Genomic DNA, 115,343 nt, shown 5'->3' on the forward strand with positions numbered 1-115,343 from the left:
GTAATAGTGAAAGTTTTTGTATCCTTGTCAATATTTGCTTCTTCTCCATTCCCGAAGTCCATAGACGGTGTAGTTGATACTATTTCCAGTTCAGGTAACCATGGTTCTACATTGAATGTAATATTCAATACAGATTCGGAAGTTGTTAATACCAGTGTGTATTTACCGGCAGGCAATCTTTCTCCTTCTCTGTTCAGAGTCAGAACATTATCTGCATATGATACAGTCAGTACCTGATCATTCACCAATTCGTCTTCAAACTTTAATGTGGCAGAGATGTTGTCTTTCTCTACGATATTACGGTTGAATGTAATAGTGAAAGTTTTTGTGTCCTTGTCAATATTTGCTTCTTCTCCATTCCCGAAGTCCATAGACGGTGTAGTTGATACTATTTCAAGGCTGGAGAGCCATGGGGAGATGATAAAGTTCTTCCAATAGTTAGCTTCTTTATAAGCATTGACAGATGTTTCTGGAACAAAAATTATACAGGTTTCCGGTACATTGGTAAATGTGTTACTACTCGCTGTCGGCACAGATTCAGATTTGATATAGATGCATTCTAAGGCGGAACAACCATTGAATGTATAGGTTGCAAGGGATGTAATTATACCATTTGCTACTACTTTCTTCAATTGAGAATTGTTACGGAATAAACTGCTTTCAAGTTTAGTGATACCGCTTCCTAAAGTTACTTCTTCCAGAGAGGAACAATTATAGAAAGCAGAACCTCCTAAAGATGTTATGTTGTCGGAAAGAACGGCAGATGTTAATCCCTTACAGCCATAAAATGCATTTGCACCAATAGTAGTAATTGCATTTGTGATGGGGAGTATCTTTAGTCCTTGACAATTATAGAATGCATAACTACCTATACTCGTGATTTTTTCTGAAAGCTCGACTTTTTCCAGATTAGAGCATCCATAAAATGTATAGTTGGATAATGTAGTTATTCCTGAACCTATCTTTGCATGAGTTATTCCGGTACAGTTTTGGAATACATAGGTTCCTAATGATATAATTTGGTCAGGTACTTCTATTGATGTTAGTTTGGTACACCCTTTAAATGCATAATTATTAATTTGAGTGATATTAGCGGTTAAAGGAAGTGCAGCTAAAGATGTACAATTTTGGAATGCATATTGTCCAATTGATGTAATGTTCTCAGATAACACAATTGTTGCTAATTTGGAGCAATTATTGAAAGTATAATTAGGAACACTGAAAACTCCGGTACCAAGTGTTGCGGATAAAAGTTCCGTGCAGCCGTCGAAAATGCTGGTGCCCATATCGGTTACACTATTGGGTACTGTTACTGATGTAATAGCTTTGCAGCTTTTGAATGCTCCGTTTCCCAATGTTGTAATGTTTTCGTTTAAGGGGATGTCTTTCAATATAGAACATGAAGCGAAAGCGCTTGCTCCTATTTCTGTTACTGAAGGACATTCGATATTACTTAGCGATGAACATGAATTGAAAGTATAATCTTCAATTTTAGTAATGCCAGTACCGAGAACTACTGAACTTAAATTTTTGCAGTTGCTGAATGCATAACTTCCTAAACTGGTAACACTATTAGGAATATTCAGACTTTCTACCGAAACTCCATAAAATGCCCGGCTACCGATTGTTTGTAGACCGTTATTAAATTCGATACTATTTAACGGACAACCATAGAAAGCCCAATCGCCAATAATTTTGGTTGTAGAGGGTAGGGTGAGCGAGGGTAATTGTGTATTTGAGAATGCCCGTTCACCGATTGTTTCAAGAGATGTACCGAATGTTACAGTCGTTAGTTTTTTGCAATCTCCAAAAGCGTAATTTCCGATGGACACAAGTCCGTTTCCGAATGAAACGGATGTTAGAGCTTCGCATTTGTTGAACGCATAGTTACCGAGAGTAGTTACTTTATCAGGTATTGTCAGTGTATTTATTTTGGTACATCCTTCAAATGCATAGTTCCCAATAGTCATTGATGATAATTCCAATGTGGATTGGTTTAATTTTTCTTCCTCAAAAGTAATGGAAGAAAGCTCAGTACAACCTGAGAATGCATAGTTTCCGATAGAAGTAAGATTATTAGGGAAAGTTATCGATGTTAATGCTGTACAGCCGTTGAATGCTACGTCTCCGATAGAGTTGATATGACCTAATTCTACATTGATTAATGATGAACATCCGTTGAATGAACGAACCCCTATCTTTTGAAGTGAGGATGGCAATATGATATTTTTTAGTGTACTACATCCAAGGAAAGTAGAATCGCCTAACTCTGTTATTGAGTTTCCTAAAATAACAGAAGATAGTTTTTCGCAATTCTTAAATGTTGAAGAACCGATGGTTTCTACATTGTCAGGGAGAATGATGTCTGTTAATGCTATACAATTTTCAAAAGCTGCTCGTCCGATACTTTTTAATTTATCATTTACAGTAATGGATGTAAGGGCAGAACATCCACTAAAGGTTTCATCTCCGATTTGTTCTACTTCGTTAGGCAATATAATTGATGATAATGCTGTGCAACCGCTGAAAGCTTTTTCTCCTAAAGTAGTCAGATTGTCCGGAAGGATTATAGAAGTTAATTTGTTGCATCCTTTAAAAGCCATATTATCAATGCCTATGATGGAGTAATCACTACCATTAAGTTTGATCGTAGAAGGAATTGTCAGTAATCCGGAATAGGTTATATATGAATCATCATAGGTGACTATTGCGGTATTAGGTTCGCTTCCAGGAATAGCAGTTATGTTTTTATTTCCTACAGTCAAAGTTACGGTATCAGTGGAGATTTCATCAAGGATATTCTTAACAATGCAATAGTAAGAACCTGCATCTTCAACTGTAACTGACGGAATTGTGTAATGAGGAGTTTTTGCATCAGGTATTGCTATTTCATTTTTATACCATTGATAAACAAGAGTATCTCCTTTAAATTCGGGAGCAAAGGTTGCTGATTCACCAGGTGAAACAACAATACTTTCAGGTTGAATTTTTATTGATGGTGCTGTGGGGCCGTTTTTAGCAGCAGGGGCCATTTCTTTCCATGGTTGAGAACTCATGTTAACAGCAAAATTCCATCCATCCCAACAACCGTCTGTTAATTTTCTGCCTGTGGCGCCTACACCACTATAGCCCCAGGCACTTTCATCTGAACTTTTTAGCCAATAAGACCAATATCCTTGATACCAGCCTGATTGCCAATAATCTTCTGGGTCAAGGCAAGTGAAACCGTCATATCCATAACCTCCGGTGAATATTACGCCCTCTTCGTCCGGATAGTAAATTTTTCCATCTTTTTGAACGGCAAAGTCGCCACTTTTGTTAACATCATATCCGAGACCTGCAATTGTGGAACCATATGCTGTTCCGGTTTCTGTCATACAGAAAAAACGTGGATCAGCAGCTGCAATATCTCTGATCATTTTCTCTCCTGTAGCTTCACCATCCCAACGATATCCCCATACTAAAGCATTAGTTTCTCCTTCTGCATTCCATTGGATAGCTAATGCGGCTTTATTTTCACCTTCGCCAGTCCAATTTTCAATCATTTCCATTGTAAAAGTACCTTCTGCAATAGCTTTCATTGGTACTAACTGTTTTGCGACAGGGTGAGGTTGACCCTGTACTGAAACTTGGGCAGAAACCTGCCATGTGACAAACAGTAAAAGAATTAAAGAGTAAATTTTTCTCATTTTATCATAGTTTAATATTAAAATAAAAATGTTTCTTTTGTTCAAGATTTACAGGCGTAAGAATTTATCACATAGGTTATAATCTAAAAACAATATTCCGATTATTTGTTGCTTTATTTATACCTCGTAAGTTTTTACTGCTTTGTGCCTCCACAGGCAAAAGCAAACTACACATTCCTACTACACATAGGAAACGTTGGAACATAGTTTTTCCCATTAATATTTCTATTTGATAGTTACTTTTCCATCAAATAGCTTCAAAGAGTACCAATATGTATGAATAACCTTTTCTGTACACAACTTTTTGTGTACAAATCAGTGGATTCATAGCTCGTCCTCGAAAGCTATTGAACATGTTGCATGGCAGGTCTTCTGACTCGTTTCCGTGAATAAACGCCTTCCCAATCGGCTTAGAAGCCTCTCAGTGGCATGAGGTAGTGTTCATCACGCTTTTATGAAACATACAGCAACGGGACTGTTCAGGATTCTCACCTGATTCCCTTTTAATCATTTTTCTGAATGCTTGGGAAAAATGAACCAATGCGCGGCAAAGTTAGAAATTTATTAAGTAATAGAGAGAAAAAAACAGATATTTTTTTAATAGATGTATGCGACAGTAATGTTTGGTAGTTATTCTGTTGATTTGAAAACAGAGTAACTATCAAACATGAAAGTACAGAATACCTTATTCTGTTTCAACTTATTGGAACGAATCGTTCCATCTAATTGAAACTCATGGTTCCATCTAATTGAAACTCATGGTTCCATCTAATTGAAACGAATGGTTTTATTATGTTGGAACGGATCGTTTCAAGCTATTTGAAACTGATTGGCACTGTATACCTTTTTATTCACTGATTACTTTTCGGTATTCGGCTACTGCCATTTTGGCTGCAAGATGTGCATTGATAAGGTTAGAATGGGCTTGCGTCCACGAAAGTTGCGCCGAAAGCACATCTACCATACTTGCTTTTCCTTCATTATAAGAAAAAGTAGCCAGGTCGAGGTTCTCCTCTGCCAGTTCCATGGTTTCTTGTGCAGTGGTTACTTGATGTTCCGTTTCCGTCAATTTGGTGAGGGCGGCAGAAAGTTCTTCGTTGATATTATCTGTCACGTAGCTCTGCTGTAACTTTTGTATGCCTATATAAGCTTTTTGTTGGCGGTTGGCCTTGAAGCGTGCTCCCCAACGGAAGATGGGAATATTTACGTTCATGCCGAGAATGGGGGTGAAAGAGACATCGTAGCCCATATTGGGCGATGCCGTAGCCCAACCGCCGGTGAGGAACATGTTTATTTGAGGATTGTACTGGCTGAGGGCGGCTTTTCGTTGTGCTTCACTTTTCTGTATGTTGACTTCCGTACTTGCGTAGTCGGCGCGGCGTTGTAATACGTCATCCAGGTTCATAAGCGTTACCGGTTCGCAGATCACTCCGATGGCACACAGGCTGTCTACTGGTGCATTCGGATCTTCGCCCATTAATATGTTCAGTTTCTGCAATGCTAACGTATAATTCTGACGCGCTTTGATGTATTGTAGCTCGGCTTCCTTTTTACGGGTAGAGATCATTAACAGGTCTGTACGGCTGATCATGCCGTCATTGAAACGGTCTTGTATGATGTCGAACTGTTGTTTTACTATTTCTTCATACCGGGCGGCGGCTTCCAGCATGGCACGACTGGCAGCAGCGTTCCAATATACGGCATCGCTCTGATAGTGTATCTGATCCAAAGTGAGTTCCGCATTCAGCCTGTCTAATTTTTCATCCGCTTGCGCTATTTTGTTTTGGGCCCGTAAGGCGCCACCGGTATACAATGGCTGTGCCACAACAAATACCCCCTGATAAGTATGGTTACGGTATTGTCCTGCCGGACCGTCCCATGCATCCATTTCTTTCAGATTCAAGGTGCCTTCGCCTGTAATATCCACTTGTGGCAGGAATCCGGTAAAAGCAATTTTGCGTCCTTCCATGCTTGCCACGCTTTTCAACTGTTGTTGCTTTAGTATCTGGCTATAGTTTTCCACCCGGTCGCGATAGGCTTCACGACTGAGATGTGCCTGCTGTGCTGTGGCATCTATTCCGTAGCACAGCAGTGCAAGTATTAATATCTGAATTCTCATCATCTTAATGTCTATTTATCATTTCTATTTTATTATTTATTCTCATTGTCTGTCATTCCGTTTTGTGCAGGAAGGTCTCCTTTTATTCTGTGAATAGCGCAATAGGCTACCGGAAGTACAAATAATGTCAAAGCCGAGGCTACGAGCAGGCCGCCCATAATAGTAGCTGCCATGCCGCCGAACATGGCATCGAACAGTAATGGCAACATACCCAGAATAGTGGTTCCCGATGCCATTGCTACCGGGACGATACGGCTGACGGTAGCACTGACTACCGCATCCAACGGTGCTTTTCCGGATTTTGTTTCAATATCGATCTGATCGACCAGCACGATGGCATTTTTAATGTTCATGCCGATCAATCCCAGTAAACCGAGAATGGCGAAGAAGTCGAAGGACTTGCCGAGCAGTAATAATCCAAGCACGATACCGATGAAGATAAGCGGCAGCATTAATAAAATGACGATCGGCTTGCGGTAGGTCTTGAACAATAACAGCAATACGGTGAACATCAGGAAGAATGTCAACGGCATGTTTTTGGCTAATGCTTCGTTGGATTCTACTTGGCTTTCCTGTTCTCCGAAATATTTCATGGTGTAGCCTTCGGGCACTTGTATCTCTTTTTGCACCTGCGACCATACTTGGTTGAAGGCAGCAATGGCGTTTATTCCGCGTCGAGGATCGCATTGGGCCATCATTACCATCTGACGGTTATAGTCCTTCACATTCGAGAAGCGGTATTGAAAATCAAAATCCGATACTACTTGCTCCAGACTGGTGGTTTCCGTGCCGGTTCCGAATACGGGTAGTGTGCGCAGGTCGTTTATTTTGAACGAGTCGATTACTGTATTTCCTTTCAGCAGGATAGGTAATACCTGGTCGCCTTTGCGATATTCACCCAAAGTCATGCCATTGGTGCCGATCTGGATGCTTTGTGCCATTCCTTGACGGGATACTCCCAATGGTTGTGCGCGTTCCGGGCTGTATATCGGTTTCCATACCGGAATCTTGTTTCCCCAAGAATTGCGTATGTTGATCAGATCGGGATTGCGGTGCATTATTTCCAGAGCTTTGCTGGTGAGCATTACCAGCGTATCGACATTGTTGCCGATAAAACCGATTTCGATAGCGGCATCTACGGCGGGCGATAATTTGAAAAGACTGGTACGCGTAATGGCATTCGGATAGTTCGCTTTCATGTATGCATCGAAGTTTTCTTCTTGCGCTTTGGTGTATTTACTATCCTTAAGTTCTACCAGTATGTTGCAGAAATTGGGCTTCGGACCAACAGAGGTGGAGGCCAGATAGTAACGCAACGGAGTGCTTCCGAAGGTAATGGATACCTTGTCTACTTCCGGTTGTGCCAGTAGATGTGCTTCAACGGTTTTCATCTCTTTGGCCACTTCGTTGATGTTGTAACCATCGGGGTAGAAAATATCTGCACGGTAATAGGGTTTATCGAGAGAAGGGAAGAAGTTTTGAGGCATCATTCCCATTACTACCAATGAAATGATGAACAGAACCACCATAGAACCGATCGTCAGTACTTTCTTACGAATGAGCACATGCAGGACAGAGGCGAATTTATGATAGAAAGGTTTGTCATACGGGTCTTTGGCACCGGTGGTTGTTTTTGCTTTCAAGATGAAATTACCGAATGTGGTGGTTTGTGTCAATGCCAATATCCAGCTAAGTCCCAGTGAGATAGCAAGGACGATAAACAACGGCTTTACGATTTCTGCCACTGATGAGGGAGCCAGATATAGGGGAAGGAAAGAGCAGATGGCAATGAATGTAGCTCCTAATAGTCCCCATTGCGGACCGGTGGCTCCGTTGATGAGCGCTTTGCGACGGTCTATTCCTCGGGCAATGGCTATTTGTGCGTTGTCTGTCACTACGATGGCATTATCCACCAGCATACCCATGGCGATAATAAATCCGGCCAGGGAAGTCCGGTTTAATCCTACTCCGAAGAAAGACATGATAAGTAATGTGCCGCCGATAGAGAAGATCAGTGAGGAGCCGATGAGCAATCCCGCACGCAGTCCCATCACCAGCATGATAATCACGATCACGATAAGTATGGATTCTATCAGATTGATGATGAATCCGTTGTTTGCATCTTTGGCAATGACATTCTCCAGGTAGAGTGGTTCCAGTTGCATACCCACAGGCATCAGGGGTAGAAGTTCGGCCAGTTTGGTATCTACCATTTCTCCTGTTTGCACTACGTCGCGTTGTGGGTCGGTGGATACACCGATGCCGATAGCACGCTTTCCGTTGACGCGCATGATGGTGGAGGCTGGTTCCATATATCCTTCTTCAATGACGGCAATATCACCAAGCTTCACTTGTCCCGCTTTGGTGGTTATCACCTGATTGCGTATATCGTTTACAGTGCTGTACATTCCGTTGGCAACTACACGCAATTGTTGTTCGCCGGCTTGTATTTCTCCGGTGTTGATAATCTGGTTTTGAGATTGCAGCAAGGAAGCCAGTTGTTTAGGGTCGATACCCATACCTACCAGTTTGTTTACGGAAATAAAGATATTGATTACTTCTGTCTGTACACCGAAGAGGGCCACCTTCATGACACCGTTGGCAGTGACCACCTGTGTTTTAATGCGTTCTGCCCAGTCGCGCATCTCTTCATAGGTGAATCCGTCGTCGGCAGTCAGTCCATAGTAGATACCGAATACGTCACCGAAGTCATCGGATACCGTAGGAACGGATGCGCCATTGGGAAGTTGGGGTTGTATGTTGAGTACTTTTCGTCTTAGTTCGTCCCATTTCTGTGGAATAGAAGAGGCGGCCAAGGAAGGTTGCAACTCAAAGGTTATCTTTGAGATGCCATACATCGACTCGGATTTTATTTTATATACTCCGCTCATACTTTGTATCTCGCGTGAGATAGGTTCTGTAATGAGCCGTTCCACCTCAGCGGGTTCGGCTCCCGGATAGCGTGTCATGATGACCGCCGATTTAATGACGAAAGGTGCATCTTCTTTTTTTCCCAGATTGCTGAAAGAGAAAATCCCTCCGAGGAGCAACACTGCAAGGAAGAAATAAATTACCTTGGTATTATCTAATGAGTATTTTGCTAAATTCATATTATTCAGTAGTTATTATTTAGTAGTTAAGTAGTCAAGTAGTTAAGTAGTAAGTAGTTGGTAGTAAGTAGTTGGTAGTAAGTAGCTGGTAGTAGATAGTCGGTAGTAAGTAGTCAAGAATTTGTTTACCAGTTTAAAGTTTTACTTATTTTTTTATATGCTGCATAGCTACTTGCTACTTAACTACTTGACTACTTAACTACTTAATCGCTAATTCACAATTTTTACCGTTTCTCCCTCTACCAATTGGTTAACTCCCGCAATGATGACTTTTTCACCGGCCTTTAGTCCTTTGGTAATAAAGGCTTGTGCTTCTCCGGTGGGAGACATAACGCTCACTTCACGGCGGTTTACTTGATTGCCGTTCAATACCCAGACATACATTTTTTTTCCGTTACTTTTGCCAAATATGGCACTTAACGGAACTACAGTCATACTTTCTTCCAAGAAAGGACCTACATTGGCTGAGAATCGGATGCTACAAGTGAATCCCGGTTTTACATCGTATAAAGCACGGTTGAAGGCCGGGTCGTCAATGGTGATGGTCACCGGTATTCCTGTTCCGTCGGTAGATATATCCAAGTATTCCTCCAGCTTGGCATTGAAGGCTTGTCCTCTATAAGTATCGAATTCTACTTGGAACTTTTGATCGTTGGAACGCAGCAAATATAGATAAGCATCCGGAATTGTGAACTTGATACGTAACTTTTTAGTATTAACCAGTTGTACGATGCCTTCGCCGGAGTTTACGCGCTGATAATTTTCTACCAATCGCGTTTCGATAGAGCCGTCAAAAGGGGCGGTCAGCTTCGTATCACGCATATTGTTGGATGATAATTCGAATGCAGATTTAGCTTTCTGATAGTTCGATAGACTTATTTCATATTCTTGAAGTGAGATGGCCTGGCGTGCCAACAGGCGTTTGTTGCGTTCTACTTGGGCGGCAGCTGTCTCGTATGCCGATTTGTCCGCGGCATATTGCAACGCGATGTCTCTGGGATCGATGGCGGCAATCAGTTGCCCTTTCTTTACTTTTTCTCCTTCAATAACCGGTAGGTTGATGATTTGTCCACTCACGCGGAATGCGAGTTTTACATAATCTACAGCTTCTACAATGCCTGAAAAGTCTTTTTTAATTTCCGATCGTGATTCTACAATAGCTGTTTTGACAGGCCGGATAATAGCTTCTTTGTCCTCCTTCTTTTGCCCGCATGCAGTTAGAAACAAACTGAATGACAAGACAATTACATAGTTCTTATTCATACTTTTTATTGATTAAGAGTCGTTTGTCTTACTTATTGAGGTGCAAAGACATAAAGCTTGAAAACTTATAATGGTTTCCAAGTCTGCTTATTGAGAATAATTAGCGATTAATTTCTTCTAATAATTAACTCTTTACCCCTATTGGCATGATAAACAACTTCATAAACAAGTATGTTCAATTCATCTCCTTCTGTCATAGAGATTTTTATTTCGTTTTTTCCGATCTCTACCTGTAGTGTACATCCACGGAAATTTATTTTGAATGTGTATTTATTCCACTTGTCGGGAATGATGGGGTTAAAGCAAAGCATATTGTTTTTTACCTGCATTCCGGAGAAGCCGTGAACGATGGCAAGCCAACTGCCTGCCATACTGGTGATGTGCAGTCCTTGGTTAAGTTCATTGTTGTAGTCGTCGAGATCCAGTCGGGTAGCATGAAGAAAAAGGTTGTAGGCCTTGTTGATGTCACCTATCCGTGAAGCTAAGATAGAGTGTACATAGGGAGACAGTGAAGATTCATGCAATGTCCGTGGTTCATAAAACCGGAAGTTACGGCGCACGGTTTCATCATCAAAATTAGTATAATACAGATACAATCCCAGTAAAACGTCGCTTTGCTTGATATAACAGGAACGTAAAATACGATCCCATGACCAGTGTTGATTGACGGGGCGCTCTTCCGACGGAATATCGTCTATGGTTTTCAGCTCTTTGTCGAGATAACCGTCGTTTTGTACAAATATTCCTAATTCTTTGTCTTCCGGCAGATACATTCTGTCTATGATCTCTTGCCAATAAGAAGTTTCGGCATATTGAAAATCGGTAATCCTGCGGACACGTGCGTACTCGTCGGGATATTGATGAGCTACCAGTTCCAAAGATTCTATGGTAGATTTTAGGGTCTGTACACACGAGTAGTTGGTATACCAATTATTGTCTACATTGTTTTCATACTCATTGGGTCCGGTGACACCCAGTATCACGTATTTTTGCTTCGGTTGTGAAAAAGAGACGCGTTGACTCCAAAACCGGGAAATGGCTATCATCATTTCCAGTCCGTAGCGGGCAATGAAATCGTTATGACCTGTCATCACCGCGTATTGCATAATTTCATGTACGATGATGTTATTGCGATGTATCTCCTCGAAGGTAATTTCCCATTCGTTATGGCATTCTTCTCCGTTGAAGGTTACCATAGGATAGAGGGCCGCACCATTTTTGAAACCTAATTTCCGGGCATTCTCTATGGCTTTCGGGAGTTGGTTATAGCGGTAGAGCAGGAGGTTTTTGGCTGTTTCTTTCGGGCTGGAGAGCAGGAAGAAAGGGATACAGCAAAGTTCCGTATTCCATTGTGTGTTTCCTCCGTATTTTTCGCCCGTGAATCCTTTCGGTCCGATGTTGAGGCGGGGATCGTCTCCGCGATAGCTCTGGTTGAGTTGGAAGATATTGAATCGGATACCCTGCTGTGCTTCGGGGTCGCCGTCAATGGTTACGTCCATTTCATCCCAGATATTTTGCCATACTTCCCGGTGGTCTTGCAAGAGTTTTTCCCATCCTTGGCTCTTGGCATTTTTACTTTCGGTTACAGCCTGTTCCACAAGTTCCGAGCGGTCGTAATAGAGAGAGGAAAGGATAGCGGTATATTTGATGAGAGTGATCCGTTCACCGGGTTTTACATCGGCACCTGCACTAAAACCGGTCAGTTTTTCCTTTTCTATTTTTATGGGACTGGTGTTTATTTCTTTACTGTTTTTGAAGAGTTGATAAGTCAGGGCACAACAGACCTGTGAATCTTCCCGTTTGGTTTGTGTCCATAGATAGGCATGTTCGTTGGTTGTTTCCGCACGGAGTATGTTCCACATTTTTTCATTGAAATTGGATGTCTCGTGTTTTACATCTCCATTGATATAAGGAACGATTGAAACTTTGCCTTCATAATTTACGGAAGTCACGCTATATTTGATAAGGCATAAATTTTGATTAGCCATGCTGTTGATGTGCTCCACATGTATTTTCAATGTGTTTCCTTTGGGAGAGGTCACTTCAAAGTCACGATAGGAAATACCCTCTTTCATGTCGAGCTTTCGTTCGAATTGCTTTATGTCCCATTGCGAAAGGTCTACTTCTTCATCGATCAGCCTTAAATAAATTCCACTCCAGTCGGGAGCGTTCGGAATACGCGAAAAGAAATGTGGATATCCGTTTTTCCACCATCCCACTCTTGTACGGTCTAAAAAGCTGATGCCTGCCACATAAGAACCTTGTAGACTGTCACTACTATAAGTTTCTTCAAAATTACCCCGTTGTCCGAATCTTCCGTTTCCTAAGCTGAATATACTTTCCGAAGCACGTAGTTTATCTGCGTGAAACCCTTCTTCTATGATATTCCATTCGTCGGTCTTGAGAAATTTTTTCATGGCATTCTATCTCTAATAATTATGTTGGTGCGGGAAAGATACAAAAAATGTATTAGAATAGCGTGCCGAAGATCGAAATCTTATTATATATTTTACTTTATATACTACAAAGGGCATGAAGATTGCGGTTAAAATATGCCCCTTCATGCCCTTTGTAGTATATATAGCGCTTCTTTATGAATTTTTATTCTTCATGGTGTGCTATGGTTTCTTTAATGAAAAATACACAAATGGCGCCTGCAATGAGCAAGATACCTGCCAATACAAGCATGTTTACCTGATGGCCTCCCACCAGATGTAATAAACCGCCTCCGACGACTGCTGCCACAATTTGCGGTATACAGATCGTTCCATTGAATAATCCCAAGTAGGCTCCCATGTTTTTACCGGATATTGAATTTGTCAGGATAGTGAAGGGCATTGCTAACATAGCGGCCCAGGCACATCCGATAAGTAGATAGGATATGAATAGTAAATATTGGTCGGTGAAGAAGAGAGTGGATATGAAACCGATTCCACCGAGTACCAAGCTGATGGAGTAAGCTATTTTGCGTACTTTGAACAAAGGTAAAATAACGGCCCATATCACGGAGCCGATTGCTTGTACTGCAAACAATACGCCTACCCAGTTGCCTGCCGCCTGATAACCTTCGGCTTGCACATCGGTGGTATTCCATACCGTGTCGGCTATTGCACCGTTCGTATAAGTCCACATATACATAAATGCCGCCCAACAGAAGAATTGCACCAAACCGACTGTCCAAAATACTTTCGGGGCATGTTTCAGTAGATGAAGGAAATTGCTTTTCTCTTTCTTTTCATCAGCTGTGATACCGTGGAATTCTTCAAATTCTTTCGGGGGCATTTCTTTTACTTTCACCGTAGTATAAATGACGCAGAGAATCAGGATGGCCGCTCCGATGTAAAACGAATAGATCACAGAATCGGGAACTGTTCCTTTGTCGGCTATATTGCTGATACCTATCCAGGTAAAGATAAACGGAAACAGATAGCCTACGAGACTGCCCGCATTGCACAGGAAGCTTTGGATGGAGTAGGCGAGTCCTTTTTGCTTTTCGTTGACCATATCTCCTACAAGCATTTTGAAAGGCTGCATGGCCATATTTATGGAAGTATCCAAGAACATGAGCGATACTAATCCGAAAATCATGGCTGTGCTTACTGCCATTCCAAAACTTCCGGCATTAGGTAGCAGGCACATCACTAATACGGCAATCAGCGAACCTACGAATAAATAAGGAATACGTCGTCCGAAACGTGTCCATGTTTTATCGCTGGCCGAACCGATGATCGGTTGTATGATGATACCTGCCAACGGAGGCAAAATCCAAAAATAACTGAGACTGTGAGGATCGGCTCCCAATGTGGCAAAGATACGACTGATATTAGCACTTTGCAGGGCATAGGCAATTTGTACGCCGAAGAATCCGAAGCTGATGTTCCACAACTTCCAAAAACTTAAATCAGGTTTTATTTTCATGGTAGTAATAATGTGCCAATATTCCGATGTGCAAATATGCCAATTGAGATACGGCACTCTCTTTTATTAGTTAATTATTTTATTTTCTCATTCTTTCATTTTTCTCATTTTCTCCAATTGGCACATTAGTACATTGGCATATTGGCACATTATTTTGTCGTTCCCCGTACTACCAGATTGGTTCTTACAATTTTATTTGTACTTTTTGAGTTGGGATTATCCTCTATTTTATCGATAAGGATATGGATAGCGCTTTTTCCAACTTCTTCTCCATGTTGTTCTATGGTGGTCAGCTTGGGATCAGTGCTTTGTGCAATGGCTCCGTCGGTAAACCCACAAATCGATACTTCATCAGGAACCTTCAATCCTACCAGTTTGCAGGAGTATAAGATACCCGAAGCCGTTTCGTCATTAATGGCAAAAAAACCGTCCGGGCGGTCTTCTCTTTCCAGTAAGTCGGGAGTGATGGCAATAGCCTGTTCACGCGTATCACAAAGTTTGATCATACTTTCATCTACCGGGATTTTGTACTTCTTCATGGCGTCTAAGTATCCGTTTCTCCGGTTCTTGGATATTTCGAGATGGGGTGCGGCGCTATAAAAGAAGATACGTTTACAGCCGGTCTGTATCATGTACTCTACGGCAGAAAACGAACCGGCATAATCGTCTACTACTACCCGTTCGGTGTTAATGCCCGTACAAATCCGGTCGTAGAAAACGATCGGGATATTATTATCGAGTAATTCTTGATAATGATCATATTGGGATGTATCTTTGGCAAGTGAAGTAATCACTCCGCAAACCCTTGCTGCAAGGAAAGAATGGACTATCTTTACTTCCTGCTCGTATTTTTCGTTGCTTTGTGCCACGAGGATGTTGTATCCTGCCTGGGAAGCCGTTTCTTCAATGCCGCTTAATACACAGGAAAAGAAGTGGTGCACTAATTGCGGAATAATGACTCCAATTGTATTGGAACGGCTTGTACGCAAGTTTAATGCCAATGCGTTGGGCTTATAATTATGTTCGCGCGCGTACTTATGTATTGCTTCTCTTGTCTCTTGACTGATATCCGGATTATCCTTCAATGCCCTTGAGACGGTGGAAGGTGATACCCCTAATTCGCGGGCGATGTCTTTGATGGTAATTTGCGGTTTACTCATTTGTATCTATTAGTTTCAGTCAAAGGTAATTAAATTCAAGATGCGCGCCAAGTGAATATTCTCTAAGCTTTGTTCTCAGATTACAAAAATAGTGCAATTGATAATAAACTTTCTGTTCGCTGGTCATTTCTGTGATAGAATAAAGTGCAAACGTTTGCATATGCGTGGGTAGTTTTTGATTATAAAATCAAAAGTCTCGGTTATAGATTATAAATAAGGGAATAGAAGTTTTTTATTTGGCTTATAGCCGATTAAACAATTTTTTTTCTTTGAAAATCTCCTCTAATTTGATAAAGACTGACAGGCTATTTGTTCACTCCACAATGTCGGATTGCTGTTTATTGCAGTGCAAACGATTGCGTAGTTGCAAGTGCCGTTTTTCATCTTTTCTCATTCTTTTCGTGGTTAATAGCCCTATTTTTGTTTCGTCGTTAAAAGGGAGTTGGCGTTACATTCCTGTTTCGATTAAGAGAAAATTATATTAATTTATATTGTTAACTTTAACTTATTAAATGCATGAAGCAAGTTAATCTTAGAATCTATCAAACGATTCTGCCCTTGTTATTCGGGCTTTTCTTGTCATTAGGCGCTTTTGCACAGCAGGTCTCTGTTAAGGGGCATGTGAAAGATGCAACAGGTGAACCTGTCATTGGTGCAAATGTGTTAGTAAAAGGAACTACCAACGGTGCCATTACCGATTTGGATGGTAACTTTGTTTTGAATGCTCCTCAAAACTCTACTATTGTTGTATCTTTTATCGGTTATAAAACTGTAGAGGTGAAAGCTGCTTCCTCAGTGGTAGTTACCCTTGAAGATGATTCACAAGTGCTGGATGCAGTTGTGGTAATTGGCTATGGTACGGTGAAGAAAAACGATGCAACAGGTTCGGTGACAGCTATTAAACCGGATAAGATCAGTAAGGGTATGACTACGAATGCACAAGACATGATGACGGGTAAGATTGCCGGTGTCAGTGTGATTTCCAATGATGGTACACCGGGTGGCGGCGCTACGATTCGTGTACGTGGAGGTTCTTCTCTGAATGCCAGTAACGATCCGTTGATTGTTATTGACGGATTGGCAATGGATAATGATGGAGTAAAAGGACTTTCAAATCCTTTGTCCATGGTAAACCCGAATGATATTGAGACATTTACAGTCTTGAAAGATGCTTCGGCTACTGCTATTTACGGTTCGCGTGCATCTAATGGTGTAATCATCATTACTACCAAGAAAGGTGCTGCCGGATCAGCTCCCAAAGTTTCTTATGATGGAAATGTGTCTTTCGGTATCAGACGCAATTCGCTGGATGTGATGAGTGGTGATGAATTCCGTGAATATCTGTCGGGTGTATATGGTGGAACGGATAAGATCCCTTCACCGGGTTTAGGCACGGAAAATACCGATTGGCAAGATCAGATTTATCGTACAGCTATAAGCCATGACCATAATGTGACGGTTTCCGGTGGATTGAAGCATATGCCTTATCGCGTATCATTAGGGTATACCAATCAGGAAGGTATTGTGAAAACTTCTAATTTTGAGCGTTTTACTGCCAGTGTGAATGTGGCTCCTTCATTTTTCAATGATTATCTGAAATTTAATGTGAATGCCAAAGCAATGGTGGCTAAAAACCGCTATGCCGATGGTGGTGCGATCGGAGCTGCTGTAGCGATGGATCCTACACAGCCGGTGTATGGCGATGGCGAAAAATTTGATACATTCGGTGGTTTTTGGCAGGCTATCCCCACTCAGGAGGAAGGCAGTCTTCCCTATGGTGACCCTAATTGGCTGTATACTAAAAATGCAAATGCCACTCAGAACCCGTTGGCATTGCTTGAACTGAAAGATGACCGGTCGAAAAGTAAGAGTTTCGTAGGAAATCTGGAGGCTGATTATAAGTTCCATTTCTTCCCTGATATGCGTATTCATGCCAATGTCGGTGCCGACTATTCGGAAGGACGTCAGAATACCGTTATCTCTCCGTATTCTTATTCTAATCATTACTTTGGATGGGATGGCTCGGAATATAGCTATAAATACAATCTCTCCGGAAATGTTTACTTGCAATATTCCAAGACATTGGAAAATCATTTTATTGATGTGATGGTAGGTGCCGAAGAACAACATTTTCACCGTACCGGCTATTCTGTAGGACAGGGTACCCGCCAGGATAATGGTGAGGCTTACAATCCTACTCTTCGTAAGAACAGTGCATTTGGATATCACAGTACGCTGGTCTCTTTCTTCGGTCGTTTGAACTATACTTTATTGGACCGTTATCTGTTCGCTGCTACTTTCCGTCGCGATGGTACTTCCCGTTTTAGAGAACATTGGAGCAATTTCCCGTCGGTAGCTTTGGCTTGGAAGGTAAAGGAAGAAAAATTCCTGAAAGATGTAGATGTATTGTCTGACTTGAAAGTCCGTGTAGGTTGGGGTATTACCGGCCAACAGAATTTGGGAGATAATCTGGACTTCCCGTTTATGCCGCTTTATACGGCCAGCGGTAATGGTGCTTACTATCCGTTGGGTGATATTTATTATACAACTTCACGCCCGAAAGAATATAATAAGGACCTGAAATGGGAAGAAACCACCACTTACAATGCCGGTTTTGACTATGCTTTCCTGAACGGACGTATTTCGGGATCGATCGATTATTACTATCGGGAAACGAAAGACTTGATTAATACCGTAAAGATTGCCGCCGGAACGAATTTCAACTCACGTCTGATAAGTAACATCGGTTCGTTGAAAAACACCGGTCTTGAATTTACGATTAATGCTAAGCCGATTGTAACAAGAGATTTTACATGGGATTTGGGATATAACATTACTTGGAATAAAAATGAAATCACGAAACTGACAGGTGGTGATGATCCTGATTATTTTGTAGCAGCCGGCGGCATATCCAAAGGTACAGGTGCTAATATTCAGGCACAGAAAGTTGGTTATGCGATTAATTCATTCTATGTATATCAGCAGGTTTATGATAAAGACGGTAAGCCTATTGAAAATACATTTGTCGACCGTAATGGCGATGGTATCATCAATGCTTCCGATAAATATATTTATAAGAAACCTGCCGGTGATGTATTGATGGGTTTGACTTCGAAAATGATTTGGAAGCAGTGGGATTTCAGTTTCTCGTTGCGTGCGAGCTTAAATAACTATGTATATAATGATGTATTGGCTGCAAATGCAAGTATGGGTACTATCTTTTCTAATGGTGCCTTTAGCAATCGGCCGATTGCAGCTGTACAGTTAGGCTTTAGCGGTGAAGGTGATTACTATTATTCTGACTACTTTGTACAGAATGCTTCTTTCTTGCGTTGTGACAATATCTCTTTGGGATACTCTTTTAATAACTTATTTAAGAGCCCGGCATACGGGGGAATAAACGGACGTATTTATGCAACGGTACAGAATCCGTTTGTAATTACAAAATATGACGGACTTGACCCGGAAATAGGAACCGATAGTAATAAGAATATGGGTATTGACAATAATATCTATCCGCGTCCTACGACCTTCTTGCTCGGACTTAGTCTTCAGTTTTAATTAGTAACCTAAATAATTGATTATATTATGAAATTTAGATATTTAAAATCATTGATTCCTGCCGCACTCTCCTTATCGTTGACCTTCGGTATGGTGTCTTGTGTTGGTGATTTGGATATAAGTCCGATTGACCCGCAGGTGAGCGGTAATTTTTCTCAGGATGAAGTTTTCACCAAACTTTATGCTTCATTGGTATTGACAGGTCAACAAGGACCTTCCGATAAGCCGGATATTGCTTCGGACGACGAGGGGAATACGGCTTTTTATCGTGTGATGTTCACCGTTAACGAATATGCTACCGACGAAATGATCTGGACTTGGATGGATGCCGGTATCCCCGAGTTGATTTTTATGAGGTGGAACTCTTCTCACGGTACTATTGAGATGTTGTATAACCGTTTGGCTTATAACATCACCCTTTGTAATTTCTTCCTTGACCAAGTAGAGGGACAAACGGATGAGACAACAGTGAGACAACGTGCTGAAGCTCGCTTCCTCCGTGCACTGTATTACTATTATTATATGGATCTGTTCGGAAAAGCACCATTTAAAGAACACTTCTCCGAGGAGTTGCCGGTAGAAAAGAATCGTGCAGATTTGTTCGCTTACATCGAAAGTGAATTGGATGCGATTGAAAATGATATGTACGAACCGGGTAAAGCTCCTTATGGACGTGCCGATAGGGCAGCCAACTGGTTGCTGCGTGCCCGTATGAATCTGAATGCAGAAGTGTATACAGGTACTGCGCAATGGGGTGAAGCTGCTGAATATGCAACGAAAGTGATTGGATCGGGATATGATTTATGTGATAATTACAAAGAATTATTTATGGCCGATAATGGTGAAAATCCGGAGGCACGAAAAGAGATTATTTTCCCGCTTCGTCAAGATGGTATCCGTACAAAATCTTATGGCGGTTCTTTCTTCCTGGTAGCTGCCACCCGTATTGCGGGGATGCCGTCGTGGGGAACCAATGCTTCTTGGTCATGTATCCGTGCCCGTAAATCTTTGGTGGGCAAATTCTTTAAAGATCCGGAAAGAGCTCCTTTGACTGAAAGTACGGACGAATTGATTGCTGCTGCAAAAGACAGTCGTGCCCTGTTTTACTCAGGTAAGGGTGGCGGAGAGCGTCAGGTTACTTTGGAAACGGTTACTAAATTTACCGATGGATTCTCGGTTGTGAAATGGACGGGACTTACTTCTACCGGGCAGAATAGTAGTGACCCGGATGTACCCGATACTGATATTCCTCTTTTCCGTCTGGCTGAGGCTTATCTGATTCGTGCGGAAGCTAATTTGCGTCTTGGAACAGTTGCTATGAGCGATATTGCAGAAGACTTGAATGTATTGCGTCGTCGTGCCGATGCAACGGAATTTGAAAGCGTGACATTGGATGATATTCTTGATGAAAGAGCCCGTGAGTTATATTTCGAAGGATTCCGCCGTACGGATTTGATTCGCTATAATTATTATACAACGAACAGATATCTGTGGGATTGGAAAGGTGGCGAAGCTGAAGGCACTTCGGTAAGTTCTATCTATAATGTTTATCCGATTCCGGCAGCAGATATTACTGCCAATCCGAATATGCATCAGAATACTGGTTATTAATCGTTTATTCATCATTTAAAACGCTTATTATAATGAAAAAGATATATAGTATATTCATGATGGGTCTTGCCGTACTTGCTTTCTCGGCATGTGAAAGCGATAGAGACAGTAACCCCACGTTATTGGAGCCTGATACATTCGTGTTGAATGTTCCACCTTATGCCGAGAACAATGTATATGATCTGGAAAACTCGGAAGCTATTGAGTTTACATGCTCACAGCCGGACTACGGTTTCCCGATTGCCACTACTTATACTGTGCAAATGGCACTTGATGAAAATTTCACAGAAGATAATGAAGAGGCCGGAACGAAGGTCAACTATGTGACGCTTTCCACTAAATATACTTCTACAAAAGTGAATGTAGATGCGGTTGAGTTTGCATTGGGATTGGTTGAGTTGTGGGGAATTGCAGGCTCCGGTGAGCTGCCCGACACTCCTATAACCCTGTATGTTCGTATGCAGGCAGCCCTGACTTCTAATGGGAGTGGTGCATGTACTTCTAATGTGATTAAATTACCCAGGGTATTGGGATATAAGGCAGAGGCTCCTGTCACGTTGCCGGAAACGATGTATCTTATTGGTGGCTTTGCAGAATCCGATTGGAATACATGGCTGGAGATGACTCCGGTGACAGGCAGTACGGGTAAATTCTCACGCGTGGTAACTTTTGGTGCAGGTGCCGCCGGTACAATGAAGTTCAATATGAATCCGGGTTGGGATGGAAACCAGGTAGCCTACTTTGACGGGCTGGTTCCGGAAGAGTCTAAAAAACTGGCAGATGTCAGCGGAGTAGACGATGGTAATGGCGGTTTGAATATTCAAATCGGAAATGCCGGTACTTACGAAGTGGTGGTAACTGTTAAAGTTGCCGGAACCAAACTTGCCTATACTCTGGACTTTTACGAAGCAACGGCTGAATAACTTTTGTAATTTTAAAACGAATAAGAAACATGAAAAAGATATCATTATATATGTTTTCTCTTCTGGTGCTGGCTGGTTTTTCGGCTTGTGACGAAGATTATACGGACTGGGCCAATCCCCAGTCCAATCCCCAGGAGGAATCTAAGAGTGGCATTACTGCACAGGTAGCGGGTGTAACTTCGGAAGTCGTGATGGATACGTATGCAGAGGATTCTGTAGTAATTGCCAAGTTGGAGTCTCTGTCCGGTTCGGACGAAATCGTAGGTTATAAATTGCAATTGGCAGGCAATGATAAAACATTAGACATTCCGTTTGCCGAAAAGGATGGAGCTTTGAAAGTGGATGCTGCGGAACTGGAATTGCTGACGATGCAATTATACAACAGCCGTCAGGCTGTGGCGCGCGATATAGCAGTAAAAGTGGGAGTTTCTGCAATGGCTTCCGATAATCAGGCTGTTTCTGTCGATGTGGCTGATATTAATATGAAAGTGACTCCTGTCACTCCTCCTGCGATGGAAGATGAGTATTATGCTTTGGGAGATATCTCTTCGTGGGATTTGGCCGGAGCTTTGGCTTTTACACGTGATGCGGACGATGATGCCATCTTTACGCTGGAGTTTACAAACGAAAAGGAAGACAAGGCTAATTTCAAAATATTCCCGAAATCAGGAGCTGCCGGAAGCATTGATTGGAACAAGGCATTGGGTGCAATGAAAGACGGGGATGCTTCTGCATCCGGCCTACTCGATTTTACGGATCAGAAGGGGCAACAGGCTGGAGCTATCGGTCTGGAATTGCAAGGAAAGGTAAGAATTACGATCAACGTAAAAGATTATACATACACAATTAAAGAAGTAAGCGATTTGCCCGAAACGATGTTTATCAACGGCTCTGCTTATAGCTCGGATTGGAATTGGAATGATGCTTGCCAGATGATTCCTGTGACTCAGACTCCCGGTATGTTCTGGAGTATGCAATATTATAATGCCGGTGAAGAAATCAAATTCTCTCCGGTGGCCGGTTGGACAGGAGATTTCGGCTTCTCTACAGATATAGTAACTCCTGCTGCCATCGAACTCGCCGGATTGACTGATAAGGGTGGTAATATTCTGATTGGCATTTCCGGTTGGTATATAGTGGTTGTTACTGTCGATAAGGTAGGTGGCAAGAAAGTTGAATTCTTGAGACCGGAGGTCTATCTTTTAGGTGGATTGGTTAATGGCAGTTGGAACTGTAATGAAGAAACATTATTTACTGTACCTGCAGATAAAAACGGTGATTTTGTCTCTCCTGCTGCTACTGCAGACGGGGTAGCGCGTATCTGTTGTACAGTGGCCGGAACTGGTAATTGGTGGAAGAGCGAATTTACGTTGGATATGAAAAACGATGCTTCGATTGTTTATCGTGAAAACAAGCAGGTTGGTGATAATCTTGGAGAACTGGGTTATGAATGTCCTGTAAATGCCGGTCAGAAAGTGTATGTGAACTTCACGAATGGTAACGGAACAGTAAAATAGGCATTTGTGAATAAATAAATGAATATGGAAAGGCTGTTTCTGTGACCGGAAGCAGCCTTTTATGATAAATAAGGAGGAATTTATGAAACGATCTTACGTTTTGTTAGGATTTTGCATTTGGGTAATGTTCATTGCAAAGGCTCAAATAGTGACAACGAACCCTGCCTTTCCTATCGAAGGAAAGGCGGTGACCCTCATTTTTGATGCTGCACAAGGTACTGCCGGATTAAAAGGTTATACGGGGGATGTATACGCACATACGGGTGCCATTACAGATCAGAGTGAAAAAGAATCTGACTGGCGATATGCTTCGGATTGGAATGTGAATGTTGCAAAGTACAAGATGACTTCTTTGGGCAATAATAAGTGGGAACTGAATATTACCCCTGATGTTCGTAGTTATTATGGCGTTCCTGCCGGTGAGAAAATTCTGAAAATGGCATTTGTCTTTCGTAGCTCAGACGGCAAAAAGGAGGGAAAAGATACCGGTGGCAAGGATATTTTTGTGGATATACATGAAACAGGACTGACGGTTCGTTTCGATCAGCCTTCCGGAATTGCGACCTTGAATAGCGGAGAAACACTGGCAATGAAAGCATCGGCTTCTATGGTGGCAGACATGAAACTGTTTGTTGGTAATGAACCGATAGCAACTCAAAGCAATGTGAAAGAGATCACTGCCGAGCATACTTTTTTGCAAGCCGGTAATTTCGAGATACGTGTGGAGGCTTCGATTGGCGGACAAACGGAGACAGCTACACGGACGGTGAACGTGTTGGGTGAGACAGTGCAGGCGCCGCTTCCGGCAAATGTACGACCGGGTATTAACTATTTGAGCATTCACGAAGCTACTCTTGTGCTTCAGGCACCCAAAAAGAAGACTGTTCATGTGGTAGGTGATTTTAATGATTGGAAATTATCGCCGGAGTACCAATTAAAACAAGACGGAGAGTTTTTTTGGATTACGTTGAGTGGCTTGGAGAGAGAAAAGGAATACGCTTTTCAATATGTGGTGGATGGTACTATTTATATAGCCGACCCGTATGCGGATAAAGTTCTCGATCCGTGGAATGATTCGTATATTCCATCTACTGTATATCCTGATTTGAAACCTTACCCGACGGGGAAAGCCGAAGGGATTGTTTCTGTGCTTCAGACAGGACAGACGCCTTATCAATGGCAGGTAACGGATTTTAAAAAGCCGGACAGGAATCAATTAATGGTATACGAGATGCATATTCGCGATTTTACTTCCGAACATTCCTTTAATGCGGCGAAAGACAAATTGCCCTATTTGAAACAGTTGGGAATCAATGCCATTGAACTGATGCCGGTTAATGAGTTTGAAGGGAATAGCAGTTGGGGATATAATCCTTCGTTTTATTTTGCGGTGGATAAGTATTATGGAACTAAAAATGATATGCGGGCTTTTGTTGACGAATGCCATCGGCAAGGGATAGCAGTGATTATAGACTTGGTATTGAATCACAGTTTTGGGCAGTCTCCATTCTATTTGCTCTATCGTGAGGCGGATGGGACTCCGTCGGCAGATAATCCCTGGTATAATCAAAAGTCTAATATTCCTAATGCTGCTTTGCAGTGGGGATATGATTTTAATCATCAAAGTACGTATACCCGTGCGTTGGTGGACAGTGTGGCCGGTTTCTGGATGAAAGAGTATAAAGTGGATGGTTTTCGATACGATTTTACTAAAGGATTTTCCAATACTTCGCAGGATACATGGGCCAATAAATATGATGCGGAACGTATCGCAAACTTGAAGCGGATGTCTTCGGAAATCTGGAAAAGGAATTCGGATGCTTATGTTATTATAGAACATCTGACGGAGGGTACTACGGAAGAGAAGGAATTGGGAGAGGCCGGCATCATGCTTTGGAGAAACATGAATCATGCGTATTGTGAATCGGCTATGGGATGGCCGGATAATTCTAATTTCTCAGGATTGTATGGAGGTACATCCAATATGCCTGTAAACAGTTTGATGGGATATATGGAAAGCCATGATGAAGAACGTACTTCTTTTAAAGCTTGGAAATGGGGGATTGAAAGTATAAAAGGTGGTGAAGCAAGTGCGAACCCGACGACTGATAATAATTTGGAGAACCGGATGAAGCAACTTGCTACGAACGCTGCTTTCTTCTTTACCGTTCCGGGACCTAAAATGATTTGGCAATTCGGAGAATTGGGATATGATTATTCAATAAATAGTAATTCGGACGGTACGGTTGTCGATGATAATGGTGCTTATCGTACTGATCCCAAACCTCTTCGCTGGGATTATTTGGAGAATTCCGCACGTAAAGAGTTGTATAATGTTTATAGTAAATTGATGGATTTGCGTCTGTCATATCCCGAACTTTTTTCCCCTGATGTTATTTTTAGCTGGAAAGTGAGCGGCAATACAAATTGGAATAACGGCCGTTTTATAACTATAACTTCAGGAGATAAAAGAGTGGTTGTTGTCGGGAATTTTACCGCTGTCCCGGGTAATTATTCAGTAACATTTCCGCAAACCGGTACTTGGTATGATCTGATGGATGAAAACGCTACGTTGAATGTAACGTCGACAACTCAAAGTGTACTTGTTCCTGCCAATGAATTCCGGCTGTATACTAATTTTAAGCCGGCATTGACGGGAATTGAGGAGACTGTTGTCGATTCAGCGAGTCTGCAAGTGTATTATGATAGCAATTTGGATGAGTTGGTCATAAACACAAAAGCGGTTTGGGTTGAAATCTATTCCGTTAACGGTATGATGGTACAGCGACAGGAAAACGTGTCTTCTTTGGGGCTGTCAGTGCTGCCATCGGGGCAGTATGTGGCTCGGATAAAAGACAATAAGGGAGAAGTGGAATCTTGTAAGATTATTAAGTGAAAATAATGCTTCCCTTATATGCCAATGGATCTTTCGGCACAATAATACTGCCTTTTGATACATTGGCATATATTATTATGGGGCAAGGATTAATGAAATTGAGACGGACTATTCAATAAATAACTTTATTGTACGGGTTCGAATGACAGGGAACTTTTAGTATTGGTGGAATTTCATCCCCCCTGTATAACGAAAAAGAGGAAATTCTTAATTGGAATTTCCTCTTTTTCTATCTCTTTAAGAAGAGTAGATTATTTTTTCTTGCGGTCACCGTAACGGCTCATGAACTTATCAACACGACCTGCTGTATCCACCAATGTAGATTTACCAGTATAGAACGGGTGAGAAGTATTAGAGATTTCTATCTTCAGTAACGGATAAGTTTCACCTTCAAACTCGATGGTTTCTTTCGTGTTTACTGTAGATTTTGACAAAAACATATCGCCATTTGACATATCTTTGAATACTACCGGACGGTATGATTCTGGATGAATACCTTTTTTCATTTCAGTATTTGTTTTTTAATTATTATATCGTTTACTATTTGGTAAGAATAGTGTAATGGTCATTTTCAGTGCGCAAAGATAATGCTTTTCCGTGAAATAGAAAAAAGTTTTTGAAAAAAACGAGCTATCTCACTTTTTTTTTAGACTTTTGCAGAAAACAAAGAGATTTATTGTATGAAGAAATTGATTGTAACAACTGTTATCTTGCTGTTTGCAGTAATTGCCGGACAAGCTCAGGAGAAGAAAAAAGGATTGTATAGCGTAGCTTTTTATAATCTTGAAAATCTGTTTGATACTATTCACGATGCCGGTAAGAATGATTATGAGTATCTTCCCGATGCACCGAAACGATGGAATACAGAGAAATATGTGTCAAAGTTGAAAAATCTCTCGAAAGTGATCAGTGAACTGTCACGGGATAAAGTTCCGGAAGGACCTGCTGTTATCGGAGTGGCGGAGGCAGAGAACAGACGTGTTTTGGATGATCTGGTCGGCCAGCCGGCACTGGCTTCCACAGGATATCGTGTCGTACATTATGAAGGGCCGGATAAACGGGGGATTGATTGTGCGCTGCTGTATGACCCGAAACAATTTACAGTTTCATCCAGCAAGTTGGTTTTGTCGCAGCCTTTTGAGGGTGATACGATACATAAAACACGTGGATTTCTCATCGTGAATGGAAAACTTGCCGGTGAGCCGGTCTGTTTTATTGTTAATCACTGGCCTTCACGCGGGGCGGCCGAACCTGTACGGATTCATGCGGCACGTCAGGTGCGTACCTTGACAGACTCACTGCAACGTGAGAATAAGAAATTAAAATTGATCGTAATGGGGGATATGAACGATGACCCGATGGATAATAGTATGTTGACTCTTGGAGCCAAAAAATACAGGAAGGAAGTCGGAAAAGGGGATTTTTTCAATCCCTGGTGGGAAACGCTGGAGGATAAGGGAGTAGGAACGTTGCTTTATCGGGGTAAATGGAATCTTTTCGACCAGATTGTACTATCTTCTGCGCTATTGAAGAAGAAAGGATTGAAATATGATCATAACGAAGTTTTTATTCGCGAATATCTTTTTCAGCAGGATGGAAAATACAAAGGTTCTCCTCTGCGGACACACGGGGGAAAACTGTGGCTGAACGGTTACAGTGATCATTTGCCTACCATTATTTATCTGAAGAAATAAAAACCGTCTTTGCTACATCGGGATTACAATCAACTCTTAAATGATATTGAATACTACAAAATAGGATTGATTTGTACTCTGTAGCGGGGATATTTCTTACGCTTTGGTTTTGTATTAAAACTATTATGTGTACTTTTGCGTAGAATTTTTATTCACTAACAATAAACTTTTAAACAAAATGGTAAATTACAAAGATTTAGGATTGGTAAACACCAAAGAGATGTTTGCTAAGGCTATCAAAGGCGGATATGCTATTCCGGCTTTCAACTTCAACAATATGGAACAGATGCAGGCTATCATCAAGGCTGCTGTAGAAACAAAATCTCCGGTTATTCTTCAAGTTTCTAAAGGTGCTCGCCAATACGCTAACGCGACTTTGTTGCGTTACATGGCTCAGGGTGCTGTAGAATATGCAAAAGAATTGGGTTGTGCGCATCCCGAGATTGTTTTGCATCTTGACCACGGAGATACTTTCGAAACTTGTAAGAGCTGTATCGATTCCGGTTTCTCTTCAGTGATGATCGACGGTTCTCACCTTCCTTATGAAGAGAATGTAGCTTTGACTAAGAAAGTGGTGGAATATGCTCATCAGTTCGATGTAACTGTAGAAGGAGAACTTGGTGTATTGGCAGGTGTAGAAGATGAAGTTTCTTCAGATCACCACACTTACACTGACCCGGAAGAAGTAATCGACTTTGCTACACGCACAGGTTGCGATTCATTGGCCATCTCTATCGGTACTTCTCACGGTGCTTACAAATTTACTCCGGAACAGTGTCATATCGATCCGAAGACAGGTCGTATGGTTCCTCCTCCTTTGGCATTCAATGTATTGGACGCTGTAATGGAAAAACTTCCGGGATTCCCTATCGTTCTTCACGGATCATCTTCAGTTCCTCAGGAAGAAGTTGAAACGATCAACAAATACGGTGGTGCGCTGAAAGCTGCTATCGGTATCCCTGAAGAAGAATTGCGTAAAGCTGCCAAATCTGCTGTTTGTAAGATCAATATCGACTCAGACTCCCGTTTGGCTATGACTGCTGCTATCCGTCAGGTATTTGCTGAAAAACCGGCAGAGTTCGACCCGCGTAAATATCTGGGACCGGCTCGTGACAACATGGAGAAACTGTACAAGCATAAAATTATCAATGTGCTTGGTTCAGACAACAAGTTGGCTCAGTAAGAAATTATTTGAGATAAGAGAAGCTGTACCTGTATCGGGTACAGCTTTTTTTTGTCATTTATTTCGATAATCTTGTGTTTATGAAAAAGAATTTGTATATATTTGTGGTTTACAATAGATAATTGCTTTGACACACATGTCATTATCCGGTGATAATAGAGTGAAAGCATCACACACGAGTATATGGAGAAACTTCCAGAGAAAGATTCTTTTTGCTTCATTGAGGTATAATTAATCAGAAGGGAGTCAGGAGAGGAATCCGGCGGATGTTATCATCCAATAAACATTGCACTTCTAAGCCGGCTTTTAACATGAGAGTAGAGAAAAATAAAGACTGTTTCTATCGGAGGCGGTTTTTATTTTTTTATATCGTATCGTTTTCTGCTTTTAGTAATCGTGAAAAAATAAGTTGTGACAGTGTCAATCAAAATCCATATACTTCCATCAATTAGTAACTCTTATCTGCTTGAAGACGTAGCATCTTTTTCAAAAACACATAGCACCTTTTAAAAAAAGATGTAACAGGTTTCAACGGGAAGACGTGCAGGTTTCAAAAAAAGATGTAGCATCTTTTTTCCGGTGAATGTTTTTTTATTCTTCAGAATATTTCTTCTGTATATTTTTTACCCCTTTCACCAACTTCACCTTTTGGGCTTCATTGCTTTGTTCATCGGTAATACGAGGTGAAGGCACGCCCCGCTTTCCGGCCTCTTTGCAAATGTCTCCCAAGCACCGGGCATGCAGGTCGTAAGCATTAGGCATACGGGCGGTGAGCACCGGGCATACGGGGAGTGAGCACTATTGCCGGGAAACCGGGGCATGCCTTCACCCTGTATCACCGATGAATAGGGAGCTTGATTAAAAAAGGTGAAGCCGGTGAAGGGGGTAAATTCTATATGAATAATGCACCTCGATGAACAAAAAAACTACACTCTTAAAGTTTTGTGTCCAACTTTTGGGATACAGTTCAAAATCGTCCCTTAGGGGAAGTTTTTTTTAATGAAATGACCCGATCAACCGGAACATATGTGCCAAATTATTTTTTAAGCATTACTTAATCGCAGTTGCCATATAAAAAAAGAGAGACAAGCAGTGTCTCTCTTTTTCCTCTTTTATGTATATTAATTAATCATTCTTGGTGTTATTTCTCTATGGAAATATTTCAATCACCAAAGATTCTCTTGGAGACATCGTCAGTTCACCGTCCAGATTAATGATTCTTCCGGTTAGAATATCCTTTCCTTGGGCATGATCTTTTAGTATCTCTTTATAGTATTTTAGTGGTAGGGTCGTTGCTTCATCCGTACCATTTAACATTACAAATACAGTTTTGCCGTTGTATTGGCGGGCATATGCATATACTCCATGTTGCACCATGAATTGCGTCATATTACCTTTGGCAATTACTTCGTTTCCTTTGCGCCAATTCAACAATGTTTTATAGAAGTTGTAACATTCATTTTGTAATTTAGTGCGTCCTGCGGCTGTCAGTGCATTCGCTTTGTCGGCACTCCAACCACCGGGGAAGTCCTTACGTACATAACCGTCACTCTTACTCTTCACGCCATTCATCATGATTTCTGTGCCGTAATATAATTGTGGAATGCGGCGGGTAGTCAGTAATAGGGTAGAGGCCTGTTTCAACATAGGGAGATTGTCGCCTTCACCTAAAAAGCGGTCTGTATCATGGTTTTCGATAAATGCCAACACCGAAGTTGGATCGGGATATAAGAAATCATAAACAAAGTTGTTGTATACACGGTCCAATCCTTTGAACCAGGTTTCCGTTTGTTCATTCTTGGCGGTATTAATCTTATCGAAGAAGCTGAAATCCATTACGGTTTTCAGGTTACTGTTTAAAGGGGCAGATAGCTTTGAGTCTTTCTGCCACCAGGCTGTATAAGCCGGTTCTGTTACCCAGGTTTCTCCAACAGTATTGTAATTGGGATATTCCTCATTCAATTCTTTCATCCAGTTACTCATGGCATCGTAGTCTGCATACGGATAAGTGTCCATGCGGATACCATCGATATCGGCATATTCAATCCACCAGAAACTGTTTTGTACTAAATATTTGTAGACATGCGGATTCTTTTGATTTAAATCGGGCATTACCGTTACGAACCAGCCGTCGTTCATCTGGTCAAAATCATATTTGGAAGCATAAGGATCCACGTGAGGGGTCAGTTTGAAGGAGGTCTGCACAAAATTCTTCTCGTGGTCGGGGTTGTTGAAGAAATCTTTTGAGGGCATGTCTTTGATCCAAGGGTGTTCTACTCCGCAGTGGTTAAAAATCATATCCATTACGATCTTGATGCCCCGGTCGTGAGATTTGGCTATCAATTGGCGATATTCTTCGTTCGTACCGAAGCGGGGATCTACTTTGTAATAATCCGTAGTGGCATAGCCGTGATAAGAACCGCCTTCCATGTTGTTTTCCAAAACCGGAGTGAACCAGAGAGCCGTAACACCCAGATCCTCGAAATAATCCAAATTTTGCTCAATACCTGCCAAGTCACCTCCATGACGGGCATTCGGATCATTGCGGTCTACCTTATACGGAGACATACCGTCGATGTTGTCATTTTCCGGATTGCCATTTGCAAAACGATCCGGCATGAGCAGATAAAGGGCGTCGGAAGCATCGAAACCTTTGTGTTCACAACCTTTCTTATTACGGGCTTTCAGTTCATATTCTTTCACCAGTTTCTTCTTGCCGATGGTAAAGGTAAGCGGAAATTTGCCGGGTTTCACATCTTTATCCAGATGAAGATAAACGAGCAGATAATTATTGCTTTCCAACTTCACTGTACTACTGAGTGAGATTCCGGGATAGTTTACGGAAACGGAAGCGTTACCGATACCTTCGCCGTAAATCATTAATTGGAGTTCCGGATTCTTCATGCCGGCATACCAAAAAGGCGGGTCGATTTTGTTCACATTCATAGCTGCATAAGTACTAAGAGACAGTAGAAAAGAACCTAAGATAAAAAAGAATTTCTTCATGATATTAGCGTGTTATAGATTTTAACGGTGCTAATATAGGACAATTTATCGAGATGTCCTTTTCTTTCTTTTCGTGTATTCCTTATATATTTATGCAAACGTTTTCATTCCTTGGATAAAGTACCGTTTTTAAAGAAATCTTCTTCTTTCGCTTTCTGTTTCAGTTTCTTTAAAGTTTCCATAGCCGACCGGTAATAATATTCCATATTGACCTCTACTTCCCCTTTTTTATTTATCTCTATGGCTGTCTCTTTGGTGTCTTTGGGACGTGTTTTTAAAAACGCTTCCAGATAATGCGTTGCATTCTTGTTGTCTTTCATGAAAAGATAGTCGATGGCAATGTCATAAAGAAGTTTATGGTTGGTCTTATCGTATTTGTATTGGTCTTTTGCTGCTTGTATGGCTTTGGCCGGTTCTCTTCCTAACCTGCAACAATCGCGCAAGCCTTTGTAGAGACGCGTCATCGCACTGTCTTTGGGCAGACTCAAATCAATGGCAGTTTCTAAATATTCGATTCCTTGTTTTTTCCAGGATGTCTTTGCACAGGCACGTCCCAGATAATAGAGCAGGTTTACATTTTCGGGATCATATTTGCGGGCTATCTCGAGCATGTCGTGCGCCTCATAAAATTTTTCAGTGGCATAGTAACTTACTCCTAAATAATAGTATGTATGAAATGAACTGTCCCGTTGTCCTACCAGATATTCATATCGCTTGATTGCCATAGGGTAATCTCCCGAGAGGCAATATGCCTGTGCATTTTGGCGGTTTACCACAACGTTGGTGGTATCGGCTTCACGATATTTTTCTGTTGCTTCGATGGCGTATTCGTAGAATTGCATCGCGTTGTAAATTTGTCCTAATTTGGCGGCTGCCAGATAGTCGTCGGGATATTTGTCTTGAATGACATGATAGCATCCCAAAGCAGCATCCAGAAAACCTGTCCTTCCTTCCAAACTTTGTGCTTGCAGGTGTAATATTACTGCCGAACTGTCTGTTTCTGCCAGTACACTGCTTTCTCCGAATGCTTCTTCATATTGTTGAAGATTGCATAACAGGCTAATGTATTGAATGCGTACATATTTATTGTCCGGATGAATATCTATTGCTTTTTGATAATATTTCAGTGCATCCTGGTATTTAGCCGATTGCTTGCAACATTCGGCTGCTTCGATGAAAGCCCGTTGGTTTAGGCTGTCACCGGCTATGATCTGCCGAAAGGTATGGAGTGCTTCTGCATTGCGACCCAATGATTTGAGTGCTTTTCCCTTTTGAAACAGTAGTTCGGTAGTCGGCTGTTCTTTGTCAATCAGCATGATTGCCTTTTCGTAATCATAGTTGTTCATTGCTTCTTGAATTAGCTTCGTGTGCTGTGCAAATAATGTATTGCAGGTACCGAGAAGTAAAAAAAGGATAAGCTGTTTCATGGTGTATAGGGTTGTTGTGTTTTTATTATTGAGTGCAAGTTAACAAAAAGATTACTTTTACGAAATTCTCGTAGAACCTTTTAGATAGATTAACGTAAATGTTACGCAATTGAGAGTTCAATGCGATGTTTCGTGATAGATGATGATATACCAAAAGAGGGTGTCGAAACTCTCATAAACTAAAAATCACTCTCGCCACAGGTGTAGCGAGGGTGATTTCGATAAAAGGGGAGTTTTGACACATGCCCTTTTCTTAATTTATAATACTCACTTTTTTACATAAGGAAGCCCAGTAAGATACCGGCAGCAACCGCTGAACCGATAACCCCTGCTACATTCGGACCCATGGCATGCATCAGCAGATAATTGGTCGGATCATATTCCAAACCCACAACCTGTGAAATACGTGCTGAGTCGGGAACAGCGGATACACCAGCATTACCGATCAGAGGGTTGATCTTGTTATCTTTCTTAAGGAAGAGATTGAATATTTTCACAAATAATACTCCCGCAGTGGTAGCAATGATGAATGAAAGAGCACCTAAGATAAAGATTTGTACAGAACTCCAAGTTAGGAATTCAGATGCTTGTGTAGAAGCGCCTACCGTCAGTCCTAATAAAATAGTGATGGTATCGATCAATGGTCCACTGGCTGTGTTGGCTAAACGACGTGTCACACCACTTTCTTTCAGTAAGTTACCGAAAAACAGCATACCAAGCAGAGGCAGACCTGAAGGTACAAGGAATGTTGTAAGCAGTAAACCTACAATTGGGAAAATAACTTTTTCTGTATGGGATACGGTTCTTGGTGGTTTCATACGGATTACACGCTCTTTTTTGGTGGTCAGCAGACGCATAATGGGCGGTTGTATAACAGGAACCAATGCCATGTATGAATAGGCTGATACAGCAATAGCACCCATCAGGTTTGGAGCCAGTTTGGATGAAAGGAAGATAGCCGTTGGGCCGTCAGCACCACCGATAATACCGATAGCACCCGCTTGGTTAGGCTCAAAGCCCATTAGAAGAGCGATGATGTAAGCACCGAAAATACCGAACTGAGCAGCAGCCCCGATTAACATTAGTTTTGGATTGGATATCAATGCCGAGAAGTCTGTCATGGCTCCAATACCTAAGAATATAAGCGGCGGATACCAACCGGAGGTTACTCCTTGGTAAAGTATATTCAATACAGAACCCTCTTCATAGATACCGATTTTTAGACCGGCTTCCATATTGAAAGGAATATTACCGATGAGAATACCAAAACCGATAGGGATGAGGAGCATTGGTTCAAACTCTTTGGCTACTGCCAGATAGATAAAAAAGAGTCCGACTACCAGCATGATAAGATGTCCCGGGGTTGCATTGGCAAAACCCGTATATCCCCAGAAATCAATAAGGTTATTCCCCAAAAATGATAAGAAATCTCCCATAATTATTCAATGATTACGAGGTCTGTACCTTCCAATACAGAATCTCCTTGTTTAACTTTGATTTCTGAAATTTTTCCATCCTTGTGTGCATTGATATTGTTTTCCATTTTCATTGCTTCAAGGATAATTACGGTTTGTCCTTTTTTCACGGTATCGCCTTCCTTCACCCTGATGTCGAGAATAACTCCGGGCAGTGGAGATTTTACACCGTCTTTTTTTCCGGTAGTTCCACCAACTGGTCGTTGTACAACCGGGGCACCGTTATCTGTTTTCGGAGCGGCGGCAGGACGGGTTACCGGTTTGGGAGTGATAGTGGCTTTTACGGGTTTGTCAAGCTCTACTTTGTAAGGAGTACCGTTTACTTCAACGTTTACGATATTCTCTTCCGGATCGTTTACTGTAACATTGTAGAGGTTTCCGTTGATTTTATATTTATACTGTTTCATTGCTTCAATTTATTAGAGTTAATAATTATCTTTTCGGTGTCTGACGCAAAGTGTAAATTTTGGAACTCCAAGGTGAGTAAGTACGCTTCACTTTGTTGATAGTTAAAATCATATCTTCAACATCGTGTGCATCGTTCATAAACTCGTGCAGAGCCATTGCAATAGCGGCGGCTTCTTCGCCAGAGTGACTCCCCAGATTCTTTTCTTTGGCTTCTACCTTATCTGTAATCCCTATAGCTTTCATTGCATTTCTCTTACCTAATTTTACAGCGATATTACCTACTATTTTGAATGAAACATACAATAATATTAAACCGATAAATACAACTGACATTGCTATAACTGCCATGCCGAAGCCGTCTGCATCGTGTTTTTTGAAATTTTCTATTTTTTCATTCTTATCTAATGTCATATTATTGGTACTTGGAGTTACATAGCTATGTTCTCCTCCACCTTTAATCACCCAATTTGCACTTCCATCCTCTTCTCGTGCATAAGACTGATCGGCAAGCATTCCGGCAGGTACTGTAATTTCGTCAATAAGTGTCTTACCGTTCGAATCGTACAAGGCAATGTAGTTCTCTTTGCTTGGATCCAGTGTGAAGCTTACGTGAAACGTACCGCGATTCGGCATTCCGTCTGCCCAGAACAAGATATGCTGGCGGGGTTTTATCAACGTCAGTACATCTCCTTTAGGAATCGGATATTTGGTTGGATTGTCTTTATCGTTCGTCAGATAGCAGCCTTCGATATTTACCGAAGCAAAAGAGGTGTTGAATATTTCTATCCAAGCATTATGCAAGCCGTAATCATCTTGATAGTTCTGCTCATTGGTAACCAGTACTTCATTGATTTTCAAGCTTGTCGCTCTTTGTGCATTCAGCCCTAAGCAAACTACTGCCACTAACGTGATAAATATCCCAATTCTTTTTTTATTCATAACAATCTGTATTTAATTTGTTACAATGGAATATTACCATGCTTTTTGGCAGGGTTTGTTAATTTCTTAGTCTGCAACTGCTGTAACGCACGGATAATGCGGAAACGGGTATTTCTCGGTTCGATAACATCATCGATGTAGCCATATTTTGCAGCATTATACGGATTAGCAAACAGTTTGGTATATTCAGCTTCTTTGTCTGCCAGGAATTGAGCAGGATTTTCCTGTTCTTTAGCTTCTTTGGCGTACAATACTTCTACGGCACCTGCACCGCCCATTACAGCGATTTCAGCCGTCGGCCATGCATAGTTCATATCACCACGAAGCTGCTTACAGCTCATTACGATGTGAGAACCACCATAAGATTTGCGCAATGTAACCGTTACTTTAGGTACGGTGGCTTCACCATAAGCGTACAGCAGTTTAGCACCGTGTAAGATGACCCCATTATATTCTTGGCCTGTTCCCGGAAGGAATCCCGGTACGTCTACCAATGTAACCAAAGGGATATTGAATGCATCGCAGAAGCGAACGAAACGGGCACCTTTACGTGATGCATTGCTATCGAGTACACCGGCCAGATATTTAGGCTGGTTGGCAACCACACCTACGGATTGTCCGTTCATACGGGCAAAACCGATGATGATATTCTTTGCATAGTCTTTCTGTACTTCGAGGAATTCTCCGTTATCGATGATGGCACCGATTACTTCATACATGTCGTATGGTTTGTTGGGGCTGTCAGGAATTATTTCGTTCAACAGATCATCCATACGGTCGATAGGGTCTGTACAATTTACCAGTGGAGCTTCTTCGAGGTTGTTTTGTGGAATGAAACTGAGCAGGTGACGGATAATTGCCAATCCTTCTTCACCTGTTGCAGCAGTAAAGTGAGTAACACCTGATTTACTTGCATGAACGCTTGCACCGCCCAGATCTTCTTGGGATACGTCTTCGCCTGTTACGGTCTTTACTACTTTCGGACCGGTAAGGAACATATAAGATGTACCTTCGGTCATCAATGTAAAGTCTGTCAATGCGGGAGAATAAACGGCACCACCGGCACATGGACCGAAGATTCCCGAAATCTGGGGAATAACGCCGGATGCCATGATGTTGCGCTGGAAAATCTCAGCATAACCGGCCAATGCATTGATACCTTCCTGGATACGGGCACCACCCGAATCATTGATGCCGATAACCGGAGCACCCATCTTCATGGCCATATCCATTACTTTACAAATCTTCTGTGCCATGGTTTCCGACAATGATCCACCGAATACAGTGAAATCTTGTGCGAAAACATATACTAATCTTCCTTCGATCGTACCATAACCGGTTACGACACCATCACCGAGGAAGTGCTTTTTATCCTGACCGAAGTTGGTACATCTGTGCTGTACAAACATGTCCAATTCTTCGAAACTACCTTCGTCAAGCAGTTGTGCAATACGCTCACGGGCGGTGTATTTGCCTTTGGCGTGTTGTTTTTCAATAGCCTTTTCGCCGCCACCTAAACGAGCCTGAGCACGAAGTTCAATAAGCTCTTTTACTTTTTCAAGCTGGTTACTCATGTGTCTTTTTGTTTTAAAGGATTTATAGAATTTACGATTAGCCGGTTTACGGTTTACGATTGGGATTACTTTTATAAAATAGCAAAAGTAATTTCAATCGTAAATTATAAATCACCCAATCGTCAATGATTTTAGTGTTCGCAAAGTTCTGTCAATACACCCAAAGTTGATTTAGGATGGAGGAAAGCGATATTAAGTCCTTCCGCACCTTTGCGCGGAGCTTTGTCGATAAGGCGGATTTCTTTGCTTTCTGCTTCTGCAAGTGCATTAGCTACACCGTCTTCTACGGCGAATGCCACGTGATGAACGCCCGCGCCTTTGTTCTCAATAAATTTGGCGATGGTACTTTCGGGGCAGGTGGGTTCTAACAGTTCAATTTTTGTTTCGCCTACTTTCAGGAAAGCGGTTCTTACTTTCTGGTCTTCCACTGTTTCGATGTTGTAACATTTCAGACCTAATACATTTTCGTAATACGGAAGGGCTTCTTCGATGCTTTTTACAGCAATACCCAAGTGTTCAATGTGTGAAATCTTCATGACTGTCTTCTTTATTTTGGCATTAATTTTAGTTCTGGTTACTATTAAACCACTACAAAGAAAATCAATTCTTCGTTAATAGAGAAATATTTCCGCATTTAATTTCAAAAGTCGATCAGCAGTCTGACATTGATTTGACGAGATGTAAGGTAATTGGGTACTGCAAACTGATTATTGTGCACATCAGTTACCCAATAATAGGAGTTAACATTGCTGATATTAAGCAAATTGAAAACATCCAGTCCCAACCACATGCTGCGAATATTGCGCCCGAATCCGGTTTTGTGCTTATCCGTATTATCAATTAAAACACGTGACATACCGATGTCTACACGGCGATAGGAGGGGGTGCGGTATACCGCTTCTTCTCGTCCGCTATGAGGCGGGCCGAAGGGCAATCCACCCGCTAAAGTCGCTTTGAGATTTAGTTTCCATTTGGTACTTTTGGGAAAGTAATCTGTAAAATAGAGTGACAGGTTATAGCGTTGGTCGGTAGGGCGGGGGAGCCACTTGCCGTTTATTTTTTCTTCGGTTTTCATTACGGAGAAAGTGAGCCAGGAATCGGTTCCCGGCACGAATTCCCCGAATAGTTTCATGTCGAGTCCTGTGGCATAACCGCTTGCCATGTTGCGTCCGTAATAACTGATACGGACGTTGTCTACATTGTATGGAATAAGGTTGCCCAGTGCTTTATAATATACTTCGGCTGTAAACTTGAAAGGACGTCCCACTGCCCGGAAGCTGTAATCACTTCCGATAACAAAGTGTATGGAACGTTGCGATTTGATGTTTTTATTGAGTGATACGCTTGCGACTCCGTCTACCATTGTGGTATCACGAAACTCCTTATAAAAAGGAGCTTGGTAATAGAGCCCCGTTGCTACGCGGAATGTGAATTTTTCATTGAAATTCGGAATCAGCGCCAGAGAAGCCCTCGGACTTACAATGAATTCTTTATTCCAGCTCCAGTAGCTTCCACGCAGTCCGGCTGTAAGCGTGAACAGGCCTGCACCGGATTGGAATTTGTAACTGTCTTGTGCGTATATGGATAAACGGTTACTGTTGATGTCGTTTTTGGATGATAAACTGTAAATCAATTCCGGACCATTCGGTACTTGTGGTAATGAATATCCGGCTGAGTCGCGCATTTCCCATTCACGTAGTTTTTCTTTAATACGCTCTGCTTTTAATTCCAGTCCCCATTGAATAGCATGGCGTTGGATGCGGTGTTGTCCTGTGAGCGAGTAGCTTTGTACATCTGCGTTGAGGTAGTTGCGGGCATGCTCCATATAGGTACCCACACCGATTGTTTCACCTGTATCTGTGTCCGTATCCTCTTCGGAAGCATCTAATTCGTTGAGCCAATATTGCCCGGTAATGTCATAGGTTTCCTGCTCTTTTGTATGAAATGCAGAGGCCTGAAAAGTCAAGCTATTGTTTTCGTTGAATTTGTATGTGGCATTGGCTGCACCGAAGAATGTGCGGAATACATCTCTTTCCTGACCGTCAAAATAAACCTTGAATTCACGTACCGAAGCCATTGTGCCGAATCGCGTGTTACGGTCTTCCGGTTGGAAGATGTATTTATTTTCTGAGATATTTCCGATGAATCCTATTTCCCAGCGTTTATTGGGACGCCAGTTTAAGTATGTCTGATAGTCGATGAATTGCGGATCGTATTCTCCTTTCGTATCCAGTGTTCCCAATAGATAGCGGTTGCTTTTGTATCGTACGCTGTTGATCCACGAGAATTTCTTAGTGCCGAAACCTATGTATGCCGAAACTCCTAACAGGCTGAAAGCCCCTGTTGCTTCGAAATGTTCCGGCTTTTTATATGTAATATCCAGTACGGATGACATTTTATCTCCATATTTCGCTTCGTATCCACCGGAAGAAAATCCAACGTTTTCTACCATATCCGGATTGATAAAGCTCAATCCTTCCTGCTGACCGGAACGGACCAATAACGGGCGGTAAACCTCTATACCATTGACGTATACCATATTTTCGTCGAAACTTCCTCCACGAACATTGTATTGTGAACTAAGTTCATTGTTTGAACTTACTCCGGCTTGTGTGGCAATGATCGATTCTATATTTCCCCCCGAAGCATCCGGCATCCACTTGTTTGCTTTCATGTCTATTTGTTGCACGGTGTTGGTTTGCCGGCGACTTTCGGTAATCGTTACCTGGTCGAGTTCGTATCCTAATGCCGGCAACATCATGTTTATGCTGATATTTCCCTGTGGATTTACTAAAGTGCGTTTCCGCGTGTTATATCCGATCATGGAATATATCACTGTTACCGTGTCTCTGGAAGTAAACTTGAGCGAGTATTTACCTTTTAGATTGCTGACCGTACCGATGGCCGTTCCCTCTATGCGTACGGTAGCCAGTTCGATCGGTTCTCCGTTATCGTCTGTAATGATGCCTCCGATTTTGACTTGTTGTGCCAAAGCGGGAAAGGTAAACAGTAAAAGCAGGTATATAATTGAGAGACGATTGTTCATATCCTTATTATCATCACTTGGCGTACTTTTCCGTATGGGAAAGTATCGCTTATTGAGTAATAACGAAAAAATCGTCTTAAACGTATATCTTGGTAAATAAATTATTCAGCCATGTCCATCGGAAACGGAACCAACGACGTGTACTACTCTGTTTTCCACCGAAACGAAGAACAAAGTCACGATACCCATGTTTTCTGAAGGGTAAACCTACATCCATAAATTCCAAATGCCGGAATCCGCGTTCGTATGCATCTTTCAAGGCCATCCATACGGCCAATATACCGGGGTATTGCAGTGCATATGTTTTTCGCATTCCTCCCGAAAACCATAAGTAGGCGTTGTCTCCCGAATAAATGCAGGACGAACCGCCGATGATCTTGTCCTTATAGCGTACGATGAATATTTTTCCCTGTTCGCTACTTATCAGTCTTTTTTCCATGTGATAGAAGAACTCGATATTTGGAAAATGTTTGCGGATGTGTGATGAATATATTTTGTACAGCATACGCGAGAATTCCTCAATTTCTTCTATCGAGTGTGCTTCTTCTACTTTTGCTCCGTTTTTGAGTCCCTTTTTTATCTGTCGGATACGTGAGGGGCTGATACGCTCTTCTACCGAATGCTGGCTATGCAAGGAGTTACGTACCCGTAGCCAGTTGATGGGAAAATATCCGTTGGCACGAAAATATTTATATCCGAATAATGCATTGTCGAGATTACGGAATTCGATCATAAAAGAGTCTCGTAAAACTTCTGTGGTGAGGTGCTCCAACATTTCGCCGAATATGGTTTCCTTGTCAGTATCTTCATCCGAGAGGTATTCTCCCGTACCGTATACTTCACAACGGCGGACGATAGAAGGAGGAAAGAGCTTTTTATTGGTACGGATGCCGGCCAGTAACCGGGCGATGGGTTTGCCGTTTTCTGTTGCTACGATGAATACAGGCTTATATCCCGGGGTTGCTTCATAGATCAGAAACAACTCCTTGGAGTGAAATGTATTTTTTCCCGGCAAGTCGGGAATTTCGCTCCCGCGGTAATATGTAGTAAGCTTTAGGGGCATCTTGTGGCAAATTTACATCTTTTATTTATCTTTTCAACAAGAAAAGGGATTGTTTTGTTGCAACATGTGATAGATGTTTGCTACATTTGTCATAACATTTAGATGTCGAATAAGAATATGGTAGAAGAAATTATTGCTTTTAACAAGCAGTTTGTAGAGAGCAAGGGATACGAAAAATATATAACCAATAAATATCCCGATAAGAAGCTTGCCATTCTTTCCTGTATGGATACCCGTTTGACAGAATTACTTCCTGCCGCTCTGGGTCTCAGAAATGGCGATGCAAAGATAATAAAAAATGCCGGTGCCGTTATTTCCCATCCTTTCGGCAGTGTGATCCGTAGTTTGTTGGTTGCTATATACGAGCTTGGTGTAGAAGATATTATGGTTATCGCCCATTCTGATTGCGGGGCTCATCACATGGATAGCAATGAGATTCTTGAACGAATGAAAACTCGTGGTATCCGGGAAGATCTGATTGAGATGATACGCTTCTGTGGTGTTGATTTTGATTCCTGGCTCGGTGGTTTCGATGATACGCGGAAGTCGGTAAGTGAAACTGTTGATTCTATTATACATCATCCTTTGATACCGTCAGATGTACATGTTCATGGTTTTATTATCGACTCACTGACCGGAGAACTAACGCAGGTTGTATAAAAAAAGGCAGAGCCTTATCGCCTGCCTTTATCTTTTTACGGTTATATACTTTTTTTGACTGGTGCACCCGTTTGTAACAAATAGGGTGACCGTGTCTCTCTATTTCCGCCTCGCGGCTGGCTTTCCGATTCACTTTAATGTAATCGTCTTGTGTTATTCGCTTTTTCATAACGATTGTTTTTTGTCAATACAAAGGTAATGATAAAAAATGAGATGTGATACGATTTGAAGAGGAATGCGTTCTAATTTACACCTTTCGCACCTTTTCACCTTTTTGAATCGTTTTATTTATTGGTGATACGGGGTGAAGGTCCTTATACTATGTCTTGTGGTTAATATAGGATCTTGCTTCTTTGAGTACTATATTTAGTGGCTTTTTATATTGATATAATGGATAAGAGTATTGCTCCACCTTGTATTATTCATTAATAGGGAGATATAGAGAAAATAGCGGATGTGTTGAAGAAGGATGAAATGGTGGTGATATGTTATTATTATTGCTGTATTTGGCAAGAGTCTCTTTCTTGATCCTGTGCTTTCTTTCAGTTTTTATATGTATCTTTGCACTTGCTTTTATTAAGAATTATAGAAAGCAGAAATAGTATGGAAAATTTTAGTGAATTGATAAAGAACCGCCGTAGTATGCGGAAATTTACGGAGGAAGAACTTTCTCAGGAGCAGGTGGTAACTTTGTTGAAGGCTGCTTTGATGTCGCCTACTTCCAAGCGTAGCAATAGTTGGCAGTTTATTGCCGTGGATGATAAAGAGATATTAAAGCAATTGGCACATTGTAAAGAGCAGGCTTCTTCGTTTATTGCCGATGCTGCATTGGCTATAGTTGTTACCGCTGATCCGTTGGCAAGCGATGTCTGGATTGAAGATGCTTCGATCGCTTCCATTCTGATTCAGCTCCAGGCGGAAGATTTAGGATTGGGTAGTTGCTGGGTGCAGGTTCGTGAACGTCAGGCTGCCAATGGTATGCCTTCGGATGAATTTGTACGTGAAGTCTTGGATATTCCTTTGCAACTTCAGGTTCTTTCCATCATCGCCATTGGGCATAAAGGTATGGAACGCAAGCCTTTCAACGAGGACCATCTGCAATGGGAAAAAATTCATATCAATAAATTCGGAGGGAAATAACCGTGGGTGCTGCCAAAGCTAACAATAACAGGGATACTTATAAAGCAACCGCCGTCACCTTGATTGTGATAGGAGTACTTTATCTCGTAGATAAACTGATACATTTTTCTGCCATTGGATTGCCTTGGGTGATGAATAAAGATAATTTCTTGCTTTATACAGCGGTTATTTTTTTGTTTCTCAAACATGATAAATCCGTCGGACTTGTGCTGATAGGGCTTTGGCTTGTGATGAATATCGGCCTGATAGTGGCGTTGTTAGGCACTATGTCTGCTTATCTGCTGCCTTTGGCATTATTGATAATCGGCGGAATATTATATTTGATTTCAACACGATGAAAAGAAGTATAGAAGACACCCCAATTGTATTTATCGGTGCCGGAAACCTGGCGACAAACTTAGCGAAAGCTTTATATCGCAAGGGCTTTCGCATTGTGCAGATATACAGTCGCACGGAAGAATCTGCCCGTAACCTGGCTGAAAAAGTGGAAGCGGAATTCACTACCGATCTGGGAGATATAAATCCGTATGCTCGCCTTTATATTGTGTCGTTGAAAGATTCTGCTTTTACAGAACTGCTACCTGATATTGTGGCCGGAAAAAGAAAGGAATCTTTGCTGGTACATACTGCCGGGAGTCTTCCGATGAGTGTCTGGGAAGGGTATGCGGAACATTATGGCGTATTCTATCCTATGCAGACGTTCAGTAAGCAGCGTGAAGTCGATTTCCGGGAAATTCCTTTCTTTATCGAAGCATCCACACCCGAAGATACGGAACTCTTGAAAGCGGTTGCCGCTACTTTGTCCGAGCGCGTTTATGAAGCAGACTCCGAACAGCGTAAAAGTCTTCATCTGGCGGCTGTTTTCACTTGTAACTTTACCAATCATATGTATGCTTTGGCGGCTGATTTGTTGGAAAAATATCATCTTCCGTTTGATGTCATGTTGCCTTTGATTGATGAAACGGCCCGTAAAGTCCATGAATTGAAACCCAAAGCCGCCCAGACAGGACCAGCCATACGGTATGATGAGAATGTTATCAACAATCATCTCGGTATGCTTTCGGACGATGTTGAAATGCAACGGCTTTATGAGTTGATCAGCCGCAGTATTTTCAATCGTAAATCATAAATTGTTTAATTGTAAAATCTATTTTCTAGTGAGTACAATCAACTATGATCTTAAAAAGATAAAGGCTCTGGCTTTTGATGTGGATGGAGTTTTGAGCGCTGATATGATTCCCTTACATATTTCGGGAGAGCCGATGCGTACGGTGAACATAAAGGATGGTTATGCGCTTCAACTGGCTGTAAAGCAGGGATTACACGTTGCCATTATTACAGGTGGCCGGACGGAAGCCGTTCGTATCCGCTTTTCTGCACTTGGAATAACCGATTTGTATATGGGCTCTGCCGTGAAGATACATGATTATCGTGATTTTCGTGAGAAATACGGCCTTTCGGATGAGGAGATATTGTATATGGGAGATGATATACCCGATATTGAAGTGTTGCGGGAATGTGGTTTGCCGTGTTGTCCTAAAGACGCTGCTCCTGAAGTAAAGGCTGTTGTCAAATACATTTCTCATGCTGCCGGTGGTTATGGTTGCGGGCGTGATGTGGTTGAACAAGTGCTGAAAGTGCATGGTAAATGGATGTCCGATGATGCTTTCGGATGGTAGGGGGACGATTAGAAAATTAATAATTAAAAAGAGGGATGTACCGATAATTGGTACACGATGAGATTATGCTTGATAATTTAAAGAAATTCAATATTGTACTCGCTTCTAATTCTCCCCGTAGAAAAGAGTTAATGTCTGGTTTGGGAGTCGATTATGTGGTAAAGACACTTCCCGATGTTGATGAATCCTATCCGGATACATTGCAGGGGGAGGAAATACCGGCTTATATCTCTCGTGAAAAAGCGGAGGCCTATCAATCTATGATTGAACCGGATGAACTGCTTATCACGGCTGATACTATCGTATGGATGAATGGAGAAGTACTTGGTAAACCGAAGGATAGGGAAGATGCAATACGTATGTTGCGTAAACTTTCCGGTGCTTCTCATCAGGTGATTACAGGGGTTTGTTTGACAACAAAAGGGTGGCAAAATAGTTTTACGGTCACAACGGATGTGACATTTGCTGTATTGTCAGAAGAGGAAATTGTCTATTATGTCGATAAGTATTCTCCAATGGATAAAGCCGGTGCTTATGGAGTACAAGAGTGGATTGGCTTTATCGGAGTAGAATCGATTTCGGGTAGTTATTATAATGTGATGGGGCTACCGGTACAGAAGTTGTACAGAGAATTGATTAAGCTCTGATTTTTTTAATGGATGTTATAAATAATAAAAAAGGATATCGCTTAGCAATATCCTTTTTTATTATCAGAATTGTATTTTAATTTCTGGGTAATGCTTCTTTCACTACCATCGGACGGCCTGCATATTCTGCACCGTTTAATTCAGAGATAGCGTTTTTAGCTTCTGATGTTTCCGGCATTTCGATAAAAGCGAAACCTTTTGATCTTCTTGTCTCACGATCAGTGATGATCTTTACAGATTCTACTGTTCCATACTCTTCCATTACTTGTCTCAAATCTGATTCCTTAACATTATAGCTAAGGTTTCCAACATACATATTCATAAATGTAAATATAAAAAAATTAATAATGCAATAAAAAAGTTTTGAGAAAAGGTGATCAGAATGGAAATACTCAATGTAGATAACTGAGGAGATACATATGTGAAAGCAAATCGTTATAAACCTCTTATTGTTTCATGCTACAAAGAAACACATTTTTATTGGAACTGCATTATATATCTATTCTTTTTATCATAATAATATCCTTTTTTGTGAATAAAGGTCGTAAATTAACAGATTGCTTATGATAAAATAAATAAAGGCTACCGAATGTTCAAAAGATAATAAGCCTGTTTAAATTTTCCTCTCAAAATAATACTGAGCAAAATTTAAACAGGCTTTAAAGAACGGTAACCCTTATGACTTTGATGTATAGCTTGGCTTTAATATAGTAAATCCAACATTAATGGAATGTCGTCTTCTGCAATTCCTTTTTGGATGAGATAGTTTCTGTCTTTATTGAACATTTCTAAAAAGATATCTTTGGTTCCGCTCATTTCCTTAGACCGGCTATAAAAACTGACTGCTTTTTCAATATCACCCGATACCCATTCCACGTGTCCGGCGTTGAGATAATCCATTGGAAGTGGCTTTTTATCTATAACCTTATTATAATAGTTTGTTGCCTGTTCATGTTTTCCGATAACAAATGAACACCAGGCAATTCCCCGCCATGCTTTGATACAGTCGCTTTCCATAAAATCGAGTTTGAAGAAGTAGTTCAAAGCTTCCTCATATTGCTGCAGTTCGGCCAGGCAACTGCCTATGTGGAATACGATGCTATGGTTCTCGGGAGTAGTTTCTTCTGCTTTCCGATAATACTCTAATGCTTTGCTGAAGTTGCGTGCGAGGCGGTAGCAAATGGCCAGGTGGCGATTGGTCCATATATTATCCGGTTTGATGGTGTCTGCCTTTTGATAAGCCTCAAGAGCTTCATCCAGTCTTTTTTGTTTTTGAAAAGCATATCCCAATTTCTGGTAGAATTCGGCTTGTGTACTTAGTGGACCGTTCATCCGTTCTATCTCTTTATAAAGCTCGGTAGTTTCCGCCCAATGCTCCTTTTTTAAATGGTAGTCGGCTATTGTGGCCAATGTGCCTTCCTGATACAGGATATCTTTTAGAATGGATATCTTGTGTAATTCTATTTTCTCTTTAAAGATATCCCTGAACTCATTTCTTCTGGTATTTAGTTTGAAAAAACGATACAAGTCGTGCAGGTATTGATTGCTGACGGTAGTAGGGCGTTCTGAGAACTTTTTTAATGTTTCAGCCTTTGACTGTTCGGCAAATTCTTCGGCCTGTTGCTCGGTGAGCTGGCTGAATATCATGTCTCGCTGTGATTGGGGAAATTGCAGCATAGTGAAGAAAAGCGAATATTTGTCGCTGCTACAGAAGAATCCCGACTGTAGGAGCAGATCCATCATTGTATTTTTCTGATGGCCGTCTTTTCTCATTGTTTTAATAACATCCGACTGCTGTTTGTCAAAAGGATAAAACCAGTTATGCGGCTCTTTGAAGAAAGGAAAGTTCTTCAAGGGGGCAAAGGTGCTCATATATACATCCGCTCCTTCCATTTGCAATTCGTTCATTTCACGAAGCTTATCACCTAATGCCGAATGTTCGAAAACGTTTTCCCAATCCGGGTTACGATCGTCTTTTTCTTCGTCCGATTCTTCAAAGCCGAATTTCATATTGCGCATGGAAGACACATTTTTCAGCATTTCCGGAATAATCTCTTCCCGCATTTTTTTATCTATCTTTTCCGTTTCTTGACACAACAGGAGTTGACGGTATATACGTACAAGATCTTCATCGAATGAATTTTCTTCATTGAGAAGCTTCAGGCGATTGGCAATTTCCGGATATAAATCCAGACGGTGGGCGTGGATATGGAGCGCGAAAACAATGCCTATTAATGCCCGTTGACTGACATATACGTTGCCATGTTGGTACGCATCCAATAGCCACATTAATTTACGCAGGTCAAAACATTCCATTAGGCTTAACATTACGGCACTTGTAAACAGGCATAAATCATTTACCGGAATTAATTCAGATTTCAGCATGCCTTGTGCGTCGGCTTCATCTTCGGTTGTCCAGTAGCTGTTGGACCATGTTTGCAGGAACATGAATTTCTGGGTATCTTCGTGTCGCTTCAATACGGCATCTATGTTGCTGTCCGACAATAATCCGCTGACTGCCAAATCGTCGTTGAATGATTCCAGTACGTGCATCAATACATTGGTGTTATAGGCTGCCAGATCCTGGGTGCGTTTTTTGCGGACGTCATGGTAATAGCGTGTGGAGATATCATCGAGTTGTAGCAGGTGTGCCTGGTCGGCAATCTCCAATGTGTCACTTAGTAGTTTTATGTACAATTTCTTCCGTTCGGGATCGGCTATACCTTGTTTCATGTATTGCAGCATAAAGTTATAGGAGGTTTGTAACTGCTCCAAGCGGTTACGAAGCTCCCAGTCGGGGCATTGCCAAAGGAAAGACTCTAATTGTGTTAGTGCTTCCTTTAACCGTTTCTGTTCGATTAATTCTACGATGTATTTATATTGCTCATTGATAGCTCGTTCATTCATAATTTCAAGGTATTTGTACTGTTATTCTATATAGTAGAACAAAAATGATGCCAAAAGGGCGGTCTTTTAATATTTATTATAAAGTGTTTGTGAGCTTTGGGTGAGATTACCGTTTGGCGTGTCTGTTGGCGGAAGTGTTCATTGTCCGGGGAAGAAAAGTAGTATCTACCAGATTCTCCCCTTGATAGTTGTCGGGGATTTTATTTTTATTTCTTAGCCATTTTATCGTTTGGCGAATGTCTTGTTCGTCCGGGCGTTTGGCCGGAGTATAAGACGGTAATAAGATAAGTTTAGCTATATAATCGGGTATTCCGGCAGCTTCGGTCAATAAGAGGTTCAGTTCTTTTGGTGAACATGCTTGTATGTGCTTGATTCCCAGATTATATCCTTTGATCAATGCGGTAATTTCTTTTCTTTTCTCTTTGAGAGCAATTTCGGTGAAAGCAGTTCCGGTAAGGTGGATGTTCAGTTCCCGGGTGCTTATCAATGATTTGTTTCCGTTTTTCATTGCTATGGTGGCAAAAGGATCGGGTAGGAAAGTGGCTTCAATCTGCCCGTATTGCAGCATGTTGAGACGTAGTGGTATCTGTGCAATCTCCGGTTTGTTTATTTCCCCGGATTTTATTCCATATTTCTCGCAAAGTAAGTCAGTAGCGTAATCGATCACCGTGCCACGAGAGATGGCGATATTTTTTTCTTTTAATTCATCAAATTGATTTATAGGGTTTTGCCTGTTTGTAATGAAGCAGAAATAACCCTGAGTTGCCATGATAACGGAAACTCCCGGATGATGTACTTGCAGCAATGCGATGCTGGGGTAGTCGGTTATGGCGCCGTCGATCTTTCCGGTAAGGAGGGCGGCATCCCGGTCGTAGGGTGAATTGAACTGTACAAGATTTACTTTTAATCCTAATGAATCATAAATACCCGATTTCTGGGCTACAATAAAGGGAAAGCCATCCATTGTGGGCATTACTCCCAAAGAAAGGGGATGGAGCTCGACCGGCATGGCGATTGCTTTTTCGTTTCTGCTATTGCAAGCGGAAATGAAAAAAGCAAGCATACTGAGTAATAATAATGGATTTCTCATTGTTTATATGAAAAGAAAGGCAACCCTTTCTGATTAAAAGAGCTGCCTTTTTATCGCGTCAAAGATGTGCTTTGAGGATTATTCTTCGATAGCAGCAATACCCGGAAGAACTTTTCCTTCGATTGCTTCAAGTAATGCACCGCCACCGGTAGAAACGTATGATACGCCATTAGCCAATCCGAACTTGTTGACACAAGCTACAGAGTCACCACCGCCAACGAGTGAGAAAGCACCGTTCTTGGTTGCTTCAACAATGGCTTCGCCTACTGTGCGTGAGCCGTGAGTGAAGTTTTCGAATTCGAATACTCCTGTAGGACCGTTCCAAAGGATTGTTTTGGAATTCTTGATAACTTCTGCAAACATTTCTTCTGATTTCGGGCCGATGTCAAGACCTTCCCATCCGTCAGGGATTTCATTTACGGCACAGAACTTCGTGTTAGCATCGTTAGAGAAAGAGTCTGCAATTTTGGCATCGACAGCCAATACTAAGTTGACACCTTTTTCTTTTGCTTTTTTCATCAGTTCCAAAGCCAGATCCAATTTATCATCTTCTACGATAGATAAACCGATATGACCGCCTTGAGCCTTTGTAAACGTATAAGTCATACCGCCGGTGATAATCAGGTTATCAACCTTGTTCAGCAGGTTTTCGATAATTTCTATTTTGGAAGAAACCTTCGAACCACCCATGATAGCAGTAAACGGACGTTGGATATCATTCAATATTTTATCGACAGCTTTTACCTCTTTTTCCATCAGATAACCGAACATCTTATGGTCTTTATCAAAGTGTTTGGCGATCAAAGCTGTAGAAGCATGTGCACGGTGAGCTGTACCAAATGCATCGTTCACATAGCAATCAGCGTAAGAAGCCAATTTCTTGGTGAATTCTTTCTGGCTTTCTTTTACGGCTTTCTTAGCGGCGGCTTTTTCCTCATCTGTCGCATCTTCTGCCAAACCTCTCGGTTTGCCTTCTTCTTCAGCATAGAAACGAAGATTTTCAAGCAATAATGCTTCACCCGGTTGCAGAGCAGCAGCTTTAACGGCAGCCTCTTCACCCATACAGTCGTTGGCGAATTGAACTTCTACGCCCAGCAATTCTGATACATGCTTAACGATGTGTTTCAGAGAGAATTTATCGGCAACGCCTTTCGGACGTCCCAAGTGAGAACCGATAATTACACTACCACCGTCTGACAGAATTTTCTTCAGAGTAGGAAGGGCGGCACGGATACGTGTGTCATCTGTAATGTTGAAATTTTCGTCCAAGGGTACGTTGAAGTCAACGCGAACGAATGCCTTTTTACCAGCAAAGTTAAATTTGTCAATTGTCATAATACTCTATTTATTTAAAAGTGTTAGTATTCTTTTTGGGATTGACCGCAAAGTTACTATTTATTTTTTAGAATATAGTAGTCGGTAATTAGAATTTAATAGTCATTTGGCTATAATTCTGACTATTTGCTACTTAATTTTGGCTTCTTGAAAATATTTACACATTAATTGCAAACCACAGTTGTCACATTTTGGAGTACGGGCTTGGCAAATGTAGCGTCCGTGCAGAATAAGCCAGTGGTGTGCTATCGGAATTAATTTTTTCGGAATATATTTCACTAATTCTTTTTCTACGCTGAAAGGTGTGGTATGTGTGTCATCTACTAACCCGATGCGATGGCTTACGCGGAATACATGCGTATCTACTGCCATTGCAGCTTTATTAAATACGACGGATTGAATGACATTGGCCGTTTTACGTCCTACACCAGGCAGTTTGATTAATTCTTCCAGCGTATCGGGTACTTTACTATTAAAATCTTTCACCAGCATTTGTGCCATGCCTACCAGGTGTTTGGCTTTATTATTCGGATAAGAGACGCTTCGGATATATTCGAATATGACTTCCGGGCTACTTGCTGCCAATGCTTCCGGGGTAGGAAAGTCGTGGTACAATGCCGGAGTGATCATATTGACCCGCTTGTCTGTACATTGTGCAGAAAGGATAACGGCTATCAGCAGTTCGAACGGATCATTGTAATGTAGTTCCGTTTCGGCCACAGGCACATTTTCCTGAAACCAGTTGATTACTTTTTCATAACGTTCTTTCTTTCTCATCGTAATTTGTTTTTATGATAGTGGGGAGCTACCCTTAATTTGAAATAGAAAATAGAAACTACTGTGAGGCAGGCGCCAAATAAATAGGCCATATCAAAAGAGGTTAGTTGAGCGATATAACCGCCGGCCATCAACCCGATACCGATTCCTACATCCCAGGAAGTTAGATAGGTGGAAGTGGCCGTACCGCGTTGGTTGTTGGGAGCCAGATTGACAAACAGAGTGTTGAATGCCGGAAACATGGTGCCGAACCCTACTCCTAATAATAAAGCGATCATGAAAAAAAGCACTTCAGTTAGTTCCGGACTCATCTTCATCAGTTCGTCACAACCGGCTAAAAGAAAGAAACAGACAGATACCAGATATAATCCAAGCATAATGACCTGCGTGATTCGGCCTTTATCTACCTGTCTGCCGGAGAACATACGGGATACTGCCATGCCTACGGCCATGAAGGTGAAAAACAATCCTGAACTCAGGCTGATTCCTATCTCTTTGGCATACATGGCCACATAGGTGCTTGTCATGCCATAGGGGATGGATAACAGCAATAAAGCGATGCCGGCAGGTATACCTTTTATCAATACGAAACGGTCGAGTGATAAAGGTTCTCGTTTTACCGGCTGTTTAGGAGGTGTCTTTACCAAACAGGCGGCAATAAATCCCAAGACACCGGAGATGAAAGAACAAAGGAAAATTGTTTCAAAAGAATAGGAATCATGCATGAATAACCCTGTCATCGGTCCGAAGCTCATCGCTGTATTATTCATCAGTCCATAATATCCTACTGCTTCTCCGCGTCGTGAGGATGGGGTAATGTCGATTACAATCGTATTTCCGGCTACTGTTACCATACCGAATGCCAGCCCGTGTGCTATTCTCAACAGGACGAATAATGTCAATACTCCCGCCAGCATATATCCGGCAAATATCGAGATGAAAACAAAGTAGGCTATCAGATAGAGAGGTTTTCGTGCCAATGTATCTAACAGGTAACCGGAGAATGGACGGATACAAAGTGAGGCTACGGTATAGCACGAGAGGATAATTCCCACAGCGGCATTTCCCGTATGGAATATTTCGGTTAGGTAAAAAGGTAAAATCGGTAGTATCAGGTAAAAGGCAAAATACAAAAGGAAATTTGCTGCCAATATGAGACAGTAATCGCGGGTGACAAGCCGATCCTTCATAAGTTGAAAGCCTTATTTGTTAGTTGAAAGTTGAAAGCTTTTCTTTAGTTGAGAGTTGAGAGTTGAAAGTTGAAAATTACTATGTAGCATGATAGCGCAGCTAACTTTCAACTTTCAACTTTTAACTTTCAACTCCTTTAGTAGGCCGCTTCGAATTCTTTCAAGAAGCGCGTGTCGTTTTCTGAGAACATTCGAAGGTCTTTTACTTGGTATTTTAAGTTCGTAATACGTTCTACACCCATGCCAAGAGCATAGCCGCTGTATATTTTACTGTCTATACCGTTAGCTTCGAGAACATTCGGATCTACCATACCACATCCTAAAATCTCTACCCAACCTGTATGCTTGCAGAAGGGGCAACCTTTTCCACCGCAGATATTACAGCTGATATCCATTTCGGCACTGGGTTCTGTAAATGGGAAGTAGGACGGGCGGAGACGGATTTTGGTATCTGCACCGAACATTTCTTTTGCAAACAGTAACAGCACTTGCTTCAAATCGGTGAATGATACGTCTTTGTCTACATATAACGCTTCTACTTGGTGGAAGAAACAATGTGCACGATAACTGATCGCCTCGTTACGGTACACGCGCCCCGGACAGATAATGCGGATAGGAGGTTGGGATACTTCCATGGCACGTGTCTGCACGGATGAAGTATGTGTACGCAGTAAAATATCCGGGTGTGATTCAATGAAAAAAGTATCTTGCATGTCACGTGCCGGATGATCTTCTGCAAAGTTTAATGCCGAAAATACGTGCCAGTCGTCTTCTATCTCCGGGCCTTCTGCAATGCTGAAGCCAAGACGGGCGAAAATATCAATAATTTCATTTTTTACAATAGAAAGCGGGTGGCGTGTTCCCATTTCTATGGGGTAAGCCGAACGGGTTAAGTCCAGTTCGCATGCACCATTTTCTTGAGTCTCGAATTGCTCTTTTAGTGCATTGATCTTTTCCTGTGCTTTGGCCTTGAGTTCGTTCAGTCTCATGCCGACCTCTTTTTTCTGTTCGGCTGCAACATTACGAAAATCTGCCATTAAGTCATTAATGGCTCCTTTTTTACTAAGGTACTTGATACGAAGTGCTTCAAGTTCTTCTGCATTGGCAGCTTTCAGTGCTTCAACTTCTTCAAGAAGCTGGTTAATCTTAGCTATCATATTTTTGATTTATTGTTATTTTACAGTATAAAACGTTGCAAAGATAGTGGTTTTTATCTTAATTCAACTCTCAAATCGGGCATTGTTTTTTACGAATATCTTCCAAAAATGTTAATGACTTTCGGGTATCTATTAAACGATGTTATAAATCTTGTAAAGGCATACGGATTATTTGCAAATCTCCCGGAAGTCCGTATCTTTGCAATGTGTTTTTCATAGTATTAGATTTAAGGTTAACAAAGATTGGCTGTCTGGGATAGATAGCCTTTTTTTTTGTTAGCCTTTTGTGTTTTTATTCCGAAAACATGTCAGGCTGATTATTTTTACTTAACTACTGGCTTTTTATTACTTGACTGCTGTATATGAATTCTTCAAGTTAATATTGTTTTATCCGCAAATCTTTCTATAGGATTTTTCTGTTACTGTTTCCAATATGTGTAATAATTAAAAAAAGGATTATGAACGGAATCAAAAAAATGTCATCTGGTCGGTTGGCATCCAAAGAGCGGAAAAAGTTGGATACTTCGGAATTCGGGATACCTGAGTTAAGGGAATTTCCCATTCATGATGCCGCTCACGTGAGGGCGGCGGAAGCTTATTTTCGATATGCTCCCGAAGAATATAAAGCCCAGTTGGCACGTAATATTTTGGCAAAGGCGCATTTGCTTGGGGTAAATATAAAAAGTCCTGTAATACTTGAGTGGGCGGAAAAATAAGGTGAAAACATTGTGTGTGTTTGTATAAATTGCGTTGTAACTCTGTTTGAAATGATATATTCAGTATGAGTTATAACGCAATGAATTATAACGCATTTTATTTTTTATGATTTGTTTGTTTATCACCAACTTCTTTGTTGTTTTTATCATCTTTATTATTTTCCGGTGGCGATACCGGATCTATTTCTTTGTTTTCTTTATTTGCCCTTGTGGCAGACTTGATCAGTACGAATAGAGTAATGACTATGATGATTGCTATTATGATTCCCATGATTAATATCTTTGACTATTATGATAATTAGAACGTTATGAGGCTTCTTTTGTTTGTTGGTTTGGGATATTTTCGAGATGAAGATTCCTACGAGTTTGGCAAAGCATCACAAACAATCGATATTGAAACGGAAGTGCAACCATATATGATTGACGATTTGAACGACAAGGTGACTGCTGCCGTCTCCACTGTAGGTAGTGGTATTTTAGATTTAATGGGACAGCAATGATGTGCAAATATTATCGGATTCCACTCTATTAAAAGTTGTCTCAAATCATATATATTAGCAATTTGTGAGTTATTTGTTGAGAAAATATCTGTTTAAATAATTTTAATGATGATTATGAATAGGGTTAGTTGACAAAACACGATTTTATTAAAAGGTTTTTATTGTAACATATTATTCGGTTTCTTAATTTTGTCAGTTGGGTAATCATTTAGAATATAATATGAATTAAAAAAAGAAGCTATGCTTTTTTATTGATTCTTGTGAATACTGGATATATGATTGAGTATGGCAGAATTGGCTTGATCAATAGTCGATGCTTCTAATGAAGTTAGATAAATACGTGTCATGGTTTCTGAACTGTGTCCCATACCAGCACTGATGACAGCTAAAGAGATATTCATATTTCTGGCTATTGTTGCCCAACTATGGCGCGATACATAAGAAGTCAACAGGATATCCGGACCTATCAGTTGTGATATCTTTTTTAATAATTTGTTGTAATAGCTACGTTTGTTTTTATATTGGGTATATGCTTTTTCTGCGTCTGTTCTTGTAATGATAGGTAATAGATACCCTAATTTACTTTTGGATGCATAACGGTTGATTATATCTGATATACATTGTTCTATCTTAATTTCCAGCATAATATCTGTCTTATGTCGGATGTAGCGAATAACTCCATTTTTTATGTTGTCATGTTTGAGATATGCCATGTCTACAAAGGCCATTCCTCTCATATAGAAGCTAAGCAAGAATAAATCTCTGGCGAAACAGAGAGAAGAGGAATATGATAAATCTAATGCTATTAATTTGGTGATAACAGAAATGTCTACAGCCCTCTTTTTTGTTTTATCTATACCTGTATATACATTATCAAATGGGAAAGTCTGTTCCGTAAGATTGGCTTTAACGGCCTTGTTGTATATGGAACGCAATTGTCTCATGTAGAAGGAGATCGTATTCCGGGATAAATATCTGTTTCTGAGCCATGATTCATATTTTTGAACTATTTCTTCAGTAAAAGAAGATAGTGGGAAATTCTCGTTCCTTATAAATTTTGTGAAGCTGTTCATGGCAGCTTTATAATTCTGTGCAGTTCCGTTTCGTCCTGCATTAGATAATTTTCTGATTTCCTCATCTATGTATGATACGAAAGAAGGACAGTTTGTTGTTTGGGAAATTATCTGATTGTTATATAAGGAGGCTTTAATTTTATTTGTTTCCATATCATTGGTATTTTTATATTGTCTTTTTTGTTTTTTTATATAACAAATGAAATATACTATTTAAGGTGCCTGTTTATATATCAATATGAAAAATTAAGAAAAGTAATATCTAACAATAGAGAATGCTGAAATATATTTTGGCTTTTGTTTAGATAATATTTTGAAATAAGAATACGGTAATAAATTGTTATATCTGAAAATATTTATAGACAAATAATATCAATGTGTAATAATTAAAAAAATATCCTCTTTCTATTGCAGAGAGAGGAATATGGAATGGGTGCAAATATACAAACATTACTTGAAAAATCAACAAAAAAATGATTATAATTTTGTAATGACATAAGGATCAAAGGGTATAAGAAATAATTAGAATAATATTAATTTACTTTATTGACTGCCGGATTGATTTTGTTCTTGAACATAAATATTCCAATCTGCACAAAGAAAATGGATAAATATGTATAGAATTATTTTGTGATGTCATGCCTTTGCAAAGCATTTTGGTGGATATATCGTATTATATTGATTTATAAATATATAATAAATTAGTAACATTATTTTTCCCACCTCTTTTTGTCTCCAAATACTTTGTTTTATATATCTGATGAAAAAAGTATATATCCTCTCTCTGCAATAGAAAGAGGAATAAGAGTTGAAGTATGAATGAAATATATACAACCGGAGGTGACTAATCAGAGAGAATGACTTCTTTAGGGTGTCCCCATAGTATGCCTTTTTCCGATCTACTACTGTATACATACCTTTAAATAAGTTGTGGTAACCATTGATGAAATAGCTTGGTATCCTTTACGTATCACTTATTCACAAGAAATGAAAGTAAAGGAATACTTGGATAAAGAGCACATAGAAAGTTTTATTCCTATGCGCTATGTCGAAAAGGAGTGTCAAGGTAAAAAGACTCGGCAATTAGTTCCTGCAATACATAATTTACTTTTTATACATACTTGTAGAAAGAAAATCGAAGAATTTAAACGTTTCTCTTTACTTTCATCTAAGATACGCTATATAATGGATAACAATCATGTTCCTACCATTGTGCCGGATAAGCAGATGATGGACTTTATAGCTGTGGCCGGTACTCTTAATGAACATATTATGTATGTGGATCCATTGGAGATACATTTAAAGAAAGGAGAAAGGGTACGTGTCAACGGAGGAATTTGGGAAGGTGTGGTTGGCAAGTTTGTGAGAATTAAAAGAGGGCTTCGTGTGGTGATTGCTATTGAAGGAGTTGCTGCGGTTGCTACGGCGAGTTTACATCCGTCGTTGGTAGATTCAATTGAGAACAAGGAAGGCTTTGATGAATAAAATCTATTACTATAAGGTGGGAGGACTTTATTTTTCGGTAAATGCTGATATGGGGTATCCGGCACTTTTTAATTTTTGTCCATTTGTAGTGAAGGAAGAGGAGGTCAAAGAAACGATCTTTTCTCTTGGTTACATAGAGCAATTGCCTCCTATCCCGGAAGAAATGAATGCTGTGTGTCATGTGTGCGATAATGGTACTTGTTGGAATTTCTATTATAGTACGTGTTACACATATGATATCATTCTTCGTATAGGAGGTGAACAGTGTCGCATTTATCGCATGCAGGCCGACTCTGATTGGCACTGCGTCCGTATCGACTGGAAGGTACAGGACGAGATCGACGCACAGGCACTAAACAATATATTGATGCTTTCTTACGTAGCTGCCGCCGCCTCTCGGAGTAGAGTATTACTGCATTCGGCATGTGTCCGCACAGCAGCGGGAGAGGGAGTAGCATTTATTGGACATTCAGGTGTGGGCAAAAGTACCCATGCGCGTTTGTGGTTACGTTACGTACCCGGATGTACGTTGATGAATGATGACCAGCCGATCGTGAGTTTGGAAGAGGATGGTATATTCTATATCTACGGCTCGCCCTGGAGTGGAAAAACGGTTTGCTATAGGCAGATGAAGGCACCTTTGAAGTTAGTTTGTCTGATGAAACAAGCGCCACAAAATAGGCTGATTTCTTTAACGAATCTTCAAGGGTTTACCACATTGTTGGCAGCCGTATCCATGATAAAGGAGCAGACTGAAGTATATCGTGGCATTGTGCGTACTCTGGCCCGGGTAGTAGAGAGCGTACCTGTAGTATATTTGGAGAACAGACCGGAGCAAGAGGCTGTACAGTTGGTATGGGAAAAATATGATACGGGACATCGGCCATGCTGAGTGTGGTCGGAGTATCTTCTCACTTTGTATGTGCAAAGGCATTGATGTTCGTTTAATGATGTTATAGAATAAATTTAGTTAATATTATAATGTGAATTTTTAAAACAAAACGTAACATGAAAGAAAACAAAAGTATTTATGAGAAGCCTTTACTGAAAGTAGTGGAGGTGGAGTTGAATGAGTGTATTGCGAACTCCTTTAAAGTGAAAGACAGCGGCTCAAATTTGCACGAAGCCTTGAATGGTGAATACGTAGATAAAGAGTTTGTTTCTTCCAGTCAAGTAGATTGGGATCCTAATTGGTAAATCAATTAAATAAAAATAAATTATGAAGAGTTTTAGATATTTATTCTTTTTATTGCTCGGTGGACTGATGAGTGGATGTTCATCGGATAATGAGTTAATTAATGGTTCTGAGTCGAATTTTATTGAATCTGATGTAGAATGGGTGAGTGCTAAGTTAGCTGATGTATATGTAGTGGAGGGTGATAATAGTAGTGATTTGACAACGCGCTCTGCGGATGAAGTTGACCCGAATACTAAAAATCCGAAGAGTGCTTTGCCCGATGGTATTGATATGTATATTGCTTTTTATCAAGACGGTGAATTGCAAAAAGATGCGATTAAGTTGGATACGGAAAATGGCTATAGTTTTAATTATAAAATCACCCCATCGGCTACAGATGGTGATATAGTGACTTTCGAAAGTGTAGTTGACGATAAAAAAGTAAGTTTACCGCTTAGCAGCTTCCCGAAATCTCGGTTTATTTTTACATCTTTTGATCCGAAAGATGGAACTGAATTCTCTTTAAAAAAGTTGGAAGCGGGTGAGAATCTATATGACACAGATAAAAATCAGCTTTTCCCTGATGCGTATGAAGAGTATCATGATAGACTCTTTTCTTCAGATGGTATGATTTTTGAAAAAGAAGGAGACGGATATGTAGTTAAGTCTGTAGGAGCAAATGCTTCAATGGCTTATCCGGTAAAAGAATGGGATGTGGAATTGAACCGTATGACTGCATGCATTACTCTTTCAACTATGATAATTGAAGGTGTAGACGACAATGGTCACCCTAAGAGTATTGGTGATATAGACGAATTTACTTCTTTGGATAAAGCTATTGAAGCTACTGATATGAGTTTGCATGCAGCGGGATATCCGGAAACGATGAGCGTTACGAATATTTTTACTCGTAAGAAAGGACTTGAGAACTTTCCACTTTCCTATGATTTTATAGATGGTGTTCAAGCTGGTTTGGGAGCACCGAGAGGAAATGTTTATCTTTGTAACTTGGATAATCCTGCTTGGATGGACGAACTCGCAAGTTATCAATGGGGAGACAAAAAGCAAACGATGTATGGTATATCCAGTCAATGTGATAATTATCCATTTTTTCCTGTTACGGAGTTTAATGATGTACGAAACATAAATCTATTATTGTTCATGGGCTTTAGAGATAAAACCTCTACGAGTACAAAACAGACGGTGTTGGCTTATAGAGTTCCTATCAATAGTCTGACCCTTCAGTATAATAGAAATCACTATCTGTATTTGGCATTGACTGTCCAGAATATAGTGGACATGTATAAGAAATTTTTAGAGGAAGATGCTAAATATCCGAAAACTCGTGGTGTTGACGAACCGATAATAATAGATATTCCTTCAGAACAATTAATTATGCGTTCTGAACCCTATTTTTCTAATAAATAATCTTAGATTTTGATTTTATAAATGAAATTGTTCCGGCTATATTCAATTTAAGATTAGATTGTCGGGAAATGGGATATATCCCCAACAATAAAGCCGAAGTGAGGTATGTGGATAACAATATCTTGCTTCGGCATATTTCGGATTCTTTAAAGAACGGACACAAAGCGGTATTACGTATCAAGGGTGAAAGTATGTATCCGTTTTTACGTAATACACGTGATTTAGTGGTCTTGAAAACTCCTTGTGCAAATGAATTAAAACCGGGGGCCATATTTCTGTTCCAATGGGAAGGACGGTATATTTTACATCGTTTGATAAAGATAAAAAACGGTGAATATTGGATGAGAGGCGATCATAATCGTACGTATGAGCTGGTAATTGCAGAAGATATTATAGGTATAGTAGAGCAAGTAAGACGTAACGGAGGTGAGAGTATAATCAATTGTCGTTCGTTACGGTGGAGAGTATGTTCTTACTGTTGGATGAAAAGTTTTCCTGTACATAGATGGTTGTTGGGGTTGCTTAATTTGTATGCCGGGTTATATCGCAATAAAAAGGTAAAGTAAATGAAATTAAAGTTGAAAGAGGGTATCCTGATTCAGGAAGTGGCAGGAGAAAAGATATTAATGGCATCGGGGATGGAAGAGGTGGATTATTCGCGGATGATTGTATTGAATCCGTCTGCTGCGTTATTGGCAGAAGCGTTGATTGAGCGTTCTTGTACGCTACAGCAGTTGGTGGAGATATTGACGGATGTATATGATGCGGATGAAGTATCGGTCGCAAAGGATGTGGAGGAGTGGCTTGAGCAGTTGTGGGAACTTCGTGTATTGGAAAAGACAGATTGTTGACGGTCGGTGGATAATATATGTCTGTCAATGATCTTTTAAATATTACAGATAAAGTTGAGGTGGCTTTTAGGGAGTTGCTTCGGTGTGGTTTGTGGGGAGGAATGCCACGGATTGAATGTCTGGGAGATTTGTCGGAAAGTGATTGGAGACATTTGTTGGCGCTGGCACAGGAACAAGCGGTGACCGGACTTTGCTATCCGGCGTTGGTGAAATTGCCTGCAGGTTACCGGCCGTCTATGGATACTTTGTTACAATGGTACGGGCGTACCGGATATATCGAACAGTGTAACCGCCATTTGAGGAAGGTATGGGATGAATTGAACGAACGTTTCGGACAAGCAGGTATAAAAGTGGTATTGTTGAAGGGTATCGGGGTAGCAAATTGGTATGACCGGCCCTTGTTGCGTGCTCCCGGTGATCTGGATCTTTATTTTCCGTTGGATTACGATCGGGCGATAAGGACGGTTCGTCAATGGGGAATGGAGGTGGAATATGGTGATTGGCATCATACCTTTTATTACAAAGGAGTAGAGGTAGAACTACATGCTGCATATAATCATTTAGCTCCGCGAGGGTTGGATATAGATACTTCTGTTGTTGAAAATGAGGTGGGAAAGTATTTGATTCCCGCATCGGCGTTTAATGCACAGTTATTATTGGTTCATCCGGCTTTTCATCTCTTGCAAGAAGGAATCAGCATACGTTATTTATGCGATTGGGCTGTGTTTTTACGTGCTAATGCATCTGCTATAGATTTTGATAGTTTGCGTCAGGAGCTTCGGAAAGCCGGAATCGGAAATTTTGGACCGGTTTTTACATCATTGGCAGTGATTTATTTGGGCTTGGATGTATCTGAGTTACCCAATCGGTGGAGTGCCGGAATATCCGGCAGGAAATTGCAACAGTTATATCGGGATATGATAATGAAGGGTAATTTTGGACGAACTGCTGTTTTGACACATCAGCCATTTGCATCTTTATCTCTGGGTACTAAATTGGAACGGGTCGGGAAAGACGTGTTTCGTGCTATCCGTTTATCTTCATATTGCCGGAAACAAGCGAAGGGTTTTGTATGCCATAAGTTGGGGCGTGTATGCAAAGCAGTGATAACAGGCAAAGAGTTTAGATGGGAAAAGAGAAAAAGGCAGAGAGAGGAGCAGTAAAGGACCTGTTGAAGTATTTGTATGTGTTGGTGCGGCAGGACAGTTTGTCTTCTTTTCTTCTTTTGACGATAGGGGTATTAGGGGTTGGTTTCTCGTTATCCTCGATTATATGCTCTAAAAAGGTTATCGATGTTGCTACACATGTAGTAACAGGGAGAATAGAGTGGGGGTTAATTGGGTTGGCACTATTGTATACAGGAAATATCATACTTTCTATATTAGCTTCCAAGATTGGGGTACATTATCAGACGACCTTGTATAACCGTTTGTCATTGCATTATTTTTCTGGGATATTACATGCCGAATGGAAAGCGCAGCAGATGTATCATAGCGGTGATATCATGTCACGGGTAGGGACGGACATTGGTGACATTGTTCAATTGGTGGTACGTACATTTCCGCAATTTCTTGTTACACTGTTAAAATTGGCGAGTGCAATAATTTATCTGTTTATTTTGGATCGTAGGCTGACACTTGTACTAATGGTAATTATACCGATAGTATTGCTGGTAAGTAAATTGTATTTCAAGAAAATGCGTAAGCTGTCTGTGTTGATTAAGGAATCCCAGTCAGTGGTACGGCAATACTTTCAAGAGTCAGTCCAAAATGCAGGAATAGCGAAAGCCTTACATATAGAGGACCGTATGAAGAAAGAGTTAGTGAAAAAGCAGAATGATTTTTTAGCTCATGTCTTATCTCATAATCGTTTTCATGTATTCTCAAATTCGGTACTTTCATTTGGCTTTGCAACAGGCTATCTGACTGCTTTTTCATGGGGAGTTTATCAATTGTACGGGAATGAGATAACCTTTGGCACTATGACTGCTTTTTTACAGCTGGTGGCCATGATGCAAGGGCCGGCACTTGGGCTGGCAGCGAGTATTCCTGCTTTTATTGCTGCATACACAGCATTGGAACGTTTGAATGAATTGGAGAAACTACCGAGGGAACAGGCAGATATGTCTTTGGTCCAACCGTCTTTCCGGATAGAAAAAATAACTTTTTCCGATGTTACTTTCGGGTATGAAACCGGTAGACAAACATTATCTCACGCAAATTTTGTTTTTGAGCGGGGAAAAATGACTGCATTAGTCGGAGCAACCGGATGTGGAAAGACCACGGTAATGCGATTATTACTTGGGCTGGTATCTCCGCAACAGGGGACGGTTACTGTATCGGATAATAAATCCGGCTTTCCGATGGCTCCCGCTTTCCGGCAACGGATAGCGTATGTACCTCAAGGGAATTATCTTTTTTCCGGAAGTATCCGGGAGAACCTTTCTTTGGGAAATCCGGATGCTGATGACGAAGTAATGAAGAAGGCTTTGAAAATGGCTGCTGCTGATTTTGTTTTTTCAATGCCGTCGGGGCTCAACAGTGAACTGAAAGAAGGCGGGAAGGGGCTTTCCGGTGGACAAATACAGAGATTGGCCATTGCTCGTGCATTGTTGCACGGTGGCGATGTACTTCTATTGGATGAAGCGACCGCTTCTTTAGATGAAGAAACAGAACAAAATATAATTCACTCATTAAAAGCACACGGAAAAGACAAGATGATTATTGTGGTATCCCATCGTAAGCAGGTGATTGATGTGTGTGATAAGAAATATGTCTTAAATTTTTTGTAAGTATGAAGAGGAATGTTTTTATTTTATTGATTATTTGTTTGTTGTCTTTGGTAAGAGTAGTAGAAGCGCAGGAAGTTATAGAAAGCGATACTATTTATACTACTCAGGAACATGCACAGCCTACTGATGACAAGCGCCGGGTTGTAACTAACCCTTTTTGGGATAACTGGTTTTTGAATGCAGGACCGACTGTTTCCTATTATATAGGAGACTATCATAGCGATGGCTCTACCGGTCGCCGTTTTTCTCCGGGATTCTATGTAAGTCTTGGAAAATGGATTACTCCGGGATTTGGTTTGATGGCACAGTTCAACGGACTTCAGGCACGAGGTTCTTCTCATGAAACGAATCCTTTTACAGTCGGTGGCCCTTATACGAATAGTGATGGAACAATTTGGTATAAGTCAACGATGAAATTTACAGATGTGTCTATTCAGGCATTAATCAATTTGAATAATGTCATTTGGGGGTATAAACCGGGACGTCGCCACCGTGTACATCTTGCAGGAGGTTTCGGGTGGTTACATCATTATGATATGGCTTATGATCAGAGTAATCAGTATAGCGGACATATTGAAGTGAATTATGAATATCATTTTAAGCCGGGCTGGGCTTTTCAGACTAAACTCTATGTGATCGGTATGGAAACGAACTTCGATGATGTGTTTTCCGACCGACACGGTCACGCTGATGTATGGGATGCTATGTTTGGAGCTGGTGTCGGCATATCCTATTATTTCAACAAACGTGAGTGGGATCGTTGTAACTCTTGTCCGCAGGATATTATATATATCAATAAAAAGATAAATCAGATACGTGCAGATTGTCCGAAAACGGAGACCGGAGTACTGGAATTTTATGTGTTTTATCCTAATAATTATTCTGGTTGTAACGATGCTCCTACAGTAGCGGATGCTCGAGTGAATACTATCGACTATCTGGTTTCCGGTATTTATACTCAGAAACGATTTAGTGATACGGATGTTGTAAACGGTTTATTGGGAAATGAACGTGCTTTATCTGATTTGGAAACAAGCGATATTGCTACGGTAAATGCTACGCAACTTGATAATGATATGTTCCGTGGATATGAAATGTCTTCTACTCCGTTGAGCCGGATTATGACTGCTGAAGAAATGCAGGCGTTTAAAGATAAGGAAGGATATTATTATGCACCGATTTATTCGGAAGTGACAGGTAATTCGGGCGAAATGAATAAATGGGGATACCGTGTAGATCCCTCTACAGCCGGACAACGTCTTGCTAATAAGAAAGAGAATTATGATGATGTGCAAAGCTATCAGTTGAACGCACATCAAGGGCTTAAAATTGTAAAAGAATATACAACGGAAGAAGATGTGCCGGTCACACTTTGTAGTTTAGCGGATTTTTATGCTGCGGTATCTGGAAATACCGGATATATACGGCAGTTTACAGATTCTGCAATGGTAGACAAAGTTAACGGCATTTTGAATGGTGATAATATAGTAATGATAGAAGTAAGCGGCCTTGCTACAAGTCAGGATAATAATAAAAAACAGGAAGTAGGTGTAGAGCGTAATGAACGTCTGGCTACCGACCGTGCAACGAGTGTGATGAATTGGATGAAACAGATGGATTGTTTCAAAGATGCTGATAATAAATTTATCATGCAGAAAGGATCCAACCTGGTGAAAAAGGTGAAAGATAAAAGCGTTAACAGTCTTGATTCTAAGTTGAATCGTTCAGCACGTGTTCGTATCATTTATACATATACACGATAATATATAATAATGACCCTTTTTGATTTCGTTTTATCGTCAGATCTGACGGGAGTGAGTTTCTCACTCCTGTCAGGTATTGTTATTGAATTGCTGTTAATACCTCATATATTATTGATTTCCAAGCGAAAACGACTATATGATATACCTGATTCCAGAAAATCACATTTGGAATGCATACCGCGATTAGCCGGAGTAAGTTTTCTTCCGGCTTTTTTATTGAGCTTTCTTCCGGTTGTGAGCCTATATGGCGGTTCTGTTCGCGAGTTATCCTTTTTAATTTGTGGTGCCTCGTTGATTTTTATTATGGGGATGAAAGACGACTTGATTGGTATGCGTTGGTCGTATAAATTTGTTGTTCAACTGATTGCTGCATTGTGTATGATAGCTTCCGGTACTTTCGTAAATAATCTATACGGTTTGTTTGGTATTTATGAACTTTCTCCTCTCATCGGGTATCCGTTGACTGTGTTTCTCGTTGTTTACATACTGAATACGGTAAATCTGATTGATGGTGTGGATGGTTTAGCCTCCGGTATCGTGTCTGTTGCCGCCTTAGTTTTAGGTATTTGTCTGTATAGGGAACATTCGTGCCATTATGCAGCGTTGGCATTTGCTGTTTTGGGCACACAGATCGCTTTTCTGCGCTATAATCTTTGCTCTACCCGGAAATTGAAAATCTTTATGGGAGATACCGGTTCCAATTTATTAGGTTATGTCATTGCTTTTTTGGCTATTCATTATGCAATGTCCGGATCGGGGAGAGGTAATGGCGCTTATGTAATCGTGATAGCATGGTCGGTTATTTTTATTCCCGCATATGATGCCTTATGCGTGATTATTTCTCGTTGGAGAAAAAAGAAACCACTCTTTTCTCCAGATCGAAGTCATATTCATCACCGATTGCTGGACTTAGGCTATGGCCATAAAAAAGTAACAACTATTCTGCTACTTCTTGATGTAGTGATTATTAGTATGAATGTTTTTCTAACCAAATGGGCTAATGTCAATCTGATCTTTTTAATAGACTTATTACTTGGTCTCTCATTCTATATTTTCTTGGATGTTAGAAAAAAAACAGTGTGTTCACATCTTGATACTATAAATAAAATATGAGAAAAAAATATATTATTTTGATTGGAGGGATTTCTCTTTTATTTTTAACCGGTTGCGTAAGCTCTAAAAAAATGACCTATATGTATAAAGGGGAGAAAGTACTAACCGGAAATCAGACTTCTTTTTTGTATGATGCACGGATTATGCCGAAAGACTTACTGACGATTACAGTGAGTTATTCCGAACCGGAACTGGCTGCTCCGTTTAATATGGGAGGAAGTATTGCGAATCCGTTGGGGGGGAGTACTGCGACTTCATTGTCGGCAACATCTTCTTCCGGCTCTTCCGGTAATGTGGGACAAACTTATCTGGTGGACAATGATGGAAATATTGATTTTCCGATTCTTCGTACATTGCATTTGGGAGGAAAAACAAAGGGGGAAGCGGAAGCTACCATTAAAGAAAAGCTGAAAGGATATCTGAATGAAACTCCTATTGTGAATGTACGTATGGTCAATTATAAATTTACAGTAATTGGCGCAGTAAAGGGGGCTAATACTTTTACGGTGGCAAATGAAAAAGTGAATATATTTGAAGCCTTGGCCATGGCCGGAGATATCACCCCATTTGGAAAGAAAAATCAGGTTAAGCTGTTACGGGAAGATGAACAGGGACGTAAAAGGATGGTAGCATTGGATTTGAATGATCCGGATATTGTGAATTCTCCTTATTATAATCTGCAACAAAATGACATTCTTTATGTAGAGTCAGGTAAGGCAGCAATGCGTTCTGCAAAAATGGGGAATATTACGCCTTGGGTTAGTGTTTTGTCTGTTTTGGTTTCTTTAGCTTCGTTAGGAGTGGTTTTGTTTAATAAATAAGAGTGTAAGTAAGATAGTAGGAAACGATGAGATTATTAACTGAAGAAGAACTGGATGGGATGGTAGATAATTCGAATGAATTGAAAAGAATACTTTCGGATTATCTCAGTTATTGGAAGTGGTTTATTTTATCAGTAGTACTTTGTGTGGTAGGGGGACGGATTTATTTACATTATGCGACTCCGGTATACAGGGTAAGTACTACCATTATGATCAATGATGAAAGGCAGAATGGAAATAATGAGGCGATGATGGCATTGACCGATATCGGTTATCTGTCTTCTACGAAGAATATTGGCAGTGAGATGGAACTGCTCCGTTCTCGTACTATTGTAGAGCAGGTGGTAAAAGAGATGAAACTCTATATTACCTATCAAGTAGAAGATAATTTCGCTATGCGTGACTTATATGTGAGTAGTCCTGTATGTGTAGAAATGAAAGAAACGGATCTGGAGAATTTGAGTTATGGTTTTAATTTTAACGTTGTACAGGAATCGGATAAGGTATTACAAATTTCCGGAATAATTGCAGGACAGGACATTACTCAACGTATCACTCGGTTACCAACTATCATTGAAACACCGTTGGGAGAACTGACTGTTTCTCTTCGTCCTAATGTGCATCCGTTATATGGGCAGAATATTATGGTGACTGTTGTACCTCCTTTGCGAACCGCAATAAATTACAGTACTGGATTGGGTTTGGCTGTTTCAGAACTGTCCAATTCTATTATAACTGTCTCCAAGAATAGTACACTTCCTCAACGTGATAAAGTTTTTCTGGATAAATTGATTGATGCTTATAACAGGGATGCCAATGAGGATAAAAAGAGTGTGGCTACAAGAACCGCTGAATTTATTAATGATCGTATTGCTATTATCAATGAAGAGTTGGGGAGTACGGAGGAAAAGCTGGAAAATTTTAAGCGCCAATCCGGTTTGATGAATATGAGCGATGCGCAGGTTTATGTACAAGGATCGTCCGAATATGAGAAGAAGCGATCAGAAGTTGGAACTCAGCTCAGTTTAATGGAGTATTTGAAAGACTACGTAAATAGTCCGGCTCATCAGGATGATGTAATTCCTGCCAATATAGGAGTGACAGATGTGACATTGTCTGCTCTTATAAATAAATACAATGAGTCGGTATTACAACGTAATCGATTGCTTCGCTCTTCTCCTGCAACCAATCCGGTAATTGTCAGACTGAATAATAATCTGACAGCAATGCGTGAAAACATAACGAGTACCATTAATTCTGTATATAATGGTTTGATGATTTCGAAACAGGATATCGACCGTCAAATGAGGAAGTATACCAGTCGTGTCAATAGTGCTCCGACTCAGGAACGGACTTTTACGAATATATCGCGGCAACAGGAGTTAAAATCCAGTTTGTATTTGTTGTTACTCAAAAAGCGTGAGGAAAATTCAATTGCTTTAGCTGCTACGGCAGATAAGGCTAAAGTGATTGATTCAGCGGTAGTCAGCGGTCCTATATCTCCGAATTATTCATTAATACGTTCTCTTTCTGTAGCCGTTGGTTTATTATTGCCAATAGTTGTTATTACTTTGATAAACTTTTTCCGTTATCGTATAGAGGGGCATGCTGATGTGGAGAAGTTAGCTCGTGTTCCTATTTTGGGTGATATACCATTGGAACGCAGTTTGAAAAAGAGTAAGACTTCTTTGATCGTTCAAGAGGGAGAAAACGCCAATGCTTTGATGACGGAGGTTTTTTGTGGATTGCGTACGAACTTACAATTTTTATTGGGAAAGGCCAATCATAATGTTATACTGGTTACTTCTACCATAAGTGGCGAAGGAAAAACTTTTGTAGCTATCAATTTGGCAGTCAGTCTTGCATTGTTGGATAAACGAGTAGTGGTGGTTGGCCTTGATATTCGACGCCCTAAATTATTAGAATGTTTTGGATTCTCTCATGAAGAAATTAAGGGGAAGAAGGGGATTACCAATTATTTATCGGATAATAGTATCGATTTACATTCGTTGTTGATTTCCGCGAAGAATAATTCTAATTTGTATATTTTGCCGGCAGGTACGATTCCTCCCAATCCAGCAGAATTAATAGCCAGACCTGCATTAGACACTGCTATCAAGCTACTTGCAGAGGAGTTTGATTATGTGATTTTGGATAGTGCTCCCGTTGGTTTGGTTAGCGATGCGCTGATAGCCAGTCGTTTGGCTGATATAACTCTGTATATTTGTAGGGCAGATTACTCTCATAAAAGCGATTTTGATTTAATAAATGATTTGAAGAAAAAACAGAAGTTGCCCGAAATGGCAATTATTGTGAATGGTATCAATATGAAGAAAAAGAAATATGGATACTATTATGGATATGGGCAACGTGATTATAGGGGATATTATTCCAAGGGTAGATAATGGGATAAATGGTATAATACTTTTTATTATATTAATGCTAATGTGCTTTGGGGTATTGGAGATAACTTTACTGTCACATATTTTTCAAGAGCAATCAAATATTCGTTTATCATTGGAGAAAAAAGATGATAGATAACAAACGAATCGCCAAAAACACTCTTCTGTTATATTTGAGGATGTTCCTGTTAATGGGCATCTCTTTATATACTTCACGTATCGTATTGGAGACGTTAGGTGTCGAAGATTTTGGGGTGTACAACATAGTCGGCAGTATCATCGTGCTTTTTAGCTTTATAAACAATGCTCTTACTGCTGCTACAAGGCGTTTTATCAATTTCAACTTAGGAAAGAATAACCCACAAGAGTCTGCCAAAGCTTTTTCGGCCAGCCTGACCATACATTTTATAATCTGTATAATACTCATCATTATAAGCGAAAGTATAGGCCTGTGGTTTTTGAATACCCAACTGAATATTCCGGAAAACCGGATGTATGCCGCCAATTGGGTTTACCAATTCAGTATTTTGTCCGCATGCATAGGGATCGTCGGAGCACCTTACGAATCGACGATCGTTGCTTATGAAAAAATGTCTGTTTATTCATATCTCAGCATTATTGAAGGAGTATTTAAGTTGATAATTGTTTATATGCTGGTAATTTGCACAACCGATAAATTGATTTTTTACTCAGCACTCATCTTCATTGTCGGGATTCTGGTCAGTTCTGCCAAATGGATATATTGCAGCCGGAACTTTCCTATTTGCAGGTATCAGTTCATGGTAGACAAGCCGATGCTAAAAGCGATTGCATCCTTTTCCGGTTGGAGCCTTTTCGGGCAGATCGCTTATATAGGATCTACCTCAGGACTCAATATGATCATCAACATCTTCTGCGGAGTACTGCTCAATGCCGCCACAGGAATTGCCCAACAAGTCAACAGTGCTATATATAGTTTTGTTTCAAATTTCCAGACAGCTTTTAATCCGCAACTTATACAGACTTATTCTTCTGGAAATTTAGAAGTGCACCGGATACTCCTTTCACGCGCATCCCGAATTTCATACTATCTATTGTATATCATCTCACTGCCGGTATTGATAAATACAAGTTACATACTCCACCTTTGGCTAAAAGAGGTACCGGATCATTCTGTGACATTTACTCAACTTATCATCACCTTTTCTCTGGTTGAAGCACTTGGAGCCCCACTATGGATGTCTATGCAGGCAACGGGAAAGATAAAGACATACCAAATCATTGTCAGCTCCATCAACGCCTTGAATATTCCTATTGCATTTGTCTGTTTATATCAAGGATTGGCAGTAGAATCTATTTTTTATGCTAAAATATTAATAGGCCTATTGATGTATATTTTTCGTGTACTCTATATCCTGCCGTTAATCAATTTTTCATATATGGATTATTTCAAAAAGGTTGTTTACCCGACCGTAGCAATAACATTATTTACAATCTGCATATTATTGATCGTAAGTACATATCTGGACGGCGGAGAAAAACTGCTTATTACTACCCCGCTGTCCATCGTCTTATGTGCAGGGTCAATCTATTATATAGGGATCAATAAACAAGAGAAACAAACTATACTACAAATAATAAAAAAATGGAAAATCCAAATTTAACTTCCTCTGTCATTTCAATTTTCGACACCAGCATAGCAGCTTATAATACTGGTAATCAAATCATAATGGATGCCGTAAATTTGGAGATCAGGGATATATTCAAAGAACATTTTTTGGTACAACTTCCTGTTGAAGACATAAAAACAAATGTGAGAAGATACAATTCCCTTAGCTATATTTCATTTTTAGGAGGGACGAATATTTTGAATTCCGACATACGAAATTACAGACAATGGGATTTGTCCTTTCATAATATTCTTGTTTTGAAAAACATTGTTTTAATGGGATGTGGATGGTTTCAATATGAGAATATCAAAATTACGTGTTATACAAAATGGGCATTCAACCGAGTGCTTTCACATCAATATGTTCATTCCGTACGCGATACTTACACGAAAGAAAAATTGTCTTCAATCGATATATCCTCCATAAATACCGGATGTCCTACATTGTGGAGATTGACAAACCAAATTACTGAAAAAATTCCACAGAAAAAGGCAAAACGGGTTATCATAACACTCACTGACTACAACTGTGACCAAGAACGAGATCGGTACTTGCTTGATACTTGTTGCAAGGAATATGAACAAGCCTATTATTTTGCACAAGGAACGGGTGATATTCAATACTTGAAAGATTTAGGTTATGCCCATAAAGTGACACTGCTGTCACCCCAATTGCCTTGTTACAATGAAATACTTTCGCAAGGAAATATTGATTATATAGGTACTCGCCTGCATGCTGGAATCAGAGCTTTACAAAATTCAGTACGTTCGTTTATAATTGGAATAGATAACAGAGCTATTGAAATGGCTAATGATTTCTGTCTGCCAGTATTAAACCAACATAACCTTTCGGAACTCACTACTTTAATCAACAAAGATTACTCACTTGACTTAACCATTCCATTTGAAAATATAAATCAGTGGAGAGCTCAATTTACCAGTAAATGAAAATAGTCCATATTCTATCCGCAGACTCCGGAGGAGCCGGTTTGGCGGCATTACGTTTACATCAGGCTTTATTAGCATCAAATATAGACTCAGACATACTTTGTTTTTACAAACAGAGTAAAGTTCCTCATGTTGTATGTGTAGAACGAACTACCTGCACAAAAATACTAATGAGACTACCTATACCGTTTAAGAACGGTAAATACAAAAAAGTCCGCAATTCCTATGGAAATCTTTATGAATGTATTTCATTTCCAGAAGGCTATGATTGCATAACAGACCATCCTCTTGTAAAAAGTGCGGATATTATAAATTTACATTGGGTGGGCAGCTCGCTTAACTATAAGCTTTTTTTTCGGAATATAAAAAAGCCCATCATCTGGACGTTACACGATATGAATCCTTTTTTAGGATGTGCACACTATCAAGGAGATGTAGAAAAGAATATCGATAATTACGCATTAGAAACAAAAATACGAAAAAAGAAGGAAAAATGGATTCATCAAGCATTTCATTTGGAAATAGTCAACTTATGCGACTGGATGAAAAATTTGACAATACAGTCGGAGGCTTTCAAAACATATCCGCAACATATTATCAGAAATAGTGTAAATATAGAAGTCTTCAAATTGTACAATAAGGAATATGTACGTTCAATTTGGAATGTTCCCAATGGCAAAACCGTACTCTTATTTATTAGCCAGAATATATCCAACCCGAGAAAAGGCTTCGATATTTTGTTAGAAGCAATAAAAAAGTTGGACGATAAAACTCATCTGATGATAATAGGAGAATCAATTACCATTCAATCAAAAGCAAATATTCAATATATAGGTAGCATACATGACGAACAATTAATGGCACTGGCATACGCTGCTGCCGATGCTTTTATTTTGCCAAGCCGCGAAGATAATCTGCCAAACACGATGTTGGAATCTTTATGCTGCGGCACACCTGTAATAACAATGCCCACCGGAGGTATGATGGATATCATCACAAATGGAGAAAACGGAATTATTGCCGATGCGATAGAAGCAGAAGCTTTATATAAAGCGATTCATCAATTCATTAACACAAAAAGCCTTTTTATCAGGCAACGAATATCACAAAAATCTCACACCCTGTTTTCACCTAAAAAACAGGCACAAGAATATTATCTTTTATACCAAGATTGTATAAAACGTGCTCAATGATACGTATATTATCCCTATTTGCATCTTTACGATTTGTTCCGCATATTTTTGTATATTATCATTCACGTATACGACATACCGTTCTTGATTATGAAAGAGATATGTGGTTATCGCGTAATAGATTTCAGAAAAAAGGAATCAGAGGTTTTCTATTCTTATTAAATATGTTCCCAGAATACAGGAGTCTGTTTTATCATAGAACAGGAGCTCACTACCTCTCTCTTTTTGCACGAGGACAAAATAATCTATATTTCCATACTCCGTCTTCCCAAATAGGCAAAGGGCTCGTAATTTGGCATGGATATTCATGTGTTGTCAATGCACAATCAATAGGGGAAAACTGTCAGATATGGCACCTCACAACATTGGGTAGAAAGACACATCACTGAACGAAAACAGACCGATAATTGGAAATAATGTGTCAGTCTGTACCGGAGCAATCGTCATTGGAAATGTTCATATCGGTGATCATACAATTATAGGAGCAGGTAGTATCGTTGTACATAGCACTCCTCCTGACAGCATCGTTACAGGTATTGCAGCCAAAGCCAAGACACATTCCAAGAACTGAATATGAAATTATCTATCATTACAATCAATCTGAATAATAAGAACGGTCTGTCCGAAACCATTAGTAGCGTGATAGCGCAAACGTTTACCGATTATGAGTATATCATTATAGACGGTCAATCTACGGATGGTAGTCTGGAAGTTATCAAACAGAATGCCAATCATATCAACCAATGGATATCAGAAAACGACCATGGCATTTATAACGCCATGAACAAAGGTTTAAATTTAGCAAAAGGAGAATATTGCCTTTTTTTAAATTCCGGAGACTCTTTATACGATTCGGATGTGTTACAAGTTTTGTTCAGTCAGTCTTTTACAGAAGATATCATATCTGGTGGTATCGAATTATATTCTCACACAAAGAAATGGTATCAATTCCCACCCCACAACATTTCTCTTTTTACTTTCATCAATGGCTCGCTACCTCATCCGGGTACATTTATCAGGAGAGAATTATTAAACAAACTGGGTGGCTATAATGAAAATTACAGAATCATATCTGATTGGTGCTTTTTCGTTGACGCGTTAATTGTACAAAACTGTAGTTACAAGTATTATGATATTACAGTTTCTAAATTTAATTGTTTTGGTATAAGTTCGACTTCATCTTCAACAGAAGATGTACAAAAAGTACAATTCCTCAGAAACAGATTTCCTAAAATGGCAGACGACTACGATCTATTTAATGAAGAATCGGTATTTAACTCTTTTTGTTGGTTAAAATATCACCCTATAATAAAGGTTATAATCGTTTTTCCCTTCAAAATTCTCAATCGTATACTACATTTGAGAAATAGATTGAAAAAAAGAATTATTGTTCTTGATAAATTGAAATCAGACGACACTAAATTATTAAGATAGCAAAATTATCATTTCACGAATTTATACCTTTATTCTAAAAACAATAAATTTTGATGAGAGTTTTAATCTGTATTCCCTGCCTATTGACAGGAGGCACTGAAATACAAACCCTAAACTTAGTGGAAGCTTTAATACGAGGTGGACATCAAGTAACTACCGTATGTTATTTTGAACATACTCCGAATATGGTGTCTCGCTATCAGCAGGCAGGAAGTAAAGTGGTATGTTTGAGTGTGACCGGAAAACGGATTGGAGGAATAAACGGAATTATCTTTTTATACAAGGGGCTGAAGCAAATGATACGGATTAGCAAACCGGATATCACTCATGTACAGTATATGGCTCCCGGTGCTATTCCCATTCTTTTACTGCGTCTGTTTGGAATAAAAAATATCATCGCTACTGCACATACAGCAGCCGATATTTATCCAAATCTAAAATTGGTGCACTTCATTCAAAGGTATTGTGTACGAGTGTTTACTTGTATTACGCAAGTAGCGGAAATGTCTTTTTTTGGTAAATCCAATCTATACACACAAAAAACAGTAATACAAAAGGTGAACCATTTCACCATCTACAATGTATTGCCCTCATATATAAAGATACGAGAAGAACAACGTGATTTCTCCTCACCTGTTACTTTGGGGGTAGTGGGTAGGTTGGAAAAAATCAAGGGGGGCGATTTAGTGATTCCGGCATTTGTACGAATAAAAGAAAGATATCCGGAAACTCGCTTACTGATAGTTGGAGACGGTTCGCTGAAAGCATTTATGCAACAGCAAGCAAAAGATTTACATGTTAGCGAGTACATCACATGGGTAGGCAGAAAAGATCAGAGTCAACTGCAAGCATATTATGACAAAATACACGTCTTATTAATACCTTCGCGCAGTGAGGGATTCGGACTGACAGCCATTGAAGGAATGGCACGAGGATGCGTAGTAATAGCATCAAAGACAGGGGGACTTTCGGAAATCGTGAAGGATAAAGAGGTAGGGTTGTTACATGAACAAGAGAACACAGAGGATTTAGCAAAAAAGGTTTGTTATGTATTGGAACATCCTCAAGACATGAAAATGCTTTCTATGAAGGCGACACGTTATGTAGAGCAATTTGGGAATAACCAATACACTCTGCTATTCAATGATCTGTATGAAAAAGTAACAAATTAGATTCATGTACTTTTTAAACTATATATACTTTCTGATTATCACAGTGATGGGGGCAAAATTTCTGTTCACAAGACAGGGAATAATCACTCATCCCCTGAATAAAAAGAAAAAATTATTGTTGGACGGACCGGAGTTATTCTGGATACTCACATTCTCAACCGGTCTATTGGCTTTCTCAGCTCCCGGAGTATTAGACTTGATGGCTATCCGGTTGATGGTACTGGAGGCTTTCTGCATCATCGAATTATTTATAGTAAAAAGAAAGCCTCAATGTAGTATTACGGTCATTCTATATTTGATTTATGTAATTTGGCTGATTATAGGATTGAGCTATACGACATCTCTCGTTTATGGATTCCGTGTCATATTGAAATATAGTTATCCACTATTAATTATGCTTTCAGCGTCAACGGCGGTTAGAAATAAAGAAGTTTTTATTAAGGCTGGATTAGGGGCAAGAATGGTAGCTATCATATCCATCGGGGTTTCTTTCATTCCATTGATGAATTATTTAGTATCGGGAGTATTTTGGTATGGAACGGCACGAAGTATACATTACATATCCATGTGTATATTCTCCTTAGCGTTATACTATCATGGTGGAAAAGATAAAAAAGATTTATTATTATGTGTTCTGTTTATAATTCCTTGTATTTTATGGGTATTCCGTACTAGTATTATAGGGACAACAATAGCCTTAATGACATTCTTTTTCTTTAAATACAAAATAAAATCAGTTCCCGTAATTTTAGGAATTGTTTTGCTTTTCGTCATTGCAATATTCACAATTCCCAGTATGAAAACAAAAATGTTTAAGGAAAGTAGCAACATTAGTATAGAGCAATTTCAGCAAGGAAAGGTTTCAAAAGACGACATCAACAGCAATGCCAGATTCTCTTTATGGGAACATTTACAAAAACGTTTTTATAATCATAAAGAAATAGTTGGCTCCGGTACGGGAAGTGTGCAAAATTATATGTACTCTAATTTTATTTTTGGAGGATTACAAGTGCCACATAATGATTATATTCAAATTTCATGTGACAATGGATTAATTGGAATTGTATTATACCTATTGGTCATTGGCAGTATTATCACGCATTGTTTTATAGAATATAATAAAAAGAATAGTATAGCTATAAAGATGTGTGCAATTGTAGCCGGAAGTAGTATCGCAGGAGTCGCTTTGACTATGTACACTGATAACGTAGTAAATTACTCAATGGCTACACTTTCTTATCCATTCGGATTTTATGGAATGATGTTAGGACTTATAAAAGGAAAGAGATATGATTTCAGTTGTAATACCATTGTATAATAAAGAAAAGCAAATAAAAAGGACACTACAATCTATCCTTGCACAGACTTTTCAAGACTTTGAAATAGTCATTGTAAATGATGGAAGTATAGATAACAGTATAATAGAAGTAGAGAAGGTAAAAGATTCGCGCATACGATTGATTCATCAAAAAAATGCAGGAGTATCGGCAGCTCGAAACAAAGGAATAGAAGAAGCGAAGTATGAGTTGATTGCTTTTTTGGATGCAGACGATGAATGGAAAAGTAAATATCTGGAAGTTCAATATAACTTGTACAGGAAATATCCGGAATGTGACATTTTTGCTTGCAATTATGAATTTGTTAATGAAAAACATGATATATCACCTACGATCATCAAAAAACTTTCATTTGAAGAAAACGATGGAATATTAAATAATTATTTTGAAGTGGCTTGCGTTTCACACCCTCCACTTTGTAGCTCGGCCATTGTTATCAAAAAGAAAATAATTCAAAAAATCGGAGGTTTTCCCCTAAATGTAACTTCCGGCGAAGATTTGATAACTTGGGCACGATTGTCTACTGTGGGAATGATTGCTTATAACAAAAATGCATATGTTTACTATTATATTAATACGAAACCGCAGCAAAGTAACGAGCCCAAAGATTTACAATCTACAAAAGATTATGTAGGTACCTCTTTAAAGCAATTATATCTTACAGAAAAAGATATTGAATGTAAAAAAAATATTGCCCGTTATATTTCTTTCTGGTATAAAATGAGAGCTTCCATAAACATTATGTTAAATCATAAGATTCCAGCTATGAAGTGTGCGCTCAAATCAATAAAATATAATCCTTACGATATAAAACCATACATTTTCTTATTATTAGCTACTATTCCCACGAAAGCAGCTTCGCATATTATTAATACATTAAGGAATCGATGAAAATTATATATTGTATACCTTCCTGTCACAATTCGGGAGGAATGGAAAGAGTACTGTCTGTAAAAGCTAACTATCTGGCTGATGTGGTGGGGTGGGATATATCAGTCATTACGACAGAACCGGTTTCTCAAAATAACCATTACCAATTTTCGTCTAAAATCCATTTTTATAATTTAGACATTCATTATAAAGAAATAGAAAACATCTCCTTATGGAAAAAAACGATAATGGTACTAAAAAAGAAATTGCAACACAAAAAGAAATTACAAGAATTATTATTTCACCTCAAACCAGACATTGTAGTGTCGATGTTCACACATGATGTCTCTTTTCTGTATAAAATAAAGGATGGAAGTAAAAAAGTTTGCGAACTACATTTTTCAAAAAAATTCAGAAAGTTACATAATGAAAGTAACCATGCAGGAATAGCAAAGAGAATGATTAGCTACTATTTAGATCATAGAGATTTCAAAGCAGCATCGCATTACGACCGTTTCGTCGTATTGACAGAAGAAGATCAAAAAACATGGTATCCGTTAAAAAACATCAAGGTAATATATAATCCTTTACCTTTTATTGCTGAGCAGACTGCAAATATACACACAAAAAAAGTATTGGCTATAGGACGATTGTGTCCACAAAAAGGTTTTGACATGTTGGTTGATATTTGGAATGTCGTATGCAAAAACATTGAAGGATGGGAACTTAATATTTATGGTGATGGACCGGACTATGCAGCTTTAGATAGTAAAATAAAGCAATACTCGTTGCATAAAACAATACATATGTATCCTGCAACGACTAATATTCAATCAGTTTATTTAAATAGTAGCATCTTTTGCTTTCCATCCAGATACGAGGGTTTCAGTATGGCATTAATGGAAGCAATGTCTTACGGTTTACCGGCAATTGCATTTAAATGCCCATGTGGGCCATCAGAAATTATAGAAAATGGTATCAACGGTATATTAGTTGAAAATAAAAACATCAACGATTTTGCATATGAACTACAAAAGCTAATGAAAGATGAGAAATTAAGAGAAGAATATGGCATAAGAGCAGCCATGGAGACAAAATATAAATTCAACATAGACCACATCATGAAACAATGGGTGTCACTTTTCAACGATTTAAAATCATGAACATATTATTCTTTGCCTCAGATTATAAGATAGGGCTTAGTACATTATTAACCGATCAGCTCCTTGCTTTACATCGAAATGACATAAATGTATATCCGGTTGCAGGTGAAAAAAATCAAGAAAAAGGATTGGAAGAACAAATTATTGCTCAAAAGATTCAGCTTAAACGCATACATGGATTGGATGATCATAAAAACTTTTTCCGGTTGGTTAACGATATAAAAGAGATAATCCAAACAGAAGACATACGATTAGTTCATGTACAAAACAATTGGCAATTGGCAATAATTGCAGTAGTCAAATTAAAATTGTACTTTTTAAAAAAAATTAAAATAATATACACACTACATGGATTCAGGCACAATAGTTTTATTAAATCCATAATGGCACAATTCATTATAGGAACGGCACTTTTTCTTTTTGCAGACAAAGTGATTTGTATGTGCCAATATCTAAAAAAGAAATTCCGGTTCCTGTCATATAAAATTATAATTCTGCCTTTAGGGGTCGCAGACATGTTTTTTCAAGACAAACGTCCCAACACTCCTAAAAATGGTCTACAAATCATTTTTCCCGCTCAATTTAGAAATGGTAAGAACCAAGATCTGATTATCAAAGCCTTTGCCAAACATATTCATGAAAATAAAGACAGTGAGTCTTATATGATATTGCCAGGAAATGGTCCTTTATGGGAAGATATGAAAGAATTGGCCTCTGCATTATATCTGCAAGATCGTATTTCTTTTCCAGGCCTATGTTCTAAACGACAAACCAAAGAATTGTATTTACAAAGTAACATTGGAATCGTATCAAGCAACAGTGAGACATTCGGTCAAAGTATTGTGGAACCTTTTGTATTAGGGCGATGTATATTAACAACTGCCGTTGGAGTAGCTCCTGACATTATAGCAACCGGCAAAAATGGGTTCTTTTTTAGAAATCAAGATGAATTAGCAATACTCTTCGATAAACTATATAAAGATCAATCTATCATTGATAAAACAGGGGAAAATAATTTTTTGAAGGGAAAGATGTTTCAATGGGACAATATAATCCAAGACTATAAAAAACAAATTCTAAATAATTAAATATAATAAAACAAGCATATCTATTCAAACATTCATAGAAGTAATGAAAATCCTTTTAGTTCACAATAATTACGGAAAATATAGTGGTGAAGAGGCAGTTGTAGACAAAATGGCTGCCATGCTTCAAAGCCACAACCACACCGTTTGTTTTTACCGTTTGACAACTGAAGGGGCGAGAGATACAATATCTGATAAAATAAAGGGATTCACAGCTGGAATATATTCTCACTCAGGGGTGAAAGGAATGGCAGAAATATTACTCAAAGAAAAACCGGATATAATAAATGTGCATAATCTATATCCGTTTATTAGTCCGGCTGCTCTTTTCGAATGTAAGAAAGCAGGTATTCCAGTAGTAATGACCGTACATAACTTTCGCCTAATATGCCCTACCGGACTATTTATGCGTAATGGGAAACCTTGTGAACAATGTCTGGACAGAAAAAATGAATGGAGTTGCATCAAGTACAATTGTGAACATTCCATTTTCAAATCTATAGGATATACGCTAAGAAATGTGTATGCACGTTGGACCAAAGCATATCTGAAAAATGTAGATATGTTCGCTTGTATCACTGAGTTTCAGAAAAAGAAATTAATAGAAACCGGATATGATAAAAATAAGATTACTGTAATTCCCAATAGTATTGACGCTCCTTGTTCCTACACTCCTACTACCGGAGGGTATATAGCCTATATTGGAAGGCTAAGCTATGAAAAAGGGTATGATTTATTAGTAGAAGTCGCCCGAAAACATCCTGAAATAAAATTTCGTTTTGCCGGGGCTCAAAGAGAACAGAAAAACACAGATATTCCAAGTAATGTAGAGTTTGCAGGTTATCTCCAGAAAGATAAATTATTAGAATTCATACAGAAAGCTCGATTTATAGTAATACCGAGTAGATGCTATGAAGGATTTCCAATGGCCATATTGGAAGCCGCCTGTCATGGAAAACCGGCAATAGCATCCAATCATGGAGGATTTACTGAGATTATCGGTCAAGGAGAAAATGCAATAGGAAAACTATTCGAACCGGGCAATACAGATGATCTGGATAAGCAAATAGCAGAACTGTGGAACAATCAGACACTGACTGAAGAATTGGGAGAGAAGGCTTTCAGAAAATTGAAAAAGCATTATGATTCGGAAGTTGTCTATAAGCAATGGGAAACTCTGTTCAGTAAATTAAAAAACTCATGACATTAATAAATAACCCAAGATTTTAATGAAAATAGCAATTTACAAAAGTAATGATACAAAAAAGGTCGACACCATTAGAGGGGGGGACAAAACCTATGCCAAACTCGTAATGTAGGATTAGATTTTATAAGAAGTTGTGCCATATTATTTGTAATAGCAGGACATTTTTTCAGTTTACATACAGCTTTCAAAACAAGTACTTTCGAAGGAACTTCCTTATTCATACAAGCAACAATCAGCTTCTTGTTCTATATAGGCGTTTCCCTCTTTCTTCTATTAACCGGTTATCTGAATACCAATAAATCAATCAACAAGAAATATTATAAAGGAGGTGTCAGGGTCATTATTTCCTACCTACTGTTTTCATTAATAACAATTATATTCAGAAAATATTATCTGCATGAAAGCCTGTCGTGGATACAATGGGGATTAAAAGTATTAGATTTCTCTGCCATCCCCTACGGTTGGTATATAGAAATGTGGATCGGACTATTTTTGCTGACCCCTTTTCTGAATCTATTATATAAAGCGATACCTGACCAGAAACAGAAATTAATACTTATAGGTACATTATACATAATGACTGCACTACCCGATCTTCTGAACAGATATGGAGTACATTTAGTTCCCGGTTTTTGGCAACAGTGTTTTCCGTTGACATTCTACTTTATAGGAGCCTATATACACGAATATAAACCAACAATAAGAAAAGGATGGGCATGGATGATCATATTGGGTATATGTTTGATAAATCCTATTTTTAATCTTATATTTATCCATAATCATACATTAGTACAAATATGTGGAAGTTCCAATGGGGTTTTCGGAATACCAATAGCCGTATTGTTTTTCTTACTGTTTTATCAATTGGATATTCACTCTAAAATGAATAAAAAAATACTGGCTAAAATATCCGTCTTATCATTGGATATGTATCTGTGCTGCTATATTTTCGATGCAATTTATTATCCATATTTTAAAGAACATTATTTCGTTAATCAGTCTCAATTTGGAATATATTTCTTTATACTTGTTCCGCTTGTGTTTATTTCATCATTTGCTGTGGCATGGTTAAAGGAAAGAATATTAAGAAGATGAGTGGAATTTGTTGATATTTCAGATACATGTAAATGGAAGAAGGAAGAATAAAAGGATTATTTAATGGTAAAAAAATATAACCTGTTGGTTCGCTTGTAAAATATTGATTATTAGCATTGTATAAACTTCTATATTTTCCCGTAGAGTTTCGGAGCGTTTCTCGTAGAGAAATCGGGTGAAACTCTACGAGGAACGGGGAGTTGCTCTACGAGAAATTAACTGAATATCCATAAAATGTGACAATGGTGTATAGTAGTAAAGGTAGAAATATTCATTAATTGTAATATTAATGAATATTCTCTTTGAGAGTGAGTATATTTAATAATCGTGTTAAAACTACAGTCTAAGATATTTAAACGGTGTATTGCCATTTGTCTATTGTTCTCCTATCTCTTAACCAATAACTTATTTTACTCTTACGTCTGCTATTGGAATGACAAGTCTTATATCACCCCTCAATGGAATCCATGTAAGAAATATAAAATCGGAATCATAATGGGAGGATTCGGATACATGGATAAATTTACCGGAAAAATAGGCTACGTGATGTATAGTGAAAATAGAACTCAGAATGGAATCAGGCCGGACATGAGAAACAGATTGTGGAGAGCTATCAGTTTATGGAAAGAAGGACATCTGGAGAAGATACTGATCACAGGAGATATGGTGGCAAACATACATAAAGATGGAACCTCAGAAAAGAATCTATTTCTGTGCTATATGAAAAAGTATGCCGGAGTTCCTCCGGAAGTTTTTGTATTTGAACAGCAATCGAAGAATATATACGAAAATGTCCTTTTCACATCGGAAATTCTTAAACAGAGAGAGATTACAGGACCGGATTGTCTTTTAATAACAACGGCATCACACGTTGGACGTAGTTTGAAATGCTTCTCCGAGCAAGGAATCGATATAGATTATTTCTCCGTAGATGCAAGAAAACCTCTTATGATATCTGGCAATTGGTGGCAACCGGATATAAGGATTTTAAAGAAATGGGAAGAGTTGTTATACGAATGGGGTGGCATTATGGTCTATTGGCTAAAAGGTTATATCTAAAAATGAAATTATGTTTTTTGAACTTAGCAAATTTCTAAACTTCTTTCTTATTTCACCTATCAGTTGGATGTTTTTCTTGTTGATAGGCTTTTGTTTGTTTAAGAGAAGGCGCAGGAAAAAGGCGTGCTTGATCAGTTGTATTGCTTTGTTTCTAATTTTTACTAATAATTTACTGGTAGATTATGTAAAATATCTAACTGTAAAAGAATACAGTGCAATGACAATCTCAGTGGGAAAACAATATAAACTTGCTATCGTGATGGGAGGATTTGCTTCTATGAATAGAAATACCGGGCAAATGCAATATGAACTTGATCGGGCAGACCGAATTTGGGAAGCTGTGAGGCTTTGGAAGAAAGGGGTTGTAGAAAGGATTTTGATTACAGGTGATCCTACTTCCATTATTCAGAAAGATGGGACCTCTACAAAAGAATTGTTTCTTAACTATATGGAAGAGTTGGGAGTACCTCGTTCTGTTTTTCTCCTTGAACAACAGGCTCGAAATACACGTGAAAATGTAATATATGTTCGGAGTATTCTTGAAACAGAGCGAATAACAGAAGAGGAATGTGTACTTATTACTTCCGTTACTCATATGAAACGCAGTTTGAAATGCTTTGCTAAAATTGGGATACACTTGGATATGTATCCGGTAAACACTTACATAAGGCCGGCTAATATAAATCATCGCTCTTTTTATCCGGATTGGGAAGCCGCAATGAAATGGCAGGAACTGTTGAATGAGCAAATAGGGGATATTGTTTATTCATTCGTAGGGTATATTTGACATTTTTATTCATTTTATGGAACGATATTTTAATATCAATTACGAGTTTGATAAAGTTCGTATTTTGGCAGCAGTTGAGGAACAGCTTCAACAAAGCTCTTCTGGTTATGTTTGTGTAGCCGATGGGGTCATATTAAATACAGTTAATAGCGATGCAGAATATATGCATGTGGTTAATAACGGTATGTTTTCTATTTGTGATAGTAGTTATGTACCAATCTATCTTCGTTGGATTTATGGAATAAAGCGTTCTCAATATGCCGGGAGTGATATATTTAGAGATCTTGTTCATCAAAAAAAATATCGGATGTTTTTTATGGGAGCATCACAAACGATATTGAATGGACTACGGTCTAATTTGTCTCAAATAGATAAGCGTATTGATAATATGACATTTTATGAATTGCCATTCTGTGATGTGGAAGATTTTGACTATCAGAATATTGCTCAAATGATAGAGAAAGATAAGGCAGAAATTATTTGGATTGCATTAGGAGCTCCTAAACAAGAAATTTTCATGAATCGACTGCAACCACATTTACGGAAAGGAGTAATGATTGCTGTTGGAGCTGTTTTTAAATTTTATAGTGGGTGTAGCGTACGACGTGCTCCTGGCTGGATCGTCCGATTACACGGAGAGTTTGTCTATCGAATATTTAGTGAACCTAAAAAGCAAATACAGCGATGTGCTTTAATTCTTTATACGCTTCCGTCTTTATTATATAATGAGTGGAAAAGGAAACATAAAAAAGAATCATCAACAAAGATTTCTACTTGGCTTGTTCTTTGATAGGGGAGTAGGATAAAACTCTAATAAAAAAACATAAAAATCAAGGCTTTAATTGGGTTTTGGTGATCTGCCTGGGATTTATAATTTGACTTTGTCTGATTTTTATTGATTTTGTATGGTGTTATGAATCAGTATGTTATAACTTTATTTCTATTTTCTAATAGCACATAAATTTTGTACGATTAAATAAAGAGTGGGGAGTAAATAGACACTTACTCTCCACCTTTTTTCTTTTCATATTTGTTTCAAAATAACAAATAAAGGAATAAAATATATGATGGAAATTAGTTATAATTGTAGAGCATTTTTACATAAGAATGGCTAGGCTATGATTTGCGTCAGATGGAATAAAGAAGCGTGAAGTTGTATTTTCTGTGGGTTACAATGATGATCCTATAAAAATGGTATAATGAGAATCAAAGAACCAGATACAATACTACTTCCAAAAAACTGGAGAGAATACATAAATCACACTCCAAAAGATTACTATACCATGAGAAAATCATTTATATTTTATGTAAGGATACTTGCTTTCACCAAGTAAATGCATTTGTAGAATGATACGGAGAAAATAGACTTATTTTGAAATTATAATGGAGAATATTAATGAACAATATCTTAATATTTGTAATGTAAATGCTTAAACAATAGTTAATTTCTTTCATAAATTTGTGAATTTATGAATTGTACAATAATTTTGCAGCCAAATTAATTTTAAGAAGAAATAATATGAGATCGTTTTTATTAGGATTATTAGCTATCGGCCTTGGCTACACGGCAAATGCACAAACCTCTAAGGAGGAGTTACAACAGGCAAAAATAGATTCGCTGACTACTGTTATTCAAGATTTACGAACCAATCAGCAGAACATACAGAAACAGATTGAAACTGTTGACAAAAATGCGACTGTATGGAAGCGTGGAAAGTACCGTAACTTTAGTTTTAGCAAAGAAAAACTTGAAATTGATGGTTTTGATGCTGCTATTAAAAGTGAATGGGGAGCTGCAATTACACTGGGAAAGACATTTTATTTGCATAAGACTCCTATCTTGAATATGATTAAGATTGGTCTTGACTGGACCTATTTCGATATTAGTGCTGCCGGATATGAAATGAATAATGAGGAAGGGGGAAAGGATGACACCTATCATTTTACAGCAGGCATGCATATCGGTCCTTCTGTAACGGTAAATCCGATAGATAATCTGAAAGCCAGTGTTTATTTCCGTTATGCACCGAGTTATGCAGGAATGTATGCAGACGATGAATATTATTCAGGTGGATATGCCAGCTTCTTTGTTTCCGGTCTTTCCGTAGCTTATAAAGTTATTTCAGTTGGAGTGGAGAAGCGTTGGGGGACCGTTAAATATGACCGCTCGGATACAGATGAAAAAACTAAGTTTAAAGTTTCAGGTCCCCGTTTTTATATAGGTTTCCGTTTTTAATCAAATCGTTCGATTATAAGGAATGTTGTTGGATACTATAGTTTTTCATATAATGACAGACATAATATTGTAATACTTATTCCAACAGGAAAAGAAATTAAAGGAAGGTAGCTTTTTACACTATCTTCCTTTTTTATTTATTCCTACTTCAACTTCATCGCTAACGCATCTTTCCTGATATCTAAAACCAAATCTTTTACGGCTAAGTTTGAAGTAGTACTGAGATAAGTTACAGAAAAAAAAGCTGCTAATTTGTTGATTAACAGCTTTTGTGGAGAGTATCGGACTCGAACCGATCACCTCGACACTGCCAGTATGAACCTTATTTATATGTAAACTGACAGCTATTCAGTATGTTACAACGGATTTTAAAAACTCCAAAGATTCGTTTTGGAAAAAAATAGGTTTTTATTCGTTGATTACACTCAATATTTTTCCTTATTTATATGCGCATATATGAGATAAAATTGTGGGTGCATGTATATTTTATATTTAGAACACGTATACCATATTTGCTCCTGATCCGTCAAGGTGTAATCGGATAAATTTCCCTGCTTTTATCTTATATTGAATTGATGCTATTTGAAGTCCTATGGCGGCAGCAGCACAAATACTTCCTCCAATAACTAATCCTTTAGCTTTACCTGTCATTTTAACTTTTTCATTTTTGTTTATTTCGAATTTCTCAGAAAGGCACCCATAACCTATTAATAATCCAGCTGATATTGCTCCAAAACCAATAGATGCACTTTGACAGTTTGTTGAATAACGAGAACATTTGTCATACATGTTTAGATTTATAACTTTTAACATGCCTTCTAAAGAAGTGTTCTTTCCTATGTTGGGATTGAAAGGAAGGTTATCTTCATTGAATGAAATAGTATCCTGTGAGGCGATTATTTCGTTATATTTCTCTATCATCTTTTTTCTATATCCCGGTGAAAATTGTGCGTAAGAATTAAATGCAGAAAATAAAATGATAAGTAAAAGCCCTATTCTCATAATTTATAGTTCTTGTTGTTATATTATTTATTATTCGATATTAGTTCTGATAATAGTTTAAAGCCATCCGCTTATAATTAAACATTTATGTGTATTTCCATTAAAAGAATATGTTCCAATTCTTCCGATTGCTATCTCCCAATTACTCTTCAAGGATACATCCTTTATAGTGTATTCGTCATAATAACAAAATTTTATATCAGCTACTAAATAATATTGTGAATTTTTATCTTGGCTGTTTCCGTTAAGGCTTTCTACTTTATCTATTAACTCCTGTGGAGGACTTATAGAATTGAAATTTTCTTCATAATCATAGATTGTATAATGTATTCTTTTACATCTGGAAGTCAAAATTCCAACTTTAACGTTGTTAGGTGGATTTACTATTTCAGCTTTTCTATAATAGAAAGTCTGTATATAGTCGAATCTTTCGAGATACTTGGTTGTTATGGGAGCTACTTCTTCATTGTCTTTACTGCAACTTATAAATAGGAATATCCCAAACAGTATAGAAATTATTTTTAGATATCTCATGATTGTTTATCTCCTTCTTGGTCTTACTGACTCTATGACATTAAATATCTGTTTAACATCGCACAAATCAATAACTCGATCTGGATACATATCATTCAAAGAATGTATTGTAATAGTGTGGTTCTCTACATCGTGATCTATAATTCGTTTTACTACAATTCCATCTTCATGTACTATCACAAAATCCCATTTACGGAGATGTAATTTAGATGTAGCCCAGAGGTGAGGTTGTATTTCACGACAGTACAGTCTATCACCTTCTAAATAGCTTTCTTCGGTTCCGTTGTTCATGCTGTCCCCCTTTACTTCGAAAGCAATATAATTTCCATGTCCTTCATGATCTACAATAAAAGGTACTTTCGGAAGCTGATCTAAATAGGTGCAATCTGAATATCCATCAAGATATCCGGCATATGCAAATTGATTCACCAGAGGAATGTAAACTACGTCCTGTTGGATGGGAACTGCTTCGTTGTATTTAGGTGTGGGATTCGCATTATTGAGCATTTCACCTTCTCCGGTAAGAAGCCATGTAGGATTGATATCAGGAATCTTTGAAAGTATTTTATCTAAAACGCTTTTCCCAATACCTCTTCTTCCGCTTACCCATCCACTTGTAGTACCAGTTTTCTCTCCCATGAACTCGGCAAATTTAATATTGCTGTCATTGAAAAAGTGTTTTCTTACCTCTTTTATTCTATCAAATACTTCCATGTGAGCATTATTGCTTATTGATTATATGTAAATGTGTTAATAATTGTTTAATATACGCATTAATGCGAATTAATATTTGCGGAATAAGCAAAAATGCTTATCTTTGCAACATCAAATAACAAACGACATCGCAAAGATGAGAAGTTTGATTGAGATAACCAAATTATTTACATAACTAAAAATAGGTAAGGCAATGAAAAAGTACAATTTGAAAAAGATAATGACCGATGCGCACATTCTTTTCCGCGCATTGAAAGAAAGAGGAATATCATTTGGTGAATGCCTGAGACGTATTTGGAATGAAGCAAAAAACTACTCATGTAAATATTTCACAGACTATAAGCCTACTAACTATAATAATAACTCTACTCCATCTTCGGCTTACTATAATCAAAATAGTACTGGGCTTTATGGAGCACATTATGTAGGAGATTAATGCAATGAATAAGTTCGTGAATCATAGAACCAAAGTAAAATAGATTATTATGAAAGTTCAAGTATGTGTAATGTCCGATAACGATGTAATTTACATAGATACGGCTGTGGAGATAGATCTTGAAGTGTTTCCGCGCAAAGGTGAAATTGTAATACTTTCAAAAGAAGAGATAAGCCGCATAGTGAAGTTAATCGGGAAGAATAATCAATCTGAATACAAAGATCTTTTGGGTCTTTTCATACAAGGAACCTGTTGGTCTGATTATCAGATGGAAGTGACTAATGTTATTCATCTACAGGGCAGAAAGGCGATAGTCCAACTTAAGGTGTTTAAATAAATTGACGTAACATTAGTAATATGGAAAAGAGAGATTATAGACTGGTAATTGATGGTAAGTACAATAGGAAAGCTATCATACAGCGTGCTTGGATTTATGTGCGCAATTATAACTACTCTTTGAATTTTGCAATGAGAATGTCTTGGGCTGATGCTCAAATAAAAAAAGACGAATACCATAACGAGTTACAGATAAAAGAAAAGGGGCTGTTTCTTCCGATTAAGAATCTTTCACTTAGCGATATTGCTGCTGGTTTTATGCCAGTATGGAGAATAGACCATGTGCCTAAATAAATTAAGATTTCCAAAAAGGTAGTCCTGTAATCCGGCATAAGGCTCCTGCGATGTTCAGCGCTGATAGCAAGGGATACCAGCCGGGGAAATTTTAAAAGTCATTTAGCCTGTAGGGGCGTAGAGAATATCTTCTACAGGCACTATGTTAATTCGATCTTTGACATAATGGAAAATTGAGGTTTTCAAGTTATCCTCTGACGAAATCTGACGATGTAAAGTAGTCATAACTTGACAACGATGTATGCTGCTGTAAGGGTCAAACAGGCATCGTTGTAAAAATAAACAGTTAGACTAAGGTCGGCAAATCGTGGTATTTGCTTTATAAGTCCTGTTGACAGCTTGTAACTGGCATCCGGTAGTGAGAATCGGGCAGGGCACATTATATATAAACTAAAATAAATATTATGGCAAATAAATTACCTGTACTTACAGAAAATGTACTTCGTACCAGAGGTATGGAAGTCGCAAAGTATACCTCAGACTTAAGACCGGGATTTGAAGAGATGGAAATTGGGCAGATATTTGGATTTACTAATGTGAAGCAATCATCTTTATACTCTGTGAAATCCTCAAAGGAACGTGATTCATGGGGTGAAAAGCAATGGGATGTGATAGGGGCGGATGAGGTGAAACGAATATACTTTGTTAAACGGTTGTCCTAATGGAACCTTTGACTCAATGTGAATATCAAGTAGCAAATGAAGTGGCAAAGGGGCATACTCCTGTTGAAATCGCAGATGTCTTACAAAAATCTGTGTGGACGATAAAAGCTCAGATAAGGGATATTCATAAAAAGTTAGGTATTAATAACAATGTTGAACTAACCTTATTTTTGCTATGTGACAGGGCGAAGAAGAACTTTGATCTGAAAGAGATAAGGAAGCACGGATTGGAAATATTTTTTTCAATCCTTTTTTTTACTATACAGATTACTTGTAGCTACTTTGATATGCGTAGAATTCGGTTTTCTTCTCGTGCCCGTAATACCATTTCAGTTAGAATTACGGGTAGGCGGAATGTTGATTTGAGTTTATCAAACTTCCTTCTTTCTTAAAAACAATGGCTTTAACTAATTTAAATCATGATATATCCTTATAACAATCAAAAACCGGACATACTTATTGATGGTACTCCGGATATGAGATTGGCGAATATTCTCGCCATCATGGATAGGGAGACTTTCGGCCAAAGGAAAGCTGCAAGCATGGTAGGAGGGTTGGGTAGACTTCTAAAATTAATTGAAGAAGGTAAGATCAGAAGCGATAAACCAACTAACAAGCAAAATGGAAAGTGGTACTGCAATGCAGCAGATGTCTTGAAATATGCAATAATCAAATATCGTAAATCTCCCAAAAAGAAGAAAAATGAAAATTATACTGAACGTACTATTGCTTAACTTGTTGGCTTTGCCATGCTTGTTGATGTTTAATGATGTAGATCCGGAAACAGGAAAATTGAATTTGTGGATAAATGTTTTCGGTATCCTGTATTCTGTATGGTTTTACCGTAAGATTCTGAAAGGTCTTGCAAAGTAATATCGGTATCATATGATTAAACCTTACATCATACAATCCGCCACCCTTATCACATATAATGGGCGGAAAGTACCTTTAGAGATTATAGATCACGATATCATCTCTAAGCCTGTCAAGATTGTAAAAGAACAGATCTTGGATGCTTTTTCTGCTATGGTAGACAGGCCTGTAAAGGTATTATTGAGAATAAGATATATTTAATAGAATATGTAGAATCAATCGATTTTAGTTGATTTCAAGAAAACAACTGAAAAAGGTTGATTTTTCTTTAAGAATGAAATTGTTATGGATAAGATGAAATTACAAGAAGAGAACAAAGATCTTATAAAAGAAATAGAGATGTATCAGATCGAAATTGAAAGGCTTAAATCCCTTTTGACGGACGGCGATCCGATAGGCTGTCACGTTGATGGGCGAATCGTGATAGGTGACAAACGTCCTCTCTCTTTCGAAATAGTATGCGAAAGCGACTCAATAGCACAGATATGTGCAAAAATTTTGAATGACGGTTTCCTTACCGTGGAACAGGCTAAAAAATACTTTAAAGTATGAAAACAATATCAATAGATGTGGATGCGACAAGCGTTCAAATAGAGACCAGTATGACTGGAAATGGATATATCAGGATAACAGCAGAAGTAGATGGAAGAGATTCTACTAAATTACTGGATTCCATATCCAAAGACGATATTTCAGATTATATGCGCGAAAATGGCTATACCTGCGAAGTTGAATAACTTTCATAACTCTCTAACAAGATATGAATATTATGGATAGAGGTGAAGAAATAGAATTGGTAGCTAATTCTATCATAGATGATTTGAATGGCTTAGAGGGATTTGATAGAACTGATATGATAAACATGTTTGGTTCTGGAGCTACTTGGTCAGAAGAGCATCCTACGACAGATAATAGTGGGTGTGATTTCTGTAAGCAGCTTGGAGGTATTGATCATAAATCTAATGAGTGCTATTTAAGTTATGATGGTGAAATTCTATGCGTAGACATTGATATGCCGTTAACATGGGGTAGTGCAACTGGATATTATGGTTTTGATATTAACTTTTGCCCGATGTGTGGCAGAAAACTGATTAAAAAAAATAATTGATTATGGGTGAAATAGCAGATAGTTTAATTAGTGGTGAATTTGATTGCATCACAGGTGAGTATTTAGGCGAAGCAGTTGGTTATCCAAGAACACATGCTTATGGCAGACACGAATACGTATCACCTGTTGAAAAGAAACCTACCAGCAAGGCGAATGTATGCATCTCAAACATGTGCAAAGATAGAGGATTCAGTAACCGTGAAAAGGTTGAGTTTATAGCCAAGTTCTTACATAGCAAAGGTTACAAGCAACTGCCCAAGCTATCACAGCAGTATAAAATTATTCACAGCCAATACAAGAATGATTTTAGAAAGTTTTTGGTTGAACAAGTAAAACTAATAAAATATGAAGAAGATTAAATGTCCTCCTTTAGGTATAATACCTAAAGATATTTACTATCTGAATGCCGATAAGAAAAGGCTTTCTGATTTACAAGATGTTATTGCGCGTTATTACAACGCTGATCTGCCTATTAATCTTGAATGGATAAAGGAGTACAACGAGTTAATAACTAAGATAAATCAGTAATGAATATAATTCTATTATATAACCCTTTAAATTTTTACGATCATGGATAATAATGAAAAGGATTTGATTCTTAGAGAACAAGAATCTTCTCTTGACGTACAGACAATTGATTTGTCTGGGGATATTCCTTCTTTGAAAGACGCAAAGGAACTTCCTGTAGATTTGTGTGGTAATTATTGGTCTCCTGTTAATCCGGGTGAATTTAAGAAAGTTATTTTCTTGGATATCAAACCTCAAAAGGTATTGTCTCAAAGCAATGGTGAATTAATCGATTTGGATTGTGTCATATTTGCAGAGCAAAATGAAAATGGTGATTTGACTACTACAATGAACGGCTCTGTAAGGTTGGTTGGAGCTTTACAACCTTATTTTGAAGATGGCATAATTAAAAAAGGTACAATGCTAAAAATAACATATATGGGCAGAAAGAAGAATAAGACAAATGCAAATTCTTCTGATAACTGGTCTATCAAACCTTTACGCATAAACTTGCCAGATGTGGGATGATATTGATTTGAACGATTGTGAGGAAGGTGAAGAACTCAATCCTTCCGCTTATAATCCGGATGATTACCCTACCAAAGAGGAAATGCTTGATTTTATTTCCTTGAATTGCAACAATCCTCCTATTAATATCGACCTGAAAGAACTTAGCATAAACGGATTGGTAAAACGTGATCCGATGGAACTTTATCTGAAGAGTGACTATATATCATCTTCAAATTTAAAGAATGCACTTAAAACACCTCGTTCTTTCTATTACGACTACGAAAGAGTCTTTGAGGAAAAGGAAAGACCATGTTTTCAATTAGGAACTTTTGCTCACATGGCATTTTTAGAACCACGTTTATTTGAGCTTGTAAAGGTAGAACCTAAATGTAGCCAATCTTCGAAAGAAGGTGTTCTCTGTATGATAAGATTCTACGAAGACCTACTCTCAAATGATAAGAATTATATTCCAGATGTTGAAGAAGATCACCCATCAGAAAGATGGAATTTCAACGATTTAAAAGATTATCGGGATCACAAAAAACAGCAGTGTATAGATTTAGGATATTCTTTTATCAGTGAAGAAATGAGCATGATAATAAAAGCTCTGGAAAGAAATTATTATTGGTATGGTGGCGGTATAATTCCTCAGATACTCAAAGGTGCTTATTCCGAGGTCTCTTTCTACGGAAAAGATGGAGAAACAGGATTAAATGTACGTGTAAGGCCGGATTATTTTAATGTAAAAGAGAATATCGGTGTAAATGCCGTAATTTCTTTTAAGACCACACGAGCCGATGATCTCGGTAAGTTCTATTATGATTGTGCCAAACTCAAATATGAGTTGTCGGAAGGTATGTATCAAGAAGTAATGAGCAGTATAACAGGCAGAGACTTTAATGTGACGATAATGATTATGTTACAGACAGTTGAACCCTATGATGTTGCTGTTCTTTTCTGGGCACCGGACGATTTGGCGAATGGCAAATATAAGTATCACTATGCACTTTCTATTGTAAAGGATTGCTTTGATAAGAAGTTTTTCCCAGGTTATGACGCAAATGCGGAAGAAGGTGCTCGTGGAATAATTGACATGCAGCTTCCGGAATGGAGTCAAAAATTGCTCCATCCGGTTGCTATTGATGATTTTGAATAATTATGAAAAGAATAGAAATAATCTTAGATGGTCGAAAGGTTTTAGATATCCAAAGAAATGAAAATGATTATAGTTCAGATTACATAGCTTTGGAAGTATCGCAAGAAACCCAATATAATATTACTCAAGCAATTCGACTTCTTCAAAAGGTTCAGTCGTGGAATCTTGAGAAAGAAGAAAATCAGGACAGTTAATTAATTTATCAAATATATTGGATAAATCTTTTATTTCATCATCGCTTAATTCATAGCTTCTTATAGACTTTTTATCAGTGAATGTACCTGAAGAAATAAAAGTTTTAACTCCATCTTTTGATTTAATTCTTCTAATAGTTATAAAATTATTAGATTGCTCGGTAATTGCTTTTCTAAATAAAATTTCCATAACACTTAATTTTAAAGTTTGACAGCTCCAAAATTAAGAAAAGTTCCCAAAGGAGTATATTTCTTCTTTGGGAATTTATTAAAACCCATAAAACAATGATTGATTTAAAAGATTATGAACCGGAAGAGATAACTTTCAAACTTCCGTCAACAGTGAAATTTCCAGAGATTATTTTTTCTGATTGTGTCTGTATGGACGATGTAAAGAAGAAGCTTTCAGAACACTTCGTAACCATTCAAGAAAAAGATGTAATTGCTAACCGTGTGATGGATGATTATGAAATATCTATCATTCGTGCAAATTATGGTGAGATTGCCGAGGAACAGATGCCGGAATTAGAGAGTCAATTGGAAGCTTTAAAATCCGAATTTAATGCTGCTAAAAAAGAGTATGAAGCTAAAATAACCTCCTTGCATACTCAATTTAAAGATTTGGTAAATCTTGCGAAGAAAGGAATTAAGGATTATCCTCTTAAGATGATCGATACCTTCCGTATTCCTGTTATGGGATATTATCTGTATTATTCATGGGTAAATGATGCATTCCGTTTGGCATTGGTTCAGGAAATTCCGAAGCATGAATACAATGACCTTTTCAATTCTGGCGAAAAGAATCAAGAAGCATTTAAGTCACTTGGCTATGAGTTACCAAATATTGATGTAAAAGATACCCGTAAAAATCTACGCAAGTTCGGTAAGGGTGAAGATGTGGTAGAAGTATGGGAAGAAGATGGTATGGATGTTTGGTTAGAAAATTGGATCGAAGATTTTCTGGATGAGGATAATGGGGAGGTAATTCCTATACAACGTCATGAATGGCATAGAGTAGCAATTGAAGAAAGTCCGTGGAGAAAGGAGGAAACCAATGACGAGATTGGCACACAAGAAGGGGAGGCCGTCGAATTATCGGAAGAGTCTGAGGAATAACCCATATTGGGAAGAAGTAAAAAGAAAGGTTCGTATCCGTGACGGGCATCGTTGCCAAATGTGTGGAAAATCCTATTCTCTTGAAGTTCATCATAAAACTTATAAAGTGAGCGGTATATCTATTGTGGGCAATGAATTATCCCATTTGGATTGTCTTGTTACTCTTTGTGAGGATTGCCATGCAAAAATACACAATAAATCAATTTAATTATTAACAAAAAAATGCCGGTGAAAAGGACACCGTCGGGAGAGTGCCCCGGTCTTAGATTTTTAATTTTATTAATTACTCCCGGTGTAGCTTGATTGTTTATCCGGGAACTACTTTGTTAGCCTGCCTGCTCGGTCTGTGAAGATAGAGTTGGCGAACATGGTGGTATGGCGGAACAATGAGAGACGCTAAAGCTGAGACATACTTATAGATAGGTTGCGGGTAGTCGGACATGTGACAGAGTGCAATTGAAAGATTGACGGAAATGAACAGGAGTCCCGTGTAAAATGAAAAAGACAATGTATGGGTTGGCGAAACTACACCAACGGCAATAAAACTAAGTGAAACTCCTATCGTGCAGGTGCAAGTCCTGCTACCACCACATAAATGTGAGCCACACATCAATGGCAAGTGTTAGTGAATAATGGTTGTGCCCCGGAGAATACGCTTCGGGGCTTTTAATTGGAGAATATGAAGAAAGTAAGTAATAAGCAGGCTAAACGAAATAGGGATGTGGCTAATATAAAGAAGGCATTACCACCCTATTGTGCAATTTGTGGCAAACCCATGTCAGATGCCGCTCATTTGGTTCCAAAGAGTATGTATCCGGAACATTACACAAATCCTCTTAATATCGTCGGATTATGTCGAGAATGTCACAATAAGTATGATAATAATTTAGCATTCAGACAACGACAGAAACGGCTTATTGAACGTGTAAAATCCTTTGATGAATGTGCTGCAAATAGATATTTTAGATTATGAACAGTTATCAACTAATATCAAAACTTAGAAAGGTTAGGGATGATACTTATCTTACGGCAATAGATCAAGCTCTCTACTATGAGTTGATATCTATTTGTAATGAAAAAGGTTGGAAAGAAGTATTTGAAGCTCGTAGCGCAGTTTTATGCACTTCTTTGAATATCTGGGATAAAACATTGCGTAAGTCTCGCAAAGCTCTCGCTGATGCCGGTTTGATATTCTTTAAATCATGTCGGGATAAACGAATAGGATGTTACTATTCTTTCTTACCGATTCTCGATAATGACATGAAGTCATCGGTAATATCATCGGTAAATGGTACTGATGAAAATACCGAAGAAAATACTGATGATATACCAACAGAGGAATGTCAATCATCGGTAAACTATACGGTAATATCTTCGGTACTACGTACTGATGAAAATACTGATGATAAAAACGCTTCATCGGTAATATCATCGGTAAATGGTACTGATGATATGCAAATTCCACCTATTATAGATATTAAAACTATAAACATAGAGAGTAATCTCGCGCATACGCACGAGAGCACCCCACCTACAAAGCCTAAAAGATCTAAGAAAAAAGAAGGGGATGAAAAGCCTTTAGTGTATCCATTTACTTCGATAGCTTTTATGTCAGCGTGGGAAGCACTTCGCCAAACTCCAAAATGGAAAAAGAAACTCAATTATGCCTTGCAACTATCGTTAGATAAACTTTCAAAATTTGAAGAAGAGTTTGCTATCCTACAAATTGAAAGGGCAATTGAATCCGGTTGGACTGGCGTAGTATTTACGGGTACGGAACGTGATTATCAAGAATGGTTAAATCAAAAATATGGAAACAATCGGAAATCTTGTACAAACAAGCATGAAGCAAATATCTATGCCATGCAGCAATACCTTGCCGAGCGCCAACGCAGAGAGCAAGGTTTGGCTGACGAAGTGGAAAAGCCCTTCTGATATTGAACGTGTGTTTTCTCCTCAGAATTGGGGGTATACATCCAAAAATTCAGAAAAAGCCTATTATGCAGATTGTCCTACGTTGCAAAAATACGATGAATTTTATGGGGAAGGGAATGCCGAGTTTTGGATATATGGTCAAGTGATAGCCTTATTTGGATCAAGTTCAAGCAAGGATTCCGGAGTTGTAGATGGAATTACAATATTTGCTCAATCCTTTGCTTCTCAGGTTAAAATATATAAGCTGTCAGAGTTAATGTTATTCTTTGCAAGATACAAAGCTGGGAGATATGATAATTCCTTTTCTCAATTTGATGCTCGGAGGATTGGGAATGCCTTTTTTAAAGAATTTATTCCTGAACGTTCAAAAGAAATTGAATCTTGCGAAAGAAAACGCAGAAACGAGGAAGCATTAAACAGAAGAGAACTTCCAAAAGGGTATATTGTTCCGGATGGATATAATACTTACACTTGGTATAAAGAGATATTAAGGCGTGCTTCATCTGGAGATCAAGAAGCTATAAATCTTTTAAAATCACCTGTTTATGAATAGATATCAATATGCATTTCTATACGCCATTGTCTCCATCTTGTTTATGGCATTGGGATTACTGGCTGTAGCCTTGTGCAGTTAATTAATAGAACGATCCAAATAAATCAAAGAAGTCATGAACGAAGATAAAAATGTATGTGACAAGTGTGGTGGAAGGCTTGCGCTTGTCGTGGGCACTTTCATCTACAGACCTGACGATGAACCTTACGAGTCAGGTGTGATTGAAAAATCTATCGCTACCGATGGCGAAATCCAAATAAGTGCTCATAAGTGTGATAAGTGCGGCCACTTACAAGGATTTTTTATAGAGTAATAATTAAAAATCAAATCGATAATGAGTGAAATCAAGAATCTAAAAATAGGTGACTTATTCTCTCTTCGCAAAAATGGAGTGACGTATGAGTTTCTTGGATATTGCCCGATTGAAAACCTACCCATTGCTTTTAACCATTGTAAGTATGAGATAGTCTATTTTGAAGATGAAAATAAAAAAGTGTATAAATTATGAAGATAATAGTAAGTTTTTCTGGCGGCAAAGATTCGCAAGCTTGCCTTATTCAAGCTGCCAAACAGTATGGATCCGATAAGATAGAAGCGGTTTTCTGTGATACAGGCTGGGAACATCCGCTTACATACCAACATATCAATGACGTATGTCGGCAACTTGATGTTAAGCTGACTATAATTCGTAATGAGAAAGTTGGTTGTTTTCAAAACTTATGTAAACGGATGAAATGCTTTCCTGTAGCATCTCGTAGGGCTTGTACATCAGCCTTAAAGATACAGCCCATGATTGATTGGGTTATATCGCAAGATGAAAGTTTTATTCTCATTCAAGGAATTAGAGGTAAAGAAAGTGCATCACGTGCAAAGATGGAACCGGAATGCTCCTATTTTAAAGAGTATTTCAATGCAGATAAAGGAATGAGATTATATCGGAAAACAGCAGTTTTAGAATGGTGTAAAAGACATGACGCATCTGTATTGCGTCCGATATTTGACTGGACGGCTCAACAAGTAATTGACTATATCCTTGACAATGGACAACAACCTAATCCGCTTTATAGGTGTGGAGCATCTCGTGTTGGTTGTTTCCCGTGTATAATGAGCCGTAAGGGGGAAATCAAAGTTTTATCGAAAGACATTGATATGACAAAAAGGCTTATTCAACTGGAAAAGGAGATTGACGCTTTGAGGCAAAATGCACATGCAGGGTTCTTCCCTAAAGGATACATACCGGAACGATTTTGTAGAGAATACGGTGATGGGTGTCCAACAGTGCAAGAAGTGATTGATTATGTGAACCGTGATGAATCAATGACAGATATGTTTGAACCGGAAGGCGGATACAGTTGCATGAGCCTTTATCATGGGCTTTGTGAATAAAGTTTAATTCAAAACCAAATCAAATATGAACATAAAAGAATTGCTTAACAGGGAGCTTTCATTTGAAGAAATGAATGAACTCTTAAATGAGTTAATGGACTACGGTTGTAATACTCCAGCCGATTCAAGTGAAAGATTCTATGTATATGATGATGGAGGTGATATATGTGATTTCAGAAAGCATATAGGAATGAAAGCACTAAATACACTTTCCGGCATCCTTCTTCTAAAGGAAAAGATAGACGAAGAGCGTGGCGAATGGAGAGGTAGAACCACAGTGCAGCAAAGCATTAAACAAGCATTAGGAATTAACGAATAACCAGTAGGGCGAATATGCAAAATTGCGTTTCAAACAATGCAAAAATAGCTATTAATTACGCAAAGAGACATGTGGCACAGAAACCAGTTCAGTTATATGCGTGGATATATAAGACTTATGCTAAGGCGGGTTGGAAGATATACGATTCACATCTTGGAAGTGGTACAAATAGAATTGCAGCGTATAAACTTGGTTTTGATTTTTTTGCTACCGAGAAAGATGTAGATATTTATAATGACCAAGAAGAATACTTCCGCCGCCAATGCTTTGGCGAAATAAAAACAGAGAAAGGAACTTTAATACAAACAAGCCTATTTGGCGTATAACCAATAAAAAATGAAGAAATTAAAACGTCTGCAATATGGTGATTTCCTGATAAAAGGCAAAAAACTCATGGAAGTAATGATAGAGAATAAATTTTATAGAAGATATATCGACCATTTAGGGAGATTATCCAAAAATGCATTACCATTTTAACAAGAAATCAGTAATGAACCAAAATAGTGGAACAAAAAAGGAGAAAGGTATATGAAGAAAGAAATTGACGCATGGGTATGGAATCCAGCAAATGCACTATTCAAGCAAAAGAAATCAGAAAAAGCAATCGGTCATATTATATATTGCGAATGTCCCGAAAAATGCGAGTTGTACGCAAAAGGTAATTGTGTCGCTTTTAATAATTATTGTCCTCATGGGAGTAGAGGTAGAGTTATAGGATATTCAAGATTGGCAAGCAAGTTCCATACTTGGATAAGAGAATTTGAAGAGAAGCATAAAGATGTTTATAGGTCTAAATTAACCCAACCGAAAAAGCTGGAATACTTCACAGATTTTGTATATATCCCGATTGCACACTTGGGTTTGAATGAAGATATAGAGTTTGTGGATGGAGGTGGCGCTTTCTCCTGTAGAAGACCGATTATTAAACGAGAGCATTTTAATGCAGAGTTTATATCCAAGCAAATCATCAATTTTACCCCCTATGCTTTGTTTGGAGGAAGAATAAAAGATTACCAAGACAAGGAAGTGCCGAAATTCCTTTTATGGCTAAAACAGCTTGACAATGCTCTATATGAGGAAGTAAAAGAAATGAATCCAACCCATAACGGATTTGTTGCCATGACCAATGTAGGTCGCAAAGCGATACTGCAAACTTTAAATCCAAATATAGGTACATTCAAGGACATACACGGTGGAATATGGGTTTGGGATGGTGAGTACCTGCACTCTAACAATACACACGCTTCTTTCACACTTATTGAAACAAGGGAAATTCAAGAATGTAGGCTAAAGCCCAATGGAAATGTTGCGGTTAAAGTGTGTGATGACGCACAAGTAAATGATAATACAGAGTTTATAGATTGATATGAACAGAATACAGAAATTAGAAGCTGAAATACAGAAGCTAAAGAAACAGGAAGCTGATAAGAAAAAGGCAAAATATCAATATCTCGTTGGAAAATGTATTCACATGGCGCATACTTCTTACGAAAAAATCACAGCGATAGTTAGGGTAAATACTGATGAAATCGGTGATGAAGTGGTATATGATTGTATACATATATATTTTGACAACAGAGAAGATGTAAGTAATAGTGATTCAAGCATCCAACTTGCATCTTACGCAAGTGAATACGTGAAACGGATTGAGAAAAATATCATAAGTCAAGAAGTTTTTGACAAGGCTATGGATGATTGTTTTGCGCATATTAAAAGAATGTCTATTAACGTATAACTATAAGTAATGAATAAATCAACAAATAAGCACCGTCATAAATGGGTAGAGCCTTTCGATGCTCCATTTACCTATATATGTAGTAAGTGTGGCAAACATAAGATTAAAGAGACTATGTACACCGCAACTTACTATGATGAGAACATGAATCCACTCGGTAGCAAATCACCGGAGTGTGTTAGTAAACAACCCTCAAAATAACAATACAGATATGAATATACATTTTGAATATAAAAATACGCCCATCAGTATACCGATTACGGAACAACAGCTTAAGGCTGATAAAGCAGGAACCAATGACTTTTGGGGTGAATTTGAATATGATAGAGAACAGTATCAGATTCAAATTTATCAGTCTACATATGAAGTTGCGATTTTTAAAAAGGAAGGTAACGAGCCTATATCATATTCCAAGTTTGATTTGATTAACGTAAAATTAAATAGAAAGGAATAAATAATGAAAAGAGCAAAAGAAGCTTTAGAGATAGTAAATAAAATAGATGAAAAGTACAATCAGACTGGAGTTATCAAACAGTTTACGATTGATATGATTGAGCATTTTTCAGAAGAACTGAATGGATGTGTACTTGGTGAGAGCGAAGTGTCCGAAGAATCTATTCTCGGAAGTTTGAGCTACAAAGCCAATACCGCATTGGAAATATGCGACGACGGTCTTACTGATTTTTATGTGATACAAGAATTGTATGACGCTATTAACTAATAACAACATAATTATGAGTGAAGCAATAGTAATTAAAATAACTCTTTTACACCTTGTTGCCGGAATGATTGTCTGTTTTTTAGGCATGATGACGGTAGGACGTACAAGTATTCAGAAATATTTGAGAGGCATTCTTTTGATAGTAATAATATCTATGATAGCTTCATTAGGATATGTATTAATTAACGTATAATTAGATCAATAATGGAAACAAATATTATTATGCAGTATATTGATGAATTGCTGCAAGACAATTCAAATGAGGAAGCCGGAATTCAGGAAGCGTTAAAACTTATATAGACAATATGAAAGAAAATAAAATAAAGATACTTCACAATGTTATCAAATACCCCATCACGATAATATCAACTCCTATTCAATTAATCGCAATAGTATTAGCATATATAGCATTAGCATTAAAATCCTTTGCTAATGCATTGATTGCAATTTCAGATAGTTGGGGTGAATATTTAATCAAGAAGTTTTATTATAAATGAAAATTATGTGGATTACAAAATATGGCAAAGTTTAATGATGAAATGATTCAGCAGTGTTCAGATTGGGTTCGTGAAAACGGGCTGATGGAGTATGGTGGAGCGAAGTTAAAGGACTTTTGCAAGCGCTTCGGCATAGATGCACAGACTTATTATAATTGGATGGAAAATTCGGACTTTTCGAATGCTATAAAAAAGGCAAAAGATGATTTCAAAAATGGTCTTGAACGTCGTATTGTATCTTCTATGGCCAATGCTGCCATTGGATATGAATACGAGCAGACATCAACCGAATACTATTTTGAAGGTAAAAAGAAAAAGATCAAAAAGGAGGTAAAGAAGAATATTCGTGTTGAACCGAATATCGGCGCCGGTATTTTCCTTTTAACGAATTTAGAACCAGATAGGTGGAAGAATAAGCAAAATACTGAGCATTCAGGTGAGATTTCGACAGGACTTAATATCATTGTTTCCAATGATGAAGATGCTAATTTGATAGAACAACTTAAAAATAAGGAATAATGATTGTTGTTAAGGTATACAGAGAGAGTTTGAAAGCTTATCTTTCTGGTGTTAGAACGATTGCTAACCGTGGAGGAACAAGATCAGGAAAAACATATTCTATTGTATCCTTACTTGTGTCTATTGCTGTCGGTAGTAAAAATGGAAAGGATATAAATATTGTATCTGAGAGCATGCCACATTTAAAAAGAGGAGCATTAAAAGATATTGATGATATTTTGTCTAATGAGGGACTTTTAAAAGACAGGGATTTTAAATTGAATTCTACTGATCATCAATATACGTTCAATAGTGGTAGTAGTATACGCTTTTTTTCAGTTGATGATTGGGGTAAGGTGAAAGGTGGGAGAAGGGATATATTATTCATTAATGAATGTAATCGTATTCCATATGAAACCTATAGACAATTGTCTGTTCGTACAAGGGAATGTGTATTTCTTGATTGGAATCCAGATTGCGAGTTTTGGTATGAATTAAAGGGGGTACAAGTTAAAAAAAATACTATAGAAGTACATTCTACATATAAAGACAATCCTTTTAATACCCCACAGCAAATTTCAGAAATAGAATCTCACAAAGACGATGATAATTGGTGGAGGGTCTACGGTCTTGGATTAACAGGTCGTTCTGTCGGAATTATATATTCAAGATGGAAGCAAGTTGATTCCATACCAGAAACTGCAAAGTTGATCGGTAGGGGAATGGATTTTGGTTTTACAACAGATCCTACTGCGATCGTTGATGTTTATCAATATGATGGGAAATTATGGGTGAATGAACATTGTTATGAGAGAGGTCTTACAAATGACCAAATTGCAGATAGACTTAGGGATAAAGACTGCGATGTTATTGCTGATTCTGCTGAACAAAAATCAATTCGTGAGATTTATAATTATGGAATAAAAAAAATAGAAGCGGCAAATAAGGGAGCAGATTCAATTCGTAATGGCATTCAGATTTTACAACGTTATGAGATATGTGTTACAAAGTCAAGTCTTAATTTAATATATGAACTTAGGAATTATAAGTGGAAGGAAGATAAAATAACCGGAGAATTGAGGAATGAACCTATTGATAGCAATAATCATGCGTTGGATGCATTACGTTATGTAGCACTTAATAAATTATCGGAAAGTTCAAAACCACGAGGTATTAGAGTTCGTAATTAGAAAAATAGAGCTTTTTATTTGATTATTTGATTTTTAGTATATATATTTGTGCGTGCAATAAAGTGTTATTGCATAATTGATTATTTGATTCTATTAAATAATTGATTTAATTAAATTGTAATTTATTGAAAAGGGTGAAGGGTTGACCCTGAGATATAACATATTAATAACTTTAATTTTTAAAAGTATGATTTGTACATGTCCAGCGGCACCAGCTTTGCCCGATATTCCAGAAGTGATCTGTTCCGAATCGTTAGGACAGATTCAAAAAGTTGCTTTCCAACGTCTTTATAAAGATGATGGAACAAGAAATAGTTTTAACGGTGAAGGTGATTCTCCAATGCCTATTACCGCACTTGCGTCTTGGACTCCATTATTGTCAGCGAATGACTCTACTAAAATTGTTGTTTCCCCGTACATTGAAGCACCGACAGCAGAAGCGGGCGCAGCACGTACCTTTGGTGGCGGAAATGAAACACTTGGAGGTATTGAAAAGAATATAGGCCGTGAGCCAACTCCGTTTACAGGAGTTATTCGCGAAGTACCACAAGCGGTAATTAAAGCACTTAAAGCATTACAGTGTGAAAGTCAAGCATCCAATTTGGGTGTTTATCTGTTTGATGGGAATGGTGCAGTGGGTGCTGATCAGGATGAAACAAATGAAAAAATTTATTATCCTATACCTGTTCGTTCACTGTTTATAGGAGATAAAACATTGGGCGGATTGGAAGCACCGGATAGCAATGCCATTTCATGGTCATTCTTGCCAAACTGGTCTGACAATCTCGCTATTATTGCCCCTGATTTTAATCCTTTGACTGCTCTTAGAATTGCTAAAAAATGAAGGCAAAGACAACAACAGTTACACTAAGATGTGATTCGTTGAATATCGAGAAAGAATTTGAAATCACCCATGCCGATAAGCTGCTGAGAATGCAGAATAACGGCGGGTGGTATTTACCGGCAAATTCAAGTTTTAAGTTTGACAAAGAGAATGGGTTTATCAATCGATCAAATAAGAAAAGAGATAACGGAACCTCAGAAAAGAGGAACGATATCGAGAGCAATAATCCAGCAAAACCGGATTAAATTCCATGCTCAGACATACGCTACTCCGATTATATCTCAGCCTGTTACTGACTTTCTTGCGATGGTTAGTAACATTCTTCCGCATGATAAATTTAAGATCTTTAAGACCCTTTTCCGTTATCCTATTCGTACGAATGAGGTAACGTCCATTTGCTTTGACAAGCTTTCTCGGATATTTGACGGTCGCAATCCTGCATTCAACTACCAGTTCCTCAACAGTGACCAACGGGACGATTGGGAATATTACAGGCAAGATGTCTTGCATGAACCAGATGTTTGGAGTAAAAAAGGATGGGAGTTTTTCAAAACGGAGATAAACAGCATTCTTATTGTTGATTTGCCGGCAGAGCAGTCTTCCGGCAAATACCCAGAACCTTATTTTTATTGGCTTCCGATCGAAAGTGTAATCACCTATGAGGTAAATCATACGACTGGAATAATGGATTTTATAATATTCCGTCAAGATTTTGGCCGTATTGCTGTAATCGACAGGGATAGTTACCGCATATTTCGGGAAGAAAAAAATAATATAGGGGAGCTGCTTGTTGAGAATCCTCATGATTTAGGTTATTGCCCGGCAAGATTCTTTTGGGATGAACCGGTTAATTTGAGGGAACCAGATATTAAGTTGAGTCCTCTAACTAAGGAATTGGAAGCATTGGATTGGTTCCTGTTCTTTCACATCAGCAAAAGACATCTTGATCTCTACGGTGCATACCCTATTTATTCCGGTTATGAACAGGCATGCGATTTTAGCAATGGAAATAATGGGGATTATTGCGATGGAGGATTTATCCGGGATAAGGATGGGCACTATAAGTTTGACCAGTTCGGTCTTGAACTTCTCCGGTGCCCTAAATGCGGAAATAAACGCATAGTTGGTGCCGGATCATTTGTTGAAATACCTATCCCGGGCGAAAAACAGCCTGATTTACATAATCCTGTTCAGATGCTTTCTGTTGACCGTAGCAGTCTTGATTATAATGTCGATGAAGAAAAAAGACTACGTGACGATATCATAACGGCTGTTGTCGGACAAAATGAGGAAGTAACGCAACGTGAAGCATTCAATGAACAGCAGGTGAAAGCCGCATTCGAAAGCCAAAGCACTGTCTTGAACCGTATTAAAAAGGGATTTGAATCCGCACAGCAATTTGTCGATGAGACCGTCTGTCGCTTGCGATATGGTAAACAATTTGTTTCAGCGAAAGTCAATTACGGTACTGAATTTTACCTGTATGATGCTAATGAATTGCGTCAAAGGTATAAATCGGCAAAAGAAGCAGGTGCGAGTGAGGGAGAATTGGATGCGTTGCAAAATCAGATCATAGAGACGGAATACCGGAATAATCCGACGCAGATGCAGCGAATGTTGATACTGTCAGAACTTGAACCTTATCGGCATTTGACCCGTACAGAGATTTTAGATCTCTATGGTAAGAATTTGATTAGTGAGGATGAACTGCGTATCAAGCTGAATTTTGCAAGCTATGTGCGACGATTCGAAAGAGAGAACATGAACATTCTTGAATTCGGCACACAGGTGCCTTTTGACAAAAAGATATCAGTAATAACTAATAAATTTTTTGATTATGCTCGTGAAAACAGGAGTCAACGGGGAGACTAAAGACGTGTCTATTTTTGACGTTACCCCGGAAAATTACATTGTTCCCAAAGGGGAAGAACATTTGTACCACTGCCTTATCGAAGTTAGAAAGTTCGATTCAGATACAGGTAAGAGATTGAGCACACCACGTGTTCAAGTGTTCGGTAAAAAAGCTTACGAAGAAGGTGTTTATCATAACTTGAAAAAGCATGGTCACACCATTACTGTATTGCACGATCCGAACGAATACTTAACTGCAAAGAAAGCAGAGGAAGCTGCAAAGGCAGAAGAAAAGGCTGCTAAAGAAGAGGAAGAAGCACGGCTTAAGGCAGAGGAGGAAGCCAGGATTGAAGAGGAACGGAAAAAAGCTGAGAAGGAAGCCCTGAAAGCGGAAATCCTTGCTGAATTGAAAGAGTCTGGCATTATTCAGGAAGCAAAGAAACCGGGCAGGCCTAAAAAGGAATCTTCTGAAGAAGCAGAAGAATAATATTAACCATAAATGATTAAAGGGTAAAATCATGGCATTAACAGTAGAAGTTTTAAAAGCAAATTCGGTATTGGCCGGATTGAGTGACGAACAGTTGGCAGCTATCACAACTTTGTCTGCAAATGACGAAAATAGCGTAATTGCTCAAAAAACGGGTAAGATATACGGTGACTTGGATGCCGATATTTTGTCTGTTACCGGTATTGCAAAGAATGGCACTGAAAAGACGTATGATTATGCGAAAAGGGTACTTGGTGAGTTCAAGACAAAGGCCGAAAGTGCCGTACAGCTACAGAGCACTATTGATACGCTGACAAAAGAAAAATCGCGTTTGGAAAAGGCTATCCAAGATGGTGCTTCCGATGCGGAGACCGCGAAGGCTTTGAAGCAGGCTAAAGCTGATCTTGCAGCTATTACAGGGCAATATAATGAGCTTAATACCAAATTCCAGAACGCTGAACAAAACCATCAAAAAGAACTGTTCGGTATCCGTGTGGAATCAACATTGCAAGCTGCTACGGCTAATTTGAAGTTTAAACCGGAGCTCCCGGGAAGTGTAACTAAGGTATTGCTTAGTCAAGCGACAGAGAAAATTAAAAACATGCATCCGGAACTGATCGATGACGGGAAAGGCGGTCAGATCATTGCGTTCAAAGATGAAAATGGCGCAATTATGCGTAATCCGAACAATCAATTGAATCCATTTACGGCTGATGAATTGATTCAACGTGAATTGGATATGATGGGGGTTTTGGATAAAGGCAGGCAACAAGTCGGTACCGGCACACAACCTCCTTCTGGTGTTACAGGTTCGGGTACTGTTATTAGCATAGCTGGTGCAAAGACAAGAACAGAAGCATATGATATGATTGCTTCAAGTCTTATGACGCAAGGACTGACAAATGGTTCTGCGGAATTCCAGACTGCTATGGATCAGGCATGGAAAGATAACAATATCTCTTCCCTTCCGGAGAAATAAAGAGAATAAGAAAGGGTAAAGGGTCAACCCGGTATTTATAACATTAAAAAAATATTTGATATGAGTTTAATTGCAACCAGATTACAGAATTGGCGTGTTGAAGATCCCGAATTTGACCGGAATATGACCCGCCCTTGCGAGTATGGCGCATTGGATTTTTTCGTAGAACAGACCGATGCACGTAATTCGATTATTAACCCCCGATTACGCGAACGTGCATTCGCTTCGATCGGTAATACCGTACAGATTCCTGTCATTAACTATGATGAGAATGTACAGGTGTCCAATGTTCGCTCATGTGTCATTGCTGATAATGAGAATGCTTCTGCGCTGTATACCGTTACATGGGCTACTTACGCGGTAGGATTTACGATGGTGCCGGCTGCTTATATGAATAATGAAATCAGTTACGAACATGACTGGCTTCGCAAAATGGAGAAAATCAGTCGTGCTATGGCTAATGCTCTTGATTCAGCAGCAGTTGCACAATTGGAAGCTCAAAAGACGCAGGTTTTCAAATCTAAACTGAATTATACCGTAACCGGTAACGTGATTGAAGTTCCTACTCAGATGTCTACTGAAATCTTAGGTGATATTAACCCTATGATGCGCGCTAACTGTTATCCGGAACAGATTCACGTGATCGGAAATGCCGGTGTTGATGCACTTATTCGTAAATTGGCTCAGCATGGTATCTACAATGACGTCAACAAACGAATGGAATACGACAACAAGGTTATTCATTATACTAACAATGTCGTTGACGAATCCGGCAAAATGGGAACACTGTTCGCAGTAGTTGACGGGAATGTCGGAGTGCTTACCCGTGTTGACCGTGAAGCATTACGTCGTGCTCGTTCTAACTTCCACGAATGGGACGTAGTACGTATTCCGTTTGTTGATCTTCCGGTAGGTTCTCATTACTATACGGAAGTTGGTGACCAGTCTAAATTGTGGGGTGATGCAACGGCAGATTTGAATTGTGGTGTTAAAGAATTCTTCGGATTCTCAGTTGATGTTGCATTCTTGGTAGCATACAACAGTAATCCTGCAACTATCGCTAACCCGATCATCAAGGCTGAGATTGCTGCACGTGCAGATAATACTCCTTTGGGTATGCCTGTATATGTGACAAATGCTGCTCAGTTTTCGGCTTAAAAATTAGATATGACACAATGAAAGGGGATGGGATATTTGTCCTCATCCCCTTTATTTATTAAAGGGTATGTACAGGTTAAAAGAAATAGAACAGGCTTTGCTTAATGTTGTGGGATGGCAACAGGCTCTTAATCCTACACAGCATATAGAAGAATCATTGACGCGTACCGATAGCGGATTGTACTTTCAAAATGCACATCCTCTTGTTACTCTCAATAATATATCGGCCATAATACCGGATGATTGGGGCTATCAGTATCCGAAATGGAACATGATTTCGCCTTATAGAAAAGGGGATATTGTGTCTCATAATAATATGCTGTGGATGGCTAAAATGGGCAATACTAACCAAGAACCAGCGGTTAGCGACTTTAACGGTGACTTTAGTCGTGATTATGGCAATCCTTTTTGGCAGCCTTTCAATATGCTATCCAGTTATCTTGAAAATCTGACAATAAACGGTATAGATACCGTTGTGCAAAGCTTTACTCAAATGAAAGGTTTGGATAAGGAGACGAAAAATTTGTTGGAAAGACGTACACTCTTTGATGGTGCAGGACGTATACGTGCTACTTTGCAGAATTCTCATAAACTCGTAGGAATGGAAATTGTTCCTGTCCGTTCTATGGGAGTGACAACTAAAATAGAACGTATCGGGCTTCAAATGACCGGTGGTACCGGACTAATCAAGATGTATCTCTTCCATAGTTCGCAGATAGACCCTATCCGTACTTTCTATCTGAATTTTAATGTCACGAATGGAGGGTTCCAATGGTTCCCATTAAAAGATTGTTATCTGCCGTATATCAGTGACGGAAACAACTCCGGTGGTGCTTGGTATCTGGTATATAATCAAGACGAGCTACCACGTGGAATGGAAGCTGTCAATGTTTCAAAGGATTGGAGCCGTGAACCTTGTGGTACATGTAATATCGGTAGTGTGGAGACATGGAGACAGATTACTAAGTACATGCAGATATCTCCATTCATGTATAATGCACCTACTACATTTGAAGAATATCCGGAACTCTGGGATATTTCCGGAAACATCTATACCAATACGCTGAATTATGGTATTAATTGCGAGATAACGGTTGGCTGTGATCTTACTGATTTTATCATATCACAACGCCAGATATTTCAGACAGTGATACAAAGGCAGGTAGCCGCAATTGCATTGCGGACAATGGCTATGAATCCGGATGTACGCGTAAATCGAAATCAATCCAACGTGTCCCGTATGGATATTCTTTACGAACTTGACGGTAATACACAAGGTATGCCGGGTGGATTAGGCTACGATTTAAAAAAGGCTTATGAAGCACTGAGTTTAGATACACAGGGATTAGATAGAATTTGCTTGTCATGTAATAATCACGGTGTTCGTTATCGTACAACATAATGGCGGGATTGCAGTCTATAATAGATTTGAAAAGTCGGGTAGTTACCTTTAATGAGGGGCTGGTTTCAGGCATGTATATCCAAAGGATCATTACGGATAACGGAGCTTATATAGTTGATATGAATGCTGAAATTCAGTTGTATGAAGAAGGGGTTAATAGGCTTGGGGTGAGTATTATGGATTATGCTCCATACCGGCCGTTGACTATAGCGATTAAGGAGGAGAAAGGACAACCAACCAACCGTGTGACATTGCGTGATACTGGTGATTTTGAAAGTAGCTTCTACATTGAAGTCGGTGACAGGCAATTTGAAATAAAAGCATCTGATTGGAAAACTGAAGCATTGATAAAGAAATACGGCCGTCAGATTCTCGGTCTTACGGATGAAAATATATTGAGCCTTATATGGGATTACATTTATCCGGATCTCATGAAAAAGGCAAAGGAAGTAATTTTAAATAAATAAAAATGGAACGTGTACCAATACCAAAGAATCCAGAATTATTCGATAGGGTGATATCCGATATACAGAAAGGGTTAGCTGATAATCTTCCGTGGCTGGATCATAGCTTCGGACGTGCAGAACGTCTTGTGAAGTCCATCAACGGAAAGAAATATTATACACCTGATGTATATGCAGGTGGCAATGATTATATACTGATTGCACCGGATGATAAAGTGTTGGGTAACTTTTCATTTTTTGTAATTGATGATCCGCAGGATGTGGATTGGATCACAGGCAGGCAATCTGACTATAAGGCTCAATTTTCGCTTATTGTATGGGTGGATATGCGTAGGGTTACCAATGAGGCTGACAATCGCAATACGGAAGCCGTAAAGTTTCAAATCATGCGTGCGTTGAATGGTGGTTTCTGGCTTAAATCTGGAAGTATTAAGATTAACCGTATATACGAACGTGCGGAGAATGTTTTTAAAGGATTTACATTCAACGAATTGGATAATCAATTTTTGATGCATCCATTTGCCGGATTCAGATTCGAAGGTGTGATGACGGTTAAAGAGACATGTTATAATCAATAGTAAATGAGTATGCAGGATTTTTTATATCATATGGTTATTGTCGCACTGTTGGCGACATTTATTCTTTCATTGTTGCGTAAATGGAGAGTTATTGAGTGGATGCAGGTTCACGGTAATGGTTTCTTCTCAGAGATGGCATACTGTAACTTTTGCCTATCATGGTGGGTTTCTGTATTCCTGTCTGTTATCTGTGCGGTTATAACGGGAGATTTAACATTACTGTTAATCCCTTTTTGTTCAACTCCTTTGACTAAATATCTGCTATGAGAAAGATTGTAATTGCAAAGCATAATGTAGAATTGTACGATAGTATAGACGAATTGCCTATTATTCGATTTCACAAATACAATAAGATGCTTCTTATAGATGCCGGTGTAGGTTCCGATCTGAGTGATTGGGACGCACATATGGAAAAAGTGGTAAGGTATTGCCGTTTAAACCAGCCTGACAAAGCCGAAAAGGAGATAGGAAACATCCGGCAGAACATCTATTTCATACAATCAGAAATAAGCCCGAAACATCTGGCATTTGCAGCATTGGTAAAAAGCATAGACGGAAAATTGGTAGATGATTTAACCGATGACGGATTACAGAAAGTGTTGGATCTGTTTGCAGAAGCGACGAATAAGGAACTGACCGACCATATGGAATCGGTCAAAAAAAAAATAGATGAAGAGATGCTACTGTATTTCCCCATGCTGTTTGATGATTCTACCGTGAAGGAGTATTATGATCTTTTGAGGGAAAGAACACTGCTAATGCTAAATAGTACCATTGAGGGAGTTGATAAAAGTAATGAAATCGATGATCTGACAGGTCAACTGATTACTTATACCAACCCTCAGTCTTTTTCCGGAACCGACAGTGTAGAAATACAGTATGATAAACAATTCGAAAATATGTGTCTTATGATTGCACAACATCTACATGTCAATGCAAAGAAGTACACTGTATTAGAATATTACAACGCATTTGAATTCATAAAGAAGTCTTTGAAGTCAAAAAACAAATCAAAATAAGATGGCAGATAACAATAATCCTATAAAATACAGTGATCTTATTAAGCCTGACAGTTCAATAACCGATCTGATCAAGCAATTAGAAGAATTGAAAGGCATATATGAGTCTGCTCTTGCGAAGGTGAAAAAAGAAGCGGAACAGCTTAGTAATTCCCTTAAAAAAGTATCCGGTGCAACAAAAGAGGGACGTGAAACTATTCGTAAAGCTTCTGAGGATGCAGAAAGATTATCTTATTCTCAATCAGAACTTACGGATTCTTTGAATGCTACAACAAAGGAATTGAATCTGTTAAAGTCAGTTCAGCAACAACAGAATTCGATTAGTAAATCTGCTGAAAATTCCAATAAGTCATTAGGGGCTTCTTATGAAAAATTGAATTCGGATACGAATAAATTAACCCGTTCTATCGATGAATTGTATACTGCATTGTCAGATGTAGAAAAGACGAATTACGATGCATTCATAAAAAAGGGTGAAAATGGGATGGCTTCATATTCGGATGTAATAAATAAGGCATCTTCCAATGTTGCCCGGCTGACATCTATCTCTGATCAACTGAATGCGTCTTTTGATTCCGGTGATTTGAGCATAGATGATTATCGTGCTGCTATGGAAAGAGTAAATGCCGGTCTGCAAAAGGCTGACTCTGTAATGAACAAATTTCAAGAATCACAAAGGGGTGTTGACGATGAAAATGGAAGGTTACAGGAGTCTTTTTATGGTCTTGATACGAATATGCAAAATTTGTTCAAGAATCTTATTGAGC

General features: G+C 38.9%; 117 protein-coding genes and 1 riboswitch (1 of these 118 only partly in view). Of the genes, 85 read left to right on the forward strand and 32 right to left on the reverse strand.

The window, feature by feature from the left end; translation table 11 throughout:
* From HMPREF1532_RS20555 to HMPREF1532_RS12070, 7 genes are all read right to left on the reverse strand, one after another.
* The coding region (locus HMPREF1532_RS20555) for a leucine-rich repeat protein (RefSeq protein WP_167556084.1) at positions 1-3,581 on the reverse strand (3,581 nt) is incomplete at its 3' end.
* A gap of 453 nt (positions 3,582-4,034) precedes the next feature.
* Positions 4,035-4,247: riboswitch (cobalamin riboswitch) on the reverse strand.
* Positions 4,248-4,536: 289 nt separating this feature from the next.
* Positions 4,537-5,811, reverse strand: coding sequence for a TolC family protein (locus HMPREF1532_RS12045; protein ID WP_005929741.1), 1,275 nt, complete (start codon positions 5,809-5,811; stop codon positions 4,537-4,539).
* 29 nt (positions 5,812-5,840) lie between these two features.
* A complete protein-coding gene (locus HMPREF1532_RS12050; protein ID WP_005929743.1) occupies positions 5,841-8,918 on the reverse strand; it encodes an efflux RND transporter permease subunit in 3,078 nt (1,025 codons plus the stop codon).
* 210 nt (positions 8,919-9,128) lie between these two features.
* Entirely contained in the window at positions 9,129-10,181 is a 1,053-nt protein-coding gene (locus tag HMPREF1532_RS12055) for an efflux RND transporter periplasmic adaptor subunit (RefSeq protein WP_005929745.1), read from the reverse strand.
* A gap of 107 nt (positions 10,182-10,288) precedes the next feature.
* On the reverse strand, positions 10,289-12,598 hold the full coding sequence (locus tag HMPREF1532_RS12060; RefSeq protein WP_005929747.1) for a family 65 glycosyl hydrolase domain-containing protein: 2,310 nt from the start codon (positions 12,596-12,598) through the stop codon (positions 10,289-10,291).
* A gap of 184 nt (positions 12,599-12,782) precedes the next feature.
* A complete protein-coding gene (locus tag HMPREF1532_RS12065; RefSeq protein WP_025819518.1) occupies positions 12,783-14,099 on the reverse strand; it encodes an SLC45 family MFS transporter in 1,317 nt (438 codons plus the stop codon).
* 149 nt (positions 14,100-14,248) lie between these two features.
* The gene (locus HMPREF1532_RS12070; RefSeq protein ID WP_005929752.1) at positions 14,249-15,259 is read right to left on the reverse strand and encodes a LacI family DNA-binding transcriptional regulator; all 1,011 of its coding nucleotides are present in this window, start codon (positions 15,257-15,259) and stop codon (positions 14,249-14,251) included.
* A 516-nt stretch (positions 15,260-15,775) separates the two neighbouring features.
* On the opposite strand from HMPREF1532_RS12070, the gene HMPREF1532_RS12075 reads away from it, so the two are divergent.
* The 5 genes from HMPREF1532_RS12075 (at position 15,776) to HMPREF1532_RS12095 (ending at position 25,767) form a co-directional block, all read left to right on the forward strand.
* Entirely contained in the window at positions 15,776-18,820 is a 3,045-nt protein-coding gene (locus HMPREF1532_RS12075; protein WP_005929756.1) for a SusC/RagA family TonB-linked outer membrane protein, read from the forward strand.
* Between the two features lie 27 nt (positions 18,821-18,847).
* The gene (gene susD / locus HMPREF1532_RS12080) at positions 18,848-20,431 is read left to right on the forward strand and encodes a starch-binding outer membrane lipoprotein SusD (protein ID WP_005929759.1); all 1,584 of its coding nucleotides are present in this window, start codon (positions 18,848-18,850) and stop codon (positions 20,429-20,431) included.
* Between the two features lie 32 nt (positions 20,432-20,463).
* Positions 20,464-21,354, forward strand: coding sequence for a SusE domain-containing protein (locus HMPREF1532_RS12085; RefSeq protein ID WP_005929761.1), 891 nt, complete (start codon positions 20,464-20,466; stop codon positions 21,352-21,354).
* Between the two features lie 29 nt (positions 21,355-21,383).
* On the forward strand, positions 21,384-22,871 hold the full coding sequence (locus HMPREF1532_RS12090) for an Outer membrane protein SusF domain-containing protein (protein WP_005929763.1): 1,488 nt from the start codon (positions 21,384-21,386) through the stop codon (positions 22,869-22,871).
* 82 nt (positions 22,872-22,953) lie between these two features.
* Positions 22,954-25,767 (forward strand): DUF4961 domain-containing protein, encoded by a 2,814-nt coding sequence (locus HMPREF1532_RS12095; RefSeq protein ID WP_005929766.1) that lies wholly within the window; start codon positions 22,954-22,956, stop codon positions 25,765-25,767.
* Positions 25,768-26,018: 251 nt separating this feature from the next.
* Here the strand turns inward: HMPREF1532_RS12095 and HMPREF1532_RS12100 are convergent, their stop codons facing one another.
* On the reverse strand, positions 26,019-26,273 hold the full coding sequence (locus HMPREF1532_RS12100; RefSeq protein WP_005929768.1) for a type B 50S ribosomal protein L31: 255 nt from the start codon (positions 26,271-26,273) through the stop codon (positions 26,019-26,021).
* Between the two features lie 174 nt (positions 26,274-26,447).
* On the opposite strand from HMPREF1532_RS12100, the gene HMPREF1532_RS12105 reads away from it, so the two are divergent.
* Both HMPREF1532_RS12105 and HMPREF1532_RS12110 read left to right on the forward strand, forming a co-directional pair.
* The gene (locus HMPREF1532_RS12105) at positions 26,448-27,461 is read left to right on the forward strand and encodes an endonuclease/exonuclease/phosphatase family protein (protein WP_005929770.1); all 1,014 of its coding nucleotides are present in this window, start codon (positions 26,448-26,450) and stop codon (positions 27,459-27,461) included.
* A 178-nt stretch (positions 27,462-27,639) separates the two neighbouring features.
* Positions 27,640-28,644: a class II fructose-bisphosphate aldolase gene (locus HMPREF1532_RS12110; RefSeq protein ID WP_005929773.1), complete on the forward strand. Its 1,005-nt coding sequence runs from the start codon at positions 27,640-27,642 to the stop codon at positions 28,642-28,644.
* 591 nt (positions 28,645-29,235) lie between these two features.
* Here the strand turns inward: HMPREF1532_RS12110 and HMPREF1532_RS21335 are convergent.
* The 10 genes from HMPREF1532_RS21335 to HMPREF1532_RS12155 all read right to left on the reverse strand — a co-directional run bounded on the left by HMPREF1532_RS21335 (position 29,236) and on the right by HMPREF1532_RS12155 (position 41,582).
* Positions 29,236-29,406 (reverse strand): hypothetical protein, encoded by a 171-nt coding sequence (locus HMPREF1532_RS21335; protein ID WP_153881784.1) that lies wholly within the window; start codon positions 29,404-29,406, stop codon positions 29,236-29,238.
* A 387-nt stretch (positions 29,407-29,793) separates the two neighbouring features.
* Positions 29,794-31,650, reverse strand: coding sequence for a glycoside hydrolase family 13 protein (locus HMPREF1532_RS12115; RefSeq protein WP_005929776.1), 1,857 nt, complete (start codon positions 31,648-31,650; stop codon positions 29,794-29,796).
* A 104-nt stretch (positions 31,651-31,754) separates the two neighbouring features.
* Complete coding sequence (locus HMPREF1532_RS12120) at positions 31,755-33,077, reverse strand: tetratricopeptide repeat protein (RefSeq protein ID WP_005929779.1); 1,323 nt, start codon at positions 33,075-33,077, stop codon at positions 31,755-31,757.
* Positions 33,078-33,352: 275 nt separating this feature from the next.
* Complete coding sequence (locus HMPREF1532_RS12125) at positions 33,353-34,513, reverse strand: sodium ion-translocating decarboxylase subunit beta (protein WP_005929780.1); 1,161 nt, start codon at positions 34,511-34,513, stop codon at positions 33,353-33,355.
* Positions 34,514-34,515: 2 nt separating this feature from the next.
* On the reverse strand, positions 34,516-34,959 hold the full coding sequence (locus tag HMPREF1532_RS12130) for a biotin/lipoyl-containing protein (RefSeq protein WP_005929784.1): 444 nt from the start codon (positions 34,957-34,959) through the stop codon (positions 34,516-34,518).
* Between the two features lie 25 nt (positions 34,960-34,984).
* On the reverse strand, positions 34,985-35,899 hold the full coding sequence (locus HMPREF1532_RS12135; protein WP_005929786.1) for an OadG family transporter subunit: 915 nt from the start codon (positions 35,897-35,899) through the stop codon (positions 34,985-34,987).
* A 20-nt stretch (positions 35,900-35,919) separates the two neighbouring features.
* The gene (locus HMPREF1532_RS12140) at positions 35,920-37,473 is read right to left on the reverse strand and encodes an acyl-CoA carboxylase subunit beta (RefSeq protein WP_005929789.1); all 1,554 of its coding nucleotides are present in this window, start codon (positions 37,471-37,473) and stop codon (positions 35,920-35,922) included.
* 131 nt (positions 37,474-37,604) lie between these two features.
* On the reverse strand, positions 37,605-38,009 hold the full coding sequence (mce, locus tag HMPREF1532_RS12145) for a methylmalonyl-CoA epimerase (protein ID WP_002561104.1): 405 nt from the start codon (positions 38,007-38,009) through the stop codon (positions 37,605-37,607).
* Between the two features lie 104 nt (positions 38,010-38,113).
* Positions 38,114-40,519 (reverse strand): TonB-dependent receptor, encoded by a 2,406-nt coding sequence (locus HMPREF1532_RS12150; protein ID WP_005929793.1) that lies wholly within the window; start codon positions 40,517-40,519, stop codon positions 38,114-38,116.
* A 76-nt stretch (positions 40,520-40,595) separates the two neighbouring features.
* Entirely contained in the window at positions 40,596-41,582 is a 987-nt protein-coding gene (locus HMPREF1532_RS12155) for a GNAT family N-acetyltransferase (protein WP_005929796.1), read from the reverse strand.
* A 117-nt stretch (positions 41,583-41,699) separates the two neighbouring features.
* Between HMPREF1532_RS12155 and HMPREF1532_RS12160 the strand changes: the two genes are divergently transcribed.
* Positions 41,700-42,242 (forward strand): beta-class carbonic anhydrase, encoded by a 543-nt coding sequence (locus tag HMPREF1532_RS12160; RefSeq protein WP_005929799.1) that lies wholly within the window; start codon positions 41,700-41,702, stop codon positions 42,240-42,242.
* Here HMPREF1532_RS12160 and HMPREF1532_RS21805 read toward each other — a convergent pair.
* Entirely contained in the window at positions 42,202-42,411 is a 210-nt protein-coding gene (locus HMPREF1532_RS21805; protein ID WP_005929802.1) for a hypothetical protein, read from the reverse strand. The genes HMPREF1532_RS12160 and HMPREF1532_RS21805 overlap by 41 nt on opposite strands.
* Positions 42,412-42,845: 434 nt before the next feature.
* On the opposite strand from HMPREF1532_RS21805, the gene HMPREF1532_RS12165 reads away from it, so the two are divergent.
* The 5 genes from HMPREF1532_RS12165 (at position 42,846) to HMPREF1532_RS12185 (ending at position 45,708) form a co-directional block, all read left to right on the forward strand.
* Positions 42,846-43,382 carry a nitroreductase family protein gene (locus HMPREF1532_RS12165; protein ID WP_005929804.1) on the forward strand — a complete coding sequence of 179 codons (537 nt, stop codon included), beginning with the start codon at positions 42,846-42,848 and terminating at the stop codon, positions 43,380-43,382.
* Positions 43,383-43,384: 2 nt separating this feature from the next.
* Positions 43,385-43,720, forward strand: a complete 336-nt coding sequence (locus HMPREF1532_RS12170) for a hypothetical protein (RefSeq protein ID WP_005929806.1) — start codon at positions 43,385-43,387, stop codon at positions 43,718-43,720.
* Positions 43,717-44,511: a Rossmann-like and DUF2520 domain-containing protein gene (locus HMPREF1532_RS12175; protein WP_005929811.1), complete on the forward strand. Its 795-nt coding sequence runs from the start codon at positions 43,717-43,719 to the stop codon at positions 44,509-44,511. The genes HMPREF1532_RS12170 and HMPREF1532_RS12175 overlap by 4 nt, the downstream gene beginning before the upstream one ends.
* A gap of 28 nt (positions 44,512-44,539) precedes the next feature.
* Complete coding sequence (locus tag HMPREF1532_RS12180) at positions 44,540-45,061, forward strand: KdsC family phosphatase (RefSeq protein ID WP_005929813.1); 522 nt, start codon at positions 44,540-44,542, stop codon at positions 45,059-45,061.
* A 65-nt stretch (positions 45,062-45,126) separates the two neighbouring features.
* Positions 45,127-45,708, forward strand: coding sequence for a Maf-like protein (locus HMPREF1532_RS12185; protein ID WP_005929816.1), 582 nt, complete (start codon positions 45,127-45,129; stop codon positions 45,706-45,708).
* Positions 45,709-45,784: 76 nt separating this feature from the next.
* Here HMPREF1532_RS12185 and HMPREF1532_RS12190 read toward each other — a convergent pair whose 3' ends face one another.
* From HMPREF1532_RS12190 to HMPREF1532_RS12220, 7 genes are all read right to left on the reverse strand, one after another.
* Positions 45,785-46,030, reverse strand: a complete 246-nt coding sequence (locus tag HMPREF1532_RS12190; protein ID WP_005929819.1) for an RNA recognition motif domain-containing protein — start codon at positions 46,028-46,030, stop codon at positions 45,785-45,787.
* A 380-nt stretch (positions 46,031-46,410) separates the two neighbouring features.
* Positions 46,411-48,615, reverse strand: coding sequence for a tetratricopeptide repeat protein (locus HMPREF1532_RS12195; protein WP_005929822.1), 2,205 nt, complete (start codon positions 48,613-48,615; stop codon positions 46,411-46,413).
* Positions 48,616-48,721: 106 nt separating this feature from the next.
* Entirely contained in the window at positions 48,722-49,705 is a 984-nt protein-coding gene (locus HMPREF1532_RS12200) for an ABC transporter substrate-binding protein (protein ID WP_187373830.1), read from the reverse strand.
* A 78-nt stretch (positions 49,706-49,783) separates the two neighbouring features.
* Entirely contained in the window at positions 49,784-51,043 is a 1,260-nt protein-coding gene (locus HMPREF1532_RS12205) for a phosphoglycerate kinase (RefSeq protein WP_025819520.1), read from the reverse strand.
* A 126-nt stretch (positions 51,044-51,169) separates the two neighbouring features.
* Complete coding sequence (nth, locus tag HMPREF1532_RS12210) at positions 51,170-51,817, reverse strand: endonuclease III (protein ID WP_005929828.1); 648 nt, start codon at positions 51,815-51,817, stop codon at positions 51,170-51,172.
* Positions 51,814-53,007 carry an MFS transporter gene (locus tag HMPREF1532_RS12215; protein ID WP_005929830.1) on the reverse strand — a complete coding sequence of 398 codons (1,194 nt, stop codon included), beginning with the start codon at positions 53,005-53,007 and terminating at the stop codon, positions 51,814-51,816. The genes nth and HMPREF1532_RS12215 overlap by 4 nt, the downstream gene beginning before the upstream one ends.
* A gap of 137 nt (positions 53,008-53,144) precedes the next feature.
* Positions 53,145-54,164, reverse strand: coding sequence for a phenylalanine--tRNA ligase subunit alpha (locus HMPREF1532_RS12220; RefSeq protein WP_005929833.1), 1,020 nt, complete (start codon positions 54,162-54,164; stop codon positions 53,145-53,147).
* Positions 54,165-54,622: 458 nt separating this feature from the next.
* Here HMPREF1532_RS12220 and HMPREF1532_RS12225 point away from each other — a divergent pair, with 458 nt between their 5' ends.
* Positions 54,623-54,880: a hypothetical protein gene (locus tag HMPREF1532_RS12225; protein ID WP_005929836.1), complete on the forward strand. Its 258-nt coding sequence runs from the start codon at positions 54,623-54,625 to the stop codon at positions 54,878-54,880.
* Between the two features lie 97 nt (positions 54,881-54,977).
* On the opposite strand, the gene HMPREF1532_RS21535 is transcribed toward HMPREF1532_RS12225, so the two are convergent.
* Positions 54,978-55,151: a hypothetical protein gene (locus tag HMPREF1532_RS21535; protein WP_005929837.1), complete on the reverse strand. Its 174-nt coding sequence runs from the start codon at positions 55,149-55,151 to the stop codon at positions 54,978-54,980.
* 37 nt (positions 55,152-55,188) lie between these two features.
* Here HMPREF1532_RS21535 and HMPREF1532_RS12230 point away from each other — a divergent pair, with 37 nt between their 5' ends.
* Complete coding sequence (locus tag HMPREF1532_RS12230; protein WP_005929840.1) at positions 55,189-55,380, forward strand: hypothetical protein; 192 nt, start codon at positions 55,189-55,191, stop codon at positions 55,378-55,380.
* A 248-nt stretch (positions 55,381-55,628) separates the two neighbouring features.
* Here the strand turns inward: HMPREF1532_RS12230 and HMPREF1532_RS12235 are convergent, their stop codons facing one another.
* On the reverse strand, positions 55,629-56,606 hold the full coding sequence (locus tag HMPREF1532_RS12235; RefSeq protein WP_005929843.1) for a tyrosine-type recombinase/integrase: 978 nt from the start codon (positions 56,604-56,606) through the stop codon (positions 55,629-55,631).
* Positions 56,607-57,383: 777 nt separating this feature from the next.
* Between HMPREF1532_RS12235 and HMPREF1532_RS12240 the strand changes: the two genes are divergently transcribed.
* The 28 genes from HMPREF1532_RS12240 to HMPREF1532_RS12375 all read left to right on the forward strand — a co-directional run bounded on the left by HMPREF1532_RS12240 (position 57,384) and on the right by HMPREF1532_RS12375 (position 87,518).
* Positions 57,384-57,938 carry a UpxY family transcription antiterminator gene (locus tag HMPREF1532_RS12240; RefSeq protein WP_005929846.1) on the forward strand — a complete coding sequence of 185 codons (555 nt, stop codon included), beginning with the start codon at positions 57,384-57,386 and terminating at the stop codon, positions 57,936-57,938.
* Entirely contained in the window at positions 57,931-58,830 is a 900-nt protein-coding gene (locus HMPREF1532_RS12245) for a hypothetical protein (protein ID WP_005929849.1), read from the forward strand. The genes HMPREF1532_RS12240 and HMPREF1532_RS12245 overlap by 8 nt, the downstream gene beginning before the upstream one ends.
* Positions 58,831-58,946: 116 nt before the next feature.
* Complete coding sequence (locus HMPREF1532_RS12250) at positions 58,947-59,135, forward strand: hypothetical protein (RefSeq protein WP_005929852.1); 189 nt, start codon at positions 58,947-58,949, stop codon at positions 59,133-59,135.
* A 22-nt stretch (positions 59,136-59,157) separates the two neighbouring features.
* Complete coding sequence (locus tag HMPREF1532_RS12255; protein WP_005929855.1) at positions 59,158-60,543, forward strand: hypothetical protein; 1,386 nt, start codon at positions 59,158-59,160, stop codon at positions 60,541-60,543.
* A gap of 68 nt (positions 60,544-60,611) precedes the next feature.
* Positions 60,612-61,109 carry a S24/S26 family peptidase gene (locus HMPREF1532_RS12260; RefSeq protein WP_005929857.1) on the forward strand — a complete coding sequence of 166 codons (498 nt, stop codon included), beginning with the start codon at positions 60,612-60,614 and terminating at the stop codon, positions 61,107-61,109.
* Positions 61,110-61,394 (forward strand): PqqD family protein, encoded by a 285-nt coding sequence (locus HMPREF1532_RS12265; protein WP_005929860.1) that lies wholly within the window; start codon positions 61,110-61,112, stop codon positions 61,392-61,394.
* Positions 61,395-61,411: 17 nt separating this feature from the next.
* Positions 61,412-62,557 (forward strand): nucleotidyltransferase domain-containing protein, encoded by a 1,146-nt coding sequence (locus HMPREF1532_RS12270; protein ID WP_005929862.1) that lies wholly within the window; start codon positions 61,412-61,414, stop codon positions 62,555-62,557.
* A complete protein-coding gene (locus tag HMPREF1532_RS12275; RefSeq protein WP_005929865.1) occupies positions 62,521-64,185 on the forward strand; it encodes an ABC transporter ATP-binding protein in 1,665 nt (554 codons plus the stop codon). Before HMPREF1532_RS12270 ends, HMPREF1532_RS12275 begins: the two co-directional genes overlap by 37 nt.
* Before the next feature lie 2 nt (positions 64,186-64,187).
* Entirely contained in the window at positions 64,188-65,948 is a 1,761-nt protein-coding gene (locus HMPREF1532_RS12280) for a hypothetical protein (protein ID WP_005929868.1), read from the forward strand.
* A gap of 9 nt (positions 65,949-65,957) precedes the next feature.
* Complete coding sequence (locus HMPREF1532_RS12285; RefSeq protein WP_005929871.1) at positions 65,958-67,061, forward strand: MraY family glycosyltransferase; 1,104 nt, start codon at positions 65,958-65,960, stop codon at positions 67,059-67,061.
* Positions 67,058-67,882 (forward strand): polysaccharide biosynthesis/export family protein, encoded by an 825-nt coding sequence (locus tag HMPREF1532_RS12290; protein WP_005929874.1) that lies wholly within the window; start codon positions 67,058-67,060, stop codon positions 67,880-67,882. Before HMPREF1532_RS12285 ends, HMPREF1532_RS12290 begins: the two co-directional genes overlap by 4 nt.
* Before the next feature lie 26 nt (positions 67,883-67,908).
* On the forward strand, positions 67,909-70,287 hold the full coding sequence (locus HMPREF1532_RS12295) for a GumC family protein (protein ID WP_005929876.1): 2,379 nt from the start codon (positions 67,909-67,911) through the stop codon (positions 70,285-70,287).
* 125 nt (positions 70,288-70,412) lie between these two features.
* A complete protein-coding gene (locus HMPREF1532_RS12300) occupies positions 70,413-71,927 on the forward strand; it encodes a lipopolysaccharide biosynthesis protein (protein ID WP_005929881.1) in 1,515 nt (504 codons plus the stop codon).
* Positions 71,909-72,880: a polysaccharide pyruvyl transferase family protein gene (locus HMPREF1532_RS12305; protein ID WP_005929884.1), complete on the forward strand. Its 972-nt coding sequence runs from the start codon at positions 71,909-71,911 to the stop codon at positions 72,878-72,880. Before HMPREF1532_RS12300 ends, HMPREF1532_RS12305 begins: the two co-directional genes overlap by 19 nt.
* Positions 72,877-74,073 (forward strand): glycosyltransferase, encoded by a 1,197-nt coding sequence (locus tag HMPREF1532_RS12310; RefSeq protein WP_005929887.1) that lies wholly within the window; start codon positions 72,877-72,879, stop codon positions 74,071-74,073. Before HMPREF1532_RS12305 ends, HMPREF1532_RS12310 begins: the two co-directional genes overlap by 4 nt.
* A 406-nt stretch (positions 74,074-74,479) precedes the next feature.
* Positions 74,480-74,644: a hypothetical protein gene (locus HMPREF1532_RS20930; protein WP_259029964.1), complete on the forward strand. Its 165-nt coding sequence runs from the start codon at positions 74,480-74,482 to the stop codon at positions 74,642-74,644.
* Positions 74,645-74,646: 2 nt separating this feature from the next.
* A complete protein-coding gene (locus tag HMPREF1532_RS12320; protein WP_005929889.1) occupies positions 74,647-75,507 on the forward strand; it encodes a glycosyltransferase family 2 protein in 861 nt (286 codons plus the stop codon).
* Between the two features lie 53 nt (positions 75,508-75,560).
* Positions 75,561-76,679, forward strand: coding sequence for a glycosyltransferase family 4 protein (locus tag HMPREF1532_RS12325; RefSeq protein ID WP_005929892.1), 1,119 nt, complete (start codon positions 75,561-75,563; stop codon positions 76,677-76,679).
* A gap of 4 nt (positions 76,680-76,683) precedes the next feature.
* Positions 76,684-77,997: an O-antigen ligase family protein gene (locus HMPREF1532_RS12330; protein ID WP_005929895.1), complete on the forward strand. Its 1,314-nt coding sequence runs from the start codon at positions 76,684-76,686 to the stop codon at positions 77,995-77,997.
* Entirely contained in the window at positions 77,969-78,907 is a 939-nt protein-coding gene (locus tag HMPREF1532_RS12335) for a glycosyltransferase family 2 protein (RefSeq protein WP_005929897.1), read from the forward strand. Before HMPREF1532_RS12330 ends, HMPREF1532_RS12335 begins: the two co-directional genes overlap by 29 nt.
* Before the next feature lie 41 nt (positions 78,908-78,948).
* Positions 78,949-80,049 carry a glycosyltransferase family 4 protein gene (locus tag HMPREF1532_RS12340; protein WP_227096985.1) on the forward strand — a complete coding sequence of 367 codons (1,101 nt, stop codon included), beginning with the start codon at positions 78,949-78,951 and terminating at the stop codon, positions 80,047-80,049.
* On the forward strand, positions 80,046-81,137 hold the full coding sequence (locus tag HMPREF1532_RS12345; protein WP_005929901.1) for a glycosyltransferase family 4 protein: 1,092 nt from the start codon (positions 80,046-80,048) through the stop codon (positions 81,135-81,137). Before HMPREF1532_RS12340 ends, HMPREF1532_RS12345 begins: the two co-directional genes overlap by 4 nt.
* A 43-nt stretch (positions 81,138-81,180) precedes the next feature.
* Positions 81,181-82,338 (forward strand): glycosyltransferase family 4 protein, encoded by a 1,158-nt coding sequence (locus tag HMPREF1532_RS12350; protein ID WP_005929903.1) that lies wholly within the window; start codon positions 81,181-81,183, stop codon positions 82,336-82,338.
* A gap of 126 nt (positions 82,339-82,464) precedes the next feature.
* Complete coding sequence (locus tag HMPREF1532_RS12355; protein WP_081623168.1) at positions 82,465-83,436, forward strand: acyltransferase; 972 nt, start codon at positions 82,465-82,467, stop codon at positions 83,434-83,436.
* Between the two features lie 495 nt (positions 83,437-83,931).
* Positions 83,932-84,495 carry a YdcF family protein gene (locus tag HMPREF1532_RS12360; RefSeq protein WP_005929912.1) on the forward strand — a complete coding sequence of 188 codons (564 nt, stop codon included), beginning with the start codon at positions 83,932-83,934 and terminating at the stop codon, positions 84,493-84,495.
* A 217-nt stretch (positions 84,496-84,712) separates the two neighbouring features.
* Positions 84,713-85,282: a YdcF family protein gene (locus HMPREF1532_RS12365; RefSeq protein WP_227096982.1), complete on the forward strand. Its 570-nt coding sequence runs from the start codon at positions 84,713-84,715 to the stop codon at positions 85,280-85,282.
* 16 nt (positions 85,283-85,298) lie between these two features.
* Positions 85,299-86,072 (forward strand): WecB/TagA/CpsF family glycosyltransferase, encoded by a 774-nt coding sequence (locus HMPREF1532_RS12370; protein WP_005929917.1) that lies wholly within the window; start codon positions 85,299-85,301, stop codon positions 86,070-86,072.
* A gap of 729 nt (positions 86,073-86,801) precedes the next feature.
* Positions 86,802-87,518, forward strand: coding sequence for a hypothetical protein (locus HMPREF1532_RS12375; protein WP_005929922.1), 717 nt, complete (start codon positions 86,802-86,804; stop codon positions 87,516-87,518).
* Between the two features lie 492 nt (positions 87,519-88,010).
* On the opposite strand, the gene HMPREF1532_RS12380 is transcribed toward HMPREF1532_RS12375, so the two are convergent.
* From HMPREF1532_RS12380 to HMPREF1532_RS12390, 3 genes are read right to left on the reverse strand one after another with little or no spacing between them, the layout of a single operon-like run.
* Positions 88,011-88,520: a hypothetical protein gene (locus HMPREF1532_RS12380; RefSeq protein WP_005929925.1), complete on the reverse strand. Its 510-nt coding sequence runs from the start codon at positions 88,518-88,520 to the stop codon at positions 88,011-88,013.
* 57 nt (positions 88,521-88,577) lie between these two features.
* A complete protein-coding gene (locus tag HMPREF1532_RS12385; protein WP_005929928.1) occupies positions 88,578-89,054 on the reverse strand; it encodes a hypothetical protein in 477 nt (158 codons plus the stop codon).
* Between the two features lie 6 nt (positions 89,055-89,060).
* Positions 89,061-89,768, reverse strand: a complete 708-nt coding sequence (locus HMPREF1532_RS12390) for a S24 family peptidase (protein ID WP_005929931.1) — start codon at positions 89,766-89,768, stop codon at positions 89,061-89,063.
* Between the two features lie 193 nt (positions 89,769-89,961).
* On the opposite strand from HMPREF1532_RS12390, the gene HMPREF1532_RS12395 reads away from it, so the two are divergent.
* The 15 genes from HMPREF1532_RS12395 (at position 89,962) to HMPREF1532_RS12460 (ending at position 95,650) form a co-directional block, all read left to right on the forward strand.
* A complete protein-coding gene (locus HMPREF1532_RS12395; RefSeq protein ID WP_005929934.1) occupies positions 89,962-90,204 on the forward strand; it encodes a hypothetical protein in 243 nt (80 codons plus the stop codon).
* Between the two features lie 49 nt (positions 90,205-90,253).
* Positions 90,254-90,541, forward strand: a complete 288-nt coding sequence (locus HMPREF1532_RS12400; RefSeq protein WP_005929937.1) for a hypothetical protein — start codon at positions 90,254-90,256, stop codon at positions 90,539-90,541.
* A 20-nt stretch (positions 90,542-90,561) separates the two neighbouring features.
* A complete protein-coding gene (locus tag HMPREF1532_RS12405; RefSeq protein ID WP_005929941.1) occupies positions 90,562-90,834 on the forward strand; it encodes a hypothetical protein in 273 nt (90 codons plus the stop codon).
* A 404-nt stretch (positions 90,835-91,238) separates the two neighbouring features.
* Positions 91,239-91,496, forward strand: a complete 258-nt coding sequence (locus HMPREF1532_RS12410) for a helix-turn-helix domain-containing protein (RefSeq protein WP_005929945.1) — start codon at positions 91,239-91,241, stop codon at positions 91,494-91,496.
* A complete protein-coding gene (locus tag HMPREF1532_RS12415) occupies positions 91,496-91,888 on the forward strand; it encodes a helix-turn-helix transcriptional regulator (protein WP_005929948.1) in 393 nt (130 codons plus the stop codon). The genes HMPREF1532_RS12410 and HMPREF1532_RS12415 overlap by 1 nt, the downstream gene beginning before the upstream one ends.
* Positions 91,889-91,915: 27 nt before the next feature.
* Positions 91,916-92,230, forward strand: coding sequence for a hypothetical protein (locus tag HMPREF1532_RS12420; protein WP_005929953.1), 315 nt, complete (start codon positions 91,916-91,918; stop codon positions 92,228-92,230).
* Positions 92,199-92,369: a hypothetical protein gene (locus HMPREF1532_RS21540; protein ID WP_005929956.1), complete on the forward strand. Its 171-nt coding sequence runs from the start codon at positions 92,199-92,201 to the stop codon at positions 92,367-92,369. Before HMPREF1532_RS12420 ends, HMPREF1532_RS21540 begins: the two co-directional genes overlap by 32 nt.
* A gap of 12 nt (positions 92,370-92,381) precedes the next feature.
* Positions 92,382-92,570: a hypothetical protein gene (locus tag HMPREF1532_RS12425; protein ID WP_005929958.1), complete on the forward strand. Its 189-nt coding sequence runs from the start codon at positions 92,382-92,384 to the stop codon at positions 92,568-92,570.
* An 84-nt stretch (positions 92,571-92,654) separates the two neighbouring features.
* Positions 92,655-92,921, forward strand: a complete 267-nt coding sequence (locus tag HMPREF1532_RS12430; RefSeq protein WP_005929960.1) for a hypothetical protein — start codon at positions 92,655-92,657, stop codon at positions 92,919-92,921.
* Positions 92,918-93,106 carry a hypothetical protein gene (locus HMPREF1532_RS12435; protein WP_005929962.1) on the forward strand — a complete coding sequence of 63 codons (189 nt, stop codon included), beginning with the start codon at positions 92,918-92,920 and terminating at the stop codon, positions 93,104-93,106. The genes HMPREF1532_RS12430 and HMPREF1532_RS12435 overlap by 4 nt, the downstream gene beginning before the upstream one ends.
* Before the next feature lie 32 nt (positions 93,107-93,138).
* Complete coding sequence (locus tag HMPREF1532_RS12440) at positions 93,139-93,477, forward strand: hypothetical protein (RefSeq protein WP_148301712.1); 339 nt, start codon at positions 93,139-93,141, stop codon at positions 93,475-93,477.
* Between the two features lie 2 nt (positions 93,478-93,479).
* The gene (locus tag HMPREF1532_RS12445; protein WP_005929964.1) at positions 93,480-93,836 is read left to right on the forward strand and encodes a hypothetical protein; all 357 of its coding nucleotides are present in this window, start codon (positions 93,480-93,482) and stop codon (positions 93,834-93,836) included.
* Entirely contained in the window at positions 93,823-94,005 is a 183-nt protein-coding gene (locus HMPREF1532_RS12450) for a hypothetical protein (protein ID WP_005929965.1), read from the forward strand. The genes HMPREF1532_RS12445 and HMPREF1532_RS12450 overlap by 14 nt, the downstream gene beginning before the upstream one ends.
* Before the next feature lie 42 nt (positions 94,006-94,047).
* Positions 94,048-94,512, forward strand: a complete 465-nt coding sequence (locus HMPREF1532_RS12455) for a hypothetical protein (RefSeq protein WP_005929966.1) — start codon at positions 94,048-94,050, stop codon at positions 94,510-94,512.
* Entirely contained in the window at positions 94,502-95,650 is a 1,149-nt protein-coding gene (locus HMPREF1532_RS12460; protein ID WP_005929967.1) for a PD-(D/E)XK nuclease-like domain-containing protein, read from the forward strand. Before HMPREF1532_RS12455 ends, HMPREF1532_RS12460 begins: the two co-directional genes overlap by 11 nt.
* 120 nt (positions 95,651-95,770) lie before the next feature.
* On the opposite strand, the gene HMPREF1532_RS21340 is transcribed toward HMPREF1532_RS12460, so the two are convergent.
* Positions 95,771-96,034: a hypothetical protein gene (locus tag HMPREF1532_RS21340; protein WP_005929968.1), complete on the reverse strand. Its 264-nt coding sequence runs from the start codon at positions 96,032-96,034 to the stop codon at positions 95,771-95,773.
* A gap of 95 nt (positions 96,035-96,129) precedes the next feature.
* Here HMPREF1532_RS21340 and HMPREF1532_RS12470 point away from each other — a divergent pair, with 95 nt between their 5' ends.
* From HMPREF1532_RS12470 to HMPREF1532_RS20565, 27 genes are all read left to right on the forward strand, one after another.
* On the forward strand, positions 96,130-96,960 hold the full coding sequence (locus tag HMPREF1532_RS12470) for a hypothetical protein (protein ID WP_005929969.1): 831 nt from the start codon (positions 96,130-96,132) through the stop codon (positions 96,958-96,960).
* A gap of 58 nt (positions 96,961-97,018) precedes the next feature.
* Entirely contained in the window at positions 97,019-97,168 is a 150-nt protein-coding gene (locus tag HMPREF1532_RS21810; protein ID WP_229104163.1) for an HNH endonuclease, read from the forward strand.
* A gap of 471 nt (positions 97,169-97,639) precedes the next feature.
* The gene (locus tag HMPREF1532_RS21545; protein ID WP_025819839.1) at positions 97,640-97,933 is read left to right on the forward strand and encodes an HNH endonuclease; all 294 of its coding nucleotides are present in this window, start codon (positions 97,640-97,642) and stop codon (positions 97,931-97,933) included.
* Positions 97,930-98,895 (forward strand): hypothetical protein, encoded by a 966-nt coding sequence (locus HMPREF1532_RS12480; RefSeq protein ID WP_005929970.1) that lies wholly within the window; start codon positions 97,930-97,932, stop codon positions 98,893-98,895. The genes HMPREF1532_RS21545 and HMPREF1532_RS12480 overlap by 4 nt, the downstream gene beginning before the upstream one ends.
* Entirely contained in the window at positions 98,804-99,448 is a 645-nt protein-coding gene (locus tag HMPREF1532_RS12485; RefSeq protein ID WP_244266430.1) for a hypothetical protein, read from the forward strand. Before HMPREF1532_RS12480 ends, HMPREF1532_RS12485 begins: the two co-directional genes overlap by 92 nt.
* Positions 99,449-99,563: 115 nt before the next feature.
* Complete coding sequence (locus HMPREF1532_RS12490; protein WP_005929975.1) at positions 99,564-99,761, forward strand: hypothetical protein; 198 nt, start codon at positions 99,564-99,566, stop codon at positions 99,759-99,761.
* A 191-nt stretch (positions 99,762-99,952) separates the two neighbouring features.
* On the forward strand, positions 99,953-100,834 hold the full coding sequence (locus HMPREF1532_RS12495) for a phosphoadenosine phosphosulfate reductase family protein (protein WP_005929981.1): 882 nt from the start codon (positions 99,953-99,955) through the stop codon (positions 100,832-100,834).
* Positions 100,835-100,859: 25 nt separating this feature from the next.
* Positions 100,860-101,153 carry a hypothetical protein gene (locus tag HMPREF1532_RS12500; RefSeq protein ID WP_005929983.1) on the forward strand — a complete coding sequence of 98 codons (294 nt, stop codon included), beginning with the start codon at positions 100,860-100,862 and terminating at the stop codon, positions 101,151-101,153.
* Positions 101,154-101,167: 14 nt separating this feature from the next.
* Positions 101,168-101,479 (forward strand): class I SAM-dependent methyltransferase, encoded by a 312-nt coding sequence (locus tag HMPREF1532_RS12505; protein WP_005929985.1) that lies wholly within the window; start codon positions 101,168-101,170, stop codon positions 101,477-101,479.
* A 202-nt stretch (positions 101,480-101,681) separates the two neighbouring features.
* A complete protein-coding gene (locus HMPREF1532_RS12510; RefSeq protein ID WP_005929989.1) occupies positions 101,682-102,518 on the forward strand; it encodes a hypothetical protein in 837 nt (278 codons plus the stop codon).
* A gap of 1 nt (position 102,519) precedes the next feature.
* Complete coding sequence (locus tag HMPREF1532_RS12515) at positions 102,520-102,888, forward strand: hypothetical protein (protein WP_005929991.1); 369 nt, start codon at positions 102,520-102,522, stop codon at positions 102,886-102,888.
* Between the two features lie 211 nt (positions 102,889-103,099).
* Entirely contained in the window at positions 103,100-103,342 is a 243-nt protein-coding gene (locus HMPREF1532_RS12520; RefSeq protein ID WP_005929994.1) for a hypothetical protein, read from the forward strand.
* A gap of 3 nt (positions 103,343-103,345) precedes the next feature.
* The gene (locus tag HMPREF1532_RS12525) at positions 103,346-103,609 is read left to right on the forward strand and encodes a hypothetical protein (protein WP_005929996.1); all 264 of its coding nucleotides are present in this window, start codon (positions 103,346-103,348) and stop codon (positions 103,607-103,609) included.
* A 13-nt stretch (positions 103,610-103,622) separates the two neighbouring features.
* Positions 103,623-103,802, forward strand: coding sequence for a hypothetical protein (locus tag HMPREF1532_RS12530; protein WP_005929997.1), 180 nt, complete (start codon positions 103,623-103,625; stop codon positions 103,800-103,802).
* A gap of 112 nt (positions 103,803-103,914) precedes the next feature.
* The gene (locus tag HMPREF1532_RS12535; RefSeq protein ID WP_005930003.1) at positions 103,915-104,106 is read left to right on the forward strand and encodes a hypothetical protein; all 192 of its coding nucleotides are present in this window, start codon (positions 103,915-103,917) and stop codon (positions 104,104-104,106) included.
* Between the two features lie 21 nt (positions 104,107-104,127).
* Positions 104,128-104,625: a hypothetical protein gene (locus HMPREF1532_RS12540; RefSeq protein WP_005930005.1), complete on the forward strand. Its 498-nt coding sequence runs from the start codon at positions 104,128-104,130 to the stop codon at positions 104,623-104,625.
* On the forward strand, positions 104,625-105,794 hold the full coding sequence (locus HMPREF1532_RS12545; protein ID WP_005930011.1) for a PBSX family phage terminase large subunit: 1,170 nt from the start codon (positions 104,625-104,627) through the stop codon (positions 105,792-105,794). The genes HMPREF1532_RS12540 and HMPREF1532_RS12545 overlap by 1 nt, the downstream gene beginning before the upstream one ends.
* 187 nt (positions 105,795-105,981) lie before the next feature.
* Positions 105,982-106,638, forward strand: coding sequence for a hypothetical protein (locus HMPREF1532_RS12550; protein WP_005930013.1), 657 nt, complete (start codon positions 105,982-105,984; stop codon positions 106,636-106,638).
* Between the two features lie 150 nt (positions 106,639-106,788).
* Complete coding sequence (locus HMPREF1532_RS12555) at positions 106,789-108,510, forward strand: hypothetical protein (protein ID WP_005930016.1); 1,722 nt, start codon at positions 106,789-106,791, stop codon at positions 108,508-108,510.
* Entirely contained in the window at positions 108,476-108,976 is a 501-nt protein-coding gene (locus HMPREF1532_RS21625) for a hypothetical protein (protein ID WP_005930018.1), read from the forward strand. The genes HMPREF1532_RS12555 and HMPREF1532_RS21625 overlap by 35 nt, the downstream gene beginning before the upstream one ends.
* Positions 108,977-109,007: 31 nt before the next feature.
* The gene (locus tag HMPREF1532_RS12565) at positions 109,008-109,955 is read left to right on the forward strand and encodes a hypothetical protein (RefSeq protein WP_005930021.1); all 948 of its coding nucleotides are present in this window, start codon (positions 109,008-109,010) and stop codon (positions 109,953-109,955) included.
* A 60-nt stretch (positions 109,956-110,015) separates the two neighbouring features.
* The gene (locus tag HMPREF1532_RS12570) at positions 110,016-111,113 is read left to right on the forward strand and encodes a hypothetical protein (protein ID WP_005930024.1); all 1,098 of its coding nucleotides are present in this window, start codon (positions 110,016-110,018) and stop codon (positions 111,111-111,113) included.
* Positions 111,114-111,180: 67 nt separating this feature from the next.
* Positions 111,181-112,515, forward strand: a complete 1,335-nt coding sequence (locus tag HMPREF1532_RS12575) for a hypothetical protein (RefSeq protein ID WP_005930027.1) — start codon at positions 111,181-111,183, stop codon at positions 112,513-112,515.
* A gap of 26 nt (positions 112,516-112,541) precedes the next feature.
* A complete protein-coding gene (locus tag HMPREF1532_RS12580) occupies positions 112,542-112,982 on the forward strand; it encodes a hypothetical protein (RefSeq protein ID WP_148301713.1) in 441 nt (146 codons plus the stop codon).
* A 2-nt stretch (positions 112,983-112,984) separates the two neighbouring features.
* Positions 112,985-113,557, forward strand: a complete 573-nt coding sequence (locus tag HMPREF1532_RS12585; RefSeq protein ID WP_005930031.1) for a hypothetical protein — start codon at positions 112,985-112,987, stop codon at positions 113,555-113,557.
* Between the two features lie 263 nt (positions 113,558-113,820).
* Positions 113,821-114,576, forward strand: coding sequence for a hypothetical protein (locus tag HMPREF1532_RS12590; RefSeq protein WP_005930038.1), 756 nt, complete (start codon positions 113,821-113,823; stop codon positions 114,574-114,576).
* A gap of 1 nt (position 114,577) precedes the next feature.
* On the forward strand, positions 114,578-115,343 hold the 5' end (the start) of the coding sequence (locus HMPREF1532_RS20565) for a phage tail tape measure protein (protein ID WP_005930041.1). Its footprint extends 3,497 nt past the window's final position; only the first 766 of its 4,263 coding nucleotides appear in the window; the start codon lies at positions 114,578-114,580; its stop codon lies beyond the right edge, outside the window.

Origin of the sequence: Bacteroides salyersiae WAL 10018 = DSM 18765 = JCM 12988, assembly GCF_000381365.1 — a bacterium.
Classification (GTDB): domain Bacteria; phylum Bacteroidota; class Bacteroidia; order Bacteroidales; family Bacteroidaceae; genus Bacteroides; species Bacteroides salyersiae.

Coding starts and splice junctions, on each gene's coding strand:
- HMPREF1532_RS12385 (WP_005929928.1), bottom strand. CDS start 89,054: ATGAGATATCTAAAAATAATTTCTATACTGTTTGGGATATTCCTATTT.
- HMPREF1532_RS12260 (WP_005929857.1), top strand. CDS start 60,612: ATGGGATATATCCCCAACAATAAAGCCGAAGTGAGGTATGTGGATAAC.
- HMPREF1532_RS12235 (WP_005929843.1), bottom strand. CDS start 56,606: ATGGAAACAAATAAAATTAAAGCCTCCTTATATAACAATCAGATAATT.
- HMPREF1532_RS12340 (WP_227096985.1), top strand. CDS start 78,949: ATGGAAAGAGTACTGTCTGTAAAAGCTAACTATCTGGCTGATGTGGTG.
- HMPREF1532_RS12160 (WP_005929799.1), top strand. CDS start 41,700: ATGGTAGAAGAAATTATTGCTTTTAACAAGCAGTTTGTAGAGAGCAAG.
- HMPREF1532_RS12085 (WP_005929761.1), top strand. CDS start 20,464: ATGAAAAAGATATATAGTATATTCATGATGGGTCTTGCCGTACTTGCT.
- HMPREF1532_RS12255 (WP_005929855.1), top strand. CDS start 59,158: ATGAAGAGTTTTAGATATTTATTCTTTTTATTGCTCGGTGGACTGATG.
- HMPREF1532_RS12515 (WP_005929991.1), top strand. CDS start 102,520: ATGAACAGAATACAGAAATTAGAAGCTGAAATACAGAAGCTAAAGAAA.
- HMPREF1532_RS12060 (WP_005929747.1), bottom strand. CDS start 12,598: ATGAAAAAATTTCTCAAGACCGACGAATGGAATATCATAGAAGAAGGG.
- HMPREF1532_RS12435 (WP_005929962.1), top strand. CDS start 92,918: ATGAAAACAATATCAATAGATGTGGATGCGACAAGCGTTCAAATAGAG.
- HMPREF1532_RS12485 (WP_244266430.1), top strand. CDS start 98,804: ATGAAGCAAATATCTATGCCATGCAGCAATACCTTGCCGAGCGCCAAC.
- HMPREF1532_RS12550 (WP_005930013.1), top strand. CDS start 105,982: ATGATTTGTACATGTCCAGCGGCACCAGCTTTGCCCGATATTCCAGAA.
- HMPREF1532_RS12480 (WP_005929970.1), top strand. CDS start 97,930: ATGAACAGTTATCAACTAATATCAAAACTTAGAAAGGTTAGGGATGAT.
- HMPREF1532_RS12185 (WP_005929816.1), top strand. CDS start 45,127: ATGCTTGATAATTTAAAGAAATTCAATATTGTACTCGCTTCTAATTCT.
- HMPREF1532_RS12460 (WP_005929967.1), top strand. CDS start 94,502: ATGTGGGATGATATTGATTTGAACGATTGTGAGGAAGGTGAAGAACTC.
- HMPREF1532_RS12440 (WP_148301712.1), top strand. CDS start 93,139: ATGGATAGAGGTGAAGAAATAGAATTGGTAGCTAATTCTATCATAGAT.
- HMPREF1532_RS21335 (WP_153881784.1), bottom strand. CDS start 29,406: ATGCCTAATGCTTACGACCTGCATGCCCGGTGCTTGGGAGACATTTGC.
- nth (WP_005929828.1), bottom strand. CDS start 51,817: ATGAGAAAGAAAGAACGTTATGAAAAAGTAATCAACTGGTTTCAGGAA.
- HMPREF1532_RS12230 (WP_005929840.1), top strand. CDS start 55,189: ATGAGGCTTCTTTTGTTTGTTGGTTTGGGATATTTTCGAGATGAAGAT.
- HMPREF1532_RS12090 (WP_005929763.1), top strand. CDS start 21,384: ATGAAAAAGATATCATTATATATGTTTTCTCTTCTGGTGCTGGCTGGT.
- HMPREF1532_RS12110 (WP_005929773.1), top strand. CDS start 27,640: ATGGTAAATTACAAAGATTTAGGATTGGTAAACACCAAAGAGATGTTT.
- HMPREF1532_RS12390 (WP_005929931.1), bottom strand. CDS start 89,768: ATGGAAGTATTTGATAGAATAAAAGAGGTAAGAAAACACTTTTTCAAT.
- susD (WP_005929759.1), top strand. CDS start 18,848: ATGAAATTTAGATATTTAAAATCATTGATTCCTGCCGCACTCTCCTTA.
- HMPREF1532_RS12190 (WP_005929819.1), bottom strand. CDS start 46,030: ATGAATATGTATGTTGGAAACCTTAGCTATAATGTTAAGGAATCAGAT.
- HMPREF1532_RS12050 (WP_005929743.1), bottom strand. CDS start 8,918: ATGAATTTAGCAAAATACTCATTAGATAATACCAAGGTAATTTATTTC.
- HMPREF1532_RS21540 (WP_005929956.1), top strand. CDS start 92,199: ATGAAAATTATACTGAACGTACTATTGCTTAACTTGTTGGCTTTGCCA.
- HMPREF1532_RS12540 (WP_005930005.1), top strand. CDS start 104,128: ATGGCAAAGTTTAATGATGAAATGATTCAGCAGTGTTCAGATTGGGTT.
- HMPREF1532_RS21805 (WP_005929802.1), bottom strand. CDS start 42,411: ATGAAAAAGCGAATAACACAAGACGATTACATTAAAGTGAATCGGAAA.
- HMPREF1532_RS12055 (WP_005929745.1), bottom strand. CDS start 10,181: ATGAATAAGAACTATGTAATTGTCTTGTCATTCAGTTTGTTTCTAACT.
- HMPREF1532_RS12420 (WP_005929953.1), top strand. CDS start 91,916: ATGATATATCCTTATAACAATCAAAAACCGGACATACTTATTGATGGT.
- HMPREF1532_RS12425 (WP_005929958.1), top strand. CDS start 92,382: ATGATTAAACCTTACATCATACAATCCGCCACCCTTATCACATATAAT.
- HMPREF1532_RS12400 (WP_005929937.1), top strand. CDS start 90,254: ATGAAAGTTCAAGTATGTGTAATGTCCGATAACGATGTAATTTACATA.
- HMPREF1532_RS12395 (WP_005929934.1), top strand. CDS start 89,962: ATGAAAAAGTACAATTTGAAAAAGATAATGACCGATGCGCACATTCTT.
- HMPREF1532_RS21545 (WP_025819839.1), top strand. CDS start 97,640: ATGAAGAAAGTAAGTAATAAGCAGGCTAAACGAAATAGGGATGTGGCT.
- mce (WP_002561104.1), bottom strand. CDS start 38,009: ATGAAGATTTCACACATTGAACACTTGGGTATTGCTGTAAAAAGCATC.
- HMPREF1532_RS12575 (WP_005930027.1), top strand. CDS start 111,181: ATGTACAGGTTAAAAGAAATAGAACAGGCTTTGCTTAATGTTGTGGGA.
- HMPREF1532_RS12220 (WP_005929833.1), bottom strand. CDS start 54,164: ATGATAGCTAAGATTAACCAGCTTCTTGAAGAAGTTGAAGCACTGAAA.
- HMPREF1532_RS12555 (WP_005930016.1), top strand. CDS start 106,789: ATGGGTTTATCAATCGATCAAATAAGAAAAGAGATAACGGAACCTCAG.
- HMPREF1532_RS12490 (WP_005929975.1), top strand. CDS start 99,564: ATGAACGAAGATAAAAATGTATGTGACAAGTGTGGTGGAAGGCTTGCG.
- HMPREF1532_RS12380 (WP_005929925.1), bottom strand. CDS start 88,520: ATGAGAATAGGGCTTTTACTTATCATTTTATTTTCTGCATTTAATTCT.
- HMPREF1532_RS12285 (WP_005929871.1), top strand. CDS start 65,958: ATGACCCTTTTTGATTTCGTTTTATCGTCAGATCTGACGGGAGTGAGT.
- HMPREF1532_RS12565 (WP_005930021.1), top strand. CDS start 109,008: ATGGCATTAACAGTAGAAGTTTTAAAAGCAAATTCGGTATTGGCCGGA.
- HMPREF1532_RS12530 (WP_005929997.1), top strand. CDS start 103,623: ATGAGTGAAGCAATAGTAATTAAAATAACTCTTTTACACCTTGTTGCC.
- HMPREF1532_RS12410 (WP_005929945.1), top strand. CDS start 91,239: ATGGCAAATAAATTACCTGTACTTACAGAAAATGTACTTCGTACCAGA.
- HMPREF1532_RS12500 (WP_005929983.1), top strand. CDS start 100,860: ATGAACATAAAAGAATTGCTTAACAGGGAGCTTTCATTTGAAGAAATG.
- HMPREF1532_RS12590 (WP_005930038.1), top strand. CDS start 113,821: ATGAGAAAGATTGTAATTGCAAAGCATAATGTAGAATTGTACGATAGT.
- HMPREF1532_RS12450 (WP_005929965.1), top strand. CDS start 93,823: ATGAAGAAGATTAAATGTCCTCCTTTAGGTATAATACCTAAAGATATT.
- HMPREF1532_RS12415 (WP_005929948.1), top strand. CDS start 91,496: ATGGAACCTTTGACTCAATGTGAATATCAAGTAGCAAATGAAGTGGCA.
- HMPREF1532_RS21340 (WP_005929968.1), bottom strand. CDS start 96,034: ATGGAAATTTTATTTAGAAAAGCAATTACCGAGCAATCTAATAATTTT.
- HMPREF1532_RS12375 (WP_005929922.1), top strand. CDS start 86,802: ATGAGATCGTTTTTATTAGGATTATTAGCTATCGGCCTTGGCTACACG.
- HMPREF1532_RS12270 (WP_005929862.1), top strand. CDS start 61,412: ATGTCTGTCAATGATCTTTTAAATATTACAGATAAAGTTGAGGTGGCT.
- HMPREF1532_RS12165 (WP_005929804.1), top strand. CDS start 42,846: ATGGAAAATTTTAGTGAATTGATAAAGAACCGCCGTAGTATGCGGAAA.
- HMPREF1532_RS12045 (WP_005929741.1), bottom strand. CDS start 5,811: ATGATGAGAATTCAGATATTAATACTTGCACTGCTGTGCTACGGAATA.
- HMPREF1532_RS12130 (WP_005929784.1), bottom strand. CDS start 34,959: ATGAAACAGTATAAATATAAAATCAACGGAAACCTCTACAATGTTACA.
- HMPREF1532_RS12155 (WP_005929796.1), bottom strand. CDS start 41,582: ATGCCCCTAAAGCTTACTACATATTACCGCGGGAGCGAAATTCCCGAC.
- HMPREF1532_RS12150 (WP_005929793.1), bottom strand. CDS start 40,519: ATGAACAATCGTCTCTCAATTATATACCTGCTTTTACTGTTTACCTTT.
- HMPREF1532_RS12405 (WP_005929941.1), top strand. CDS start 90,562: ATGGAAAAGAGAGATTATAGACTGGTAATTGATGGTAAGTACAATAGG.
- HMPREF1532_RS12570 (WP_005930024.1), top strand. CDS start 110,016: ATGAGTTTAATTGCAACCAGATTACAGAATTGGCGTGTTGAAGATCCC.
- HMPREF1532_RS12175 (WP_005929811.1), top strand. CDS start 43,717: ATGAAAAGAAGTATAGAAGACACCCCAATTGTATTTATCGGTGCCGGA.
- HMPREF1532_RS12330 (WP_005929895.1), top strand. CDS start 76,684: ATGTACTTTTTAAACTATATATACTTTCTGATTATCACAGTGATGGGG.
- HMPREF1532_RS12250 (WP_005929852.1), top strand. CDS start 58,947: ATGAAAGAAAACAAAAGTATTTATGAGAAGCCTTTACTGAAAGTAGTG.
- HMPREF1532_RS12115 (WP_005929776.1), bottom strand. CDS start 31,650: ATGAAGAAATTCTTTTTTATCTTAGGTTCTTTTCTACTGTCTCTTAGT.
- HMPREF1532_RS12350 (WP_005929903.1), top strand. CDS start 81,181: ATGAAAATCCTTTTAGTTCACAATAATTACGGAAAATATAGTGGTGAA.
- HMPREF1532_RS12325 (WP_005929892.1), top strand. CDS start 75,561: ATGAGAGTTTTAATCTGTATTCCCTGCCTATTGACAGGAGGCACTGAA.
- HMPREF1532_RS12300 (WP_005929881.1), top strand. CDS start 70,413: ATGATAGATAACAAACGAATCGCCAAAAACACTCTTCTGTTATATTTG.
- HMPREF1532_RS12105 (WP_005929770.1), top strand. CDS start 26,448: ATGAAGAAATTGATTGTAACAACTGTTATCTTGCTGTTTGCAGTAATT.
- HMPREF1532_RS12545 (WP_005930011.1), top strand. CDS start 104,625: ATGATTGTTGTTAAGGTATACAGAGAGAGTTTGAAAGCTTATCTTTCT.
- HMPREF1532_RS12195 (WP_005929822.1), bottom strand. CDS start 48,615: ATGAATGAACGAGCTATCAATGAGCAATATAAATACATCGTAGAATTA.
- HMPREF1532_RS21810 (WP_229104163.1), top strand. CDS start 97,019: ATGTGTGGAAAATCCTATTCTCTTGAAGTTCATCATAAAACTTATAAA.
- HMPREF1532_RS12305 (WP_005929884.1), top strand. CDS start 71,909: ATGGAAAATCCAAATTTAACTTCCTCTGTCATTTCAATTTTCGACACC.
- HMPREF1532_RS12225 (WP_005929836.1), top strand. CDS start 54,623: ATGAACGGAATCAAAAAAATGTCATCTGGTCGGTTGGCATCCAAAGAG.
- HMPREF1532_RS12525 (WP_005929996.1), top strand. CDS start 103,346: ATGAAAAGAGCAAAAGAAGCTTTAGAGATAGTAAATAAAATAGATGAA.
- HMPREF1532_RS12310 (WP_005929887.1), top strand. CDS start 72,877: ATGAAAATAGTCCATATTCTATCCGCAGACTCCGGAGGAGCCGGTTTG.
- HMPREF1532_RS12290 (WP_005929874.1), top strand. CDS start 67,058: ATGAGAAAAAAATATATTATTTTGATTGGAGGGATTTCTCTTTTATTT.
- HMPREF1532_RS12070 (WP_005929752.1), bottom strand. CDS start 15,259: ATGAGTAAACCGCAAATTACCATCAAAGACATCGCCCGCGAATTAGGG.
- HMPREF1532_RS12335 (WP_005929897.1), top strand. CDS start 77,969: ATGATTTCAGTTGTAATACCATTGTATAATAAAGAAAAGCAAATAAAA.
- HMPREF1532_RS12215 (WP_005929830.1), bottom strand. CDS start 53,007: ATGAAGGATCGGCTTGTCACCCGCGATTACTGTCTCATATTGGCAGCA.
- HMPREF1532_RS12470 (WP_005929969.1), top strand. CDS start 96,130: ATGATTGATTTAAAAGATTATGAACCGGAAGAGATAACTTTCAAACTT.
- HMPREF1532_RS12280 (WP_005929868.1), top strand. CDS start 64,188: ATGAAGAGGAATGTTTTTATTTTATTGATTATTTGTTTGTTGTCTTTG.
- HMPREF1532_RS12295 (WP_005929876.1), top strand. CDS start 67,909: ATGAGATTATTAACTGAAGAAGAACTGGATGGGATGGTAGATAATTCG.
- HMPREF1532_RS21535 (WP_005929837.1), bottom strand. CDS start 55,151: ATGGGAATCATAATAGCAATCATCATAGTCATTACTCTATTCGTACTG.
- HMPREF1532_RS12520 (WP_005929994.1), top strand. CDS start 103,100: ATGAATATACATTTTGAATATAAAAATACGCCCATCAGTATACCGATT.
- HMPREF1532_RS12120 (WP_005929779.1), bottom strand. CDS start 33,077: ATGAAACAGCTTATCCTTTTTTTACTTCTCGGTACCTGCAATACATTA.
- HMPREF1532_RS12430 (WP_005929960.1), top strand. CDS start 92,655: ATGGATAAGATGAAATTACAAGAAGAGAACAAAGATCTTATAAAAGAA.
- HMPREF1532_RS12365 (WP_227096982.1), top strand. CDS start 84,713: ATGACAATCTCAGTGGGAAAACAATATAAACTTGCTATCGTGATGGGA.
- HMPREF1532_RS12510 (WP_005929989.1), top strand. CDS start 101,682: ATGAAGAAAGAAATTGACGCATGGGTATGGAATCCAGCAAATGCACTA.
- HMPREF1532_RS12140 (WP_005929789.1), bottom strand. CDS start 37,473: ATGAGTAACCAGCTTGAAAAAGTAAAAGAGCTTATTGAACTTCGTGCT.
- HMPREF1532_RS12455 (WP_005929966.1), top strand. CDS start 94,048: ATGGATAATAATGAAAAGGATTTGATTCTTAGAGAACAAGAATCTTCT.
- HMPREF1532_RS12345 (WP_005929901.1), top strand. CDS start 80,046: ATGAACATATTATTCTTTGCCTCAGATTATAAGATAGGGCTTAGTACA.
- HMPREF1532_RS12065 (WP_025819518.1), bottom strand. CDS start 14,099: ATGAAAATAAAACCTGATTTAAGTTTTTGGAAGTTGTGGAACATCAGC.
- HMPREF1532_RS12265 (WP_005929860.1), top strand. CDS start 61,110: ATGAAATTAAAGTTGAAAGAGGGTATCCTGATTCAGGAAGTGGCAGGA.
- HMPREF1532_RS12200 (WP_187373830.1), bottom strand. CDS start 49,705: ATGAGAAATCCATTATTATTACTCAGTATGCTTGCTTTTTTCATTTCC.
- HMPREF1532_RS12370 (WP_005929917.1), top strand. CDS start 85,299: ATGGAACGATATTTTAATATCAATTACGAGTTTGATAAAGTTCGTATT.
- HMPREF1532_RS12135 (WP_005929786.1), bottom strand. CDS start 35,899: ATGAATAAAAAAAGAATTGGGATATTTATCACGTTAGTGGCAGTAGTT.
- HMPREF1532_RS12100 (WP_005929768.1), bottom strand. CDS start 26,273: ATGAAAAAAGGTATTCATCCAGAATCATACCGTCCGGTAGTATTCAAA.
- HMPREF1532_RS12495 (WP_005929981.1), top strand. CDS start 99,953: ATGAAGATAATAGTAAGTTTTTCTGGCGGCAAAGATTCGCAAGCTTGC.
- HMPREF1532_RS21625 (WP_005930018.1), top strand. CDS start 108,476: ATGCTCGTGAAAACAGGAGTCAACGGGGAGACTAAAGACGTGTCTATT.
- HMPREF1532_RS12245 (WP_005929849.1), top strand. CDS start 57,931: ATGAATAAAATCTATTACTATAAGGTGGGAGGACTTTATTTTTCGGTA.
- HMPREF1532_RS12360 (WP_005929912.1), top strand. CDS start 83,932: ATGGGAGGATTCGGATACATGGATAAATTTACCGGAAAAATAGGCTAC.
- HMPREF1532_RS12125 (WP_005929780.1), bottom strand. CDS start 34,513: ATGGGAGATTTCTTATCATTTTTGGGGAATAACCTTATTGATTTCTGG.
- HMPREF1532_RS12320 (WP_005929889.1), top strand. CDS start 74,647: ATGAAATTATCTATCATTACAATCAATCTGAATAATAAGAACGGTCTG.
- HMPREF1532_RS12585 (WP_005930031.1), top strand. CDS start 112,985: ATGGAACGTGTACCAATACCAAAGAATCCAGAATTATTCGATAGGGTG.
- HMPREF1532_RS12535 (WP_005930003.1), top strand. CDS start 103,915: ATGAAAGAAAATAAAATAAAGATACTTCACAATGTTATCAAATACCCC.
- HMPREF1532_RS12505 (WP_005929985.1), top strand. CDS start 101,168: ATGCAAAATTGCGTTTCAAACAATGCAAAAATAGCTATTAATTACGCA.
- HMPREF1532_RS12445 (WP_005929964.1), top strand. CDS start 93,480: ATGGGTGAAATAGCAGATAGTTTAATTAGTGGTGAATTTGATTGCATC.
- HMPREF1532_RS12095 (WP_005929766.1), top strand. CDS start 22,954: ATGAAACGATCTTACGTTTTGTTAGGATTTTGCATTTGGGTAATGTTC.
- HMPREF1532_RS12275 (WP_005929865.1), top strand. CDS start 62,521: ATGGGAAAAGAGAAAAAGGCAGAGAGAGGAGCAGTAAAGGACCTGTTG.
- HMPREF1532_RS12075 (WP_005929756.1), top strand. CDS start 15,776: ATGAAGCAAGTTAATCTTAGAATCTATCAAACGATTCTGCCCTTGTTA.